Genomic DNA, 115343 nt, shown 5'->3' on the forward strand with positions numbered 1-115343 from the left:
GAATCCTTGAGCGTAACCTCTCTCGTTGGAATCAGGGTCAACATACAAGGAGCGAAGCTTGCTCGCGAAGCTTTTGGCGTACTTGAGAACGCCTTCGCGGGCAAGTCGGATCGCCGCACCGCTCGCTCCTACAGGGTATGTGTCGTTTAAGCCGCCGACTGATCCAGCTCCAGGCCTACGCCCAGCTGGCGCGACAGGCACGGCCAGCGCTTCCACGCAGCGCCGGTGTCCGGGCTGTTGAGTTTCTCGCGGTAGGCTTCCACCGATTCCAGCGCGAAGCTGTCTTCGTTGAGCATCTCGTCCACGGCGTGATGCACCGCCTCATCCAGTTGATTGGCGAACTCCTCACCGATCAAATGGTGGGCAATCAGGTTGGCAACAGTCGTGTCCAAGGGGATCAGCGGCTGGCCAAAATGCTTGATGTAGAGGTCATTGACCTCTTCGACCAACCGATGCGCCAGATAAGCTTCGTCCAGCAGGCTGTCCAGGCCGATATGCCCGGTCATGATCGCCGGCGGCTGGAGGAAGAACTGCTCGGCGATTTTCAGCACCGGTTTGATCTGCGATTCGATGCCCGCTTCCCGTGCGACATCATTGGCTGCGTCCAACAGGTCCGGCACTTGCTCTATATAAGCGGCCACAAAACGGGTCATCACGCCCTTGGCGTCAACATCCGGTAATTGGATGGCGGCATGCAGGTGCGGCAGTTGGGTTTCCAGTTGACGAGTTAACAGGCCGGTCTCGGCCTCGTGTTGTTGGGCTTTTTGGATCTGCTCGCGCAATGCGGCGGTGTTCATGAAAACTCCAGGAAACAAAGGCAATGAAATAGGGAAGGCATAACTTAGCTGGCATACGAAAAATGCTAAGACGCATTTGTCATAATTATTTCATCCTTGAGTCATCGAAGTTATATCGATTTGCCACCACTCGTCTGCATCCTTCTCCATTCGTGACCTAGAACGCAAGTCCCAGCTGTTTCAGATCATTTACGCCATCACGTTGCGAGGTGGCGGTCGCTGTCTATACTCGGGTGGGAATGGAGTTAGCTGATGACGCCCGACTGCACACGTAGCAAGGCCCGGCGATTCAAGTTCGTAGTCTGAAAAAGCCGCTCCCTTGCCGCAGGTGAAAGCCGGCGGGATAACAAGAACGATAAGGGGAACCCGCAATGATGCGACATCCACACGTCTGGATGGGCCTCCTGTTGTGGTCGATTTTCGGTCAGGCGCAAGCCGCCTGGACTGTGAATATGGCGCCGGGAGCGACTGAAATCAGTCACGCAGTATTTGACCTGCACATGACCATTTTCTGGATCTGTGTAGTGATCGGCATCATCGTCTTCGGCGCCATGTTCTGGTCGATGATTCTCCACCGCCGCTCGACCGGGCAGGTGGCCGCAAAATTTCATGAAAGCACCACCGTCGAAATTCTCTGGACCATCGTGCCCTTCCTGATCCTGGTGGCCATGGCGGTTCCCGCAACCGCAACCCTGATCAAGATGTACGACGCCAGTGAGCCGGATATTGATATCCAGGTCACCGGCTATCAATGGAAGTGGCACTACAAATATTTGGGCCAGGACGTTGAGTTCTTCAGCAACCTGACCACGCCCGCCGATCAGATCCATAACAAGGAAGCCAAGGGCGAGCACTACTTGCTTGAGGTCGATAAGCCTTTGGTGCTGCCGATCGGCGCCAAGGTGCGCTTCCTGGTGACTTCCGCCGACGTCATCCATTCCTGGTGGGTGCCGGCCTTTGCGGTCAAGCGCGATGCGATTCCGGGGTTCGTCAACGAAGCCTGGACCCGCGTCGACAAGCCCGGCATCTACCGCGGTCAATGCGCTGAATTGTGCGGCAAGGACCACGGCTTCATGCCGATCGTGGTCGAGGTCAAGGAAAAGGCCGATTACGAAAAATGGCTGGGCGAGCGCAAGGCTGAAGCGATGCAGCTCAAAGAGCTGACCAGCAAGGAATGGACGCTCGACGAGCTCAAAGAGCGCGGCGACAAGGTCTATCACACCACCTGCGTGGCCTGTCACCAGGCCGAAGGGCAGGGTCTGCCGCCGATGTTCCCGGCGCTCAAGGGCTCGAAAATCGCCACCGGACCGATCAAGGATCACCTGAACATCGTCTTCCACGGCAAGCCTGGCACGTCCATGGCGGCGTTCGGCAAGCAGCTCTCGGAAGTCGATATCGCGGCGGTCGTGACCTACGAACGTAACGCCTGGGGCAACAACAAGGGCGACATGGTCACCCCTAAAGAAGTGCTGGAGCTGAAACAGGCGGAAAGCAAATGACCCGGTCTATTGCGCACGTAAGGAACCAGTCGGGGCATCGCGCCCCGGCCTGCCCAGCCCATCTGTTTGCAGGAGACAGGACATGACTGCTGTAGTCGATGACCATGTTCATACCGGCACCGCCCACGCCCACGGCCCCACCAAAGGCCTGATGCGCTGGGTGCTGACCACCAACCACAAGGATATCGGCACGCTGTACCTGTGGTTCGCGTTCTCCATGTTCTTGCTCGGCGGCTCGTTCGCGATGGTGATTCGCGCCGAGCTGTTCCAGCCGGGTTTGCAAATCGTCCAGCCGGAATTCTTTAACCAGATGACCACCATGCACGGTCTGGTGATGGTCTTCGGTGCGGTGATGCCGGCGTTTGTCGGCCTCGCCAACTGGATGATCCCGCTGATGATCGGCGCGCCGGACATGGCCCTGCCACGGATGAACAACTTCAGCTTCTGGCTGCTGCCGGCGGCGTTCATTCTGCTGGTGTCGACCCTGTTCACCCCCGGCGGCGGACCGAACTTCGGCTGGACGTTCTACGCCCCGCTGTCGACGACCTACGCGCCGGAAAGCGTGACGTTCTTCATCTTCGCCATCCACTTGATGGGGATCAGTTCGATCATGGGGGCGATCAACGTGATCGCCACCATCCTCAACCTGCGAGCCCCCGGCATGACATTGATGAAAATGCCGCTGTTCGTCTGGACCTGGCTGATCACTGCGTTCCTGCTGATCGCGGTGATGCCGGTCCTGGCCGGGTGCGTGACGATGATGCTGATGGACATCCACTTCGGCACCAGCTTCTTCAGTGCCGCCGGTGGCGGTGACCCGGTGTTGTTCCAGCACGTGTTCTGGTTCTTCGGTCACCCCGAGGTGTACATCATGATCCTGCCGGCCTTCGGTGCCGTCAGCTCGATCATTCCGACCTTCTCGCGTAAGCCGCTGTTCGGCTACACCTCGATGGTCTACGCCACGGCGAGCATTGCGTTCCTGTCGTTCATCGTCTGGGCGCACCACATGTTCGTGGTCGGCATTCCGCTGGTGGGCGAGTTGTTCTTCATGTACGCCACGCTGCTGATCGCCGTACCCACCGGGGTCAAGGTGTTCAACTGGGCCAGCACCATGTGGCAAGGCTCGCTGACCTTCGAGACGCCGATGCTGTTCGCGGTGGCGTTCGTGATCCTGTTCTCCATCGGCGGTTTCTCCGGATTGATGCTGGCCATCGCCCCAGCGGACTTCCAATACCAGGATACGTATTTTGTGGTCGCGCACTTCCACTATGTGCTGGTGCCGGGGGCCATCTTCGGGATCTTCGCTTCGGCTTACTACTGGCTGCCGAAATGGACCGGCCACATGTACGACGAAACCCTTGGCAAGCTGCACTTCTGGCTCTCGTTCATCGGCATGAACATGGCGTTTTTCCCGATGCACTTCGTGGGGCTGGCGGGCATGCCACGGCGAATTCCGGACTACAATTTGCAATTCGCCGACTTCAACATGGTGTCGTCGATCGGCGCGTTCATGTTCGGCGCCACGCAGCTCTTCTTCCTGTTCATCGTGATCAAAACCATCCGCGGCGGCGAGCCGGCACCGGCCAAGCCGTGGGATGGAGCGGAAGGCCTGGAATGGAGCATTCCGTCACCGGCGCCGTATCACACCTTCACCACGCCGCCGGAAGTGAAATGAAATGAACGCTGTAGCCCTTGAGGCCCACCATCATGGCTGATTCGATGTCGATGAAGAAGCTGGTTACGCGCCTGCTGATGGTGGTGGTGGCGATGTTTGCATTCGGATTTGCCCTGGTGCCGATCTACGATGTGATGTGCAAGGCGTTCGGCATCAATGGCAAGACGGCCGGGCAGTACGAGGGCGAACAAACGGTCGACACTTCGCGGCAGGTCCGCGTGCAGTTTCTGTCCACCAATGCCGCCGACATGTCCTGGGACTTCTATCCCAAGGGCGATGAACTGGTGGCGAATCCGGGGGCGGTGAACGAGATGATCTTCATCGCGCACAACCCGACCGATCGGCCGATGAGCGCCCAGGCGGTTCCGAGCATCGCGCCCAGCAACGCGGCGGCGTACTTTCACAAGACCGAATGCTTCTGCTTTACCCAGCAAGTGCTGCAGCCCGGTCAACGGATCGAGATGCCGGTACGTTTCATCGTTGACCGTGACATGCCCAAGGATGTGAAGCACCTGACGCTGTCCTACACGCTGTTCGATATCACCGCCCGACATCCTCCGGTGGCTGTAAATACTGGCGGCTGAGCGTGCCCGATAAGGAGAACAATAAATGGCAACTCATGAACATTATTACGTTCCGGCACAGAGCAAATGGCCGATCATTGCCACGGTCGGCATGCTCACCACCGTGTTCGGCCTGGCCACCTGGTTCAACGATCTGAAAGCCGCACGGCCCGAATCCCACGGCCCGTTGATCTTTTTCGTTGGCAGCCTGCTGCTGGCGTACATGCTGTTCGGCTGGTTCGGCACGGTCATCAAAGAAAGTCGCAGTGGCTTATACAGCGCGCAGATGGATCGCTCGTTTCGCTGGGGGATGAGCTGGTTCATCTTTTCGGAAGTGATGTTCTTCATTGCCTTCTTCGGTGCACTGTTTTATGTGCGGCAGGTCTCCGGACCGGCTCTCGGCGGTGAAGGTGCTAAAGGCCTTGCCCACATGTTGTGGCCGACGTTCGAATTCACCTGGCCATTACTGAATAACCCAGACCCGAAACTCTTTCCGGCGCCCAAAGACGTTATCAGCCCGTGGGGCCTACCGCTGCTCAATACCGTGCTGCTGGTCAGTTCCAGCGTCACCGTGACCATTGCCCACCACGCTTTGAAAAAGGGCCATCGCGGCGCGCTGAAAATCTGGCTGGCGATCACCGTGTTGCTGGGCTGCGCGTTTCTCGGCTTCCAGGCTGAAGAGTACATCCACGCTTACAACGAACTGGGCCTGACCCTGGGTTCGGGCATCTATGGCGCGACGTTCTTCATGCTCACCGGTTTCCACGGTGCCCACGTCACCATGGGCACCATCATTCTGTTCGTGATGCTGATGCGGGTCATGCGCGGGCACTTCGACAACGACCATCAGTTCGGTTTCGAGGCGGCCAGTTGGTATTGGCACTTCGTGGACGTGGTGTGGATCGGGCTGTTCGTTTTCGTCTACGTGCTCTGAGGCTTCACCAAGGCGCCGTAGAGGCCAGCTGGCCGCTGAAAAAACCCCAGGCGATCAAGCCGACGGTAATGGCGGCCAGTGCGACACGAACACTCAAGGCAATGACGAGGCGGTTCGAGCTGCTGTCGTCCTTGACCAGAAAAAACAGGCCGCTGAACAGGCTGACAACCGTGGCAATCAGCATCAGGACGATGGCTGCTTTGAGCATGGTGAGGCTCCGGGGGAAAGGCGATGCACTTGAGTATAGCTATCGCGATCAGCGACTTTCTGGCGATGCCATGAAGCGCTTCCGGCCGGGCATCGTGCCAACCGTGGTGGTCGCGTTGTTGCTGCCTATGCTGGTGTCACTCGGGTTCTGGCAACTGAGCCGGGGCGCGGAGAAAAGTGCGCTGCTGCAAAGCTACGCCGAGCGTCGGGCGGCTGAACCGATGGCCAGCGCCGAGCTGCAACACACCGAGGATCCGGCATTCCGCCGCGTTCGCCTGCACGGCCAGTTCGATGCCGCGCACAGCCTGTTGCTGGATAACCGCCAGCGTGACGGCAAGGTCGGCGTCGAGCTACTGCAACCCTTTCAGGATCAAGCGACCGGGCTGTGGCTGCTGGTCAATCGCGGCTGGCTGCCGTGGCCGGATCGGCGCACCCCGCCGCAGTTCACTACACCCAAAGAGGCGTTGAGTCTCGATGCCTGGGTCTACGTCTCCCCCGGCGCCACCTTCCAATTGCACGCCGACCCGAGCACCACGACCTGGCCACAACTGATCACCGCAGTCGAGCCGGCCAAGCTCTGGACAGCGCTCGATCGTGAAGGTTTTGCCTACGAATTACGCGCAGAAACCGGTCCGGCGTCCTACCAGGCCGACTGGCCGGTGGTGGCCATGGGGCCGGAAAAACACATCGCTTATGCCGTGCAGTGGTTCGCCATGTCGATCGCCCTGTTCGGCCTCTATCTCTATCTCGGCTGGCACAACGCAAAGGAGAAACACCATGGGAGCGGCCATGAATCCACCCAGCATGTCTGAGGCGAAAACGCCGGCGAACCGGCGTAAGGGTCGCTTGCAGTTACTGTTAATCCTGCTCGGGGTGATCGGTCCGATGATCCTCGCCACCGGCATGTACAAATGGCAGTTCTGGGTGCCGGAGGGCCGCAGTTACCACGGCGAACTGATCGGCACCGGCCAGACCCGCGCCGACCTCGGCGTGCAGGCGCAGGAAGACCGCTGGCAGATCCTGGTCACGGCGCCCAAGGAGTGTTCGGTGGACTGCCAGCAACTGGTGTATCTGGCGCGGCAGATTCAGATCGGCCTCGGTCGCGATGCGTCTCGCGCCAGCCACGCACTGGCCGCCGCGCAACCGCTGAGCAGCGAGTACGAAGCCAAGCTGACGCGCGAATACCCGCAACTTCAGCGCTATCCCATGGACCTGACCACCTTCAGTAAAACCATGGGGGACAAGGCCGTACCTCAACTGTGGATCATCGACCCTCACGGCAATCTGGTGCTGCGCTACGACCCAACGGTGAAGGGTAAGGATCTGCTCAACGACCTGCGCCATCTGCTGAAACTGTCGAACATCGGATAAGGGCATCGTCATGGCCAAACCTGGATTTCGCCTCGCGCTGTTTGCCACCTTGCTGGCACTGATTGTGGTGTTGCTCGGCGCCTACACCCGCCTGACCCACGCCGGACTCGGTTGCCCGGACTGGCCGGGCTGCTACGGTTTTATTAGCGTGCCGAAAAGCGAAGCCCAACTGACCCATGCCGAGCTGCATTTCCCTGACGCACCGGTGGAAGCCCACAAGGGCTGGAACGAGATGGTCCACCGCTATTTCGCCGGCGCGCTGGGGCTGTTGATCTCGGTATTGGCCGGCCGCACCTGGGTCCATCGTCGTCATCCAGGGCAACCGGTGAAGTTACCGTTGTTTCTGCTGGCGGTGGTGATTGCCCAAGCGGCGTTTGGTATGTGGACGGTAACGCTCAAGCTCTGGCCGCAGGTGGTCACCGGGCATTTACTCGGTGGTTTTGCGACGTTGAGCCTGCTGTTTTTGTTGACGTTGAGACTGTCCGGCGTGCTGCCGGCGCTGACCGTGCCACGGCGTTTACAGTACTGGGCGACTGCCGGTTTGCTGCTGGTGATTGGACAAATCGCCCTGGGTGGCTGGGTCAGTTCCAATTATGCCGCCGTGGCCTGCATCGACTTTCCGACCTGCCACGGGCAATGGCTGCCCCCGGCTGATTTTGCCAACGGCTTTCACTTGACCCAACACATCGGCCCCAATTACCTCGGCGGGCAGCTGGACAGCGATGCCCGCACCGCGATTCACCTGACTCACCGTATCGGCGCATTGCTCGTGACTCTGGGGTTGCTGGGCCTGACCTGGCAACTGAAGGTCGTCGGCATGACGCGCCTTGCGGGGCTGGTACTGATCGCCCTCGCGGCGCAGATCACGTTGGGCATCAGCAACGTGTTGTTTCATCTGCCGCTGCCCGTGGCCGTCGCTCACAACGCGGGGGGCGCGGCACTGTTGCTGACGTTGGTGCTGGTCAATTATCACGCGCGAACCAGTCTGGTTCGGGTCAAGCAGCAAACCCTTGCGCGCTGGCGCTTCAGCCCGCGTAAACACTCAGCCGGGCCCATAACAATAAAAGGAGAGATGCCATGGCGACTCTGATCGGCGAACGTCACAGTCAGGCAATCTGGCGTGACTACCTGGAGCTGACCAAGCCGAAAGTGGTGGTGCTGATGCTCATCACCTCGCTGGTGGGGATGTTTCTCGCGACCCGCGCCGGGGTGCCGTGGACGGTGCTGGTGTTCGGCAATCTGGGGATCGCCTTGTGTGCCGGCGGTGCAGCGGCGGTCAACCATGTTGTGGACCGACGGATCGATGCGGTCATGGCCCGCACGCACAAACGACCCTTGGCAGAGGGTCGAGTGTCACCGGCGGCCGCGCTGACTTTTGCCTTGGTATTGGCAGTGCTTGGGCAAGCCATACTGCTGGCCTTCACCAATCCACTCACGGCATGGCTGACCCTGGCCTCGCTGCTCGGCTATGCGGTGGTCTACACCGGTTTCCTGAAGCGCGCGACGCCGCAAAACATCGTCATCGGCGGACTGGCCGGTGCCGCCCCGCCACTGCTCGGCTGGACCGCTGCCACCGGTCACGTCAGCGCCGAACCCTTGCTGTTGGTGCTGATTATCTTCGCCTGGACCCCGCCCCACTTCTGGGCCCTGGCCATTCACCGCAAAGAGGAATACGCCAAGGCCGACATTCCAATGCTGCCGGTGACCCATGGCGAGCACTACACCAAGGTTCACATCCTGCTGTATACCTTCGCGCTGCTGGCCGTGAGCCTGATGCCTTACGTGATCCACATGAGCGGCGTGCTCTACCTGATTTGCGCGCTGGGACTGGGCGCGAGGTTTCTGCAATGGGCCGTGGTGCTGTACCGTGGCACTCGGCCGCACGCGGCGATCCACACCTTCAAGTACTCTATTTATTACTTGTTCCTGCTGTTTATCGCGCTGCTCGTAGACCACTACTTACTGTTGAACCTATGACTCGAACCCATAAAACTGTCTTCATCCTCGTCGCCCTGATCGCGCTGGTCATGGGCCTGACCATCAACAAAGTGCTGTCCGGCAAAGGCCAGGGCGACCCGACCGCGTTGATCGACGCCGGGATCATCCTGTTGCCGCAAAGTCGCAACCTTCCAGACGTGACGATGACCGATCAGGACGGTAAGCCGGTGGCGGTCAACGCGCTGAAAGACAAGTGGTCGCTGCTGTTCTTCGGTTACACCTTCTGCCCGGACATCTGCCCGACTACCCTCGCCCAGTTGCGCCAGATCAAAAGCGAGCTGCCGCCGGAAGCGGTGGATAAGTTGCAGATCATTCTGGTCAGCGTCGACCCGAACCGCGACACACCCAAGCAGCTCAAGCAGTACCTGGGCTACTTCGATCCGCAGTTCAAAGGACTGACGGCGTCTTCGGTCGAGGACATCCAGAAGCTCGCCAATGCGGTCAGCATTCCGTTCATTCCGGCGGACACCAGCAAGCCGAACTACACCGTCGACCACAGCGGCAACCTGGCAGTGATCGGGCCGGACGGAACGCAACGTGGGTTCATTCGGGCGCCGTTGAACAACGTGAAACTGGTGGCGCAATTGCCGGTGATGCTCAAACGCAAATAAGTCGACAGGCCAAAAAAAACCGCAGCCAATGACTGTGGTTTTTTGTACCTGATCGTTCCCACGCTCCGCGTGGGAATGCAGCCAGGGACGCTCTGCGTCCCCAAAGCGGACGCGGAGCGTCCGGTGAGGCATTCCTTTGCTGCGCGTGGGAACGATCAGCGTAGAGGGCTAGATCAGAACGCCGGCAATACCGCGCCTTTGTACTTCTCGAGGATGAAGGCTTTCACTTCAGGGCTGTGCAGGGCAGCAATCAGCTTCTTCATCGCTTCGCTGTCCTTATCGTCTGGTCGGGCAACGAGGATGTTCACGTAAGGCGAGTCGTTGCCTTCAATAACCAACGCATCCTTGGCCGGATCAAGCTTGGCTTCCAGTGCATAGTTGGTGTTGATCAGCGCCAGGTCGACCTGGGTCAGCACACGCGGAATGGTCGCGGCTTCCAGTTCACGGAATTTCAGGTCCTTGGCATTCTCGGTGATGTCCTTGACGCTCGAGAGGATGTTGTTCGAGTCCTTCAACTTGATCAGGCCAGCCTTCGCCAGCAGCAACAGCGCACGGCCGCCGTTGGTGGCGTCGTTCGGGATTACTACGTTGGCGCCGCCTGGCAGCTCGGTCAGCGCTTTGTACTTGCTGGAGTAAGCGCCCAGTGGTTCCAGGTGCACGCCAGCAACGGCCACAAGGTCGGTGCCCTTGGCCTTGTTGAACTCATCGAGGTACGGCTGGTGCTGGAAGAAGTTGGCGTCCAGACGTTTCTCGGCCACTTGCACGTTCGGCTGAATGTAGTCGGTGAAGACTTTGACCTTCAGGTCCACGCCTTCCTTGGCCAGGGCCGGTTTCACGAATTCGAGGATTTCTGCGTGCGGGACCGGGGTGGCCGCGACGGTCAGGGTGTCGGCGTGGGCGGAAAAGGCTGCAACGGCAGCGAACGCGACGAGTAGTTTTTTCATTCAGCTAACTCCTTGTGAGCTTGCGGCGCCTGCCAGCGAATGGCCGGCGCATGTCTTATTTACGCGAGAAGTGTATGACCAGCTTATCGCCAACGGTTTGCAACACTTGAACCAGCACCAGCAGCAACATCACGGTCACGACCATCACATCAGGCTGGAAACGCTGGTAACCGAAACGGATCGCCAGGTCGCCCAGACCACCCGCGCCGACCACACCCGCCATCGCCGTGTAGGACACCAGTGTAATAGCTGTCACCGTAATCGCTGCGAAGATGCCCGGGCGGGCTTCCGGCAGCAAGGCATTGGTGATGATCTGCCGTGTCGTGGCACCCATGGCCTGGGTGGCCTCGATGATGCCGCGATCCACTTCACGCAGGGCGGTTTCCACCAGTCGCGCGAAGAATGGCGTAGCGCCAATCACCAGCGGTGGAATGGCACCGGCAACCCCGAGAGACGTGCCGGTGATCAACACGGTGAACGGAATCATCACAATCAGCAGAATGATGAACGGCAGCGAACGCAGGATGTTCACCATCAGCGACAGCATCGCGTAGACGCCTTTGGCTTCCAGCAACTGACGCGGGCTGCAGAGGAACAACAGCACGCCTAGGGGCAGGCCGAGCAAAACGGTGAACAACAACGAACCGAAGAGCATCAGCAAGGTGTCGCCAGTGGCCAGCCAGATTTCAAACCAGTCGATATTGACGAAGAAACTTGTCAGGACTTCCATTAGCGCAGGACCTCCATGTGAACGTCAGCCGCGGTGAAGCGGGCAAACGCCGCCTCCATGTCGCCACCGGTAACGGCCAGGGTCAACTGCCCGTAGGGCACGTCTTTGATGCGGTCGATACGACCGGCCAGGATGCTGTAGTCCACACCCGTTTCCCGAGCGACGGTTCCCAGCAACGGCGCGTAGGTCGCTTCACCCTGGAAGGTCAGACGCACGATGCGACCCGGCACGTGAGCGAAGTCATCGCGCTGTTCGCTTTCGTCAATCTGCTCGTCTTCCTGCACGAAACGCTTGGTGGTCGGGTGCTTCGGATGCAGGAACACCTCGGCCACCGAACCTTGCTCGACGATCACGCCAGCGTCCATCACCGCCACTTGGTCGCAGACCCGGCGGATCACGTCCATCTCGTGGGTGATCAACACAATGGTCAGCTTCAGTTCGCGATTGATCTCGGCCAGCAATTGCAGGACCGACGCCGTGGTCTGCGGGTCTAGCGCGCTGGTGGCTTCGTCGCACAGCAGGATTTTCGGCTTGGTTGCCAAGGCGCGGGCGATGCCGACACGCTGCTTCTGACCGCCAGACAATTGCGCCGGGTATTTTTTGGCGTGGTCGGACAGGCCGACCCGCGCCAGCAACTCGGCCACACGCCGGTCGATCTCGCTGCGCGACAGTTCGCCGGCGAGGGTCAGGGGCAGCGCGACGTTGTCCGCCACAGTCTTGGACGCCAGCAAGTTGAAGTGCTGGAAAATCATCCCGACCTGCTGACGGAAGCGCCGCAGGCTGTTGGCGTCAAGCGCGGTGACTTCTTCGCCGTCGACGAATATCTTGCCGCCACTGGACTCTTCCAGGCGATTGATCAGACGCAGCAGAGTACTTTTCCCCGCACCGGAATGGCCGATCAGACCAAAGACCTGACCATTCTCAATCGTCAGACTGGTCGGATGCAGGGCGGGAATATCCTTACCGGCAACGCGGTAGGTTTTGTGGACGTTTTGAAACTCGATCACGTAGCGAACCTTGTGGGGCGCGTTGGAAAAGGATCAGCGGTTAGCCGGGCGCGCATTTTAGCCTGTCCGTATAGAGGTTATTAGCATTTATTCCGCATTCAACCTTCCATTTGGCAATAACGCGATCAAAGGTTAGAAAAAAGGAACGGCGCAAAACCTCATCAGTCACTAATTAGGCAACTCGAAAACGCCCCTGGTGCCGTGCCGGGGGGAATTGCTCAAGAGTCCTGGCTACGGCGGGAATCGCAACGAGGAGTTTTGTCTGATGAGTACTAAAAAACCTGCCGCAACCAAAAGCGCATTGGCCGGGACCGATACCCTGGACCGCGGCAACACCAATGCCAAGCTCGACAGCCTGGAACAATTTCGCTCTGACGCCACTGAAAAGGCCCTGCGTACCAACCAGGGCGTGAAAGTCTCGGATAACCAGAACACGTTGAAAGTCGGCGCGCGCGGGCCATCGTTGCTGGAAGATTTCATCATGCGTGAAAAAATCACGCACTTTGACCATGAACGCATTCCCGAGCGCATCGTCCACGCCCGCGGCACGGGTGCTCACGGATACTTCCAGACCTATGAAACCCATTCCGTGCTGACCAAGGCTGGGTTCCTACAAGACCCAAGCCAAAAAACCCCGGTTTTCGTCCGTTTCTCCACGGTGCAGGGCCCTCGTGGGTCGGGCGATACCGTGCGGGACGTGCGAGGTTTCGCGGTGAAGTTTTTCACCGACGAAGGCAACTTCGACCTGGTGGGTAACAACATGCCAGTGTTTTTCATTCAGGATGCGATCAAGTTTCCTGACTTCGTGCACGCGGTGAAACCCGAGCCGCACAATGAGATACCCACCGGCGGCTCAGCTCACGATACCTTTTGGGATTTTGTCTCTCTGGTACCGGAGTCGGCGCACATGGTGATCTGGACCATGTCCGACCGGGCGATCCCGAAAAGCCTGCGCAGCATGCAAGGCTTCGGCGTGCACACCTTCCGCCTGATCAATGCCGAAGGTAAATCGCGTTTCGTCAAATTCCACTGGCGCCCCACTGCCGGGACGTGTTCGCTGGTGTGGGATGAAGCGCAGAAACTCGCCGGTAAAGACACCGATTACCACCGTCGCGATCTCTGGGAGTCGATCGAGATGGGTGACTATCCGGAATGGGAACTTGGCGTACAGGTCATCGAGGAGGAAAACGAACATAAATTCGACTTCGATATCCTCGACCCGACCAAGCTGATCCCGGAAGAACTGGTGCCGATCACCCCGCTGGGCAAAATGACCCTCAACCGCAACCCCGACAACTTCTTCGCCGAAACCGAACAGGTCGCCTTCTGCCCTGGGCATATCGTGCCGGGGATCGACTTCTCCAACGACCCATTGCTGCAAGGTCGGCTGTTTTCCTACACCGATACGCAAATCAGCCGACTCGGCGGGCCGAACTTTCACGAGATCCCGATCAACCGCCCGGTGGCACCGTTCCACAACGGCCAGCGGGATGCGTTGCATCGCAGCACCATCGACAAGGGCCGCGCGTCCTACGAGCCAAACTCCATTGATAGCGGTTGGCCGAAAGAAACACCGCCGGCAGCACAGGATGGCGGCTTTGAAAGTTATCCAGAGCGCATCGACGCCAACAAGATCCGTCAGCGCAGCGAGTCGTTCAGCGACCACTTCTCCCAGGCGCGGCTGTTCTTCCATAGCATGAGCAAGCACGAGCAGGAACACATCATCTCGGCTTACAGCTTCGAGCTGGGCAAGGTTGAGCGAGTGTTTATTCGTTCACGTCAGGTCAATGAGATCTTGGCCAACATTGATCTGGACCTCGCCAAGCGCGTGGCGCAAAACCTGGGCCTGCCTGCGCCGAAGGCCGGGACGGTCGAGGTGCGTAAGACCTCGCTGGATCGTTCGCCGGCCCTGAGTCAGGCCAACTTGCTGCCGGCGGATATCAAAACCCGCAAAGTGGCAATCCTGGCAGCCCATGGGGTCGATGGTGCAGCGATTGAGGCAATGAAGACAGCGTTGAAGGCCGAAGGTGCGCACGCCAAACTGCTCGGCCCGACGTCTGCGCCTGTGACGACCGCCGATGGCAAGACACTGCCGGTCGATGCGTCGATGGAAGGCATGCCTTCGGTGGCGTTCGATGCGGTGTTTGTGCCCGGTGGCGCGGCGTCGATCAAGGCGTTAAGCACCGACGGCGTGGCGCTGCATTACCTGCTGGAGGCGTACAAGCACTTGAAGGCGATTGCACTGCAGGGCGAGGCCCAACAGTTGCTGAATGTGTTGAAGCTGGAGGCTGATGCGGGGTTGATCGTGGGTACGGATGCGAAGTTGATCAAACCGTTTTTTGCCGCGATCGGGCAGCATCGGGTGTGGGACAGGGAGCCAAAAGCCAAGGCGATTCCGGCTTAAGGACCTTTATTGGTAGCGAGGGCGCCTTCGCGTGCAAGCCTTGCTCCTACAGGATTGCGTCGTTCATACCACTAGCGAACGACACAAATCCTGTAGGAGCGAGGCTTGCCCGCGAAGCTTTTAAGGTTTACGCGGGCTCAAAACCATCTGCGCAGGAATGTTGCGCAGAATCTGCTTCTCCAGATTCAGATCAAAATCCGCATCGAGCTTCTTCACGCGCTTGGTCAGCAACGTGGCCAACCAAGGGTAGTCCTGGGTGCGTGGCGCCTGAATACTCACGTCGCATTGGTAATTCACCACATCAGCGGCGATCGCATCCAATTGGCGACGAAGCTTCGTCATATCCGTCAGGTTCAACGCAACTGTGGTGCTTTCAGCCGTCGGATCTATGACGTTGGCCTGTGGCTTGGCTTCGGCTGCCATGAGCGCCGCTTCGGCTCTATCCAGTTCAGCTTTGCGGGCATCAACGATGGCGTTGTTGACCCCACCCGTCAGCGCCGGCGCCTTGGGCATCAACGCCCGGGCGCGGCTTAGCGCCGTGGCAGCCGCATTCACGTCGCCTTTCTGCAGCACGATTTGACTGCGGCGCAGATAGGCTTCGGCCAGTTGCCGCTGGTATTGCTCAAGGGCTTGATCATTGGGCGACTCGGCCTGCAAGGCAGCCAGTTGATCTTCGGCAGTCGCCAGTTCGCTGCTGGCGAGGTTTTTTTCCAGCTGTGCGATGGCCGTGGCCCGTGCACCGGTAGCCTCGGTGGCCGCCGGTGGCGTGCTTTGGCAAGCGCCCAGTAGCAGCGAAAATGCGACAAGGAGCAGATAACGGGAGGCGAACGACTTCATTCCTGCGACTCTCTATTTGCGCAAAAAACGAGCAAGTCTACACCCCTCGACGGGGCAGGACAAAACTCAGCAGAAACAGTGCGGCGGCCGTCACAACAATCGATGGGCCCGCCGGGGTGTCTTTGAACCATGAAAGCGACAGCCCGCCACAGACCGCGAGCATACCCAGCAGGCTCGCGCCCAATGCCATCTGCTCCGGTGACCGGGCGTGACGTTGTGCCGCAGCCGCCGGGATGATCAGCAGTGAGGTAATCAGCAATACACCGACGATTTTCATCGCCACCGCGATCACCACAGCGATCAGCAACATCAGGGTCAAGCGCAACGCCGCCACCGGCAGACCTTCAACCCTGGCCAATTCTTCGTGCACCGTGATCGCCAGCAATGGCCGCCACAACGTCACCAGCAAGGCCAGAACGGCCGCGCTGCCGCCGAGTATCCAGGCCAGATCGGTCGGACTGATCGCCAGCAGGTCGCCGAATAGATAGGCCATCAGGTCGATCCGCACTTCGTGCATGAAGCTTAGTACGACCAAGCCCAGAGAGAGCGTGCTCGGTGCGAGAATTCCCAAAAGCGTGTCGGACGCCAGTGGTTGGCGCTGTTGCAAGGTCACCAGCAGCACGGCTAACAGCAAACAGCCTACGGTGACCGCAACGGTCGGGCTGACATCCAGCAGAAAGCCCAGTGCCACGCCAAGCAGCGCGGCATGGGAAAGGGTGTCGCCGAAATAGGCCATGCGCCGCCAGACCACGAACGAACCCAGCGGGCCCGCGACCAACGCCAGGGCCAGACCTGCAAGCAGGGCGTAGAGCAGAAAATCAGCCATGCTTGCAGCCATCTCCGTGAACGTGGGTAGGGGCCAACGGGGCCGCGCTGACCACCGAACCATGCAAGTCATGGGCGTGGTCGTGATGGTGGTGATAAATCGCCAGGCTTTGTGCATTCTTTCCGAACAGCTCGACGAAAGCCGGATCGCCACTAACCTGCTCGGGGTGCCCGGAGCAGCAGACGTGACGGTTGAGGCAGACCACCTGGTCGGTGGTGCTCATCACCAGGTGCAGATCGTGGGACACCATCAACACGCCGCAGCCGTGACGGTCACGCAATCGGGTGATCAGGCTGTAAAGCTCGGCCTGACCGGCCACGTCGACGCCTTGCACAGGTTCGTCGAGCACCAGCAATTCCGGTTCGCGCAGCAATGCCCGGGCCAGCAACACCCGCTGCATTTCGCCACCGGAAACACTTTGCACCGGGCTGTCGATCACCTGTTCGGCGCCGACTTCCTTGAGTGCCGCCAAGGCCGTGGCGCGTTCTACGCCCGGCACCAGACGCAAGAAGCGCAGCACCGACAGTGGCAGCGTCGGGTCGACGTGAAGTTTTTGCGGCATGTAACCGACCCGCAGTTTCGGCTTGCGCCACACGCTGCCGCTGTCCGGTTTCAACAGACCGAGAACGGCGCGAACCAGAGTCGTCTTGCCGGCACCATTGGGGCCGATCAGGGTGACGATCTGCCCGGGCTCGACGCTCAGCTCAATGTTGTCCAGCACGTTTTGCCCGGCAAAGGTCACGACAACCTGCTCGAGGCGGATCAGCGCATTGCTCATCAAACCCCCTGGCAACCCGAGCAGAGGCCGACTACTTCAACGGTCTGGCCTTCGACGACGAACCCGACATCCTTTGCGCTATTGATAATCGCGTCGCTGATGGATTTTTGTTCAAGTTCAATCGCGGCGTGGCATTCACGGCAGATCAGGAACTGGCCCTGGTGGGCGTGTCCCGGGTGATTGCAGCCGACGAAAGCGTTCAGCGAGGAGATGCGGTGTACGAGGCCGTTTTCCAGCAGGAAATCCAGTGCACGGTACACGGTCGGCGGCGCCGCACGGCGGCCGTCCTGCTCGCTGAGCACCGCGAGAATGTCGTAGGCACCCAACGGCTTGTGGCTTTGCCATACCAGTTCCAGCACCCGCCGGCGCAAGGCGGTCAGGCGCAGGCCTTGACGTGCGCACAGACTATCGGCCTCAGACAATGCGCTGTGGACGCAATGAGAGTGGTCGTGGGGACGGCTGGCAATCGGTGTTTTAGGCATGAGCGGCGACGAGTTTTGTGAGAGACGTTATTATGTTACCCGTTCTCGCCTCTTTGAGTGGTCATCGTGTCCCGACTTTTTTCTATCTTTGTCGCATTTGTCGCAAGTTTTCTGCTGATGGGTTCAGCTCATGCCGACGTCAAAGTTCTCACCAGTATCAAGCCTCTACAGCTGATCGCCGCTGCGGTGCAGGACGGTGTGGCGATTCCGGAAGTCTTGCTGCCGCCTGGCGCCTCGCCTCATAACTATGCCTTGCGCCCCTCCGACGTACGGAAGGTGCAATCGGTGGACCTGGTTTACTGGATCGGTCCGGACATGGAAGGTTTCCTGCCTCGCGTGTTGAAAGGTCGTACGCTGCCAAGCGTCGCTGTGCAAGACCTGCCGGGCCTTAAACTGCGACGATTCGCCGAAGATAGCCCCTCTCATGCAGAAGAAGCCGACGAACATGATCACGACCACCGCCCCGGCAATCTCGACTCGCACTTGTGGCTTTCGCCGGTCAACGCTCGTGTCATCGCCAACAAAATGGCCGCAGACCTAAGTGCAGCCGATCCTTCCAATGCGGCGCGCTATCAGAGCAACCTCAAGGCGTTCGATGAGCGTCTGGATGCGATGGATCTTCGCTTGAAGGCGCGTCTGGCCGGCATCGCAGGAAAACCGTACTTCGTTTTCCACGAGGCCTTCGACTACTTTGAAGACGCCTACGGCCTCAAGCATGCCGGCGTATTCAGCGTCGCGGCCGAGGTACAACCCGGCGCCCAGCATGTCGCGGCGATGCGCACTCGACTGCAGGAAGTCGGCAAAACCTGTGTGTTCAGCGAGCCGCCGTTGCGTCCGCGCCTGGCGGAAACCCTGGTGGCGGGTCTGCCGGTGAAACTCGCGGAACTGGACGCGCTGGGCGGGTACACGCCGGCGACCGCTCAGGGGTATGAGCAGGTGCTGGAGAAGTTGGGGAACGATTTGGCGGGGTGTCTGGAGTCGTTGTAAGCGCAGGATCTGCGGCGCCCCATTCGCGGGCAAGCCTCGCTCCTACAGGGAATTGCACTATCCCGTGGGAGCGAGGCTTGCCCGCGAAGCTTTTAAAGGGCGAAAGGTAACGGCGTACTGATCTTCTGACGCTGCGCCAGACGCTGTTGAAACTCCATCGGATCGTGAATCAACACGTCCTGCCCGGCGAAAGACTCCGCCGCGATCAACCGCGACAACCAGAACCGCACACACGCCACCCGCAACAGGGTCGGCCACAACTCGGCTTCGGCTGCGGTAAACGGCCGCAACGCCGCATAAGCGCCGAGTAACGCCCGCGCTCGTGGTCCGACGATCAACCCGTCCTCGTCTGAACACCAGTCGTTCAACGCAATCGCCACGTCGTAGAGCATCGGCCCCGAACAGGCGTTGTAGAAGTCGATCAGCCCGGTCAGGTGAGTGCCTTCGAACATCGCGTTATCGCGGAACAGGTCGGCGTGGATGTTGGCTCGCGGCAGCGCCAGAATTTTCGTCTTCTGCTGTGTGATTTCGTCCAGAGCCCGTTGCAGCAGATCGCTCTGCTCGGCATTCAGGTGCGACAGCAACTGCGTGCCCTCCTCCAGCATCCAGTCCAGGCCGCGATCGGTCTTGCGTTTGATCATGTTGGCCCGGGTTGCAAGGTGCAGATGACCGAGCAACTCGCCGACCTGAGCGCAATGCTGCGCGTTGGCTTCCTTGATGTGCTTGCCGGCCAGACGCGGCTGCAACAGCGCAGGTTTGCCGGCCAGTTCGCGCAAGGCGACGCCGTCGGTGGTGCGCAATGCATAAGGCACTGGCAGGTCAGCGTCATGCAGCACGTCGAGCAGTTCAATGAAGAAAGGCATCTCCTGCACCGGACCACGCTCAACGAGGGTCAGGACAAATTCGCCCTGCTCCAGGCTGATAAAGAAATTGGTGTTTTCGCTACCAGCGGCAATCCCCTGGAAATCAAGCAGGCGGCCGAGCCCGTAAGGGGCGAGAAAGGTTTCCAGCTCGGGCCGAGCCAGCGGGGTGAACACAGACATGTTTGAACTGCCAGTACGGGCGCCGCTGCTTGAGCCAGCGCCGATTGAAATTAAGAAACTACTTCCACTCAAAAATCTTCCATGACGGAATCAGCATATCCGGCTGATCCGAGCGGATGAAGTTTGCATCCGTCCCGTCCGCGCGCACCAGAAAGTAAGGCGGTGCGCCCTTCGGTGTGACCTTGATCGCGTACAGGAAACCGTTTTGGCGGTATTCCTGGATGGTTTTATCGCCTTCCGTGCGAATGGTGACATCTGGGTCCGACGAGGGCGCATCGTCCGCCGCCATGACGGCCAATGGTGCGATTGCAAACAAGCCAGCCAGCAGCAAGCGATTTAGTGTGCGCATGATAACCTTGTCCCTTTGTCGTCAACGGTCCCGCTATTCTAGCGCCGGACCCGCCGAAAAGGTTGATCCTGCTCATGAGCCAAGCCCCCCTCGTCCTGGTGGACGGTTCTTCTTACCTGTACCGCGCCTTTCACGCCCTCCCTCCGCTGACCACGTCCAAAGGCCTGCCGACCGGTGCGGTCAAGGGCGTATTGAACATGCTCAAGAGCCTGCGCAAGCAGTACCCGGACAGTCCGTTCGCCGTGGTGTTCGACGCCAAGGGTGGGACATTTCGCGATGACATGTACGCCGAATACAAGGCCAACCGTCCGAGCATGCCCGACGACATGCGCGTGCAAATCGAGCCACTGCACCAAAGCGTGATCGCCCTGGGTTTTCCGCTGTTGTGCGTCGAAGGCGTCGAGGCCGATGACGTGATCGGTACCCTGGCCCGCAGCAGCGCGGCGGCCGACCGCCCGGTGGTGATCTCCACCGGTGACAAGGACATGGCGCAATTGGTCGACGGCCACATTACCTTGGTCAATACCATGACCGGTAGCGCGCTGGACGTGGAGGGCGTGAAGGAGAAATTCGGCGTCGCTCCCGAGCAGATCATCGATTACCTGGCACTGATGGGCGATTCTTCCGACAACATTCCGGGCGTTCCGGGCATTGGTCCGAAGACTGCTTCCGGCCTGTTGGTCGGTGTAAATGGTGGTCTGACTGAGCTCTATGCGCAGCTCGACATCGTCCCAACCCTACCGATTCGCGGGGCCAAGACCCTGCCGGCCAAGCTCGAAGAGCACAAGGAGATGGCGTTTCTCTCCTATCAATTGGCCACCATCAAGATCGACGTGCCGCTGGATATCGGCCTCGACGACCTGCAAATGGGCAAGCCGGATCACGACAAACTTGCCGAGCTCTATACCCTGCTGGAGTTCAAGAGCTGGTTCGAAGATAACCAGCGCGACGCCAAGCGTTCCGGCCAGGAAGTGACTGCTCCGGTGGCTGAAGAAGCCGCTGTCGAGACTGAGCTCAAGTACACAACGATCCTCACCCAGGCAGACTTCGACCTGTGGCTGAAGAAGCTCAACGACGCCAAGCTGATTGCCTTTGACACCGAAACCACTGGCATCGATGCGCAGCAGGCGCAACTGGTCGGTCTGTCTTTCGCTGTACAAGCCAACGAAGCGGCCTACATCCCGCTGACCCATTCCTACATGGGCGTGCCCGACCAACTTGATCGCGACACCGTGCTGCGGGCACTGAAACCGATCCTGGAAGACCCGAACAAGCTTAAGGTCGGCCAACACGCCAAATTCGACATGAACATCCTGGCCAACTGCGCCATCGGTGGCGATCAGAGCTGCGGCATCACCGTCCAAGGCGTCGCTTTCGACACGATGCTTGAATCCTATGTACTGGACTCCACCGCGACCCGTCACGACATGGACAGCCTGGCGCTGAAGTACCTGAATCACACCACCACCAGTTTTCAGGACATCGCTGGCAAGGGCGCCAAGCAACTGACCTTTGACCAGATCTCCCTGGAGCTGGCCGGGCCTTACGCCGCCGAAGACGCCGACGTGACGCTGCGCCTCCATCAAACCTTGCAGGAAAAGCTCAACGCAATTGCGAGCCTGAGCAAGGTTCTGAGCGAAATCGAAATGCCGTTGGTGCCGGTGCTGGCACGAATCGAACGCCAAGGTGCGCTGGTCGATGCCAACCTGCTGGGCATTCAGAGCGTGGAACTGGGCGAGAAAATGGTCGCCCTCGAGCGTGAGGCGTTCGCCATCGCCGGGGAAGAATTCAACCTCGGCTCGCCGAAGCAATTGGGCGTGATCCTGTATGAAAAACTCGGCCTGCCGATCCTCAGCAAAACCGCCAAGGGCCAGGCGTCCACCGCCGAAGCCGTGCTGGCGGAACTGGCCGAACAGGATTTCCCGCTACCCAAAGTGCTAATGCAGTACCGCTCGATGAGCAAGCTGAAAAGCACCTACACCGATCGCCTGCCAGAGCAGATCAACCCGCGCACCGGACGGATTCACACCTCTTACCACCAAGCCGTAGCGGCGACCGGGCGTTTGTCGTCCAGCGATCCGAACTTGCAGAATATTCCGATCCGCACCGCCGAAGGTCGTCGGATTCGTCAGGCGTTCGTCGCACCCAAAGGCTACAAGCTGCTGGCCGCCGACTATTCACAGATCGAACTGCGGATCATGGCTCACCTGGCCAAGGACGAAGGTTTGCTGCACGCCTTCCGCAACGATCTGGACGTGCATAAAGCCACCGCAGCGGAAGTCTTCGGGGTTGAACTGGGGGACGTCACCACCGACCAACGGCGCAGCGCCAAGGCGATCAACTTCGGTTTGATCTATGGCATGAGCGCGTTTGGCCTGGCCAAGCAGATTGGCGTTGATCGCAAGCAATCCCAGGCCTACATCGACCGTTACTTCGCCCGTTACCCGGGCGTGCTGGAATACATGGAGCGCACCCGCACCCAAGCCGCCGAACAAGGTTTCGTCGAAACCATCTTTGGTCGTCGCTTGTACCTGCCGGAGATCAACGCAAAAAACCCGGCCCTGCGCAAAGGTGCCGAACGCACAGCGATCAACGCCCCGATGCAAGGCACCGCCGCGGACATCATCAAGAAAGCCATGATTGCCGTGGACAGCTGGCTGACAGCGTCAGGCCTCGATGCCAAAGTCATCCTGCAGGTGCACGATGAATTGGTCCTGGAAGTGCGGGAAGATTTGGTCGACCAGGTCCGTGATGAAATTCGCGTGCACATGAGCGATGCAGCGAAGCTTGATGTGCCGCTGTTGGTCGAGGTTGGCGTAGGAAATAATTGGGATGAGGCTCACTGAGCCGTCTGAAAAGACGACTTCCGCTGCGGCATAGTGCCGCGGCAGAGAGGGCGAAGGGGCTCTTAGTTCGGTAAACTCGCTGGGCTATTCCAAAGGCTTTTTAAAAAATTCTGAACTAATCTCCGGAATCGCCACTCAGAGTTACTGAATGGGTGGTGAAGCCCTTCGATGCTCCTAATGTTGTGTTAAGTGTTGGCAGATATCTGGACCCCGCCCTAGCGGTTCGGAACTTGAACCCCGGAACTTCCCCCTCCCCATAAGAAGTCCGGGGTTTTTTTGTCTGCTGCTTTTGTGTGGACAGCTTACTCGGCAAGCTCCGCGCCCTTGTCCGCAAGTTCCATCCAGCCCGCCAGTACAGTGTAGGCGTCTTCCAGGCCCATGCGTTTTGGTGCCGAGAACAGTTGGATACTGATCGCATCACCCCAGCCCTTGCGGATGTCTGCCTGAACCTTGAGCAGGACGTTTTTCGCCGCGCCGTAAGTCAGCTTGTCGGCTTTGGTCAGCAAAATGTGCATCGGCATGCCGCTGGCGACGGCCCAGTCAAGCATTAACAGGTCGAAGTCGGTCATTGGATGACGGATGTCCATCATCAAAATCAGACCTTTCAAACTCTCGCGACCACCCAGATACGCTTCCAGGTGACGCTGCCAGTGCAGCTTCAACGGGATGGGTACTTTCGCGTAACCGTAACCCGGCAGATCGACCAGACGGCGATCATCGTCTAGCTTGAAGAAGTTCAAGAGCTGCGTGCGCCCCGGAGTTTTCGAGGTTCGCGCCAGACTGGCGTGCGTCAGGGTGTTCAGAGCACTGGATTTGCCGGCGTTGGAACGCCCGGCGAAGGCCACTTCAAAGCCTTCGTCGTCGGGACATTGGTCGACTTTGGCGGCGCTGAGCATGAAGGTGGACTGTTGGCACAGACCGAGGATGGGGTTCTTGAGTTGCATGGGATTTCCGATGTGGGCGGCGCCGGGAATGGACGCGGCGAGCAGTGTCGTTTCCGTTTCAGTGACGCCAGTATATAATGCCGCAGATTTTGTGTGCGCTTTGTCCCAGCGTAGGATGAAGTTCACGAGAGCGATTGACCTTGATTGCGCACTAGAACGCAGCACGCTCTCAACCCTGAAAAGGTCGTTTTATGACGAAATGGCTGCTAGCTGCCGGTGTCTTGATGCCGCTTTACAGCGCTCAGGCTACACAGGATCCGGAAGCTGTGTACAACCGTGTTTGTGTTGCTTGTCATTCCGGCCAACTACCCATGGCGCCTAAAAAGGGCGATCAGGAAGCTTGGACGCCGAGGTTGGCGAAAGGTATGGGGACGCTGGTGCAACACGTAACCCAGGGTTTCAAGGCGATGCCGCCGCGTGGTTTGTGCATGGACTGCAGTGCCGAGGATTACCGAGCAATCATCCAGTGGATGAGCGAGTGATCCCGGCCCATAACTCTTTAACCCTTAGCCGTAGTTGGATTAGCTGATGAACAAATTGATCGTGAGTCTGCTGTTGACCGTGGGGATCTCCGGCATTGCCCATGCTGCAGGTGATGCGACTGCTGGTCAGGCGAAAGCCGCAGTATGTGGCGCCTGTCATGGCCCGGATGGCAATAGTATGGCGCCTAACTTTCCGAAACTGGCAGGCCAGGGCGAACGTTATCTGAACAAGCAGCTGGTCGACATCAAGTCCGGCAAACGCACGGTGCTGGAAATGACCGGCCTGCTGACCAACCTGAGCGATCAGGACCTGGCCGATATGTCCGCTTACTTCGCCAGCCAGAAAGGCAGTGTTGGCGCCGCCGACCCGAAAGTCGTGGCTCGCGGTGAAGCACTGTTCCGTGGTGGCGACCTGGCCAAAGGCCTGCCAGCCTGCACCGGCTGCCACTCGCCGGACGGCAAGGGTAACGCGGCTGCCGGTTTCCCGCACCTGGGCGGCCAGCACGCTCAATACATCGCCAAGCAACTGACCGACTTCCGCAAGGAAGAAGGCGGCCGCACAAACGATGGCGACGTCAAAACCATGCAGACCATCGCTAAAAAGCTGAGCGACGAGGATATCGCAGCGGTGTCCAGTTACATTCAAGGCCTGCACTAAGGCCGGCGAATCGGGCGTTGCGAGAGGTGCACATCTCCTGCAACGTTAACGCTCGATTAATCCGTCGATGCAAGCATAAAAAGGGTGGCTTTGGCCGCCCTTTTTTGTGGCCGCTGCCGTTACACTACAGAACTCAAGCCCGCCAGGATCTGTCTGAAAACAGGTCGCGCGAGGCGACCCAAATTGTCCAGGAGTAAAGCATGCGTAATCTGATCATCAGCGCCGCTCTCGTCGCTGCCAGCCTGTTCGGCATGAACGCCGCCCAAGCCGCCGAAGCACCAGCAGCGCCTTATGTCGAGTTGAGCAAATCTGTCCCGGTGGCTGTACCTGGCAAGATCGAGGTCGTGGAGCTGTTCTGGTACGGCTGCCCGCACTGCTACGCCTTTGAGCCGGTGATCAATCCTTGGGTTGAAAAGCTGCCTTCGGACGTGAACTTCGTGCGTATTCCGGCCATGTTCGGCGGCCCATGGGACGCTCACGGTCAAATGTTCCTGACCCTCGAAGCCATGGGTGTCGAGAACAAGGTTCACGCTGCGGTGTTCAACGCCATTCAGAAAGAACACAAGAAGCTGGTCGACAAGGATGAGATGGCAGACTTCCTGGCGACCCAAGGTGTAGACAAGGACAAGTTCCTGGCCACTTTTGACTCTTTCGCCATCAAAGGCAAAATCGTCCAGGCCAAAGAGCTGGCGAAGAAGTACGAGATATCCGGCGTTCCAACCATGGTCGTCAACGGTAAATATCGCTTCGACGTAGGTTCTGCCGGCGGTGCCGAGCAAGCCCTGAAACTGGCCGACAAACTGGTCGACCAAGAGCGAGCGGCTAACAAGGCTGCTGCCAACTAAGCCCGGCCCCTGCCATGCGCCGCTGGGGTACTGAACGCGTCGTTGGCCTGCATGATCCGCGGGTCAACGAGCATCATCTGGAATCGACGGGCTTGCCCGCAGACAGCCGTCTGCGCTTGCTCAGTTTCAACATCCAGGTCGGCATCAGTACCGAGCGCTATCGGCACTACCTGACCCGGGGCTGGCAGCATCTGTTGCCGCACACCGGGCGTGCCGACAATCTGCAAAAGATCGGCAATCTGTTGGGCGACTTCGATCTGGTCGCCTTGCAGGAGGCCGATGGCGGCAGCCTGCGATCAGGCTACGTCAACCAGGTGGAACACCTCGCCCAGCTCGGTGCATTCCCCTACTGGTATCAACAACTCAATCGCAACCTCGGTCGCCTCGGCCAGCACAGCAATGGCGTGCTCAGCCGCCTGCGCCCGTGGGCGATTGAAGATCATCCGCTGCCGGGGCCCAAGGGGCGCGGGGCAATTCTGGTGCGCTTCGGCGAAGGTCCGGAAGCGCTGGTGGTGGTGATGATGCACCTGGCGCTGGGCGCGCGCACGCGCACGATGCAGCTGTCGTACATCCGCGAGTTGATCGGCGGCTATAAACACCAGGTGCTGATGGGTGACATGAACACCCACGCCAGTGACTTGCTGCAAAACTCTCCATTGCGTGACCTCGGCCTGCTCGCGCCGCAACTGGAAGCGACCTTTCCCAGCTGGCGTCCGCAGCGTTGCCTGGACCATATTTTGCTGAGCCCGACCCTGACCCTTGAAAAGGTCGAGGTGCTGGCACAACCCATTTCCGATCACCTGCCGGTCGCGGTAGAGATTCGTCTGCCGGGTTCGCTCACGGCTGATGCATTGCCCGCGTTGAGTCCTGCCCCTCGCGGATCCCATGAATGAGCGACGAAGCACAGCGCTGGAAAGAGAAATACCTCAAAAGCATCGAACAACAGGAAAAGCTCGAGCGTCGATGGGACGCCCGGCTCGATCTGCTGCGCCGCGGCCTGGTGCGCAGTACCCTGGCCGCAGAGGGCACCGATCGCGCTGTTGACCAGTGCATGAAGGAAATGCGCGAAATCCTGCGCTCCGATGACATGGACGCCGGCCTGGCCGCCCTACTTCCGCGGCTGGAAAAAGCCGTGCTCGACTCCGAACAGCGCCGGGAAACACGGGTCAATCAGACCAGCGTCGCACTGACCGCGCTGGTCTCCCAGCTGCAAACATTACCACTGCCCCGGGAAATAAGCCGGCCGCTGAAAAACTTCGCCAAGCATCTGGATACCAGGGTCGGGCAGGCGCGCGAAATTCCGTTGCTGCTCAGCGAACTGAGTGGCCTGCAAGGCAAAGCCTTGGGTCAGCTCGAAAACCCCGCGGAACCCGGCCGCCCAGGTTTGCTGCAGCGGCTGTTTGGTAGCCGTGAAACGGATGAAACGGCATTCCAGGTCACCCCCGCCGCTATTCCGACGCCCGCCACGCAGTATACCGAATCGATGGCGGTGCCTCATGCCGAGAGACCACAGGTAAACGTCGATCTCGCGCCAGACGTCGATAAGCCGCAAGTGGCGGTCGTACACGTCGCCGCTCCCGTTGCTGCACCCGAGCGACTGACGATCGAGACACAATCGCCCGCAGCAGCGCCTTCTCCTGCCGTTGTAGCGTTTATCCCGCCGGTGCTTGAGCCGCAGCAAGCACCCGACCCGATACCAGAGACGCCACCGCAACCGGGCCTTGAACCTCCAGAAGAACTGGCTCCTTTGATTATCGAGCCAGCAACTCAGGCTCAACCGGCACTCAATCCCGACGAATTAACCCCGGTGGTCTACCTCGACAGCCTGCCGCTGCCCCCGGCCATGTCCCAAATGTTGGCCACCGCAGGTCCAGACCAATCCGAGCCGGATACTCTCTACGCCCTGCCGGACTCACCCGAACCGTCTTATAGCTCGGTGGCCAAGCACATCGAAGACACGCTTCTGGGCTTACTCGACGACCTGACGCTCCCCGAGCGTCATCGTCCGCAAGCCGAAGCCATGCGTGATCGACTGAAAAATGGCCTGAACTGGTATGAATTGCTGCCAATCCTCGATGATCTGGCAACCTTGATGCTAGCCATCACCGACAGCGGCCAGCACGAATTCGAAGCCTATTTGCAGCAGCTCAACGAACGCCTCGAGTCGTTCCAAAGCAACTTGCAAGCCGCCAGCGAGGGCCATGCCGACAACCGTTCTGCCGCACGCAAGATGGACACCCAGATCCGCGAGCAGGTCGACGGCTTGCAGAACAGCATGCAGGACGCGGCCGACCTGGACGATCTCAAGCACGTCCTGGAAAACCATCTGGAAGGCCTGCTCGGCACCATGGACCAACACCAGAGGCAGCGTGACGAGCGCGAGCAGGAGGTCGCGGCCCGCCTTCATGGTCTGGCCGAACGCGTTGCGCACATGGAGCAGGAAGCCTTGGGCTACCGCGAGCATCTCGAAGAGCAACGCCAGAAAGCCTTGATCGATCCACTGACCGGCCTGCCTAACCGGGCTGCCTGGAGTGAACAGCTGGATCAGGAAATCAGCCAATGGCAACAACAGGGCAACTCCCTGTTGCTGGCAATGCTCGACCTCGACCATTTCAAACGTATCAACGATAACTATGGTCACCTGGCGGGCGACAAAGTGTTGAAAATCATCGCCAGCGTGCTCCGCAAGCGCCTGCGCGGGACGGATTTCATTGCCCGGTTTGGTGGTGAGGAGTTCGTCCTGTTGATGCCCGCGACAGTACCGGCTGTCGGCGCGAAACTGCTGGAAAACCTGCGCGCGTCGATCGAAGCCTGCCCGTTCCACTTCAAGGGTGAGCCGGTGACCATCACCACTTCCATGGGACTGACTGCGTTCAAGCCCGGCGAACATAGCGATCTGGTGCTGAAAAGAGCCGATCAGGCGCTATATCGGGCAAAACATGCAGGCCGCAACCGGGTGGAACTGGGCTGACGGTCAATTGTTCCATTTTGTTTAAAACTTCGCGCTGGCCGTCTGAGTGCAAGGCAGTACGTTACACTGTTGCATTACTGACTTGCGTGTGTTGCCTTCTGCCATGAAATACCTAGCCCTCGTCGTGTCGCTGATTCTATTGGCCGGTTGTGCCAGCGGCCCACGGTTTGACACCCGTCACCCTTCAGCCAATCACGACAGCCGCATTCAGTTCGTGGTGGTGCATTACACCTCCGCGTCACTGGAACGTTCGCTGCAACTGCTGACCCATGGCGAGGTCAGCAGCCACTACCTGATTGGCGACGACAAGAACGCCACTATCTATAAGCTGGTGGATGAAAATCTCCGGTCCTGGCATGCAGGGGAAAGCGAATGGGAAGGCCGAACCTGGTTGAACTCCAGCTCCATTGGCATCGAAATCGTCAATCCGGGCTTCAAAATCATCCCAACAGGGCGTCTCTGGTACCCCTATAGCGAAGCCCAGGTCCAGTCCTTGATCATTCTGCTCAAAGACATCAGCAAGCGTTACGCCATCAGCCCCCGCAACATCATCGGCCATAGCGACATCGCACCGCTCCGCAAGCTGGATCCGGGCCCGATGTTTCCCTGGAAGCGTCTGGCTGCCGAAGGCCTTGGTATCTGGCCGAACGAGCAGGCCGTAACGCGTCAGCAGGCACAGTTCGAAGTACAGCCGCCAACCATCAGTTGGTTTCAGGCACAGCTGGCCCGTCTGGGTTATCCCACGCCGCAAACCGGCGAACTGGATGTTGCGACGCGTCATGTGATTACGGCCTTTCAGATGCATTTCCGACCGTCTCGTTTCGATGGCACACCGGATGCGCAAACCGCGGCGCTTCTACAAGTCTTGAATCAGACAAAATAATGACGCCCGCCCGACGGTCAGGGCTTTTTTTCCAATCAGCAGCTATAACTCATTGGTAATTCTTCGGATATTCCCTATGCCTGCTGCTCGAGAGACATTACGTAGTTGGTTCTGTCGCCCATGGTTTTTGGCGATACTGGCTGCTGCCTTGAGCGCGACACTCCTGATGGCCGGCAGCCTGTTCGTGGCCATGCATCAAGTCGAGCAGAGCGAAAGCGAAGAGATGAATGCCCAAGGCGAGCGCTTCCTTGCTCGTCTGGAGCAACTGTTCGGGCAGTTGCGTGAAAGCCTCGACGACCTGGAAGCCCAGCCGTTACGGGGCTGCGATGACGAAATGATCGCAACCTTGCAGCAGGTCAGCTTCAATTACCGTTTCGTTTACGAAGCCGCCTATATGGATGCCTCGCGGATCTGCTCCAACCGCCCCCGCCAGGAAGGGCTGTCGATGACAAGACCGCCGGACATCAAAGGCCCGACCTACAGTTACTGGCTGAACACCACCACCGAACCCGATGAAAACCGTGCCGCACTGATGCTCGGGCGCGGTAATTTTCGTGTCGCGACGTCTCGCGGACACTTGACTGACATGGTCGACTTGCCACCGGGAAGCAGCCTGCTGGTGGTACTCGACGGCACGCGCGCGATTCCGGTACTGGGTGTCTCACAGGTCTGGCCACCGACCGAACCCTGGCCCCCGAAAAGCAGCGACGCGCTACAGATCACGCAGTCCCGCTTGATTTACCGCATGCCCACCAACAATCCGGAATACCAATTGGTGCTGATCAGCCCGCGCACCGGCATGCATGTGCCTGCGGCTTGGTGGTGGTTGCTACCGGCCAGCCTGGTGCTGGCGGTGTGTGTGGGCTTTCTGGTGCTTCTGTTAGTGCGCCAGCGACAGTCGCTGGACGCCGAACTCAGTGGCGCCATACGGCGAGGCGAGTTGCAGGTGTTGTACCAACCGATCTTCGACCTCGACAGTCGCAACTGTGTCGGAGCAGAAGCCTTGTTGCGCTGGCGAAGGCCGGACGGCACCCTGACCAGCCCCGACCTGTTCATTCCGATGGCGGAGAACACCGGCCAGATCCGCCAAATGACCGACTTCGTCCTGCAACGCCTGCTTGAGCAACTGGGTCAATTGTTGCGGGCTAATCCACAACTGTACATTTCGGTCAATCTGGCGGCCTGCGACGTCATGGTGCCGCGTATTGGCCAGGTGATGGCGCGCCTGCTGACCTTGCACCGCGTCGCAGCAAAGCAAATTGCCTTTGAGGTCACCGAGCGAGGATTGATCGATGTCGTCGTCGCTCGGGAAAACCTGCAAGCCTTGCGGGATGTGGGGCATCAGGTGCTGATTGATGACTTTGGCACCGGCTATTGCAGCCTCGCCTATCTGCAAACCCTGCCAGTCGACTGCCTGAAAATCGATAAGGCGTTTATCGATGCGCTGGGTCATGACGCTGCGAGTAGCGGTGTCGCACCGCACATCATTCACATGGCCCAGGCCCTGCAACTCAAAGTCATTGCCGAAGGCATCGAACATGAATCCCAGGCGGCGTTTCTGAGCAGTGAAGGCGTGAAGTTCGGCCAAGGTTGGCTCTTCGCCCGTGCGTTGAGTGCGGTGCAGTTCATCGAGCTGATTACCGGTGGCCGCCGATTGGCCGCTCGACGCCTCGATGACGAAGCCTGAAGCTGCTGCGGCTTATACCGACAGCGCCATATAGAACTGGGTGCCCTGCCCTGGCCGCGAATAAACGCCCATCCGTCCGCCGTGCAACTGCACGATTTCCTTGCACAGTGCCAGACCGAGCCCGGCCCCCCCCTTCTTGCGACCCACCTGTACAAAGGGTTCGAAAATCCGCCCCTGCTGGCCGTAGGCAATGCCTTCACCGTTATCCTCGACGCTAATAATGACTCGCTCTCCATGGCGTCGAGCCTGCAAACGTATTTGCCCGCCGGGGGCAGTGTGGCGCATTGCGTTGTCGATCAGGTTATCGAGCACCCGGTCCAGCTGCGGCTGATCAGCCTGCAATCGCGGTAACGGCCCTTGCACCTCCACCGACAGGTCGATGCGCTGCTCTTTTGCAGGGCCGGCAAAACGCTCCCGGGCCTGTTCCAGCAACTCCTCGATGGCGCACGGCGCCAGCGTGAGTTTCTGTAATCCGTTCTGATAGCGGGAGAAGTTCAGCAGATCGTTAATCAACTGCATCAAGCGCTGCATCTCTTCGTTCACGGTATCCAGCAAATCAGCTTCACGCGAGTCCTCGGCAAAGTGCGCGCGCTCGCGGAATAGGCCGAACGCCATGTGCATCCCAGTGACCGGCGTTCGCAATTCATGGGAGGCGCGCAGTACGAACTCGCTGCGCACCCGTTCAAATGCACGCTGTTCGGTGACGTCATGCAGCACCATCACGGCGCCGAGAATATGGCCCTGTGTATGGCTGACCGGTGTCAGGCTAAAGGTCAGCAACCGCGACTCACCGTCGACCTCGATACTCAGGTCTTCCGGCGCTCGCTCCAAGGTGCCGCCGCGTAGCACCAGTTGCAGCTGTTCATCGAGTTCGGGACGCTCAAGCGCCGTCCCCAGACCTTGACCGAGACGATCGGTGTCCCAACCCAACTGACGCTGCGCCACGGGGTTGAGGTGTTCCAAACGACCATCGCGGTCGATCATCAGCAACCCATCATCAATGCTGTCAAGCACGGCCTGCAAACGTTGCTGGCCTGCGAGCAGCTCATGGACATTGGTGGCCTGATGCTCGCGCAAGGCCTCGGCCATGATCCCGAATCGTTTGGTCAGCTGGTTCATTTCCACTGCCGAGGAAATCGGCAGCGTCACTTCGAAATTACCTTGGCCGATGTGGTCCGCCGCCTGAGCCAAGGCCTCGATCGGTGCACCAAAACGCCGAGCAATAGCGTGGGCGGTGACGAAGCCGATGATCAGCACCGCCAGCCCCACAAGCCCGAGCAGGCCGGCAACCAGCAACGCCCTCTCCCTAGCCTGCCGTTCGGTGGCATTGATGTTATCCAGCGCACGCTTGTGCTCGGCAATTAAGCCATTGCGCAGCGCATTGATTTTTTCTGTGAGTACTTTGTTGCCGTTCAACACGTGCGTCGAGTCACGTGACGAGTCGTACGCTTGCAGAAAGCTCTGGTAGTCAGCCTTGGCCTGCTCGAAGCCGTACTGGAGCTCATCACCCGTCCGGGCATGGGCAACACCGTCATCAAGCAACTGAAAATAATGCTGCCTGGACGCCTCGAACGCCGCAGGATCTGGCTTTTCGCTGAGCATGATGATCAGTTGATCGCCCAGGGTCTGACGCAATTTCAGCCCTAGGTCTAGCGTGACGAAACTATTGCGAATCAGCGCTTCCTGGGTACCCGCCATCTGCATGACGCTGACCAGCCCGAGCAACAGCCCAAGCAGCGCCACGGTGATCAGTGCGGAAATACTCAGAAACAGCCGGGTGCGCAACTTCATCGCCAGTTTCATCGCAGACAGCTCACAAGTTGTACTGCTTGCGTTTGCGGTACAACGTCGAGGCATCGATACCCAGGGTCTTGGCGGCCTGGTCCAGTGTGTCTGCGGTGGCGAGGACCGCTCCGATGTGGGCTTTTTCCAACTCATCCAGACTCAGCGCAGCGCCGATGCGTGGTGCGTTGTTGACCGGGGTTTCGGCCATGCCCAGGTGGCTGATCTCGACCCGCTCCTGTAGACAAATAATGCTTGCCCGCTCCACAACGTTGCGCAACTCCCGGATGTTCCCCGGCCAGCGGTAGCCGAGCAGCGCTTCGCGGGCTTCGTCGCTGAAGCCACGAGCCGGACGCGCGTACTCCTTGACGAAACGGGCCAGAAAGCGATCGGCCAGATTCACAATATCTTCCCGGCGCTCGCGAAGAGGCGGCAGGTGCAAGGTGATGACGTTCAGGCGGTAGAGCAGGTCTTCACGGAAACGACCGTCGCGCACCATGTCTTCGAGGTTGAGGTTGGTGGCCGCGAGAATTCGCACATCGGCGCGGCGGGTCACCGGATCGCCTACGCGCTCGTACTCTTTGTCCTGAATAAAACGCAGCAACTTTGGTTGCAACGTCAGGGGAAAATCGCCGATCTCGTCAAGAAACAGCGTCCCGCCATCGGCCTGATTGACTCGCCCCAAGGTGCTTTCGCTGGCACCGGTGAACGCGCCACGGCTATGGCCGAAGAGCTCGCTTTCCATGAGTTCGGCGGTCAGGGACGGGCAGTTGATCGTGACGCAGGATTTCTTCGCACGCTTGCTCCAGCCGTGAATGGCCTGGGACAGCTCACCTTTACCGGTGCCGGACTCGCCGAGAATCAAAATATTGGCATCGGTGCTGGCCACTTGGCGGGCGGTCTCAAGCACTACCTTCATGGCCGGGCTGTGGGAGTCCAGGCCATCCCTGGGTTTACGCACTTCGCCTTCAAGGGCTTCCAGACGTGCCGACAGTTGCCGCACTTCCAACTGTTTGGCGGTGGCCAGACGCAATTGGTCGGGGCTACAAGGCTTGACCAGATAGTCGGCGGCACCGGCCTGAATGGCATCCACGGCGGTGTCCACAGCCGAATGAGCGGTGACGATCACCACCCTCATCCAGGGTGCCTGAATGCGCATTTGGGCCAGCACATCGAGGCCGTTGTCTTCACCCAGACGCAGGTCGAGGAAGCACAGGTCGAAGACTTGGCGCTGAAGCAGCGCATCGGCCTGGGCGGCGCTGTTGGCGGTAGCGACGCTGTAGCCTTCATCTTCGAGGCAATAGCGAAAAGTACGCAGGATGGCAGACTCATCGTCCACCAGCAGAATGCGGCCTTGATGCTCAGTGGCTGATTCCATTTTCCTACGCTCCTTAATGAATGATCTTGGTTAGTCCCGGAAAAATCGGGCAAGTTGCATGGTTGATTCTGGTCGATTCCAGCTACAGCAGCGTAGTTCTCTCAGCACCCTACGGCTAATCGCCTGATTTTGTTGTTTTTTTATCAGATAGCCGGCTCGCAGGCAGTTACCGGTGTCCCCTTGTGACATCCATGCCCTCCTCGCAATTCAAAAATATTGAAATCTCCTACGAAACTATCGTGCATTACGCACGGCTTCAAAAGGACCATCGTGCAGGATGCGTCCGATCCGAATTCCGCTTCATTCATAACCAATTGATTTTATTAATTTTTATCATCATGAAAAGCTGGCATGCAGGCTGCAACAGTCTGATTAACCCAGGGCACTTAAACGGCGCCCAACAAGATCACCCCAGTGTGGGAGGAGCTTCAGGATGAGTCGCCAACGTGCCGCCCAATTGCGTTTCTCGCCACTGCATATCCAGCAAGGTCTGTTTGCTGTTATGGCGCTACTGATCACCTTGATCGGCGGCCAGCAGTTTCAGCGTTGGGAGCAAAGCCAGCAGCAAGAAGCGCCACGCCTCTCGATTCAGCATCCGACCCAAACCCATTTCAGTGCGGCCAGCAATAACCAGGCTGACAGCGCCCCGATGCGAATGATGGACGTCGACCAGGCTCAGCCTGTGGATGAGATGCCTCGTCAGGAACGTTGGGTGTTCTAAACACACGAACTTGGCGCGTTCGATGCGCCGGGAAAAGCACCACAAGTCACATCTCTAAATAAAAGCGTAAGGAGAATCACCATGTTGAGCTGGGCAATCACATTCTTGATCATTGCCATCATCGCTGGGGTATTGGGCTTCGGTGGTATCGCGGGCACCGCCACGGGTATCGCCAAGATTCTCTTTGTCGTGTTCCTGGTGATGTTTATTGCTTCCTTCTTCTTTGGCCGTCGCGGTCGAGGCTGAGTATGAGCGTTTCGTTAAAAACACTGGCAGCCGCCCTGCTTCTGGGCGGTTGTGCCATGGCGATGGCGGCCAATGACGGCCAGGCACGGGTCAATGAACTGGTCAATGCAGATCCGCAGTACCGCGAAACCTGGCAAGGCGTGGTGCAGAAGGAAGAACGCCTGCCGGAATGGGTCATGAACCTGTCCGGCGACGCCGAGCAAATGAATGCCGTTGAAGAAGAGGGTGAGAAGTATCTTGTTGGGCCGCTTTGCGAATCGCAGGCGACATGCCTCACCAAGCGCTTGATCGTTGCCGTCAGCTTCGACAAGAAGGATGCCTACGCCATGTTAGTTGAAGTGCCTGCGGGACTGCCGGCCGACAAGTCGCCCACGCGACATGCCGACTACCGCTTTCTCGGCAAGCCGGATCAGGGCATGCAGGACCTGTTGATGGAACAACTCAAGAAAGATCCACACTGGTACTGAATTCGTAACATGAAAGAAGCAGCATGGCTTCTTTCCAACTGCGCTACCCGAGGAAGGTAGACGCATGACCAAGGGGTCGGGACGTTCTGTCTGTTTCAGGGGCGGAGTGACCTACGGGTACAGGGAGTACCTGCGCAAGGGCCGGGTCAGGCAAAAGCTGCGACGCAAGTTCGCTGGTCACTCATGACTAGACGAACTTGCGAAGAGCTTTTTCAGTGCAAACCGTTGTCCTAGAGCGTCTGCTTGCATCCCCGCTGCACCTCTGTCAATCCCTCGCAAAACAATTTCGCGGTGTTTTTTTTGTGACCGTGTATCGAGAAAGCTGCGCCTAAAAAACAGAGAAGTTTCGCGTTTAAACGTAGGCTTTTTCCCAATTTTTTGCCCGAATCCCTCGCTTAAAAAACAACCAACCTCCTCTGTGATGGCCGGTTCACGGCACTTATGCCTGCCGAAATGTCGCATTCGAACCGGTTGGGACGCGAGTTTCAGTAAAAAAATCTCATGCCGATTCGGCATAGGGTAGGCGTTTACAGCATTAGACGTTGCGTCCTTGCATCTGAATAGTTGCGCCTTTTTCGCCTGCCAGAGAGCCGATAACAATCGCTTCGGGGCACCTTATACGGGGGTAGATGCACAAGACTTTTTCGCCACAAGCGTTCCAGTTTTTGCATGTGCCTGAGTCAAACGCAAGTAAGGGTAAAGATATGAAGAAGGCAAAGCTTAGCCTCGCCTGGCAGATCCTCATCGGTCTGGTATTGGGGATTGCAATCGGTGCGCTGCTCAACCATTTCAGTGCCGAAAAAGCCTGGTGGATCAGCAACGTCCTGCAACCAGCAGGCGATATCTTTATCCGTCTGATCAAGATGATTGTGATCCCGATCGTGATCTCTTCGTTGATCGTCGGTATTGCAGGCGTCGGTGACGCGAAGAAGCTTGGGCGTATCGGCCTCAAGACCATCCTTTACTTCGAGATCGTCACCACCATCGCCATCGTGGTCGGTCTGGTGTTGGCCAACGTGTTCCATCCGGGCACCGGCATCGACATGAGCACCCTGGGTACCGTGGATATTTCCAAGTACCAGGCCACTGCCGCCGAAGTTCAGCATGAACATGCGTTCATCCAAACCCTCCTCAACCTGATCCCGTCGAACATCTTCGCGGCCATGGCACGCGGCGAGATGCTGCCGATCATCTTCTTCTCCGTATTGTTCGGCCTCGGTCTGTCGAGCCTGCAATCGGACCTGCGCGAGCCGCTGGTGAAGATGTTCCAGGGCGTGTCGGAAAGCATGTTCAAAGTCACTCACATGATCATGAACTACGCCCCGATCGGCGTTTTCGCATTGATCGCGGTGACCGTGGCCAACTTCGGTTTCGCCTCCCTGCTGCCGCTGGCAAAACTGGTGATCCTGGTTTACGTCGCCGTCGCCTTCTTTGCCTTCGTGGTGCTGGGTCTGATCGCTCGCCTGTTTGGCTTCTCAGTGATCAAGCTGATGCGCATCTTCAAGGATGAGCTGGTGCTGGCCTACTCCACCGCCAGCTCCGAAACCGTGCTGCCGCGCGTGATCGAGAAGATGGAAGCCTACGGCGCGCCGAAAGCCATTTGCAGCTTCGTGGTCCCGACCGGCTACTCGTTCAACCTCGATGGTTCGACCCTGTACCAGAGCATCGCGGCAATCTTCATCGCCCAGCTCTACGGTATCGACCTGTCCATCAGCCAGCAATTGCTGCTGGTGCTGACCCTGATGGTCACCTCCAAAGGCATCGCCGGCGTACCGGGCGTGTCCTTCGTGGTGTTGCTGGCCACCCTGGGCAGCGTCGGCATTCCACTCGAAGGCCTAGCGTTCATCGCCGGTGTCGACCGCATCATGGACATGGCGCGAACCGCGCTGAACGTGATCGGCAATGCCTTGGCCGTATTGGTCATCTCCCGCTGGGAAGGCATGTACGACGATGCCAAGGGCCAACGCTACTGGAACTCCCTACCGCATTGGCGCAGCAAGGAAAAGTTGCCGGTCGGTGAAGTCACCAGCCACTGAGTCATCCTGCATTAGAGCCAAAACAAACCCCGGAGAAATCCGGGGTTTGTCGTTTCTGGCGACCCCGCTATCATTCGCCGCATTCTTCGGGGGATTTAACTGATGCTCAATGGCCTGTGGCTTGGCTTCTTCATCGTGGCAGCCGTATCGGCGCTGGCGCAATGGCTGATCGGCGGTAACGCCGGGATCTTCGCGGCGATGGTGGAAAGCATTTTCGCCATGGCCAAATTGTCGGTCGAGGTCATGGTCCTGCTGTTCGGCACCCTCACCCTCTGGCTGGGCTTTCTGCGGATTGCCGAGAAGGCCGGGATCGTCGAGTGGCTGGCCAAGGCGCTGGGCCCGCTGTTTCTGCGCCTGATGCCCGAAGTTCCGGCGGGTCACCCGGCCATCGGCCTGATCACACTGAACTTTGCTGCCAACGGCCTGGGCCTGGACAACGCCGCTACGCCGATCGGCCTTAAAGCCATGAAGTCGCTGCAAGAACTCAACCCCAGCGACACCATCGCCAGCAATGCGCAGATCCTGTTCCTGGTGCTCAACGCCTCCTCCCTGACCCTTCTGCCGGTGACGATCTTCATGTACCGCGCGCAGCAAGGTGCGCCCGATCCGACCTTGGTGTTCCTGCCCATCCTGCTCGCCACCAGTTGCTCGACATTGGTCGGCCTGCTGTCGGTGGCGTTCATGCAGCGTCTGCGCCTGTGGGACCCGGTGGTGCTCGCGTACTTGATTCCCGGTGCCCTGGCCCTCGGTAGCTTCATGGCGCTGCTGGCGACGCTCTCGGCGACCGCTCTGGCCGGCCTGTCATCGATCCTCGGCAACCTGACGCTGTTCGGGCTGATCATGTTGTTTCTGGTGATCGGCGCGTTACGTAAGGTCAAGGTCTACGAAGCGTTCATCGAAGGCGCCAAAGAAGGCTTCGACGTGGCCAAGAACCTGCTGCCGTATCTGGTGGCGATGCTGTGTGCCGTCGGCGTGCTGCGGGCATCCGGAGCGCTGGACTTTGGCCTGGACGGGATTCGGCATTTTGTGGAATGGGCCGGTTGGGACACGCGCTTCGTCGATGCGCTGCCGACCGCCATGGTCAAGCCGTTCTCCGGCAGTGCCGCCCGGGCGATGCTGATCGAAACCATGAAAACGTCTGGCGTGGACAGCTTCCCGGCGCTGGTGGCGGCGACGATTCAGGGCAGTACCGAAACGACCTTCTATGTATTGGCGGTGTACTTCGGCGCAGTGGGGATCCAGCGGGCGCGGCATGCGGTGGGGTGTGCGTTGCTGGCGGAGCTTGCTGGCGTTCTAGGCGCCATCGGGGTTTGCTACTGGTTCTTCGGCTAGCCGAGATCCCCTGTGGAAGCGAGCTTGCTCCCACATTGGGTTTGCGTTGGCCTCAGGGCCTAAGGGGCGGCGCAACTTTCTGTCCTTGCTCAACCGCCCAAGCCACCACCTGCGCCGTCAGTTGATCACTGGCCTGTCCGAACCCGGCCACCACCGCCGGCACCTTCACATCGCTCAATGGCTGGCGTACTTCAAAGCGTCGGCTGGCGAGGATTCGCTGGTCATAACCGCGCACCAGCAGTGCATCCAGACGCACGACCACGCTTGCAGCCGTGCCTTGGTACTCGGTCTGGAACGCCTGCAGGCTACCGCCCAGTTCAAGATCTGCCTGGAAGTTGCTGTCATCGGTACTCAGCAATGAAACTCGACCATCACGCTGGAAACCGTCCAACAGACGATTGCGCAGCAACACCGGTGCCGGGTCGCTCCAGCGCGAGGCCTTGTAGCTGCTGATCAGATCCCCCTGAGGGATCACGGCGATCTTCGGGCTGTTCAAGGCCTCGCTGGCCTGCGGCTTGGCCAGGCGCAGCGACCAGCGCTGCGGCGTCCCGTGACTGCCCGATGCGCTGCTCTGGGCTGAAGGCAACCGATAGACATCGGACGGCTCGGACTTGGGCAGGATCGAGCAGGAGCTGACCAACGTGAAGCTGACGAGGAGGGCGAGGTGAGTCAGCTTCATGGCGTGAACTCCTTGTTCTTGTCATTGCCCAGCAAGTAACCGCTGGGGTTGGCTTCCAGGCGCTGGGAAATAGCCCGCAACGACGTCAGGGTATCGCGCAGCTCACGCACCGCCGGGGCCAGGCCGTTGAGGCCTTGCATGCCGCTGTTCAGAGAATCCTGATGGGTCGTGAGCAACGTGTTGATGGTCGCGCTGCTCTGTTCCAGCGACTTCATCGCCTGCTCGGCGCTGCCGAACATCTGCTTGCCCTGATCGCTGAGCAAGCCGTTGGCGTTGCGCATCAGCGCGGCAGTTTGTTCCAGCGTGGCGGTGGCTTGCTTGCCGATAGCCCCCAGTTGCTGCATCGCCTGACGGATATCGCCGCGCTGGTCGGCGATGGTTCCGGTGGTTTGCTCCAAGTGTTCAAGGGTGCTGCTGATACGGGCGACGTTTTCCGCGGAAAACATCTGGTTGGCGTTATGCATCAGCATGTTCACGCCAGCCATCAGGTCATTGCTGTCGTTCAACAGACGGGCGATGGGTGAGGGCGATGCAATGATCGTCGGTAAATCACCGTCCTTGCCCTTGAGCGTCGGACTCTGCGGAGTACCGCCGCTGAGCTGAATGATTGAGGTGCCGGTGATGCCGGTCAGCGCCAGTATCGCGTGGGTGTCTTCCTTGATCGGTGTCTCGCCGCCCAGGCGAATTCGCGCCAATACCCGGCGCGGGTCTTTCGGGTCCAGACGCAGGGTCACCACGTCGCCGACCTTGATCCCGCTGTACTGCACGGCGCTGCCCTTGGACAGGCCGCTGACGGCCTCGTTGAAGACAATTTCGTAATCCTTGAACTCGGTGTCGACGCTGGATTTAGCCAGCCACAAGCCGAAGAGCAGGGCGCCCGCCACCACAATCACGGTGAACAGGCCGATCAATACATGATGGGCTCGGGTTTCCATGTCAGACCTCCTTAAGCTGTTGAGCGGCCGTCAGCGCCGCGCGGCCGCGAGGGCCATGGAAGTATTCGTGAATCCACGCGTCGTCAGTTTCCGACACCTTGTCGATGGCGTCCGCCACCAGCACTTTCTTTTGCGCCAGCACCGCCACCCGGTCGGTGATGGTGTAGAGCGTGTCGAGGTCGTGGGTGACCAGAAACACACTCAGGCCCAACGCATCGCGCAGGGTCAGAATTAATTGATCGAACGCGGCTGCGCCAATCGGATCGAGGCCGGCGGTGGGTTCGTCGAGAAACAGGATGTCCGGGTCCAGCGCAAGAGCCCGGGCCAGTGCCGCACGCTTGATCATGCCGCCGGACAGCGAAGCGGGGTACTTGTCGGCCGCCGACAGCGGCAACCCGGCCAAGGCCATTTTCACTGCCGCCAAGTGTTCGGCATCCTCGCGGCTCAAACCGGCATGCTCGATCAGGGGCAGGGCGACGTTTTCGGTAACCGTCAGCGAAGAGAACAGGGCGCCTTTCTGGAACAGCACGCCGAAGCGCCGCTCGACCTTAGAGCGCTCGTGTTCGGACAGCGTCGGCAGGTTTTTACCGAAGACCTTCACCACCCCTTCGCTGGGCTGGCGTAACCCGACGATGCTGCGCAGCAGCACCGATTTGCCGCTGCCGGAACCGCCGACCACGGCGAGGATTTCGCCCTTGAACAAATCCAGGTCGAGGTTCTCATGCACGCTCTGGCGGCCGAAGCGATTGCACAAGCCGCGGACTTCGATCACCGCCTCGGAAGGTGCTCGGGGTAGACGACTCACCAGCCCATCTCCATGAAAAAAAGCGCGGCCACGGCGTCGAGCACGATCACCACGAAAATCGACTGGACCACGCTCGACGTGGTGTGTGCGCCGACGGACTCGGCGCTGCCGCTGACTTTGAAGCCTTCAAGACAGCCGATGGCGGCGATCAAAAACGCGAAGATGGGCGCTTTGACGATCCCGACCAGGAAGTGCTGAACGCCGATGTCCGATTGCAGCAGCGACAGGAACATCGCGGGCGAAATATCCAGAGACACCGCGCAAACCACACCGCCGCCGACAATCCCCGAGAGCATCGCCAAAAAGGTCAGCATCGGCAGCGCGACCAGCAGGGCCAACACTCGCGGCACCACCAGCAACTCCATCGGGTCGAGGCCCAAGGTGCGAATAGCGTCGATTTCTTCGTTGGCTTTCATCGAGCCGATCTGCGCGGTGAACGCACTGGCGGTGCGGCCAGCCATCAGGATCGCGGTCAGCAACACACCGAATTCGCGCAGGAAGGAGAACGCCACCAGGTCCACGGTGAAAATACTCGCGCCGAAACTCGCCAGCACCGTCGCGCCGAGAAACGCCACCACGGCGCCCACCAAAAAGGTCAGCAGGACGACGATGGGCGCGGCGTCGAGGCCGCTCTGTTCGATGTGCGCCACCATCGGCGTGATGCGCCAGCGCTTGGGGCGAAACAGACTGCGGGCGATGGTTTCCAGAATCAGGCCGACGAAACCCAGCAGTTGCAGGGTGTCCTGCCAGACCGCGTCGACCGCGCGGCCGATGCGGGTCAGCAGTTGAATGCCGACGCTGATTTCCGGTTCCTTGATCGGCACGCAGAAGTCGGTCAGCGAGCAGTAGACGGTTTGTAGCAAAGCGCGATCGGCGGAGGAGAGGGTGCACTCGGGGTGTTCAGCCGATCGGCCGAGGCGCTCGGACCCCAGCAACTCCACCAGCAACGACGCGCCAGCGGTGTCGAGCGCGCCGAGGCCGTTGAGGTCGATGTGAGTGCTGTCGTCGTATTGGCCGTGGAGCTTTTCGATCAGGTGCTTGAGATCGGCGTAATGGGCAAGCGTCCAGTCACCCGTGACCCGCAACTGAGCAGGGGAGTGAGAGGTGTCCAGTCGGGCACTGCCGGGCATTGTGCTGCTGGTCATAAGCTCCGTGCTTTATCGGCTATTACGCAGCTCTACGTAATAGCACGAACGGGTTACTTTGCGGCAGTCGCAGGCTTTTTGTCCTTTACCTCGAAGCGCAACACACCGATGACCTGGCCATCTTCGGTCAGCACCCGAACCTGCCACTTACCCGCAGGGTTGCCGGGGAAATTCTGCTTGTGGGTCCAGGCGCGGTAGCCTTCCTTGCGCCCGCCATGGATGTCCAGGGGGATGCGGTCGACCTCTTTGCCGTTGAACTGCCACACATGATAGATCCGCTCCTCCAGACCACGCGGGGCATTGATCGCGGTGTAAGCGTACAGGCCGGTACCACGGATCTGGTCGGCGGTGACCTCATCGAGGCTGTCGCCGGGGATACGGCCCTGCATTTGCGTACTGATCGCGACATCAGTCATCCACAGCGTCGCCGGCGGAACCCACGAACGCAGCACCCAGCCAACCCCGCCGATACCTACGGTGATGCTCAGAATCGCCAGCGCGTTGCGCACAGTACGAATCGGGAAGATCGACGCCAGGCTCGGGAACGACAGCACGACAGCGGTGCCCAGGGCCAGCTTGAAACTCTGGGAGGTGGTCAGGTGCAGGATGACGGGCAGGGCGGTCAGCAGTGCAGCGAACAACGTCAGCGTGTGCAGCGCCAGGAACGCCCAGCGTCGAGGCGCCAGCCATTTGTAGTAGAGCGGATCGATGATGGAAATCAGCGCGGCGATACTCAGCAGCCCGGTGAAAACCAACTGACCGCTGTTCCAAGTGGTAGTGATGAAGAAGAACGGCAGGACAAAAAACAGGCTTTCCTGGTGGATCATCTGCGTCGCGTAACGCAGCAACGGCTGGGGTATTTCGCGCTTGAAGATCCTGGCGAACAACTTGGTGAGGCTGTTTTCCAGCATCAGCCAGATCCAGCTGACCAGCATGATGGTGGTGATCCAGGTCGCCAGACCTTGCTGACGATCCACCAGCATGAAGCTGCCGACCCCGGAAATGAAACCACCGAGCGCAATGACCCCTGGGTAGCGCTTCATCAATTCCAGGATGCGCTGTACGAATAGGGTCAGAGTCGGCATTCGGCGGTTCGCAATAGTCGTGGGAAAAATCCTCGACAGGGTAACCGCCGAGAGGGCGGTGTGGCGAGGGGCTGCGGTCCGATCACAAAACCTGTGTAGCAGCTGCCGAAGGCTGCGTTCGGCTGCGAAGCAGCCGCAAATCCGTTATGTCACATGTGACTGATACACCGAGATGAATGGTTTTAACGACTGCTTCGCAGCCGAACGCAGCCTTCGACAGCTGCTACACGGTCGGTGGCGCCCTGCGATGAAAGCGCAATGCCAATAGCCCGAGCACAATCACGCCGAACACCCCGGCAATCGCCCACATCACCTGGTCATCACTCATCAACGGCTTTTCGATCCGCAGGTAGCCCGGCTGCATGAGCAATTCACGCATGGCCTTGTTCGCTTCCGCCAGCGTCACCCCTTGCAGTTCCTTGGCCGGGTTGGCGAAACGGCCGTCCTCGTAATCCCCAAGAGCACTCCAGTAATAATCGGCCAACGCGCTATTGCCTTGCACGGCCCAGGCCTGGCGGGCGATGGCGGCCTGTTTGAGGCGGTTGAAGGTGTCGGCATTGAGACCGTCCCTGAGCAACCCGGCCTTCAAATCATCCAGCACCTGTTCGGCCTCGGACACGTCATCGCGCTCAACGTCGGCGTTCAGGCTCATGAAACCCACGCCACCAAACACCTCGCGCTCCGCCGAAGGCCCGTAGGACAAGCCATGGGCCAGGCGCATTTGGCGGTAAAGCGCCCAGTCCAGATAGTCCTTGAGCAAGTCGAAGGTTTCGTCGTGCTGATCTTCCAGCACCGGCTCCGGCACCAGCCAATGCAACTTGGCATTGCCGCCGACAAAACCGTGACTCAGGGTGCGCTCGTGGGCGGCACTGGCCTGGATGGCCGGCAGGGGCGGGTGATCGGTAGGGTCGACCGCTTCAAGCGCACCATAAGACCGTTCCAGATAGGCCGGCAGCAATCGATCGAGGTCGCCGACCACGATCAGGGTCATGTTGTTCGGCGCGTACCAGGCCTTGCGTACCTTTTCCAGCTGTTCGCGGGTCAGGTAATCGACCTCAGCCCGCTCGGGGCATTTGAGGCCCAGTTCCACCGCCAGCTGATTACTCGCCGTGTGGCCAAGATCCTGGCGATCCAGCCAGCGTTGCAGGTGCGAGTAATGGCCGCCGTCTTCGCGCTCGACCACTTGTTTGGCGGCGTTGATCGCGTTGTCGTCGATTCGGGTTTGGGTCAGCAGTGCCAGCAGCAGGTCGAGGACCTTGCGCTGGTTTTTCGCCGGGGCTTCGAGGACGAACGTCGTGTCGGCGTTGCTGGTGTAGGCGTTCCACTCGCCGCCCAGCGCCTGCATGCGCTCTTCCAGCCCGCCTTCGCCAGTGGCATCAATGCCGCTGAACAGCAAGTGCTCAAGCAGGTGCGGCAGCTCTTTGTCGGCGCAGCTGAAATCATCAATGCCGACGCCGACCACTAGACGAATCGCCACATGCCCGCGCTCCGTGCCGGGTTTTAGCAGCAATTGCAGACCGTTGGGCAGCGTATAGCCCTCGACCTGAAAGCGATCCAGGGCAAACGCAGGGAGTGAGCCAAGCAACAGACAGGCGAATAGCAGACAACGCATAACGAGTTTCCATACAGCTTGCGTAAGTTCAACAGACTGCAGGCAACTGTGGACGTTCAGGGTGAATGCGTGATGTCAGCAAAATCATCGGCAATGAGTGCGCCGGTGTCGGAAGTTTCCAGCACCACATAGGCGCTGCTGCAGAACAGCGAACTCAGACGCTTCATGTCGGCAATCAACTCCAGGTGCAACGAGCTGGTCTCGATGCTCTGCACGATCTTACGTTGCAATCGGCTGACGTGAGCATGGGCCAGGCGGCGTTCCTGTGCGCGAAAGCGACGTTTCTCACGCAGTAACTGGCGGGCACTTTCCTTGTCGGCACTGAGGAACACCGACAAGCCGAGACGCAGGTTGGCTATCAACTGACTGTGCAGCCCCGCCAACTCTTCCAGGCCGACCTCGGAAAAAGACCGGCGCTGCGAGGTTTTCTGCTGCTGAACCTTGCGCAGCATGCGTTCGATGAGGTCGCTGGCGAGTTTAAGGTTGATCGCCAACTCGATGATTTCCGCCCAGCGTCGGCTGTCCTGCTCGCTGAGGTCTTCGCGGGGCATTTGCGCCAGATAGAGCTTGATCGCACCGTAGAGCGATTCCACATCATCGGTCAGGCGCCGCATCTCCTGGGTCACGGCGGTTTGGTTGCCGCGCAGCACGTCGAGCATGGCCTCAAGCATGTTGTCGATCAGGTCGCCGATGCGCAGGGTTTCCCGGGCGGCATTGGCCAGCGCCAGGCTGGGCGTGACGAGTGCCGTTGGATCAAGATGCCGCGGTTTGGCGGTGCCGTTGATTTCCGGCCGCTCCGGCAGCAGCCACGCGCAAAGCCTGGCCATCAGCCCGACACTTGGCAGCAAGATCAGGCAGCGCGCGGTGTTGTAGAGCAGGTGAAAGCCAATGACCATTTCCTGAGGGCTGAAGTCCAGACTGTCAATCCAGTGCACCAATGGGTCAAGCACCGGAATGATCAGCAGCAGGCCGATCAGTTTATAGAGCAGGCTGCCCAAAGCCACTTGGCGGCCGGCGGCGTTCTGCATGCTGGTGCTGAGGAAGGCAAGGATGCCGCTGCCGATGTTGGCGCCGATCACCAGGCCGATGGCAACGGGCAAGCTGATCACCGCGGCACCGGCCAGGGTCGCCGTCAGCAGGACGGCGGCCAGGCTGGAGTAGGAAACCATCGCAAACAGCGCGCCGACCAAGGCATCCAGCAGGATGTCGCCGGTCAGCGAGGCGAAAATCACCTTCACACCTTGTGCCTGCGTAATCGGCGCGGCGGATTCGACGATCAGTTGCAGGGCCAGGATGATCAGCCCCAGGCCGATGCCGACCCGGCCCATCTGTCCGACCCGGGTCTGTTTGCGCGACAGGAAGAAAATCACCCCAAGAAAGATCAGCAGCGGCGATAGCCATGACAGGTCGAGGGTCAGCACTCGCGCCATCAGCGCGGTACCGACATCGGCCCCGAGCATGGTTGCCAGGGCCGGAGTCAGCGCCATCAGGCCCTGACCGACAAAGGAAGTGACGAGCATGGCGGTGGCGTTGCTGCTCTGGACCATCGCCGTCACGACGATCCCCGAGACGAACGCCAGCCAGCGCTTGGACATGTTCCGGCCAATCACATGGCGCAGGTTGGAGCCGTAGACCCGCAGGATGCCGGTTCGGACGATGTGCGTGCCCCAAATCAGCAAGGCCACGGCAGATAACAAATTGAGCAGGGTGAGCATGCAGGCCCCCTGTGGTGGTAGCGCCCCAAAGGGGCAAGTTGACGGTGCCGCGCGTTCTTCTACGTTCTGTACTTAAGCTGTAGTTGGCTAACGGGCTGTGCGCCAGCATCGCACAGCTAAAGAAGCGATTGAAACAGAACTGTCATGAAAACAGCTTGATGCAGACGCGACAAAGGGGCCCGAAGGCCCCTTTGTCATAGCGCAACATTCGGGTTATTGACCCGGAATGTCCTTGCGCAGTTTCACCGGGTCCTGCTGCTTCTTCTTTTTCATCATCGCGGTGCGCATCTTGATGTTGATCGCTTCCACCGCCAGCGAGAACGCCATGGCGAAGTAGACGTAGCCTTTTGGCAAATGCACTTCGAAGGACTCGGCAATCAACACGGTACCGACCAGCAACAGGAACGACAGCGCCAGCATTTTCAGCGACGGGTGCTTGTCGATGAATTCGCTGATGGTGCCAGCCGCCAGCATCATCACCAGTACGGCGACGATGATCGCAGCGACCATGACCGGCACATGGGAAACCATACCCACGGCGGTAATCACCGAGTCCAGGGAGAACACGATGTCGATAATCGCAATCTGGATGATGGTGTACAGGAAGCTGCCGCCCTTGGCGGTCGGTTCCTCGTGGGTTTCGTCTTCGCCTTCCAGCGCGTGGTACATCTCTTGCGAGCTCTTCCACAACAGGAACAAACCACCGAAGAACAGGATCAGGTCACGCCCGGAAATACCCTGGCCGAACATTTCGAACAGGTCGGCGGTAAGACGCATGACCCAAGTAATCGACAGCAACAACAGGATCCGCGTGACCATGGCCAGCGCCAGGCCGAAAATCCGGGTGCGCTGCTGCATGTGCTTGGGCATGCGGCTGACCAGGATCGAAATCATGATGATGTTATCGATACCCAGGACGATTTCCAGGGCGGTCAGGGTAAAGAAGGCAACCCAGATTTCAGGGTTGGTCAGCCATTCCATGTGTATTCCTTTGAGGATGTGTTAAACCACGAAGGGCCCGGGCTTCAAACAGCAAAGCCTGGACCCGTCATGGTGAGTCTTGGGCTTATAGAGTGCTGAACAGCGGAAAAATCCCCATCAGCAACGCGGCAACCAGTATGCACATGCACACCAGCACTGCCCATTTCAGGGTGAAGCGCTGATGGTCACCGAAGTCGATACCGGCCAGGGCCACCAACAAGTAGGTCGATGGTACCAGCGGGCTCAACAAGTGGACGGGCTGACCGACGATCGAGGCACGTGCCATTTCAACCGCGGTTATACCGTAATGACTGGCGGCTTCCGCAAGTACCGGTAACACGCCGTAATAAAATGCATCGTTCGACATGAAGAACGTGAACGGCATGCTTACCAGCGCAGTGATCACGGCCAGATACGGGCCAAGAAAATCCGGGATGACCGCCAGCAGGCTTTTCGACATCGCGTCGACCATACCAGTGCCCGTCAGGATACCGGTGAAGATGCCCGCGGCAAAGATCAACCCGACCACCGCCAGCACGCTACCGGCGTGGGCCGCGACGCGGTCCTTCTGTTGTTGCAGGCACGGGTAGTTGACGATCATCGCGATGCTGAACGCCACCATGAACAGCACCGGCAGCGGTAACAGGCCGGCAATCAGGGTGCACATCAGGCCCAGGGTCAGGGCGCCGTTGAACCAGATCAACTTCGGACGACGGGCATCCGGGAATTGCGAAACGCTGATTTCACTGTGGTCGATTTCATCGCCCACCAGGTGCAGTTCACCCAGACGCGCACGCTCACGCTTGCCGTAGAAGTAGGCAATCACGAGAATTGCCAGCACCCCGGCAGCCATCGCCGGAATCATCGGTACGAAGATGTCGGACGGGTCCACATGCAGCGCACTGGCTGCACGGGCGGTCGGGCCGCCCCAAGGGGTCATGTTCATCACGCCACCGGCGAGGATGATCAGACCGGCCATGATCCGCGGGCTCATGCCGATACGGCTGTAGAGCGGCAGCATGGCGGCCACGCAGATCATATAAGTGGTCGCGCCGTCACCATCGAGGGAGACGACGAGCGCCAATACGGCGGTGCCGACCGAAACTTTCAGCGGGTCGCCCTTGACCAGTTTGAGGATCTTGCGCACGGCCGGGTCGAACAGGCCGGAGTCGATCATCAGGGCGAAGTACAGAATGGCGAACATCAGCATCACACCGGTCGGCGCGAGCTTGGTAATGCCTTCGAGCATCATCGGGCCGATCTTCGGCGCAAAACCACCAAACAGCGCGAACAGGATCGGGATGATAATCAGAGCGATCAGCGCGGACAGGCGCTTGGTCATGATCAGGAACATGAACGTGATGACCATGGCAAAGCCAAGGAAAGTCAGCATGGGAATACTCCAGGCATAGCGCGGCTAGGGAATGGGCGAACCGGGTGGTCAGCGCAGAACGGGAAGCACGAGACGTATGGGCGGAGTGACAGCGAAGTGGCGGGTAGCAAAGGACATCAGGATCACCATTGTTGTTGTTAAATGGGCTGTGCGAGCGATAAAACACTGGCATTGGCCGACCGGTCTGTTGCCGGTAGTGGGGGCGATCCTAATCGGGGAAGCTTTCACCGAGCTTTCGCGGATGAAAGCATTGACCAGATGTGCAACCGGTCGTCGGACGGGTTTAAAGTCCCTGAATACGGGGCAGGAGGAAAAACATGGCCGACATTCATACGGGCGGCTGCCACTGCGGACATCTGCGCTATCAATTCAGCGGGCCTTTGCACGACATCGCCCACTGTCATTGTTCGATTTGCCGACGGGTCAGTGGCGGCATCGTGACCACCTGGATCACCGTGCCGGCATCCGCTTTTGAATGGGTGAAAGGAACACCCGCGCAGTACGACTCGTCGACAACCTGCGTACGGTATTTCTGCGGCAACTGTGGTGCGCAGCTGGCGCTGGTCACGCACCTGAGCCCGGACAGCATCGACGTGACCATCGCCACCCTCGATCATCCAGAGCAGGCACCCGCCGAAAGACATATCTGGACGGACAACCGTCTGCCCTGGCTGCATCTGGACGAACATTTGCCCGGCGAAGCTGAGGAACAGTTGTAAACTGATCAAAATATAGACAGATCCAGCGACCGAATCGCGCCCATCCAGATGGCATGCTCAGTGTGATCGAGCAGATCGTCGCCGGTGTCCGGGTGCAGGAACACCACCAAACCCTTGCGGTTGAGCGCAAGCCAGGGCAGCACATCGCCGATGTATTGCGGCTCGAAAGCCAACTGGCAGCTCCAGTCAGGGTGCGGGCCCACCGGGCGTTCATGGACGCGGCCCATCTTCACTGGAAACAATCGCGCCGCCTGCTCACACAAGGCTTGCGCCTGAGGAAGGGTGCTGGCGTCGAAGTAGACATGGGCGTGGTAGCCCTTGATCCGCTGCATTTGAAACCCTCTGAACCGAGTCGAACCGGCGTTGTTTCCCACAGGTCACACGCCATATATCTAGGAAAAACGGAGCACGGCCATGAAAAATGCCGAAACCCCGGTGGTGAAAGTGGTGCTTTATGGTGCCATGAGTAGCCTGGGCAGTGCGCTGATGGCTGAAATGCTGCGGCGCCAACATGAAGTGATCGCGATTCTCGATGATCTGACGGCGCTCGCGCCGCGCCCGGGATTGCGGACCAAGACCGGCGATGTGTTCGACGCCGAGCGGGTCAAGCAGAGTGTCGCCGGTTGTTCGGCGGTGATCTGCCTGCTGGATGCACCAGGGTTGCCGATGAACAGCGAGCACGTGGAAAAGTCCATCGTGCCCGGCCCGGTCGAGCAAGTGCTGGCGGTGGATGCTCTGATCGATGGCCTGCAGGCCTCGGGGATTGTCCGGTTGTTTCTGGTGGGCGATTTCGAGGTATTGGACGATCCGGAAATAGAAGATCGACTGCAACGCCACGCCGCCGAAGAAATTCGCGAAGCCCTGCAAAGCAGCACCTTGCACTGGACGCTGGTGAATGCACCGCGCGGGGTGCCAGGGCTGACCATCGAACATTTCAGCCAGGTCAGCAGCAGCCTGGAGCCGGGCCTCGCTGAACCACTTGAGCGGTTGAGCCGGGTGGCTGTCGGGATTGCCGATGAGTTGCGGTTGAACCTGCATGTCGGCGAACACGTGACCTTTGTCGCGACCGAGGCTATACAGCGATAGACGGCAGCGGAAGGCCATTCAACGATTGCGCACTGCCGGCCTGCTCAGCCATCAGCCAGTCCACAAACTGTTGAATCAGCGCACCACGCCGTTTTCGCTGGGGCAGGACCACGTAATAGCCGAGCCTGGAGATAACCGTTTGCGCAATCGGTCGGCACAACAATCCCTGCGCCAGCAAGTTATCCACAAGGTGTCGCCAGCCAATCGCCACGCCTTGGCCGCCAATCGCCGCTTGAATCAGCAGCGTGTAATTGTCGAAGCGCAATTGCCCGGGCGCGGGTGCCGAAGCAATCCCCAACTCCCGAAACACGCCGCTCCAGTCGAACCAGTTGCTGCTGTTCTCACCTCGAAGGTGCAGCAGCGGGAATTCCAGAAGTGACTGGACCGGCAAGGGCAGGGCGCGGTCCTTCAGCAACAGTGGGCTGCACACCGGAAATACTTCTTCGCTGAACAACCAATGGCTTTCACCCTGCTTGAATCGACCATCACCAAACAACACCGCCACATCGATATCGGTGCGCAGCATGTTGAGGCTGCGTTCGCTGGTGACCAGGCTGACGTCCACTTGAGGATTGGCGGCATGAAAGCGGTGCAGGCGCGGCATGAGCCAATACGCGGCGAAGGCGAAATCGGTGGCCACTTGCAACACTTCATGTTGGTTCTGTGCACTGATCGCGCTCAATCCTGCGTCGATGTTCTGCAATCCAAGCTGAACCTGCTCGAACAGAATCGTCCCGGGCTCGGTCAGTTCAATGCCGCGATAGATGCGATCAAACAGCCGCGTCCCCAACTGTTCTTCCAACCGTTTGATCTGCTGGCTGATGGCCGGTTGCGTGGTGCCAAGTTCCACCGCAGCTGCGGTGAAGCTGCGCTGACGGGCCGCCGCTTCAAAGGCGCGAAGCAAATCCAGAGACAAATCACCAAGGGCGTAATACATAAGCTGTGCTTATCCTAGTCATTGCCGCGCAGGGGCTTTACCACAAAATGCATGGGCTCCATGCTCGATCGCAGCACTCTCGCATAAATATTCACTATGGAATGCCGCGATCACATGAAGCGCAAGAATATTCTTTTCATCATGGCCGATCAGATGGCCGCGCCAATGTTGCCATTCTACGGCCCTTCGCCCATCAAACTGCCCAATCTCAGCCGCCTCGCCGCCGAAGGCGTGGTGTTCGACGCGGCTTATTGCAACAGCCCATTGTGCGCGCCGTCGCGTTTTACCTTGGTCAGCGGTCAGTTGCCGAGCAAGATCGGCGCCTACGACAACGCGGCCGATTTCCCCGCCGATGTACCGACTTATGCCCACTACCTGCGTCGACTCGGCTACCGCACCGCGCTGTCGGGCAAGATGCATTTCTGTGGCCCGGATCAGCTGCACGGCTATGAAGAACGCCTGACCAGCGACATCTATCCGGCCGATTACGGCTGGTCTGTGAACTGGGACGAGCCAGACGTGCGTCCGACCTGGTTCCACAACATGTCATCGGTGCTGCAAGCCGGGCCGTGCGTACGCACCAATCAGCTGGATTTCGACGAAGAGGTGGTGTTCAAGGCCCAGCAGTATTTGTTCGACCACATTCGTGAGGAGGGCGATCAGCCGTTCTGCCTGACCGTTTCGATGACTCACCCACACGACCCGTACACCATTCCCAAGGCCTTCTGGGATATGTATGACGACGCCGACATTCCGTTGCCCGAAACCCCGGCGCAGACCGAACTTGATCCACACTCCCAGCGTTTGCTGAAAGTTTACGACCTGTGGGACAAACCACTGCCTGTGGATAAGATTCGCGATGCACGCCGTGCGTACTTCGGTGCGTGCAGCTATATCGACAGCAACGTCGGCAAACTCCTGCAAACACTCGAGGAAACCGGCTTGATCGACGACACCATCATTGTGTTCTCCGGTGACCACGGCGACATGCTTGGCGAGCGTGGGCTCTGGTACAAAATGCACTGGTACGAAATGGCCGCCCGCGTGCCGCTGTTGATCAGTGCGCCGGGGCAGTTCGGGGCTGGCCGGGTCAGCGCGGCGGTGTCCACCGCCGATTTGTTGCCAACCTTCGTGGAACTGGCGGGCGGTTCGCTGGAACCAGGCCTGCCGCTGGATGGCCGCTCACTGGTCTCGCACCTGCAAGGGCAGGGCGGTCATGACGAGGTCTTCGGCGAGTACATGGCTGAAGGCACCATCAGCCCGATGATGATGATTCGCCGTGGCAACTACAAATTCATTTACAGCGAAGACGACCCTTGCCTGCTGTTCGACGTACACAACGACCCGCGTGAACAGCAAGAACTCAGTCAATCGCCGCAACATCGGTCGCTTTTCGATGAATTTCTCGCCGAAGCCCGGGCCAAATGGGATATCCCGGCGATCCACCAACAAGTGCTCGCCAGCCAACGGCGCCGACGTTTTGTCGCCGAAGCATTAACCATCGGCAAGCTGAAGAGCTGGGATCACCAGCCGCTGGTGGACGCCAGTCAGCAGTACATGCGCAACCACATCGACCTCGACGATCTGGAGCGTAAAGCACGTTATCCACAACCCTGCCAAAACCAATAATGTTAAGGGAAATGCCATGCGTAAGTTATCCACAGCAGTGACGGTCGGGCTTCTGGCTCTGGGCAGTGCATCGGCGTATGCCGATCAGAGTTGCGAGACGGTAAAAATGGCCGACCCTGGCTGGAGCGATATTGCCGCGACCAACGCCATCACCGGGTTTCTGCTGGACGGCATGGGCTACAAGGCCAAAGTCGACACGCTTGCCGTGCCGATTACCTTTGGCGGGCTCAAGGACGGCCAGGTCGATGTGTTTCTGGGTAACTGGATGCCGGCGCAACAGGGTTTCTATGACAAATTCGTGGCCACCGGTGACGTCACGCAACTGGCGAAAAATCTCGATGGCACCGAATTCACGCTCGCCGTCCCGGACTACGTCTGGGACGCGGGTGTGCATAACTTTGCCGACCTGAACAAATATGCCGACAAGTTCGACAAGAAGATCTACGGCATCGGCTCCGGCGCTCCCGCCAACATCTCCTTGCAAGAAATCATCAAGAAGAACGACTTCGACATGGGCCAGTGGAAACTGGTCGAGTCCAGCGAGCAGGCGATGCTGGCGGAAGTGTCTCGTGCGGTGAAAAAGCAGAAGTTCGTGACCTTCCTCGGCTGGACCCCGCACCCGATGAACGTGCAGCTGAAAATGCATTACCTCAAGGGCGGCGAGAAGTATTTCGGCGACACCGGCAGCGTTCATACGCTCACCCGCAAAGGTTATGCACAGGCCTGCCCGAACGTCGGCAAGCTGCTCACCAACCTGAGTTTCACGCAGGAGATGGAGAACAGCATCATGGCCGACGTGGTGAACAAGAAGGTCAGCAATGCTGATGCGGCGAAGGCGTGGATCAAGGCTAATCCGGCGGTGCTGGACAAATGGCTGGAGGGTGTGAAGACGGTGGATGGGAAGGATGCGTTGCCGGCGGTGAAGGCAAAGCTTTAACTCTCTCCGCCGATCGTTCCCACGCTCCGCGTGGGAATGCCGCCATGGACGCTCCGCGTCCGCTTCAAGATGTGACGCGGAGCGTCACGGGATGCATTCCCACGCGGAGCGTGGGAACGATCAGCGATCGGTGACTCGTCCTGATACCCTTGCGCAAAACCCACCCGAGAGGACCCATGGCCTTCCCAAGCCGCCATTCGCTCTTCCCCTTCCTCAGCTGGATGCCCCGGCAAACCCGCGCCAGCGTCGGTCGTGACCTGATCGTCGGTCTCAGCGGCGCCATTCTCGCGCTGCCGCAATCCATTGCCTACGCGCTGATCGCCGGTCTCCCACCGGAATACGGTCTGTACGCCGCCATCATCCCGGTGCTGATCGCGTGTCTTTGGGGGTCTTCGTGGCACTTGATCTGCGGTCCTACGGCGGCGATTTCTATCGTCTTGTACGCCAGCGTCAGTCCTCTAGCCGTTCCTGCGTCAGAGGACTACGTCACCCTGATCCTGTTGCTGACGCTTCTCGCCGGTATTTTCCAGTGGCTGCTCGGCTTGCTGCGCTTCGGCGCCCTGGTGAATTTCGTCTCGCACTCGGTGGTCCTGGGTTTCACCCTCGGTGCGGCGGTGGTGATTGCCATCGGCCAACTGCCGAATCTGTTGGGGCTGGACTTGCCCAACCAGGCAACAGCGCTGAACAGCTTGATGATGCTGTTCAGTCACCTCGGCGAAGTGGATAAACCCTCGCTAATGCTGGGCTTGGCGACCGTCGTGGTGGGCGTGGTGTTGAAACTGCTCTTGCCACGCTGGCCGACGCTGTTGATCACCCTGGCGCTGAGCGGATTGCTGGTCTGGCTCTGGCCATCGATGTTCGGTCATGTGAAGTTGGTCAGCGCGTTTGTCGGGCGGTTGCCGCCCTTCAGCCCGCTGCCACTGGATCTGGACCTGATTCTGCGCTTGCTACCCAGCGCGGTGGCGGTGGGCATGCTTGGGCTGGTCACCAGTCTGTCGATTGCCCGTTCCTTGTCGGCCCGCTCACAGCAGTTGCTCGACGCCAATCAGGAAGTCCGCGCCCAAGGTTTATCGAACATGGTCGGTGCGTTTTTTTCCGGGTCGCTGTCAGCCGGTTCCTTCACCCGCTCGGGCTTGAGTTATGAAGCAGGTGCCTGTTCGCCGATGGCCGGCGTGTTCTCAGCGTTATGGGTCGCACTGTTCGCCCTCTTCGGCGCGGCGCTGATCGCGCACATTCCAATCCCGGCCATGGCCGGCAGCATTCTGTTGATCGCCTGGGGACTGGTGGATCATCGCGGCATTCGCGCATTGCTGCGGGTCAGCCGCGCCGAGTTCCTGGTCATGGTGCTGACCTGTGTCGCCACGCTGTTGCTGGAGTTGCAGACGGCGATCTACGCCGGCGTGCTGGCCTCGTTGTTTTTCTACCTCAAGCGCACCTCGCAACCGCGGGTCCAACATTGGCGCGATGGGGATGAAGACATTCTGCGGGTCGGCGGCTCGATCTTTTTCGGCGCCAGCCATTACCTGCAAGTACGCCTGCAACGGATGCACGGCGCGCGCGTGGTGATCGAGGCGCAACAGATCAACTTCATCGACTACTCGGGCGTGGAAATGCTGCACCAGGAAGCGCGGCGACTACTGCGCCAGGATCGCAGCCTGACCCTGCGACGGGCAAGGCCGCAGGTAGTAGAAGAATTGAGAAAGCTGGAAGGGGCAGAGAAATGCCCGATCCGTTTCGAAGATTGAAATACCGTCTCCTGTAGGAGCGAGGCTTGCCCGCGAAGCTTTTGGCATACTCGAGGACGCCTTCGCGGGCAAGCCTCGCTCCTACAAGGGTTACGCGGCTAGCTGCCGGCGGAGTTCTGCCAGCACCGTTGCCGTGTCCGGGCGCACGCCGCGCCACAGGAAGAAAGCTTCTGCCGCTTGTTCGGCGAGCATCCCCAAGCCATCCATCGACACCGCCGCGCCATGTTCACTGGCCCAACGGCAGAACGAGGTCGGCTCCTTGCCGTACATCATGTCGTAGCACACCGTTTTGCCCGGCTCGATCAAACTGCTGGCAATCGGCGGTACTTCGCCTGACAGACTGGCGGACGTCGCGTTGATGATCAGGTCCACCGATTCCTTCAACCAATCGAAACTACTGGCCGACACTGGCCCCAGGTCCGCGAACAATTCCGCCAACAGTTCGGCTTTTTCCACCGTGCGGTTGGCGATGACCACTGACGCCGGTTGCTCGGCCAGCAAAGGCTCCAGCGCACCGCGCACCGCGCCACCAGCACCGAGCAGCAGGATGCGTTTGCCCTTGAGGCTGAAACCGGCGTTAACCGTCAGATCCCGCACCAGTCCGGCGCCATCGGTGTTGTCGCCCAACAGGCTGCCATCAGCCAGTTTGCTCAGGGTGTTCACCGCACCGGCGCGTTGCGCCCGCGCCGTCAGACTGTTCGCCAGACGATAGGCCTCTTCCTTGAACGGTACCGTGACATTCGCCCCGCGCCCTTCGAGGAAAAACGTCCGGGCGCACGTGGAAAAATCGTCGAGGGGCGCCAGCAACGTGCTGTAGTCGAGTTTTTGAGCCGTCTGCTCGGCGAACAGACGGTGGATCAGCGGCGACTTGCTGTGGCCAATCGGGTTACCGAATACGACGTAACGGTCCATCAGAATTCCTCGTTCAGGCCTTGGCCAACCAATCGCGGTCTTGCAGGAAGTATTCGGTCAGGCGTGCCTCTTCGCTGCCCGGCTCGACTTTCCAGTCGTAGCCCCAGCGTACTTGCGGTGGCAGGGACATCAGGATCGACTCGGTACGACCGCCCGATTGCAGGCCGAACAGCGTGCCGCGGTCGTAGACCAGATTGAACTCGACGTAGCGCCCACGGCGGAATTCCTGGAATTCACGCTGTTTCTCGGTAAACGCATCATTTTTGCGGCGCTGCACGATCGGCAGGTAGGCGTCGATGAACGCATCACCGATGGCGCGCATGAAGGCGAAGCTGGTGTCGAAGTCCCACTCGTTCAAGTCATCGAAAAACAGCCCGCCGATGCCGCGCGGCTCGTGGCGATGCTTGATGTGGAAGTAGCTGTCGCACCAGGCCTTGTAGCGCGGGTAAACATCCGCACCGAACGGCGCGCAGGCCTGCTCGGCGACACGGTGCCAGTGCACACAATCTTCTTCGTTGCCGTAATAAGGCGTCAGGTCAAAGCCACCGCCGAACCACCAGACCGGTTCCTCGCCTTCTTTTTCCGCGATGAAAAAGCGCACGTTGGCGTGGGATGTCGGCACATACGGGTTGTGCGGGTGGATCACCAGCGACACACCCAAGGCTTCGAAGCCACGGCCGGCCAGTTCTGGTCGGTGGGCGCTGGCGGACGGTGGGAGACCGCTGCCGAAGACGTGGGAAAAGTTGACGCCGCCCTTTTCGATGACCGCGCCGTTTTCGATCACCCGGGTGCGACCGCCACCGCCGGCAGGCCGGGTCCAGGTGTCTTCAACAAAGCGTGTGCCGCCGTCTTCAGCTTCGAGGGCCGCGCAAATGCGGTCTTGCAGGTCGAGCAGGTAGGCTTTTACGGCCTCGGTGCGGGTCGTCATGTCATCACCTTGAATCGGGCAAAGCTACGCGGCGCTTAACGGCCGGCGGCAAATTGCTGCGTAGGATAACACTGCACCTTGCTCCGTCGCAGTTGACGAAGATCAAGCATGGGAGTTCGATAGGGCGCTTCGCGCTACAACTCTAGTAGCTAAGACCCAAGGAGTAGGCAGATGGCTAAGCGTATCCAGTTCCGCGCCCATGGCGGCCCTGAAGTGCTCGAGTATGTCGATTACCAACCCGCCGAGCCCGGCCCGCAGCAGGTTCGCGTGGCTAACAAGGCCATCGGCCTGAATTTCATCGACACCTATTACCGCAGTGGCCTCTATGCACCGCCAGCCTTGCCGTCGGGCGTGGGCGCGGAAGGTGCGGGTGTGGTCGAGGCGGTGGGCAGTGAAGTCACCCGGTTCAAGGTCGGTGATCGCGTGGCTTACGGCAGCGGCCCACTGGGCGCCTACAGCGACGTTCACGTCTTGCCGGAGGCCAATCTGGTGCACCTGCCGGACGCGATCAGCTTCGAACAGGCTGCCGGGGTAATGCTCAAGGGCCTTACCGTGCAGTACCTGCTGCGTCAGACGTATGAATTCAAGGGTGGCGAAACCATTCTGTTCCACGCCGCGGCCGGTGGTGTCGGCTCGCTGGCCTGCCAATGGGCGAAGGCCTTGGGTGTGAAGTTGATCGGCACGGTCAGCTCGCCGGAAAAAGCCGCTTTGGCCAAAGCCAACGGCGCTTGGGCAACCATCGACTACAGCCATGAAAACGTCTCACAACGCGTACTGGAATTGACTGACGGCAAAAAAGTCCCGGTGGTGTACGACGGCGTCGGCAAGGACACTTGGCTGACTTCGCTTGATAGCACGGCGCCTCGCGGTCTGGTGGTGAGCTTTGGCAATGCGTCCGGTGCGGTAGACGGGGTGAACCTGGGGATTCTCTCGGCGAAGGGTTCACTGTACGTGACCCGCCCGACCCTGGCGACCTACGCCAACAACGCTGAAAACCTGCAACGTATGGCGGATGAACTGTTCGAGATGATCATCAGCGGGAAGTTGAAGGTGGACATCAGCCAGAAGTATCCATTGGCTGAAGCGGCGAAGGCGCAGACCGAGCTGTCGGCGCGGCGTACGACGGGCTCGACTGTTTTGTTGCCTTGAGGGCCTCTTCGCGAGCAAGCCTCGCTCCTTCAGGGGATCGCGTACTACCTGTAGGAGCGAGGCTTGCCCGCGAAGAACGATGACCGGTCCTAATCCGGGCGCACAACCTTGCCGGTCGCCAGATCGCGGATCACGCTCGGGTTCTTGCGCCCACCCAGATTCCCACCCAACACGTAATCCACCTGCCCACGGAAATACTGCTCGACGCGAATCCGCGTCCGCGCCGCCGGTTGGCCCTGCGGGTTGGCCGACGTCGAAACCAACGGCCCGACCACCGCGCACAAATCCCGCACCAACGGGTGATCGCTGACCCGCAGCGCCACCGTTTCATGCACGCCGGTAATCCACTGCGGCAACATATTCTGATGCGGCACCAGCCAGGTATTCGGCCCCGGCCAGGTGCTGGCCATGCGGTCCATCCACAGTTCAGGGAAGTCTTCGAAGAGGAAGTCGAACTGACGAATGTTGTCGGCCACCAGAATCAACCCTTTTTCCACCGACCGACCCTTGATCGCCAGCAGACGATAGACCGCTTCTTCGTCCCACGGGTCGCAACCCAGGCCCCAGACAGCTTCGGTTGGGTAGGCAATCACCGCCCCTGCGCGAATTGCTCGTGCGGCTTGTTGCACACGCCAACTGTTGACCATGAAAAAAACTCTCCGGAATAGGGCTCTGCGCAGTTTACCGATCTTCCTTATAAAACCTAGCTCACCCGCGCAAACCAGCGTCCGTTTTCGCAGACCGCACGGCCGTCCATTTCCAGCTCCGTCAGCGCTGCCAGCACTTTGGGCAAGGCCCAGCCGCTGGTGACGGACAGCGCTTCACTGGTATGGGGCGCCGCGTGAAGCAGCACAAGCAAGGGATGAGTCGCCGCCGCCGAAGGCATCTCTGTGGATAACGGCAACCGTTGCCAGCCACGCAAGGCTTCGAGGATATGCTCGATGGTTTCCACCAGCACCGCGCCGTCGCGAATCAGCTGATGACACCCCTTGGCACCAGGGTGGTGGATCGACCCCGGAATCGCATACACCTCACGCCCTTGTTCCGCCGCCAGCCTCGCGGTGATCAACGAACCGCTGGCGACACTCGCCTCGACCACCAGCACGCCGAGGGATAAACCGCTGATAATTCGATTGCGCCGGGGGAAGTTGCTGGCGCTGGGACCGGCGTCCAGCGGGAACTCCGAAATCACCGCGCTGCCCGAGTCGATCATGGCGTCCGCCAGCCGTCGATTGCGCTGTGGATAAAACTTTTCAAGTCCCGTGCCAAGTACACCGACCGTTCGCCCGCCCACGTCCAAAGCGGCTTGATGCGCGGCAGCATCAATCCCCAGCGCCAAACCGCTGGTAATGACAAAACCGGCGCCAGCCAAACTACGGGAAAAAGCGGCGGCAGTATCCATGCCCGGCCGCGAGGCGCGACGACTACCGACCATCGCCAGCTGCGGTTCTTCCAGAATGCCCGGATCGCCGGCAACGAATAACAGTGGCGGCGCATCACTGATTTCCGCCAGCAGCGCCGGGTAGTCAGGTTGGTCCCACATCAGTAAATGCTGGCCCGGGCGCTCTAACCAGGCCAATGCGTGACCCGCACCATCACGGATTTCAGTGGAGCGCCTGGCCTCCGCGCAAGCGAGGGGCAAACCCAGCGAACGCCAGGCACTGGCAGGCGCGCTGATAGCCTTGGAGGCCGAGCCGAAAGCCTCAAGCAATTTCTTGAAACGCGCTGGGCCGAGCTCCGGTAGTCGATGCAAACGTAAACGAGCTTCCAGTTCCGCAGGGGAAACCGGTGCAAAATCAGGCAGTGACATGGATCATCCTTGATCGTTATGAACTCCCGTTCAAACGGGAATAAGCTGTGGATAACTCTGTTGGTAACTTGTGGAGCCTGCTTACGGATTTCGCACCTTGTCCAGGACTGCCAGGGAGCGTGATGCGTTGAGCACCAGCCCGTAGCTGAGCTTGTCGTAGGTGCGGAAAACCATCAGCAAACCGGCGCGCTCATCCGGGATTTTCAGTGGCTGACCGGTGATTCGGTCACGCACGGTCTCGCCGGTTTTCATCACCACCAGCACATTGCCTTCGGCGAGACCATCGCGTCGGCCCTTATTCAGCGTGACCACATCCAGTGCGCCAATCTGCGTGACACCGCGCGGCACGTCGATGATCAACCCGTTGATCTCGGTTGTTGGCGCACTGGGCATGAAGGTCGAGTTGATCGATCGCTCTTCACCGCTGAACAAGCGGTCGCCGAGGCGGACCTCTTGAGTCGTGCGTTGCAGCGCCAGGGTGGCGACGTCGCCTTCGGTGGCCACAATCTCGCCGCTGCCGATGTCGTCGGCATTGATCCCCAAAAACTCTTTACTGCCAGGATCGGTGTAGATCTTGCCCTGACGGAAGATGCCGTAAACCGGCTGGTCTGGGTCGAAGTGGCCGCGAGCAAAGATTCGGTCACCGGAGCCACTGAGCACGCGCTCGGCATCGCCGGCGACGATATAAGGCGCCTTGTCGAAGTCCTTGACCGTGTCGACGATGCGGTTGCTCAGCAGAAAGCTGTTGATCGATTGCAGCGGAATGCTCGGGATGGCGTCGGCTACCGGGCTGCTGCGGATGCGTGGCGAAAGCTTGATGGTGCCCCTGGAAGCGCCGCGGTTAAGGGTCAGGCGTGGCTGCCCGTTGACGTAGACCAGCGAAAGCGAGTCGCCGGGGTAGATGAGATTGGGGTTTTCGATCTGTGGATTGGCCTGCCAGAGCTCCGGCCATTTCCACGGCTCACGGAGGAATTTCCCCGATATGGCCCAGAGTGTGTCACCCGATACCACGGTGTATTGCTGTGGAAAACCTTCCTTGAGTTGCACTTGCCCGTGCGCCAAACCGGCCGAGACCAGAAGGAGCAAGGCGAGTAGTGATTTCCTCATGCGGTGAATCCCTTTATTATGTGCGTTCGCGTGAAACGCCAGAGCCCCCGTGGCTCGCTCCTGACTCTTCTCGAAAAGAAGGGAGCTACGTTTTACAACGGTAGCCTGCATCTTCGGACCCGCCAGGCCATCGACCCGACATTACCTCACACGTGCAGCAATTAAGCTTATGGCCATTTTAGACATCCTCGAATTCCCCGACTCGCGCCTGCGTACTATCGCCAAACCTGTGGCCGTAGTGGACGACGAAGTGCGTCAGTTGGTCGATGACATGTTTGAAACAATGTATGAAGCGCCAGGCATCGGTCTCGCCGCGACCCAGGTCAACGTGCACAAACGTATCGTCGTGATGGACCTCTCCGAAGACCGCAGCGAACCACGGGTGTTCATCAACCCCGAGTTCGAAACCCTGACCGACGAGATGGAGCAATATCAGGAAGGCTGCCTCTCGGTGCCGGGCTTCTACGAAAACGTCGATCGCCCGCAGAAGGTCAAAATCAAGGCCCTGGACCGCAACGGCCAGCCTTACGAACTGATCGCCGAAGGCCTGCTCGCGGTGTGCATCCAGCATGAATGCGACCACCTGAACGGCAAATTGTTCGTTGACTACCTGTCCAGTCTCAAACGCGACCGAATCAAGAAGAAACTGGAAAAGCTCCATCGCCAGAACGCTTGATGCCCTCCTTTCAAAGGCTTGCTGCGGCAAGCCTTTTTCTTTTCAGAGATTGCTTCCATGACTGAGCCACTGCGCATCGTCTTTGCCGGCACCCCGGAATTCGCCGCCGATCACCTCAAGGCCCTGCTCGACAGCCCTTATGAGATCGTCGCGGTCTACACCCAACCGGACCGTCCGGCGGGACGTGGGCAAAAGCTGATGCCGAGCCCGGTCAAGCAGCTGGCGCTGGAAAACAACATCCCGGTGCTACAACCGCCGACGCTGCGCAACGAAGACGCTCAGGCTGAACTGGCCACGCTCAAGCCGGACTTGCTGGTGGTGGTCGCCTACGGCCTGATCCTGCCGCAAGTGGTGTTGGATATTCCGCGCCTGGGCTGCATCAACAGCCACGCATCCTTGCTGCCACGCTGGCGCGGTGCGGCGCCGATCCAGCGCGCCGTGGAAGCGGGCGACAGCGAAAGCGGCGTGACTGTGATGCGCATGGAACTGGGCCTCGACACCGGGCCGATGCTGCTGAAAGTCACCACGCCGATCACCGGTGAAGACACGGGGGGCAGTCTCCACGACCGTCTGGCGCAAATGGGTCCGCCAGCCGTGATCCAGGCGATTGCCGGCCTCGCTGCGGGCACTCTGGAAGGTGACGTGCAGGACGACAGCCTCGCCACCTACGCGCACAAATTGAACAAGGATGAAGCGCGCATCGACTGGAGTCGCCCGGCGGTTGAGCTGGAACGCCTCATTCGTGCCTTCAATCCTTGGCCGATCTGCCACAGCACGCTGAACGGCGAAGCATTGAAAGTGCTGGCCGCCAACCTGGCTGAAGGGCAGGGCGCACCGGGTGAAATCCTCAGCGCCAGCAAGGACGGTTTGATCATCGCCTGCGGTGAGCAGGCACTGTGTCTGACCCGTCTGCAATTGCCCGGCGGCAAGGCGCTGAACTTCAGCGACTTGTTCAACAGCCGTCGTGAGAAATTCGCTGTTGGCACCGTTCTCGGTCAAGCGGTGGACGCTCAATGAATCCACGTCTGGCCGCCGCCAAGGCACTGGCTGCTGTTCTTAACGGAAAAGCCTCACTCAATAGTTCCCTGCCGACACAGATGGACAAGGTCGACGACCGCGACCGCGGCTTCACCCAGGACCTGGCGTTTGGCACCGCTCGCTGGCAGCCGCGTTTGTCAGCGCTGGCGGCCAAATTGCTGCAGAAGCCGTTCAAGGCAGCCGACGCCGATGTCGAAGCGCTGTTGCTGGTCGGTCTCTATCAACTGCTCTACACCCGGGTCCCGGCCCACGCCGCCATCGGTGAAACCGTGGGTTGCGCCGACAAGCTGAAAAAGCCGTGGGCCAAGGCTTTGCTCAACGCCGTGCTGCGTCGCGCCCAGCGGGAAAGCGAAGCGCTGCTGGCCGAGCTGGAACATGACCCGGTGGTGCGCACCGCCCATCCGCGCTGGCTGCAAAAATCCCTCAAGGCTTTCTGGCCTGAACAGTGGGAAGCCATTTGTGTGGCGAACAACGCGCATCCGCCGATGATTCTGCGGGTCAACCGTCGCCATCACACCCGCGATGCTTATCTCGCGTTGCTGAGCGAAGCCGGCATCGCCGCCACGCCGTGCGTTTACAGTCAGGACGGCATCATCCTCAACGCCGCCGCCGACGTGCGCAGCCTGCCGGGTTTCGCCGAAGGCTGGATCAGCGTGCAGGACGAAGCGGCGCAACTGGCCGCTGACCTGCTCGACCTGGCGCCGGGCCAACGGGTGCTGGACGCTTGCTGCGCGCCGGGCGGCAAAACCTGTCACATTCTTGAAGCCGAGCCGGCACTCGCCGGTGTCGTAGCGGTAGACCTGGAAGCCAAACGTCTGGTGCGAGTGCGGGAGAACCTTGCACGCTTGGGCCTCAGCGCCGAACTGATCGCCGCCGATGGCCGCGACACCGCCACTTGGTGGGACGGCAAACCGTTTCAACGCATTTTGCTGGACGCGCCGTGTTCGGCCACCGGCGTCATCCGTCGTCATCCCGACATCAAGCTGACTCGTCAACCTGATGACATCGCCGCGCTGGCGGTGCTTCAGGGCGAGCTGCTCGACGCCCTGTGGTTAACGCTGGAAGTCGGCGGCATTCTGCTTTACGCAACATGTTCCACGCTGCCGACCGAGAACACTGAAGTCATCGAAGCGTTCCTCGCTCGTACCCCGGGCGCCCGTGAACTGGACCTCGCCACTGCGGCTGGGATCAAGCAGCCTCATGGTCGCCAGTTGCTGGCCCAGGAAGGCGGCCACGACGGGTTCTATTACGCCAAGCTGATCAAGATCGCCGCCGCGCGCGGTTAAATGGACTCAATGGAGTGACCGGATGAAAATCATCATCCTCGGTGCGGGGCAAGTCGGCGGTTCGCTGGCAGAACATTTGGCCAGCGAGGCCAACGACATCACGGTGGTCGACACCGACAGCGAACGCCTGCGCGATCTCGGTGATCGGCTGGACATCCGCACCGTGCAAGGCCGCGGCTCACTGCCGACGGTGCTACGTCAGGCTGGCGCGGACGACGCCGACATGCTGGTAGCGGTGACCAACAGCGACGAAACCAACATGGTTGCCTGCCAGGTTGCCCACACCCTGTTTCACACCCCGACAAAGATCGCCCGGGTTCGCGAAGCCGCGTACCTGACTCGCTCCGAGCTGTTCGACAACGAAGCGATTCCGGTGGACGTGCTGATCAGCCCGGAGCAAGTGGTCACCAACTACATCAAGCGCCTGATCCAGCACCCGGGCGCCTTGCAGGTGATCGACTTCGCCGAAGGCAAGGCGCAATTGGTGGCGGTCAAGGCTTACTACGGCGGCCCACTGGTGGGTCAGCAACTGCGCCAGCTGCGTGAACACATGCCGAATGTCGAAACCCGCGTGGCGGCGATTTTCCGTCGCGATCGGCCGATCCTGCCTCAGGGCGATACGGTGATCGAGGCGGACGACGAAGTCTTTTTCATCGCGGCCAAGGCGAATATTCGCGCGGTGATGAGCGAAATGCGCCGCCTCGATGAGAGCTACAAGCGCATCGTTATCGCCGGTGGCGGACAGATCGGTGAGCGTCTGGCCGAGGCCATCGAAAGTCGTTACCAAGTGAAGATCATCGAGATGAACCCGGCGCGCTGCCGTCATCTCTCGGACACCCTCGACAGCACCGTGGTGCTGCAGGGCAGCGCTTCGGATCGGAACTTGCTGATGGAAGAGAACATCGCCGACGCTGACCTTTTCCTGGCCCTGACCAACGACGACGAAGCCAACATCATGTCCTCGCTGCTGGCCAAGCGGCTGGGTGCGAAGAAGGTGATGACCATCATCAACAACCCGGCCTACGTTGACCTGATCCAGGGCGGCGACATCGACATCGCCATCAGCCCGCAATTGGCGACCATCGGCACCTTGCTGGCCCACGTGCGCCGAGGCGATATCGTCAGCGTGCACTCATTGCGCCGGGGCGCGGCGGAAGCCATCGAGGCGATTGCCCACGGTGATGAGAAGTCGAGTAAGGTCATCGGCAAGGCCATTGAGAACATTGGTTTGCCGCCGGGCACCACCATTGGCGCAATCATCCGCGCCGAAGAAGTGATCATTGCCCACGACGACACGGTAATCGCGGCGGGTGACCATGTGATTCTGTTCCTTGTGGATAAAAAGCATATTCGGGATGTGGAAAAGCTGTTCCATGTGGGGTTGAGCTTCTTCTAATCCAACTTGCCCGCGAAGGCGACTCCGAACTTCTTCCATAAATCGAAGGTGCCGGCATGATCGAATCCCTGGAAAAAATGCTCGCCAAGGGTGTGGATAACGCATTGCTGCGCTTTGGGCTGGGCAAGGGTTACCTGGATCTTGGGGAACACGCCAAGGCGGCCGAGCATTTCCAGCATTGCGTCGAATTTGATCCGAAGTATTCGGCGGCCTGGAAGCTTTTGGGCAAGGCCCATCTGGGGCTGGAGGATTTCGCGTCCGCACGTCAGGCGTGGGAAAAGGGCCTGGAAGCCGCTCGCGTCCATGGCGACAAGCAGGCAGAAAAGGAAATGACGGTGTTTCTGAAGAAGCTTGAGCGTCAGGCTCACTGATCAGGGTAACGCAGGCCAATAGATCAAAAGATCGCAGCCTGCGGTAGCTCAAAGTTATCCACAGCAGCATCAATACCAGCGTTCTTCACCCGGTGGACGCTTCTTGAAGCGCTTCATGCTCCACATGTACTGGCTCGGATAGGCCCGCACATAGCGCTCGACCACCTGGCTCATGGCCGCGCAGGACGTCTCGGTATCGGTGCTGTACATGGCTTCTGGCGCGGCTTCGATGATCACTTTGTAACCCGAACCGTCCGGCAGACGTAGCGCATGCAGGAACACGCCGACCGCTTTGCCGCCAGCGAGCATGTTCGGTACGAACTTGCTGGTCAGGGCCTGTGTGGCGAAGAACGGTACGAAGATCCCGGCGGACTCGGCCGGTTCCGGGTCAGCGGGAATGCCCACTGCACCCCCTTTGCGCACTTCCTTGATGACACTGAGGATGCCTTCCCTGGTGGAAGCGGCCACCCGGTTGCCCAATTGCACCCGCTGCTTGCGCAGCAAATCATCCACAGCCTTCAATTTCGGCGGGCGATAGAAAATGATCGGTTTGCACTGGTTGCAATAGAAGTGGTTCAGCACCTCCCAGTTGCCCAGGTGGCTGGTGATACCGACCACACCTTTGCCGGAGGCGAGGGCGTCCTTCAATACGTCGAGACCTTCGACTTCACGCACCAGGTCGATGGAGCGCTGGGCCGGCCAGATCCAGGCGCAGGCGCTTTCGGTCAGGGACTTGCCGATGTCTTTCAGACTCTGGCCGACCAGACGCTCCCGTTCAGCAGGGTCCATCTGCGGAAAGCACTTGGCGAGATTGATCCGCACCACATCGCGGGAACGGTTGGGGGTTTTCCACATCACCCAGCCAATGGCCGAGCCCACCGCCTGCACTGCCCGCCACGGGAGCAGGGCAAACAGCCGCAGAGCGCCTACCAGCAAGGCGCCTTTAAACTTATCCACAGGTCACTCCTGATCTTGTGCTGTGCGCGAGGCGGCTATTCTAACCGCCGTTCGCCAGCGTCGCGTAGCGATCGCAATCCTGGGTGTGGTCCATGACCATCCCCGAGGCCTGCATCAGCGCGTAGCAAATAGTCGGGCCAACGAAGGTGAAGCCGGCCTTTTTCAGGCGTTTGCTCATCTCCACGGCGGTCGGCGTCACGGCCGGCACTTCGCTGCGATCCTTGAAATGATTGATCACAGGCTTGCCGTCGACGAAGGACCAGAGAAATGCCACCGGATCTTCCAGCGCCAGCCAGGCCTGGGCATTGCGCCGGGCCGCGTTGAGTTTGAGGCGATTGCGAATGATGCCCGGATCGAGCATCAATTCATCGATTTCAGCGTCGCTCATTTGCGCCACGCGCTGTACGTCGAACCCGAACAATACCTCGCGATAACGCTCACGTTTACGCAGCACGGTGATCCAGGAAAGGCCGGCCTGGAACCCTTCGAGCAAAAGCAACTCGAACAATCCCTGCGCATCGCGTAGCGGCGTACCCCACTCCTGATCGTGATAAGCCATGTACAGCGGATCTTCGGAACACCAAAAGCAGCGTGGCATAAGGCTCCAGGGGGCGTGCGCAGGACCGAATCGGGTATACTCCCGCTCTTTAAATCGCAGCCCAAGAAACAGGTGAATTTCGTGAGCCAGCCTACGCCAGCCGTGCGTACCTTCCAAGACTTGATCCTCGCCCTCCAGCAATACTGGGCCGAGCAAGGTTGTGTGGTACTTCAGCCCTACGATATGGAAGTAGGCGCCGGGACTTTCCACACGGCCACGTTTCTGCGCGCCATTGGCCCGGAAACCTGGAACGCCGCTTATGTGCAGCCCAGTCGTCGCCCGACTGACGGCCGCTACGGCGAAAACCCGAACCGTCTGCAGCACTACTACCAATTCCAGGTAGTGCTGAAGCCGAACCCGGACAATTTCCAGGAACTGTACCTGGGCTCCCTCAAGCACGTTGGCCTGGACCCGTTGGTCCATGACATTCGCTTCGTCGAAGACAACTGGGAATCGCCGACCCTCGGCGCCTGGGGTCTGGGCTGGGAAGTCTGGCTTAACGGCATGGAAGTGACGCAGTTCACCTACTTCCAGCAAGCGGGCGGCATCGAGTGCTACCCGGTGACCGGCGAGATCACTTACGGTCTGGAGCGTCTGGCCATGTACCTGCAAGGCGTGGACTCGGTCTACGACCTGGTCTGGGCTGACGGCCCGATGGGCAAGGTCACCTACGGCGACGTGTTCCACCAGAACGAAGTGGAGCAGTCGACCTACAACTTCGAACACGCCAACGTCGAGAAGCTGTTCGAACTGTTCGATTTCTATGAAAGCGAAGCCAAGCGCCTGATCGAACTCGACCAGCCGCTGCCGTTGCCGAGCTACGAAATGGTGTTGAAGGCCTCCCATACCTTCAACCTGCTGGATGCTCGTCGGGCGATTTCGGTGACCGCACGTCAGCAATACATTCTGCGAGTGCGCACCCTGGCGCGTTCCGTTGCGCAAGCCTACCTGCTGGCTCGCGCCAAGCTGGGCTTCCCGATGGCGACCCCGGACCTGCGTGATGAAGTGTTGGCTAAGCTGGAGGCTGCACAATGAGTGCTCAAGATTTTCTGGTTGAACTGGGCACTGAAGAACTGCCACCCAAAGCCCTGAACACCTTGGCTGACGCGTTCCTGGCCGGTATCGACAAGGGCCTGCAAGCCGCTGGCCTGAACTACGAGACCAAAACCGTCTACGCCGCGCCACGTCGTCTGGCTGTGCTGATCACTTCGCTGGCGACTCAGCAGCCGGATCGCAGCATCAACCTCGATGGCCCGCCACGTCAGGCCGCGTTCGATGCCGAAGGCAATCCGACTCAAGCGGCACTGGGCTTCGCCAAGAAGTGCGGCGTCGACCTGAGCGAAATCGATCAGAGCGGCGCGAAACTGCGCTACAGCCAAAGCATCGCCGGCAAACCGACTGCGAGCCTGCTGCCGACCATCGTCGAAGATTCCCTGAACGACCTGCCGATCCCCAAGCGCATGCGCTGGGGTGCTCGCAAGGAAGAGTTCGTGCGCCCGACTCAGTGGCTGGTGATGCTGCTCGGTGACCAGGTCATCGACTGCACCCTTCTCGCCCAGAAATCGGGCCGCGATTCCCGTGGTCACCGCTTCCATCACCCGCAAAGCGTGCGCATCACCTCGCCAGCCAATTACTTGAGCGACCTGCGTGCCGCCTACGTACTGGCCGATGCCAACGAGCGTCGCGAGCTGATCAGCAAGCGCGTCGAAGAGCTGGCAACGATGCAGGAAGGTACTGCAATCGTTCCGCCAGCCCTGCTCGACGAAGTGACCGCGCTGGTTGAATGGCCGGTGCCGCTGGTGTGCTCGTTCGAGGAACGTTTCCTCGATGTGCCGCAAGAAGCGCTGATCACCACCATGCAGGACAACCAGAAGTACTTCTGCCTGCTGGATGCCGACGGCAAGTTGCTGCCACGTTTCATTACCGTGGCCAACATCGAAAGCAAAGACCCGCAACAAATCATCGCCGGTAATGAGAAAGTGGTTCGTCCACGCCTGACCGACGCCGAGTTCTTCTTCAAGCAAGACAAGAAGCAGAAACTCGAAGACTTCAACCTGCGCCTGCAGAATGTGGTGTTCCAGGAAAAACTCGGCAGCGTCTACGACAAGGCCGAGCGCGTTTCCAAACTCGCCGCGTTCATCGCTCAGCGCATTGGCGGCAACGCCGCGTGGGCTTCCCGCGCCGGCCTGCTGTCCAAGTGCGACCTGGCGACCGAGATGGTCGGTGAGTTTCCGGAGATGCAAGGTGTCGCCGGTTACTACTACGCCCTCAACGACGGCGAGCCGCAAGATGTTGCACTGGCCCTGAACGAGCAATACATGCCGCGCGGTGCCGGCGCTGAACTGCCGACCACCCTGACGGGTGCGGCCGTGGCTATCGCGGACAAACTCGACACGCTGGTCGGCATTTTCGGCATCGGCATGCTGCCAACCGGTAGCAAAGACCCGTATGCCCTGCGCCGTGCAGCGCTGGGTGTATTGCGAATCCTGATCGACAAGAAACTCGACCTCGACCTGAACGACGCCGTGGCGTTCGCCGTGAATGCGTTCGGTACCAAGGTCAAGGTTGCTGGCCTGAACGACTCGGTGCTGGAGTTCATCTTCGACCGTCTGCGCGCCCGTTACGAAGACGAAGGCGTTGATGTCGGGACGTACCTGTCGGTGCGTGCCTTGAAGCCGGGTTCGGCGCTGGACTTCGATCAGCGCGTACAAGCGGTAGAGGCGTTCCGCAAGTTGCCGGAAGCCGCTGCCCTGGCCGCGGTGAACAAGCGCGTTTCCAACTTGCTGAGCAAGGTAGAAGGCTCTGTTCCTTCGGTCGTGGAAGCCAAGTACTTCGACAACGCTAACGAGTTCTCCCTGTATTCGGCGATCCAGCAGGCTGACCAGGCTGTCCAGCCGATGGCCGCTGCGCGTCAATACAGCGAATCGCTGGCGCGCCTGGCTGCCTTGCGCGAGCCGGTGGATGCGTTCTTCGAAGCGGTGATGGTCAACGCTGAAGACGCCAAGGTCCGCGCCAACCGTTATGCGTTGCTGGCACGTCTGCGTGGGCTGTTCCTCGGCGTTGCTGACATCTCGCTGCTGGGCTGAGGGGCTACTGTTGAAACTGCTGATTCTCGATCGGGACGGGGTGATCAATTACGACTCCGACGCTTACATCAAGTCGGTGGAGGAGTGGATTCCGCTCCCCGGTGCGATTGAAGCCATCGCGCAGTTGAGCAAGGCCGGCTGGACGGTAGCGGTGGCTACCAACCAGTCGGGCATCGCTCGCGGCTATTACGACATCGCCACCCTGGACGCCATGCACGAGCGCTTGCGCTCGTTGGTGGCGGAGCAGGGCGGTGAGGTCGGGCTGATCGTCTATTGCCCGCACGGGCCGGATGAAGGCTGCGATTGCCGCAAGCCAAAACCCGGGATGTTGAAAACCATCGCCGCTCATTACAACGTATCGCTGAATAATCTATGGTTCGTCGGCGACAGTCTCGGTGACCTGGAGGCCGCCAAAGCCGTCGATTCTCAGCCAGTTTTAGTTAAGACCGGGAAAGGCGAAAAGACTTTGGGCAAAACCCTACCGGCGGGCACCTTGATTTTTGACGATCTAGCGGCGATTGCCGCAGAACTTATCCACAATTAGAGTGTTTTCGAGATTCCTGACCAAGGATTGATCGGGAGTGCGCTTTATATAGACGGGCAGAGCCCGCACGGTAAACGTCGCCATGTCGATATTGCAGGCCATCAGATCCTTCCTCTTTTACCTGCTGCTGGGCACCAGCTCTTTGCTTTGGTGCAGCCTGAGCTTTTTTATCGCGCCTTTTCTGCCGTTCAAGGCCCGATATCGCTTCATTAACGTGTACTGGTGCCGCTGCGCCCTGTGGCTGAGTAAAGTCTTTCTCGGTATCAGCTACGAAGTGAAGGGCGCCGAGAACGTGCCAGACCAGCCCTGCGTGATTCAGTCGAACCACCAGAGCACGTGGGAGACGTTCTTTCTATCGGCTTACTTCGAGCCGTTGAGCCAAGTGCTCAAGCGTTCACTGCTGTTCGTGCCGTTCTTCGGCTGGGCGATGGCCATGCTGCGACCGATCGCCATCGACCGGGACAACCCGAAAGCGGCGCTCAAGCATGTGGCGAAGAAGGGCGATGAACTGCTGAAAGACGGTGTCTGGGTCCTGATCTTTCCAGAGGGGACACGTATTCCTTACGGGACGATCGGAAAATTCTCTCGGGGTGGTACCGCTTTGGCGGTCAACGCCGCGCTTCCGGTGCTGCCGATTGCGCACAATGCTGGCAAGTTCTGGCCGAAAACTGGTTGGGCGAAGAAGCAGGGCGTCATCACCGTAATCATCGGCGTACCGATGTATGCCGAGGGTAGCGGGCCGCGAGCCATTGCGGCGCTGAATGATCGGGTCCAGGCCTGGAACGAGCAAATGCAGCGTGAAATGGGTTCGCTGCCGCCCGCCCCAGCACCGGCCGCTACCGATCAAGTGGCTGTCTGAGATTCTGTGGATAACCTGTGTACCGTTTTACCGAAAACTAACGTTTTTTAATCATATCTTTATGATTTATATACATATTTCTTAAGCTCATAAAACTCGCTAAATGGTGCATAAGTTTTTTCGGGCGCAAAAAAACCGGCTGATATAGCCGGTTTTTTATGCGCGCGATTTGCGATGTTTTCGCTTCTGCGACCATTTTTTGAAGAGATAAAAAAGGCCAACACTAGGTGTTGGCCTTTTTCGTCTGGTAGGTCCGCTGGATGTAGGTGGGCAAAGTTAACCGACTTTGACACCTTGGAATATCAACAGTATACAGCTGGATTGGACAAAGTTAATTTCCACTTCGGGAAAAGTTAACAGTCTAAAACCTAACTTCGGCCTATGTTAATTTTATAATTCTTGAAGCCAAGATAGAATTGACAGATTGTCAAAAGATGAAATCAATTTAAACTAAATTCTTTATCTACTCAAGCAGGGTTGCACACTGTTAATACAGGTACTTGAGCAACAGATCCACACGGCTGCCGTGTGGATCACCATTTTGAAAAACTGTACTTCAAGCTGATGACCGTTGCCATTCGGCTCCCTGTAATAATGTCGCGAATCCCTCACAACCTGACTGATGGTCGTTTCTCGTCACTATCACGTAATAAATCGTCCCTAGGCTGAATCGAATGGGTCAGGATTTTCCTGACCTAGAGGAGGCCTGATTGCCCTCTCCACGCCAGCGGACAACTTCAGAACCCCCCTCAGACGGTCTTGTGCCGGCTGCGGAATACGTTCGCATGTCCACGGATCATCAACGCTACTCTACCGAAAACCAGTCGGCAGCCATCCATGCATACGCCATGAGTAATGGCATGGAAATCGTTACCACCTATCGTGATGAAGGGAAAAGCGGCCTAGATATCAGAGGTCGTGATGCTCTACGTCGGTTGCTTGATGATGTACAGGCTGGGCACGCACAATTCCGCGTAATTCTGGTCTATGACGTCAGTCGTTGGGGACGCTTTCAAAACACAGATGAAAGTGCTCACTATGAATACCTTTGTACTAGCTCGGGTATCAAGGTTGTGTATTGCGCGGAAGCCTTCGACAACGATGGTTCGCCAATGTCCACGATCTGCAAAGGCTTCAAGCGCTATATGGCTGGCGAATACAGTAACGAACTCTCCAGAAAGGTGTTCGCGGGGCAGTGCCGTCTAGTTGAAAAGGGTTTTCACCAAGGCGGGCCCGCCGGATATGGGTTACGCCGTGCACTGATCGATGAGAAAAACGAGTTCAAGGCAAAACTCTCGCGGGGCCAGCAGAAGAGCATCCAGACTGACAGAGTCATCTTGATTCCTGGCCCAGAAGCCGAGATCGAGGTCATCCAACACATCTACTACCAATTTGTTCACGAGCGGATGAGCGAGCGTGAGATTGCCAATGCACTGAACGCTGAAGGTCTGGTCACCGACTTTGATCGCCCTTGGAGCCGAGGCGGCGTGCATCAGGTGCTGACAAACGAGAAGTACATCGGCAACAACGTCTATAACAAAACGTCCTCCAAGCTCCGCAAAGGCAGCATTCGCAACGCGCCAGACAAGTGGATTCGTTGCGATGGTGCATTCCAGGGGATTGTCTCTCTGGGTGTATTTTCCGACGTTCGCGAAATTATCTTACAGCGCTCACATCGCCAGGATGACGCACAGCTGCTAGATATGCTGCGTACCCTGTTAATGCGCGCAGGCTCACTGTCCGGGATGCTCATCGACGAACAAGACAACATGCCCTCCAGCACTACCTACATAAGTCGCTTCGGCGGGCTTCTACGTGCCTACACCCTTATCGGCTACACGCCAGACCGGGACTATCGGTATCTGGAGATTAACCGGTCTTTAAGGCAGTTGCATCCGCAGGTTCTTGACGACGTCGTGAAGCACTTGGAGCACGTCGGTGCGAGAGTCGAACTCAACAATGAGAATGACCTACTGACCGTTAACGATGAATGGACGGCATCCGTGGTCATAACTCGTTGTCAGGCCACAGCTGCTGGCACCCTTCGCTGGAAACTTAGATTCGACAGCAGCCTAACGCCCGATATCACTATCGCTGTGCGCATGGAGCAAGCGAATCTTCAAGTGCAGGACTATTACCTGGTTCCCAGTATAGACATGGGTGCATGGCCACGAAAAATGACTGAAGAGAACAGCCCCTTGATAGACAGCTACCGTTTCGCAACGCTGGATGTACTTGATGGGCTGGCCGCGCGTTGCTCCCTAAAGGAGGCTTTTCCATGACCGTACCATCTGTAGCACGTGATCACGTTGCGCTCATCCCCATAGCGCAAATCCACATCCTGAACCCCCGTTCTAGAGATAAAAAAATCCACCGTGAACTCATCGAGAATATCAAGGCGGTAGGCCTCAAACGCCCAATTACCGTAAGTAGAAGAGCCTCACCACAAGGACAGTACAATTACGACCTCGTTTGTGGCCAAGGTCGACTAGAAGCGTTCCTCTCGTTAGAAGCCACAGAGATTCCGGCATTTATCATTGATGCCGTGGAGGAGGATTGCCTGGTCATGAGCTTGGTGGAGAACGTAGCTCGGAGACAGCATCGCCCGATAGATCTGATGAACGAAGTTGGGCACCTGAAAGAGCGGGGTAAAACAGACTCGGAGATTGCGCAGATAATTGGCACCACATCTTCATGGGTGAACATGATTACTGGGCTGCTGGAGCGCGGCGAAGAAAAGCTCCTATCTGCAGTCGAAACCGGCTTGATTCCCCTGAGCATGGCAACGGATATCGCCCGTAGCTCGGAAAGTGAAATACAAAATGTACTCACTGACGCTTACGAGCGGGGATTTCGAGGGAAGAAAATTACCAAACTGCGGCATCTTCTGGAGTTGCGGGCTAAGAAGGACAAATTTGTCCGTGGAAACCCGCTAGGTGGTGGTCAGAGCAGGAAGAAACGAATGACTCCTGCCGACCTGAGACGACTTTTCGAGCAAGAGGCCGAACGACAGCGGCTGATGGTGAAAAAGGCGGCCTTTACTCATGATCGAGTGGTGTTCGCCACACACGCTATCAAGGAGCTGTTATCCATCGGGGACTTCGAACAGCTGCTCTTTACCGCTCGCTTGGATTCATTACCGAAGCTTATACAAGCTCGGCTCAAGCAATAAGGGGACGATGATGTCAAATCAACCATCCGAGCCAACCAGCGATCATTCAACTCATGTGCCGAGAAATGCTTTTTTGAATGACTGCGTTCGAGTAAAAATTGCCAATATTCTGCCCCTTAAAATTTCACGGCCAGCCGTAAAAAAAAGCCATAAATATCAACAAATTTTCGCGTCGATCCAGGATGTCGGATTGGTAGAGCCCCCCGCTGTAACACATGTACCTGGCCGCAACGGATATTACTTTTTGCTAGATGGCCACTTACGTATTGAGGCGCTGAAGGATTTGGGAGAGTTAGAAGTCGATTGCCTGGTGGCGACCGACGACGATACGTACTCCTACAACAAGCGTACCAACAGGCTTTCTGCCGTTCACAGTAACAAAATGATTGTCCGGGCGATGGATCGTGGGGTTTCAGCAGAGCGTCTTGGTAAAGCGCTTGGATTATCACCCCTGACGATCAAACAAAAATTCAGGCTGCTTAATGGTATTTGTGAGGAAGCCATCGGACTTCTTGGCGATACAAATTGCCCAGCAAACGTATTCAATCTTCTGCGGCAGATGAAACCCCTGAGACAAATCGAAGCAGCTGAACTGATGCGCGGGAACAAAAATTTATCGGTCATGTTCGCAAAAGCACTTTTGGCCGCCACACCGCCCGACCAACTGACAATCCAAAGAAAAAACCAGCCAGAGCAACAAGTCTCGGCAGAATCACTTGCTCGCCTAGAGCGTGAACTGGCCGCCTTGCAGATGCAGATCAAAATAGTGGAGGACGATTATGGCCCTGATGTGCTGCATCTTACTGTTATCAAGGGTTATCTGACCAAGCTTCTTGCCAACGCTGCCGTTGTCCGATGGCTGGCCAGGCACCAACCTGAGTACCTTAAAGAGTTCCAATCCATCGCGGAGCTGACAGAGTTGCCATGGGGAGCCGAGGAGTCAGAGGCTGTTCCCCTTGAGCCAGCCGCTATCGCGTCAACAAATGGATGACATGCGCCGTGCACTAAGCGCCTGGGGAGTGGGGGACTGCTAGAAAGGGACATCTGAGACAAGGTGTTTTTGATCTCCCCTCAACAAACACATATCACTGTCCATTCTATTGGCTTTAACAAAATGCCGGTTATGCGCACCTCGGTTCGACTCCCCCTGCCGCCAGTGGTCAACACGGCCTGTGCGAGCAGAAATCTTCAGCACCTGCCTGCTGAATGTTCCTCGCTCATACGGAGGCGCCAATGGACGGTGTGCTCACTCATGGCCAACACCGCTAAGTTCACCTCTGCGCTGACGTGAGCCCTACTGCAGGCGATTGAGTGGAGTGTGAAAGCCATCGGTATTCATGGATGCCGAGATCGAAGCTCAACACAGTCACCACTCAGGCTCAAAACAGCTCCATTGAGCTCGAAGTATCTTCAAGTCGGTAACCCATCGCCCGGTATCCACTTTGGCGCTTATCCCACATTCGCATCAGTGCGGGATGCCCTGCATCGATGAAATCTATTATGCGGACATCGGCTTTACTTGCATGCTCCCGATGCAAACGCCCGGCGTACTGTTGAAGTGTTCCCTTCCAGGAAATAGGCATTGCCAGCACCAAGGTATCCAATGGCGGATGGTCAAAACCTTCCCCCACTAGCTTACCAGTGGCCAATAGCACCCGAGGGGTATCCGGTGGTAGAGCGGCCAGCTCATCCGTCAGCGCCAAACGCTGCTTTTTCGACATACGCCCATGCAAGGTAAATAGGTTCTGCACCCGACCCGCCAGTGCTGCCTCAATGGCGCTCAAGTGATCGGTTCGTTCTGTCAACACCAGCACCTTACGCCCATGATTAAATGCTTTTTCCACTTCGGACGTGATCCGCTGGGTACGCTCAATGTTGTCAGCAAGGTGCCGGAATACTTCCTGAATACCCGCGCCCTCAGATAGATTGATCTGGCCTGGCAGCAGTCGAGTTTCGACCATCAAATCATTAGGAGCACTCGTTGGCCTGTTCGCCGTGTGTCGAATCGGCCCACACTGCATAAATATGATGGGGTGCTGTCCATCACGGCGTACTGGTGTGGCTGTCAGGCCAAGAACATATTTTGCCCGAACATTTTTAAGGATCGCTTCGAACGAAAATGCCGACAGGTGATGGCATTCATCAACGATGACCTGCCCATAATTCTTCACTTGATCGCTAACCTCACCTTGCCGTGACAACGACTGCATCACGGCTATATCGATGATTCCCGTTGGTTTGGCCTTACCACCGCCAATAGTCCCGATGAGGCCTTTGCCGAGACCAAGAAACATCTGCAAACGCTCTTGCCACTGTCGAAGCAGGTCAGTTCGATGTACGAGCACAAGCGTATTAACGCCCCGGCGTGCAATTAGTGCGGCAGCGGCCACCGTTTTGCCAAATGCGGTTGGGGCGCACAGGATGCCAGCGTCGTGTTCAAGTATTGCCGCTACGGCAGCTTCCTGATCCTCTCGTAAAGAACCGGCGAAGTTAAGGTTGATAGGTTCTCCGGCAAAGCGTTCATCCTGGACAATGGCGGCAATGCCGTTGTCGTTCAGTAGCTCCAACGCGGCATCCAGACAACCGCGAGGCAGTGCGATGTGCTTGGGGAAATTCTCTGCACAGCCGATGATGCGAGGCTTGTTCCAGACCGACAGGCGCATCGCCTGCGCCTTATAGAATTCCGGGTTCTGAAACGCAGCAAGCCTGATTAACCGATTAGCCAGCGGCTGGGGTAGTTCGGATTTTTCGAAGTAGATCAGGTTTGCCAATGTAACTGTCAAAGATGCCGGCATTGGGCAGGATAGCTTTTGTTCGCGGGGGTTCTTCCAAGGCTCCTGCTGGTCTTCCTCAGCGACGAACGTTACGTCCAGAGGGTGGGCATGACCGGTCGCACACACGATGGCCGGATCGATATCCTCCACAGCCATAGGCTGGATACTGGCCAGGAATGCCCATTGATCGGCATACGGTTTTAGTTCGCCGTCCACAAAGACGCTGCACCCATGCTCACGGGCTTTCTTCTGCAGAGGCAACGCAATCAGGTTGCCAAAACCACCTTTCGGCATTCTGTCCTGGTTCGGGAAAAGTCGGTCATACGAGCTCAACTTTAGTTGCCGAGTCCGGGCGCAGGTATGACTAATAATCGCCGTGCCCAGCCGCCGAGCGTCCTGGGCTGTGACAGCCTTAGCGAAGAAAACCCATGCATGAGCACCATTGCCCGAGCGAGAGATTTCCAAAGCCACTGGCACATTCAGCTCACGGCAGGACTGGGCGAAGCCCAGCAAGTCTTCACGCCAGTCGGCCTCGTCAAAATCCACAGCAAGGAAATGACATGTGTCGTCGGTGAGCAGAGGGTAAACGCCTGCGACTATCTCGCCCGCCAGATGCCGATAAAGCACCTGGTCATCCAGAGGTACCAATTGGCGGTAGTTGCAGTCACCACACTTTATTTTCGGCTTCTGACAAACACCTGGGCGCCACTCATTAGCACAGGCCGGCGAGTATCCTGCCTTTCCAGCTTTACTCTCCCAGCGCAGCGGGTATACATCAGTACGTCCTTGAAACAAGCGCTGAAACAGCTTTAGCTTCGCCTTGGTTCCAAGATTCTGAGCAGGTAGCTCGACTACCGAAAGGGGTGCGACGAACACCGCTGCTGGTTGCCGCCATTCGATAGCGTTGGCCTCCAGCAATGCAATCAGCCGGGCATTTTCTGCCTGTAGTTTTACCAGAGAGTCAGTCATGGGGTCTCTTTTCAAACCCGTACAAACCACAATGTCCCAGCACCAAGACTGTACGGGCCAGGAAAAAACGACGATTGTCGGCCACTAAACTGGCCCACCCACCGTCAAGAAAATCCGTTGGCTAAAGGATTGAATCCCTAACAGTCTTTCTGAGACAAGAAGTTTTTGAGCTTCTCAATCAAGAAATACCGGTTGCCGGCATGTCTTTACTAATTCGCTTGAGGGCAAATCAAGCGTTACTGCAAGCGTCTCGGCGTCGGATGAAAGCCACCTGTAAGCACCGTCAAAAATGTACTGAATGACTTGCGGCCATCTTGGCGCTTGAATGTGACTACCACGTACCGACTGCCACTCGCCGTGATCAGCACCCAATACAGACCACTGCGCTCCACGCTACATATATCTGATGTGCGAATACGGTGCCCATCATCAAACATGCCAGTCCCAGATAAAATATGCCTGTGCACGACTCCGATAGCACAGCACGCGGTAATCTCGACCTGAGTTAAAAAAGCAGTAACAGCTGTATCGAAGGGATGACGCAATGCTGCCGCCAGCCTGAGCTCCGTGAACCTAAATGGTGGCGTCATTTGGGAATCCTCAACCGGTAGGCTGCAGGGAGAGAGGCAACGATTAGAAAACCTTTATCACCGTCGATAACTCCGATGACTTGCGAAGACCGTTTCCCAGCAGCACATACACGGTACTGCGCGTTCGAAAGAAGCAGCCATCAGTAAAAGAAAGCAGTGGCGTACTTCGCACCCAGCCCCCTGGCTGAAAACGATTGCGGCTATCCATCACAACTTCGTGCGCGTAAAGCATCACAGGCTGACGGCCATCGCGCTTCAACTCCTCAAGCACGGTCTCAGGCATCAAAAGATCGATCCAGATCCATTGCCTCACCAGGCAGTAAGAGGTTTGCCCAAAACGCTGGTGGACAGATTTAATGGCGTCTTCATCGGACACGTCATGACCCAGCATTGGGATGCCACCGCCATGCAGCAACTCCGTAACCGCCTTCAAATCATTCATTGCAGACCTCCACAGTTGAACCGGTTAATGCAGATACCACCGCGATGACAGCTCACTGAGCAGGGTCGTCGACTATCCTGGCCGATCACCTTCGTTGAATAACGAGTCTGCAATCTGGGCCATCGTCGAATACCTGGGAGGTGCCTCAAAGGTCGCTTCAGGCTCGTGGTCGTGGCGCCAATCGGGTGCGCGTCCCGATGCGACATTTAGCAATGCATCGGCTGATACCAGCCCACCTCGGTGGCTACCTTCACTGGTGATGTGGGCGCCTTTGACCAAGACGCCCTTGGTTGCAAGGGCCTTGGTTAGTGATACTGACTTGCTGCCTAATCGCTTTGCAGCGTCAGCGGTGACGATATGGGTCGAGAGAAATGTCACAAGATTGGCGACGGAAATGAAGACCCTGCGCTTCCCAGCCTGAGGCTCAGCTCGAGCCGGCAGCAAACCTCTGTCCACCCACGACTTGATGGTCTCGTGCTTCCAGCGGGTGATCTTTGTGAGGTCGGTAATAGTCATCTCGAACAACGACTGATCTTGGCGCAGATGACTGACTATCTCGTCGAGATCAAATCTAAACGCCGCCAGCCCCTGAACTTCGGGAACCTGAAGTACCGGGTTGATCTGACGGCTGAAGATCAGCCGATACAATTCGCTGGCCTGCTGGTTAGAAAAACGCCTTGCGCTGATGTCCTCTATTCCAATGGTTGTGCGGCAATCCACTTCGCTGAGGGTGTCAGCCAAAGTTTCAACCAAGCGCTGGACGTCGATGAGCCGATACTCACCTTTAGCGAACATCGGCTTATCGACTTCGGCAACCCGGCTAAGCACTCCCGACTCAAGCAAACGCTCGCGCACCCTGCGACTGATGTTCAAGGTGCGGAGCAAATCCTTGCTGCTGATCAAGCCCTTAGCGTCATGCTGGAGAGCCTCTACGACAGCTCGATCCACGAGACAGAACTCCACCAATGCACCATTCAGAATTTTCCCGGCCAGTTTTCCGGACTTCACGAATGACACAATGCGATCAGGCGATGACCCGAGCAGGCGAGCGGCTTCGGCAGAAGTGAATGTGGACTTCATGCCCAGCAACTCTGCGCCAATGTGTTTCATTTTGCGATTGATGGGGGCATGTGCATGGCTAAGGATGACGTCAGATGCAATTGCCCGAACTGGTTCATAAGCGGAGGAAGTAAACGACGAATTCAGCTCATGGTACCAGCGGCCCAAGTGGCGCATAAAACGACCGGAATCCAGCTGATTAGCTGACTGCACCTTGGTCAGTACAAAAGCACGAAACCTATCCGGCAAATCCTGAGCCAGCGCATAGGTGGCTTGATTGATTTCCAGTGCTCGCTGGAATCCTATGGCGGCGTTTTTCTTTTGCGGAACGGCCAGAGTCAGATTTGCCAAAAACAGCAGAAATTTATCGATGTCACCTGGGCCACCTAACTCTTCACCCAGGCCTATTAATGCAGGCCGATCCTCTCCATGGCGGATGAGCATCGACGAAACAAAAATATTTGCCGCATCTGCGGGCCCCACAGTCGCTTGCGTTAAGTCACATCCGCAGCCACAGCGGGATACAGCGCCACGACTCAACTCAAGTGGTGACTCGCATTCCGGGCACTGATCGATGAGCAATACCTGGTGCTTCGGACAGGCCGTAAATAGCTGATGATGCCACGCCTGGCGGATGTAACCTGAGAGCTGAAGGCACTGCGGACAAACCGCGACCACCGCCTTTCTCGAAAATAACCCTGCGGCCATTGAGCCGTTTACAGCCGGAAACAACGCCATGTCATCGAGTTGTTGTGTATCCAGACCGTGGTATTGCCCAATGGCAGACCGCTCCCCCTCAGAGTAATGGGTTTTGAACCGGATGCCGGTCGGTCGCAACAGGGTAGGGGTACTACCCAAGAAATTCTCCTCCGCGAGTCTCAGCAAGTAGCCGTTCAGGCTTTCGTCGACATAATGCGCTTCGGGTATGAATGCCAGCATGGTTATTGATCCCCTAGACCTTCACGCCGGCTTCTTGCATGACCTTTGAATAGACCAAGGCCATGTGTTCAACCTGGATAGTCTGCTGGATGTCGAACGGGTTGAACTCGACCCAACGCCCCATCACACTTTGCTGGTAAGCCAACGCAAACGCTTCATACCCAGCGACCTGGTCAGCCTGACTAATCAACTGCACCTGCACCAACAGCTTGTTGATCAGCCCATAACGGCCAGCCGAGGCCACGTACATACGACGGGCAAACTCCGCGTCATTGAACGCAAACGTATCCCATCCGCTCTCGGCCAAGTGCTCCAGTGCACTGCCCAGCGCACTACGGAAACATTTGTAGTCAGCACCGTGCCATTCGTAGGGGTAATACTGGATGGGGCTCAGGGCTCGATCAGCCAGTTGCTCATTAGCCTTGAACAGCCCGAGCAGGGTGGGTAAACCCACCAAAAGGATGCTGGCCCGTGTCTGATCGAAGACCAGCTTGATAAAATCGGCAGCCGCACGAACCGTCGTACTCCCACCTCGCTCGAGCATGTGCTGCGTCTCGTCGAAAATGATCATTTGCGTTGAATGCTTGTTGATCGCCCTGATGAACGCATCGGTCGCCAACACGTGATTCCTGAACAGCGCGGTGCTCATCCCGATGCTTGTCAAACAGGCATCGGGAAGCGCGCGACCGGTGAGGTGTTTGGGGCTAACGACACTGACAATCCTGCGAGGACGCCCAGGTTCCGCCGTTGAATGGCTGGCAATAACGCTTGCTAGCAGTTTTGACTTGCCGACCCTCGTGGGGCCGACGATGGGCAGGATCTGTGGATCACCGTCCATGGTGCGCGCCAAGACAGCCTCTATCTCCGCCTGCACAACGTTAAACCGTTGATGGCAGACCAGTGGATTCATGACCTTGCTCATGGTTGTGGCCTGCGTGGCGCGGGTTCAAAATCATCCTCAGCGGCGTTGTGCACGGCAGATGAGATGGAGAGGTTTTCTGGCTGTGTGACATGCTTTTCGAACTGATCCGCGATGTCGGCTTTCGCCGCTTTTTTGGCACTCATACGCAGAGCCTTGTTGTTGGCTCTGATCTTTGGACGCCGCTGACTGTCCGCTGTAAATCGCGCAAGCATCTGGGCATACACACGCTGATAGTCATGGCCTTCCATCACCGCAGGATTGCCCGAATACGCTTTTTTCAGCGCCTTGGCGACGGCAAACGATACGTCAGGGATGCCCACGGTTTTGTTCTCGAGCCGAATCAAGCTGTCATCATCTGGATGCACGGCATAAATCGCGGTGCAGTCCTCGGGGTTAAACAGGATGTCGATGCTCTTGATCACGCGCTCCCGCGCCAGAGAGGCCAACGCATGACTATGAAACTGAAACCCTTCAAAATCGACGCCATAGTGCTGAAGTTGCCGTGTCTCACGGTTGACCTCCAGAAGCAGCTTTTTCAGTTGATCGAGTGACGGAGGAGGCACCGGCATGAAGCTAGCCAGCGCTTCGTCCATGGCCAGTTTCGGCGTCATGCGTTTTCCGTAGCGAAAACCCAGTTTATGGCTGGGACGGTGGATGTAAACGTCAGCCACAAACTTTACCAAGTCGCTATAGATCTCCTCGATTGAGTAACAGGCCTCTGCCTCGGCTTTGGCATGGCGGTTTTTGATCCGTGCATCCTGGCTCTTTTTCGCACCCGGCATCTTATTAAAGATGCCCTCATCGGCGGCTTTGAAAAATGACTCCACATGCGGCTTGTCATCGCCACGGGCAATCCGGGCGTACTCGATCTGAATCCCCAGGCGACGAACAATGCCCAAAGATAGGTCAGAGAAATTCTCTGATGCATTGTCGAGAACAACCGTGAAAATCCCACACGGCTGCACCCAGTCGGTTTCAATACCGAATCGGTCTTTGAAAGACTGGTCTTTTGGTGAGAAAAAGAACTCAAATACTTTGAGCAAGGTGTATTCGCTGGGTTTTCCTCCGCTGACATAAACCGCGATGGGATACGATGCGTGCGCGCACACCATCGCGTACATGGTCAGCTCGGTATAGCGATTACCGAACTCGTCGCAGCAATACACATCCAATGTTTTGGCATCAATCTCGACCCGTTCAAAGGGTTGCTTGACGTCATAGCGTCGAACAGCCTGCCGGTTCCATAGACTGTATGTTCGAGGGTCAAGACGTCCTTCTTTGACGAGTGAGCTGGGCAATTTCTGCAGAACCCGGCTGATCGTCTTTCGATCAATCTTTTCTCCCGTCCCTGAGTCTTGGCAGAGGACTCTCAACTCCTGATTGACCATCGTGGCCACGGACGACAGATTCACCTTGTCATCCTTCATGAACGTCTGAATCAGTACACGCTCTGCGACCTCTTTGGCTCCCGACTTTTTCGCCCACCCGGAACCGCCCCGGTGACTGAAGTTGGGGATAAGTCCCTCGAAGCCATGGCATTTGTACTTGCGCCGATAGTTCTGGATGGTTTTGTTCGAAGGCCTTTTGTGTTGATGGAGCAAACAGAATGCATCTACGCGCTCATTGCTGGCTTGGTCGTCCAGAGATTGCCCTTCAAGGGACACCAGAAACCCGATCAGTTGCTGACGAAAGTCGGCCTCCTGCTGCTCCGTTTTAGACCACGAACGCTTTGTGGCTTCAACCTGTCGGCCAGGCAATTCAATCTCCCCGGAGGCGACCTGATTATAAAAGGCTCGGATGTCGACAGCACGCTCAACGCCGCCTTTTGCCTCAAGAACAATGTCTCCCAACAACGGTTTGATGGCCTTGATGACATAGCAGGTGTCTTGCCAAACGACTGCTTGGCCCGCTTCGAGATTAGAGTTCATAGCGAATCACCTCAAAAGCACTCAATGATCCAAACGCGGGCGCAATCTCGAAATCCATCCGTTCAAACAGATGGAGCGCCAGATCGAATTTAATGATTCCCAGCAGCACACCCGCCCCTACTTGATAGTTGGCCGGCATCCGTGTGTCCAACGCTTGACGTACTGGCCCTTTCAACTGCTCGGGGGTGCGACATTGCAATGGCGCCGCCCAGGTAGAGAGGGTATGCGCCGCTTGCGTCAGGAACGGCATGAAGAGTTGGATGTTCCTCAGGTAATGGCCAGTGAAATGGTCTTCGGATATGACGATGAAACGCATGCCTTTCCTGATCAACGCGCGGCGCACCTTGGCCAGCAGCTCCCTGTGTTCCTCCAAAAAAGCACGTGGCTTCACTTCGAGCACGATTTGCAGACCTGCTAACTCCACGGAAAAATCCGGGGTGTAGTACAGAGTTCCTTGTGGCTTGATCAGGTGCTTTTCGGGAAGCAAATCATCGGTAGCTAGATCCAGGGTGAACGGCTGCGCACGATAAGCGCGTACTCGCGGATCAAACTCCAGCGCCTGCGCAACAGATTGCTCAAGCCGAGACTCCAAACGAATTTCGACATTGCCATTTTTTGCTGAACACATGACGTATGCCCGGCCTGCACGCCTGACTCGTTTCGCAACATCCCGGCTGAAGCCTTGGCTAAGGATATCGGTTTTCATTAGGTACACTTCACCAAATAATCATGCTTTTAGGTATAACCCTGCAGCGGTAGACTGTCAATATTTGGTGATGTGTACCCAAACGACACATCGGGGCGGTTAGGTTGGCATGGGGATCAGGATGGGAAGGCAGGCACGCCACCATTGGTATGCGTTATACATGGCCGTTCAGGCCCAGTTGGATAGCTATCAGGGAAATGACAGCATCAACCTGGTCATTCGCAAGCTCGCCGACGAGCAGGGGTACGACGCAAAAGTCGTCTCGCGAATGTTGAAAGCTGGCAATTTCCTAAATCGAATCGCGGGGCCACTCACCCCCGAGCAGGTAGGCTGTGGCTACGCCCATATCGAGCTATTGGAACGACTGCATCAGCTCGATACTGAGGCTGCTATATCCATACTGCAGGCAACACTCGCCAATCAACAGACCTTACAGACCCTTCGCGAAACCAATGAACGCTATACAAAAGCGGTAGGAACCCCTACCTCCACAACTCGCGCTCGCGCACGCTCCCGAGTCGCAGAGCATGAACGCATTTGCGGTGAAGTGTTGGAAGCCTCAGGGCCAGGATTTTTTGGTTATTTAGAGGGCGAACTGATAAAGGTCACGCGCTCAGAGCTGTTCAGCCAGTTCTACATGATCCAACAAGGCGGGGTGCCTAAGGTCGCGATTTTTGTCCGCGTGGGAGATACGTCACGTAAGGAAGAGAAAGCAGCGGGGGACTTACTTAAGTTAGCTAGTTTAGTTCGCCCTTACTTAGAGAAAGTCTGGTTTATTTTCCCGCATGGCTCGTCACTTGCTCATGAACTCACATTCTATGCCCACCGCCTCAAAGCACTCGGGAAATGGCTGTACTTGGGCACCTTGAGTGAAGATGGTGTATCTGTTGAGCCATTCCATGACCGAGGAAAAACACTTGAAAGAGAAATTTTCGGGTGGTCAGACCCTTTGGGCTGGGAAGGCGTTAACGTAAAAAGTAAGCGGCGAACGAGCGGCTCATTCCATCGCGACAGTAGCAAAAACTCCGAGAAGACCTGACCACCTGATCAAAAAGATCTGCCCCTACGGAATAACGATCTGAATGCCCAGTCACTGACATTCTTAAATAGCCGGCAAAAGCCTCAACCAGCGGGACGGACGATTATCTGCCTTTGGTCACAAAACCCACACACATCGAAGCCCACCGTGATAGCTTTTAGCCACTGACTGAAGGGACATACAGATGGTGGGGCAAGGAAACGCTCGAAAAAATACTGTCAAGGCTCTAGGCACCTTCACCATGAGGTGTCTTCATGCAGTTTAGGGTTAGTGCTGCGTTCCTGATTTTCATTGGCTCTTATACGCCGCTGGCGATCATTCTCGCGATCCAAAATATTCCATTCGAGTGGTGGTCTCGCCCTATTTGCGAGCTGCCTAAATTACTGGCGTTGACCTGTGCCTTCAATCCATTCAAAAACCCGCTGCTCGCTATTTTACTTGTCGCTTTAACTGTAAGTTCGGCATTTTTAGCGAGTCAGCTCTTCAAACGGATCGCCTTCCCGCATCGCATTGAAGTCGTATCCGTTAAAGCGGTACCTAACGAAATCATCAATTATACATTTCCCTATGTAGTGTCATTCATGGGAATAAGCTACTCCGAACCGGAAAAGCTTCTAGGTTTCTTAGTATTTCTCCTGTGGATGTTTGCCATCACCTACAAATCCGGGCAAATCATCATGAATCCACTTTTGTTGATTTTCGGTTGGAATCTTTATGAGGCCAATATCCAAATCAATGGTGTTTCACGAGTGGTAAAAGTCCTGAAGAAGGGTTCTTTCCCTCCTGGAAATTACAAAGCACAGACCATCCAAGATTTTTATATCTGCAAGGAGTAGCCATGCAAGTGCACTTTGATACTTTCAGAAATTTTAACTATCTCGATTCCACGGTGCACTTGTGGATTTTCAAAAAAAGCACCACAGATCGAAAGTTTAACACCGCCTACGTTCAAACTGACGAGACCGTTAACACCCTGCTTAAAAACGTGCTTATCCACGAGGTCAATCGAACCACCGAATTTGCACAATACTCATACCTCGCTCAAACGAATGACAACAGTTGCTTGGCCACCCCAGCACTCACCACAAATTTTTCGCTACTAAAAGTCCAGGTAGACCGCCCAGAACCTGAGTGTGCCGTAAAGTCTGTCGACGAGCTGAAGGGCGCTCAAGGCTATGTGGTCAAATTTACTCATAACGGCCAAACCCTCTATGCCGTGAAACGCTCCACGGCCTCATGGAAAACTTCGTACCCCAACAAATTCATCAATATGGTTTTCAGTAACGGCGAGCTTTCCGCTGCTGAGGACAATGGCTTTACTATAGAAAAGAACTTTGACTTCTACTGTTCTGCAGACACACTATTGATCACTGCCAAACGCGCATTCGAATCACTGATGCAATACAAAGAGGCTTACACACAAGCTTTCACGACCTTGCAAGCCAATGTCGACTTTTCCAACTTATTTGCTGATATTGCTCCCCTTGTCGAGTATATCGGAACCAACTCCACGCAATTACGACGCATGGCTACGATTGAGCAAAAATCCCTTTATTCAAACCCTGGATTTATGACCAGTTTGAAACAAGTTAATGCCCTTAGGAACTGGGGGATGAACTTTGACCAAACGAATGACAAGATTATCGTCTGCAGTACAACTGCACCTACGATTCTACAAGTGCTGTTGGATCACCGCTTGATGAGTGAGGTCACCAGTAATATTTATGACGTACCTGATGCAGTTCAAATTTGATTCTACCGATAGTTCGAGGAGCCTACCTCCACACGGAAGCCCGACCGGAGATAGCAAAATACCTAACCCTAGTGCTCTGCTTGGGAAACGTCTCTGCGCCACCTACAGCTGAATGGAGGCCGCCGACTGCCTTGGCCTGCTACTTGACCACGAATTGCTTCAGGTGCTCTCGAGATGCCATGACCTGCTCGCGAAGCTCTTCCGGATCAATCGACATGGCACCTTCCGGCGTGACGTGTAATGTTTTAAGTTGATTGATGGCATCGATGAACGCTTGCTCACGCCGCTGCCAATAGGTCATTTCTCGAGTTTTCTTGAACCAGGCCATGGGTTAGCTCCTCCGTGCCGTTGCCGTCACAGTAGCACTGTCAAAATCTGGCAACATACCGGTCGTCAGATGAGAGCGGATCGCACAATTGTGTTCAAGTTCGCACCGATAGGACACCACGCATAACAAGGAACGGGTTGATACTCAGAGGCGTATTCCACCGAAGCGCCGCAATACGCGACCACAAGGAGGTGCCGGTGTGTAACGCATGGAATCACCCCAAAAACTGCAGCTGCGGCTGGGGCGGAGATGGACACTCGGGGCGATCAAGCCCTTCCAATAGCGGGCCTACCACTCCTGCCGGATGGTTCATTTCGCTGCCGAACACCTACGACAGCTACGTCAATCCCAACGCCAGCTGCCCAGTGTGCGGGGCAGCGGTTTTCTTTTATCAATCGGCCAAGGGTGGCCGAGTCTTCTTCGACGAGCTGGGCCCGCCTTGGCCGAAGCACCCCTGCACCGACAACACCAGCCAACCAGGGAAAGGCCCTGCCACATCGAGTATTGCGGGTCAGTCAACCACCTACGGTTGGCAACGCGCCGGCTGGCAACCGTTCATTATCGAATTGGTCACCGGCATCGACAAAGACTATCTCAAGCTTTCCGGCATCAGTCAGGGGCAACACCTGTCGTTCTACCTCCGCCGGGTCGTGGAGCACCATCTACACCATCAGGCTCTTTCCACAAACAGTCTGGCGCAGATTCGACCCCTAGGTGAAAGCCACTACCAACTGTCGATCTTACTGCCGCAGGGTTCACCACTCACCTTTGAGGTCTTCAGTCTGCTCGCCCAAGCCAGATCTGGCCGCAGTGTATCGTCCACTCCCTCCAAACCGACGAGCCCAGGTGCCGCAAGGCCTTCGGTAATACGACCGCCCAAAAAGCAGCGTCACACCGGCAAACAGCAGACGACTCACACGTCTGATCGCCTACCCAGCACCACCGCAATGGCCCTGGCCTTTCGCAAGGCACAGGACATACAAGGCACCTCCTGACATTACCGTGTCGGGCTTCACCTGATCCGACCGCACGTGCCGCTTGCTAGAAAAGAGAGGTATGTCGATGGCAACCGGACTTCATGAGGTGTCTCACCGGACAATGGCAGTACGCTATGCGAAGGTCTCAGCTGGCTACCCGGCTGGGAAGAGTCCGTCGCCACGGCACATGAGTTGAAGCTGATTCGCGACAACTTCACGCTTAAGTTCCCGGAGCGTGGGCGCCTCGTCGATCAGGTGGCGCCGCTCTGCGGCCCTGCATTAACCGCACGCCCTGCGCGTAATTGGACGTGAGGTTAAATCCCCCCGCCCGTTGGTTGCCAGCCCGGTCGACCTATGCTTTGCCTCTGGCGACCAAGACTTGGTCATGCGTTATACCAAAGGAGTGGGGTATGGCTTGGAGCGAGAACCCGAGCGACCCCAGCTAAGCATAAATATGATTGAGCTCATAAATTGACGATTTTCTCTATTCAACCTTCGCTACCCTCGCATAGCTCAATCTATTGCTCCTACACTCTCACAGACGCTGAGTACCTAGCCTATGGGTAGTTGATCAGCTCAACATGAAGTACCACGACGCTAGGAGAGGACTAATGTCCACAGTGCTAAGGGAATACGAACGCTTCATGACATGGCTCGATGGCAAAATTCCAACGGATGATGTAAAGCGCCTGACGAATATCATTTTTGAAAAGCTACCAGAATTGATCCCCTCCGGTACGGCAGCTCGTAAGCGCTCGAAAATTTTAGCCCCCTACGCAACAAAACTATGGGAACAGACACCAACTGAATTAGCCGTTCATGAAGCCGCCCCACTTGCTGATGAAGTTCAATGGACAAGGCTTCATCAAATGGTGGTTGGGCCATTCCGTGGTTTTAAGCTCAAAGAAAACTTTGCTCTGCAAAAGCAAATCACCTTGGTTTACGGCGCCAATGGGGCCGGGAAAAGCAGCCTGTGCGAAGCACTAGAGCTCGCATTGCTTGGCGAAGTCAGCGAGGCCGATGCTAAGCGTATACAGGGCGATGCATACTTCCGAAATGCCTGGGCTGGTACGTATGCTAGGCCATTGCTGACCGCATCGGACGTGAACGGAAAAGTGGTTCCAGTGGCGCCAAACGAAGAGGTGTATCGATTTTGTTTCGTTGAAAAAAACCGTATTGATGCTTTCTCACGCTTGGCATCACGGACACCCGCCGAAAAAACAAAACTAATCGCAGCATTGTTCGGCATCGACCAGTTTGCTGAATTTGTTCGAGGCTTCAATGATGACCTTGATCCGCAATTGGATCTTTGGGGTGCCAAGGCACAGCAACTCAATACAGCAAGGGCAGCACTTCGCACGGCGGAAGAATCAGTAGCGGAAGAAGGGGCAAAGAAGGACGCTTATCGGTTAGAAGAACAAGCCATTGCTGATTTGTTCCATGAGCCAATCACCTACAACGCTTTGAAAACCCACATTGGCTCACCAGGTGAACCAGGTAGGCTCGAAGAAATCAGGAAAAAGCTCGAAGAACCTTCCCTGCCTACCGTTGGCGTTTCGAGAAATGACCTGAACACCGCGTTCAAATCATTGGTCTCAACCGATAGCGCATTGCAGAACAAACAGTTCGAATTAACAAAACAGAGTAGTCAGGTTTCGTTTCAACAACTCTTTTATGCCGTTGAGGCCCTTCAGGAGCAAACGCCTGATCGCTGTCCAGCCTGTGATACGCCCCTGCATGGGGATCACACAGTACGTCATGACCCATATGTAAAAGCAAAAGCTGGGCTAGCTGACCTTGCTGAGCTGGCCAAGCTCCAACAAGAGATTGAAACGCTTGAAGCAGAACTCGTACTAGCCTCAGCTGCATTTCACAATCTGCTTTCGTCGATTAGCTCGCACCTCAGAGCTGTAGAAATTCTGATTCCACCAATCGTCCAAGCTAAATTACGTTGGTGGAACGCGCTGGGCCCGGAAGATGGAGCCTTGTGGATAAAAGCCTTAGTGGTAACTTCCGAAATCGAACAACAAGATGTGCTAGCGGCTGATGATGCCCAGGTACGCGCAGCGCTTGCGAAGGAAAGGATTGCTTTAGACGACCTTGATCGCCAAATTCAAGCATTGGAAGGTAGAAAAGTAGCGTGGAATCAAGAGCTAAATACCGCACGCGAGCTCATTGGAAAATTTAACCTAGATAACCATGAGCTCATTCAAGAGGCTGAGGCAGAGCGCCCTAAAGTCGCAATCCAGCATCGCATAAAAGGGGCATACGATTCCTTGATCCCATTGCTCCGAGGTTACCTTGCGAGTCTTCCAGGAACTCTGCTAGCAGACCTAGGTGAGACTACAAAAGCCATTTACAACTCATTTAACCGGGAGGATCGAGAAGAGGATAAGCTCGCTCAGCTATGGTTACCAACTGCACCCGAAGAAAAAATAGAGCTATCGTTCTGCGGTAGTCCTCTAATTCGCAGAGATGCGCTTCATATCCTGAGTGAAGGCCATATACGTTGCCTAGGCCTTGCCCTTCTCGTGACCAAAAATATAAAGCAAGAGTGTCCTGTATTGATCTTCGATGATGCGGTCAACGCTATTGACGATGATCACCGTGACGGAATTTGGCGAACCCTATTCGAAGATAAATGGCTAGACGGAAAGCAGGTGATCCTTACCTGTCATGGCCAAGAATTCATTAAAACCATTCAACAGGGCTTGGGGGCAATACGCGTCAAAACCGATTGTACCTACTATGAATTACTCCCTCACGAAGGGGATCATCATCCTTTGGTTGATACCCTGCCTCCGACTAAAAACTATGTTTTGAGTGCACAAGATTTTTTGGCCAGACAAAACAGCCGAGACGCTCTTTCTCAGTCTCGTCGAGCCCTGGAAGCACTTTCTAAACAACTCTGGAAATGGCTATCCAGTCAGACTCCGACCTCCGTAAAATTAACGTACAGGTCTCCCGGAGCAAAACCGGAGCTACGGAATCTGTGCGAGCAACTAAATGGCTTTGTGGCCAAACCACAATTTTTGCATGCTCGAAAGCAGCCACTCCTCACCTCACTAGGGCATCTCTTGGGGATCGATGGGGCCTCGCCTGAATGGTCATATCTAAATTCGGGTACTCATGAAGATGAGCGATACGAATTTAATCGTGCGACAGTCCAAGGAATAGTAAATGCTATAGCTGAAATTGACCTGGCCCTTCACTAGGGAAGGCCATCTGCATACGACTCAATCAATATTGAACATCAGGGATGGTATAGCCATGCGGATAAAAAATTTACATATAGCAAGTATTGCCCCCGCATGGCGCGAAGATCTGCTGTTACACCGCGTCCCCGAACATTGCACGCTCTAATACCTGATGCCGCCGCTCCCAATCAGACATATGGCTCGCCACCAGAGCCCAAAAAGCCTTGGTATGATTCCTCTCCAGCGTATGACAAAGCTCATGGACGATCACATAGTCCTGCACGCATGCCGGTAGCTCCATAACTCGCGGATGAAACTCCAAGGTGTTGCTCGCATTACAGCTGGCCCAACGGCTTTGGAAGTGACGGATACGAGCACCTGCAGCATGAAGACCCGTTTCTCGCTGCCAATAGCGAACACGCGCCAACAGTTTTTCGTGAGCTCTCTCTCGATAGAAACGATCCAGCAGCGGCAGCAAAACATTGGGCTCGATGCTGGCGCCATCTGGGTTATCCACAATAAAGCGTGATGCCGTGAAGGTCAGCGTAGGCCTGAGCATCTCACGGGAGTGCCTTACCTCGGTGAAATAGGTACGTCCGCAATACCGCAAACGACTCCCTGTTACGATGGATTCATTGGCTACTGGCAGGTTCACCTGACTCAGCTTTTCGCGAATCCAGCGCGCCCGTCGAAGCACCAGAGCCTCTTGCTCGGACTCACCCACTTGCGGCCCACGCAGCAGAACGAGTCGTCCCCGTTCCACGGTCACGTAATGTCGCTTGAGATTGGTATCGAGCTGGAAAGACCACTCAATAATCGTTTGGCCGTACTGCAAAACAGGCATGGTCAGCGTCGCATTAGTTTTTTAGCAGGATAGCCAGGATACGCTTGGCATGATCACGCGCAGCGGAACGTTCCCAACCTGCCAGGGGCATTAACAGCCCACGCAGGTGGTCTCGAATGTCAGGATGTAAATCTGGCATTTTCTTCCAGTTGTCACCGGCCAGCGTATGGCATAGCTCCACATCTTCAAACAACTTGGTCGTCAATATCCTGGCCGTATCCTCTGACAACAGAGCGGCGAGGTAGTGGTAAACCGCTGAATGCGCAGGTTTGTTAAAACCGGTGTTGTCTTTTTCCTGAATACGCTGACTGAACAGCTCCAGTTGCTCCAAAAATTTGGCTTGTGTGATCCGACCAGCCTTTTCCTCCTCCAGTAGTTTTTCCAGCTGTTCTGCCAGCTTGTCGAAAAAGGCCGGATCTTTGTCCTTGCCGGTGACAATGGTGTGCTTGATCTGGTTTTTCATCACCAATGCTCGACTACCAGGGCTGGCCAGCTTCTTCAAACGCGCCATATCGCCAGCATCCAGAATCGACACCTCATGGCCCAAGAGGCTTTTGGCTGGGCTAGCAGCAATGTACTCATCTAGCAGTTGCTGGAGCAGTGCTGACTCGAGCTTGGTGATGCGTTCTTTGTAAGTGTTGCCCGGCAGCTTGTCCCGTAGCATCAACCTGATTTCGCCAAACAGAGTGAAGTAGGGTTTAAAGGGCACGCCGCGTACATCGGGCAGGATGATATCGACGGAACGGTTGAACTGTTTCACCAAGTCCAGAAACTCTTCGACCAAATCCAGCCTTGTATCAGGGTCAAGGAAGCGCTCGGCGTTATCCTTGTAGTCCTCACGCTGCGTGACTGGGTCATACTTTCGTGGCAGCAGTTTGAGTAGGCGGTCGAGTGTGGCTTGAAGCCTGGGAAGTTCGGTTTCAACGCCCTCCCAAATCTGTGAGGGTTTGACCTCGCCGCCATAAATTTTCAACGCATGGTCGAGGTGATCAACCACACCATGGTAATCCACTATGTAGCCGGCATTCTTGCCGGGCAAGGTGCGGTTTACCCTTGCAATTGCCTGCAACAGGGTATGTTCCTTGAGCGGTTTATCGAGGTACATAGTGCCAACAATTGGGGCATCCCAACCTGTCAGCAGCATGTCGGAAACGATGATCAGACCAACATTGTTCGCATGCTGTTTGCCGTCCTTCCCTTTGATTTCATCACCATAGGGTAGGGGAAAGACGTTACTGACAAAGTTGCCGATCTGCTCTGAGGGCATAGCAATCGGTTCCTTACCAGCTTTCACTTCAGCCTTAACTCGCTCCTCGATGCTTTGTATCTTGTCGAGGTCGACCCCATATTCCGCAGCTTCTTCCATAACCGAAGCTCCGGTGCGGGAGGTTGTCATGCTGGCCAGTGAAATGACGACTTTGCTGTCAAAGGTGAGCAGCCCCTTATGGGCTCGCTCGGTCATAATAGCGTCGAGCAAATCCTTATAGCGCACGGCCATATCACGGCCATCGCACACCAGCATGGCCTTCAATCCTTTGGCCTCGACGTTGCTGATCAAGTGTTCGGCCAAATGCTCGGCAACCTCTTCCATGCGGTCGCCGGCCTTGCGCCATCGACACAGCAGTTCCCGCTTCAAGTCGTGTTGTCTGACTTCGCTCTGATTGGCGAACTGCTTCTCGAAAGCCTTATCCAATTCACTATTGGCGGACAACGCTACCCAGGCATCCTGGTACTTGATGGGGAGGGTCGCACCATCGGCAACAGCTTCATGCAGCCGATACTCGTCAATGTACTCGCCGCCGCCAAACTCACCCAACGTGTGTTTGTCGTCTTGCAGCAGTGGGGTGCCGGTAAAGGCGATGAACTTGGCATTGGGTAGACTGGCACGCATGAAAGCTGCGAGAAAGTCGTACTGACTGCGGTGGGCCTCATCGACCAACACATAAAAATTCGGTTTGGTGCTTAGCACCCGGAAGTGCACCTTCTCCCGGCTGATCTCTTCCCACTTGGCCTTCCACGACACGCCTGACTCGTCCAGTTGCCGATGATGGAGATTGCGCTCATGCAGAATAAAAAAATCCTTGCCCTTGCGAGCTCTTCTGTACCGAGTTTCTTGTAGGGCCTCGTCGTCCTCATCCTGCGTCACAAGTGGCTGGTCAGTGGGTTCTTCGTTTTCTTGGAATTTCTGCACCGTACTGGTGAATACGCTGCCATAGTCGTTCGACAGCATCTTTAATAGGCCATCAACCGATACCGCCTGTACCGCCTTGATACCCACCGCATGAAAGGTATTGAAGATCTGTTTATCGAGGTCTTTTCGGTCAGTGAGAACCAGTACCGTTGGGTTACTCAACCCTGTACTGTCAGCCCTCAGCATGCGGGCAAGCAAGGCCATGGTCAGTGATTTCCCACTCCCCTGGGTGTGCCAGACTACTCCCCCAAAAGGTTTTGGAGCTGAAAGGCGCTCCACCGCTTTGCGTACTGCCCGCCATTGCTGGTAGCGCGGCAGTTTTTTCACCGTCTTACCGTCACGGGTTTCGAACAGCACAAAATGGGTTATCAGTTGCAGGAAGCGGCTGGGCTCAAACAGTGCCCATAAGAGCTGGTTTTGCTCGCTCGGCGAGTCACCTAGCAACGCTACCACAGCGGCTTTTTCGTGCTCCTGCAACCGATAGCGTGCGTAGTACGCGGGTTTGGTGAGGATGGCCCCATACAGGCCTTCACGTCGATTGAGCCCGACACATACTTGGTTGAACACAAACTGGGCAGGGAAGGCACGCTGGTAACCATCCAGTTGCCCCAAGGCTTCATCCAATCGGTGATGGCTGGCTTTGCATTCGATGATCGCAAGGGGTAGGCCATTCAAGAACAGCAGCAAGTCGGGCCGGAAGATATCGCCATCGGCGTTACTCCCCACGTACTGATCAACCACATGGAAGTCATTGTTGGCGGCGTCACTGGCGTCGAAAAAGCTCACGCTGCGCAACTTACCCCTGACATCCTTCACCTGGATGTCCGAGCGATGTACCACCTGTTCCCAACAAACTTGGTTGGCTGGCATTAGCTCTGCATTGACCCGTTTACGCAGCTCAACAAGGGCAGCACTGAGTCCACCGGGCGCACTCGCCAGCCAAGGGTTAAGTGCCACAAGCCGAAGCTGCAAAACATCCTCAAGCACTGGCGCAAGGTGTCGATGCTCAATCTGTACCTGACTTCCAGAAAGGTGGGTATAACCGAGCTTTATCAGACATTCAATGGCTGGTAGCTCAACCCCAACTTTCTCGGGTGATTGGCTCATTCCTTGCTCCTGTTCCTTGGAGGTTTCCCTCAGGTGATTTTGATACCAAGCTGACAGCGGCAGCTCCCAAGCTTGCTCTGAAAATCAGATATTTCACCCGATAGGCGGGTGGGCGATTCATCCATAAATAACGACTCAGATAGTATCGGTATCGCGGTCGAGCTTAACCCGCCATTCGCCGGTCAGCAGCTTTTGCATCAGACCTCGTTTGAGGTTTTGAAAATATTCTTGCTTACGGTTCAACATATCAATCTTTGATGTAACAGCCGAAAGAATTACCGCAATGCGTTCTTGTTCAGCCAGAGGAACTAACGGCATCCGAATACCCAAAAATGCGGGTTGGGTGATGTTCTTCATGCTGCCGCTAGTACCAGTTGCCGCCTTGCTGATCGCCTGGCGAACAAATGGACATTGTAAATAGAACGCTAGCCATTTCACCGAATGTGGCAACTCAGACGGCTCGATTTGCCAGAGTTTGTCCGGAAGAAACAGTTTTGGCCATGCAGCATCAACATAAGCTGACTCCCCAACTAACGCTGGAGTGTTCGCTCGACTGACAATAATACGTCCACCTAAAACAGGCTCGGAGACACGCTCAAGTTCTTCAGGCGGAACAGCCTTGTGTAAATGTGGATGAAAGTTTCCACCTGTTACGCAGCTAACCTTGAGTACACCAACCTCATCGTCACCATGTACACGATCTTCTGCATTGACGCTAACGCCTGACCGAAGGGCCGATACGTACTGTGCAATCGAACCAACGCCCCACGACCGTGGAATCTCCCCCAGCTCACTGTCCTTGAACTCGGTATGCAGCACCCAGCGACCATTGGCATCTTGGGTACCAACACCACGGTTGAATAGAGTTTGCATCAGTCCCTGTTTAAGGGTTTGGGTGGACGCAATCTGGTGAGAAATTACGCTAATTTTTTCGTCCATAGTCGTGAGAATGGCGGCGATTTTTTGTTGTTCTGAAAGAGGGGGAAGCCGAAGTTTAAATCGAGATAAATGGTCGTAATAAATTCGTACCCGAACGCTACCATCCCCCGAAGCACCAACATACCCTTGCCAAAAACCAGAACGTCGAACTTGATCAAGATAATGCGGTATCAATCGCTTAGACTCGGTTTCAAAAACGATATAGTCAGGGCTGACCATCACGCAATGACCGGCTTTATTACGAGCGATAGATCCAATATTCAAACGCATTGGGTTATATGCGAATGCGTTTGGTGGCACTACTTTACAACGGTCAGTGGACACACCTTTCACTCGCTCCCTCATCGGGACAAGGCCGTGAGACTTAAGCACCCCACAGAGCAAATGCTCATCCAGCCGGCCATTATTTCGAGATTTACACTCCGTCGTGACCTCTGCCAGAGATACGGCTTTCCAAGAGGAAGGAAACGACCCACCAGCATCGGCGACAGTCTGATGGCCCAGCTTACCCCCCAACTTCATATCTCAGTCTCCAGCAGCCCAAGCTCAACTAAATAGCCTTTCAAACGCGCATCAATCTGGGTTTCCTCTTCAGCCAAAACAGCCAACTGTGCTAAGGCCGCAGTGACATCCACGGCTTCCTCGGTTTCACCATTTTCAATATAGCGAGCAATATTGAGGTTACCGTCGTTGCTATGTATTTCTTTCAGCGACACCACGCGGCAGTAGTTGTCTGCCTCAATCTGAGTATCAAAAGCAGCCTTATGGGAGCTAATAATGCGGCTGATGTCTTCCGGTCGCAGGCTGTTCTGCGCCTTGCCTTCAAGATAATCGCGACTGGCATCAATGATGATGACCTTACCCTTAAGGCCTTTTGGTTTGTTCTTATTCAGAACCAACACACAGGCCGGAATACCGGTGTTGTAGAACAAGGCAGAGGGCAGGCCTATGATGGCCTCTATCAGATCGCCCGGTTGGTTGCCGTTAGCCGCATCGGTGCCAAACAATAGGCCATTACGAATCTTACCTTCCTCTCCACTGCGGAACAGCACACCGTGGGGCAAGATAATGCCCATACGACCATCGGCCTTGAGACTGGCCAGCATATGCTGAGCGAAGGCGAGGTCTGCATACCCCCTGGGAGGCACTCCGTATACCATCCGACCGAACGGATCACTAACCTGCTTATAGTTGGGCGCTTTAAGCTTCTTGCCACTGTCCTGTTCGTTCTCGTTGCTCAGTTCCAGCGGTGTCCACCAGGATTTGGCAGAGAACGGCGGGTTAGCAATCACACGATCAAAGGTCTTCAGGTAATCGCCATCGAGATGCTTAGGGTCAACCAGCGTATCGCCAAGCTCAATGGCTGCGTGCATGTTGTGCAGGTATAGATTGAGCTTGGCAATAGCCCACGTGCCCAGGTTCTTTTCCTGCCCATACAGCAGCGCATTCGGCTTACCCATCAAAGTGCCATTACGCAGTCGGGATATATGGTGCGCACTCTCCACCAACATACCGCCGCTGCCGCAGGTGGGGTCATAAACGTGGTGGCCTGGCTGCGGATCAATCAGCTCGACAACCAGTTGAACCACGGCCTTAGGCGTATAGAACTCGCCACCTTTTTTACCAGCATCATCAGCAAACTGCTTGATCAGGTACTCATATGCATCGCCAAGCATATCTGCTTTATACAGGTCATCATTACCCAGCTTGTACTGGTTGAAGTGACGCAGCAGGCGTTGCAAGGTGCCATCCGACAGCACGCGCTTGTCGCCATACTGGGTGGCAGTCAGCACATGTTGTAGCTCGGGATTGTTGGCCTCGATGGTGGCGAAGGCCTTGTCCAGCGCTTCACCGATATTTTCTGTACGCGAAATCAACTCAAACCATCGAGCACTGTGGGGGAGCTTGCCCCATTTATCCTCAATCTCTTCTTGGGCGTCTCCATAACTGAGCTTATCCGCCTTCATCAATAGCCGGATTCGCTCTTCAAACACGTCGTTGTAACGCTTGAGAAACAGCAGACCAAAAATGTAGTTCTTGAAATCAGAGGAGTCGATAGATCCACGTAGGATATTTGCCGACTCCCAGAGCCAGGACTCTAGGGTTTCGAGTGACAGCTTGTCAGCCATGAGTAAAACAGTTCCTTTTGGATGCATAGTGTTCCAGCATCCAGCAGTAACCACTGGTTGCTCGAACAAATCTAAAGATTGAGTTGTCACGATTGTACAAGCTCGCCGTCACCCAGAGCCGAAAATCTTCCCTCTCTCTAACGACAAAACCCCAGCAGACCTTTCGGTCAACCGGGGTTCTGCCTGCAGAGTTGTGGGCCGTTAACTATGGTCAACCCGCTTAACTTTGACCGAGGTGGCGATTAACTTTTCCCACCTACACTGGATCAGAAGTCCAGGTTGGAAACCGCCAGGGCGTTGCTTTCGATGAAGTCACGACGAGGCTCGACCGCATCACCCATCAGGGTGTTGAAGATCTGGTCTGCGCCAATGGCGTCTTCGATGGTCACTTTGAGCATCCGGCGCTGGCTTGGGTCCATGGTGGTTTCCCACAGCTGATCCGGGTTCATTTCACCCAGACCTTTGTATCGCTGGATGGTGTGACGCTTGGTGCTTTCGGTCATCAGCCATTCAAGGGCTTCCTTGAACTCGGTGACCGGCTTCTTGCGCTCGCCACGCTGGATGTACGCGCCGTCGTCCAGCAAGGTGCTCAGTTGAGCGCCCAGAGAAACCACAGTCTTGTAATCGTTACTGCCGAAGAAATCGCGGTTGAAAGTGACGTAGTTCGACAAGCCGTGGGAGATCAGTTCGACCTCAGGCAGCCAGACGTTACGTTCACGGTCTTCACGCAGGCTGGCTTTGTAAACCAGGCCAGACTTCTCGACGGTGCGCAGACGAACTTCGTACTGGGCCAGCCAATCCTGCATCGCTGCGTGATCGGACAGTTGCTCCATACTCACTGCCGGCAAGTAGATGAAGTGCTCGGTCAGTTCCTGTGGGTACAGGCGCGACAGACGCTTGAGGGTCTTCATCACCAGACGGAAGTCATTCACCAAACGCTCAAGGGCTGGTCCGGAAATACCCGGTGCTTCCTCGTTCAAGTGCAGGCTCGCGTCTTCCAGGGCCGACTGCGTCATGTACTCTTCCATGGCGTCGTCGTCTTTGATGTATTGCTCTTGCTTGCCCTTCTTGACCTTGTACAGCGGTGGCTGAGCGATGTAGATGTAGCCGCGCTCGATCAGCTCCGGCAACTGACGGAAGAAGAAGGTCAGCAGCAGGGTGCGGATGTGCGAACCGTCGACGTCAGCATCGGTCATGATGATGATGTTGTGGTAACGCAGCTTCGCGATGTTGTACTCGTCGCGGCCAATGCCGCAGCCCAGCGCGGTGATCAAGGTACCCACTTCTTGCGAAGAGATCATTTTGTCGAACCGCGCCTTCTCGACGTTCAGGATCTTGCCTTTCAGCGGCAGGATGGCCTGGGTTTTACGATTACGTCCCTGCTTGGCGGAGCCGCCAGCAGAGTCACCTTCCACGAGGTACAGTTCGGAAAGGGCAGGGTCTTTTTCCTGGCAGTCAGCCAGTTTGCCCGGCAGACCAGCGATATCCAGCGCGCCTTTGCGACGAGTCATCTCACGGGCTTTACGCGCCGCTTCGCGAGCGCGAGCCGCATCGATCATCTTGCCGACGACCAGCTTGGCTTCGTTCGGGTTTTCCAACAGGAAGTCGGAGAAATACTTGCCCATTTCCTGTTCGACCGCGGTCTTCACTTCGGAAGAAACCAGCTTGTCTTTGGTCTGGGAGCTGAACTTCGGATCCGGCACTTTTACCGAGATGATCGCGGTCAGGCCTTCACGGGCATCGTCACCGGTGGTCGCGACTTTGTGTTTCTTCGCCAGACCTTCAGCTTCGATGTAGGTGTTCAGGTTACGCGTCAGTGCGGAACGGAAACCCACCAGGTGAGTACCGCCATCGCGCTGCGGAATGTTGTTGGTGAAGCACAACAGGTTCTCGTTGAAGCTGTCGTTCCACTGCAGGGCGATTTCCACGCCGATGCCGTCTTCACGCTGGACGTTGAAGTGGAACACCTGGTTGACCGGCGTCTTGTTGGTGTTCAGGTATTCAACGAACGCACGCAGACCGCCTTCGTACTTGAACAGCTCTTCCTTGCCGCTGCGTTCATCCTTGAGGACGATACCGACACCGGAGTTGAGGAAGGACAGTTCACGAATCCGTTTGGCCAGGATGTCCCAGCTAAAGTGGATGTTCTTGAAGGTCAGATCGGACGGTTTGAAGTGAATCTGGGTGCCGGTGGTTTCGCTTTCACCGACGATTTTCATCGGTTCTTGTGGAACACCGTGAATGTAGGTCTGTTCCCAGATCTTGCCGCTGCGGCGCACCGTAAGAACAAGCTCTTCGGACAGCGCGTTCACCACCGACACACCTACACCGTGCAGACCGCCGGATACTTTGTAGGAGTTGTCATCGAACTTACCGCCGGCGTGCAGCACGGTCATGATGACCTCGGCTGCCGAAACCCCTTCCTCTTTGTGCACATCTACCGGAATGCCACGACCGTTGTCTCGAACGGTGATGGATTCGTCCGGGTGGATGATGATGCTGATGTCGTCGCAGTGGCCGGCGAGAGCTTCGTCGATCGAGTTATCGACCACTTCGAACACCATGTGGTGCAGACCGCTGCCATCGTCGGTGTCACCAATGTACATACCGGGACGTTTGCGTACGGCATCCAGGCCTTTCAGCACTTTAATGCTCGTTGAGTCGTACGTATTTTCTTCGCTCAATGCCTTCACTCCCGATGGTCGTGGGTCTGGGTGATACGGCCCTGTTCCACGTGGAACAGAGCGACTGGCGTTTCCGTCTGCCAGCCTTCCCTCAATAATTCGTGATCTACACAGGTGATAAACACCTGGCAGCGTAAGTCTTCCAGCAAGCGGCAAAGCGCGCGACGGTGGTGCTCGTCCAGTTCGGACGGCAGGTCATCCACCAGATAAATACACTGGCCGCGTCGGGCCTGGCTGACCAAGTGCCCTTGGGCAATCCGCAAAGCACAGACCACCAGCTTCTGCTGACCGCGGGACAAGATGTCCGCGGCATTGTGTGCGCCCAATCTAAGACGCAAATCAGCACGCTGTGGTCCTGCCTGGGTATGACCCATTTGCTGATCGCGCTGAAGGGACCCGGCGAGCACTGCACTCAGTTCGCGGTCTTTGTCCCAACCTCGGTAATAGCTGAGCGTTAAGCCCTCGAGCTCAACCAGTTCGCTCAAGGTCTGTTCAAAGACTGGTTTCAAGGCTTTGATATAAGCGCGGCGGTATTCATCGATTTCTGCGCTGGCCTGGCACAGTTCCCTGTCCCAAACTGCTTGCGAAACGGCGTCAAGTGTACCATGCCGCAGCCAAGAGTTTCTCTGGCGCAGGGCCTTCTGCAAGCGCTGCCAGGTGGACATGAATCGTGGTTCCACGTGGAACACGCCCCAGTCGAGAAACTGCCGACGAATCTTCGGCGCGCCTTCCAGCAATCGGAAACTGTCAGGGTTGATCAACTGCAGTGGCAGGATTTCCGCCAGTTGCGCCGCGCTGCGGGCGTTCTGCCCGTCGATGCGGATCTGAAACTCCCCTTGGCGGTCGCGGGAGATCCCCAAGGCGCTGTGCCCGCCCTCGGCCAATTCAACCTGGCCAAACACCGTGCACGCCAATTGCTCGTACTGAATGACCGGCAGAAGACGGCTGCTACGAAACGAACGGGCAAGCCCCAGCAGATGAATGGCTTCCAGAACACTGGTTTTGCCGCTGCCGTTGGCGCCGTAAAGAATGTTGATTCGGGGGGAGGGGGAGAAGGTCACCGGGTGCAGATTGCGCACCGCGGTGACCGAGACGCGACTTAAGGACATCTAGCTTCTGCTGAGCATGATTACAGACGCATCGGCATGACAACGTAAGCCGAGTCGTCGTTGTCGGACTCTTGCACCAGCGCACTGCTGTTGGAGTCGGACAGGATCAGACGAACCTGCTCGGTGGTCATCACGCCCAGCACGTCGAGCAGATAACTCACGTTGAAGCCGATTTCCAGATTGCCGCCGTTGTATTCAACGCCCACTTCTTCTTCCGCTTCTTCCTGCTCCGGGTTGTTCGCCTGAATTTTCAGCTGGCCGTTAGCCAGTTGCAGACGGATGCCGCGGTACTTCTCGTTGGACAAAATCGCGGTGCGGCTGAAGGCTTCTCGCAGGGCCTGGCGATCGCCGAGTACCAGTTTGTCACCGCCCTTAGGCAGGACGCGCTCGTAGTCAGGGAATTTGCCGTCGACCAGTTTCGAGGTGAAGGTGAATTCGCCGGTGGTGGCGCGGATGTGGTGTTGACCCAGCACGATGCTGACGATGCCGTCCGGTTCGGTCAGCAGGCGCGCCAGCTCGAGAATACCTTTGCGCGGAACGATGACCTGATGACGATCCGGCTGACCGATATCGGCCTGCATTGAGCACATGGCCAGGCGGTGACCGTCAGTGGCCACGGCGCGGATGATGCCAGCCGAAACTTCCAGCAACATACCGTTGAGGTAGTAACGCACGTCCTGCTGGGCCATCGCGAAACTGGTGCGTTCGATCAGACGCCGCAGTTTGCTTTGCTCAAGGCTGCAGGTCAGCGAGCCTGGGCCTTCTTCCACAGTCGGGAAGTCATTGGCCGGCAGTGTCGACAGGGTGAAGCGGCTGCGGCCGGCCTTCACCACGAGCTTCTGCTCGTCGACCTTGATGTCGATCAGCGCATCGTTCGGCAAGCTCTTGCAGATGTCCATCAGCTTGCGCGCAGGCACAGTGATGGAACCTGGATCCGCAGGCTCTTCGAGTTGCACACGACCGACCAGCTCGACTTCCAGGTCGGTACCGGTCAGCGACAGTTGCTGGCCTTCGACAACCAGCAGCACGTTGGAGAGCACCGGCAAGGTCTGTCGGCGCTCGACGACGCCTGCGACCAGTTGCAGGGGTTTCAACAGGGCTTCGCGTTGAATGGTGAAATGCATGGTCTCGTCCCTTGCCTTAATAAGCTGCGCTGGTGTTCATCAAGTGGTCAGTGTACGCAGCAGGTTCTTGTAGTCCTCGCGGATGTCCGCGTCGGATTCCTTGAGTTCGTTGATCTTGCGGCAGGCGTGCAAAACAGTCGTGTGGTCTCGGCCGCCAAACACGTCGCCGATTTCCGGCAAGCTGTGGTTGGTCAGTTCTTTGGACAAAGCCATGGCGACCTGACGCGGACGAGCTACCGAGCGCGAACGGCGTTTAGACAGCAAGTCGGAGATCTTGATCTTGTAGTACTCAGCGACAGTGCGCTGAATGTTATCCACAGACACCAGTTTGTCTTGCAGTGCCAACAGATCTTTCAGGGATTCGCGAATCAGCTCGATGGTGATATCGCGGCCCATGAAGTGCGAGTGGGCGATCACGCGTTTGAGCGCGCCTTCCAGCTCACGGACGTTGGAACGGATACGCTGGGCGATGAAGAACGCCGCGTCATGGGGCAGATCGACTTTGGCCTGATCGGCCTTTTTCATCAGGATCGCCACGCGGGTTTCCAGCTCCGGCGGCTCGACGGCGACCGTCAGGCCCCAACCGAAACGGGATTTGAGTCGCTCTTCGAGGCCTTCGATTTCTTTCGGGTAGCGGTCACTGGTAAGAATGACCTGCTGGCCACCTTCAAGCAGGGCGTTGAAGGTGTGGAAAAACTCTTCCTGGGAACGTTCCTTGCGGGCGAAGAACTGAATGTCATCGATCAACAACGCATCCACCGAACGGTAGAAGCGCTTGAACTCGTTGATCGCGTTCAGCTGCAGGGCCTTGACCATGTCCGCCACGAACCGCTCGGAATGCAGGTACACGACCTTGGCATTCGGATTCTTCTTTAATAGGTGGTTACCCACAGCGTGCATCAGGTGGGTTTTACCCAAGCCGACGCCACCATAAAGGAAGAGCGGGTTGTAACCGTGCTTCGGGTTGTCCGCCACTTGCCAGGCCGCAGCCCGTGCCAGTTGGTTGGACTTGCCCTCGACGAAGTTTTCGAAGGTGAAGGTGCGGTTCAGGTAGCTGGTGTGCTTGAGCGCGCCTTCGACCTGCACCGTGCGCTGTTCGGCGCGAATCGGTGCCTGTTGCGAACTGGCACCGGCCATCGGGTCGAAGCTGTCACGTGAAGGCTCTTCATTAACCTCGGCAATTTTTTGCGTCGAACGCTTGGCCGAGGCGGCTACCGAGGATGGCGCCGGAGCGCTGACAGGTGCTTGTGCAGCCTGAGCCTGTGAGGCAGCGGCGGCCAACGGAGCATTCGGGGCGGCACGCGGTGCCGAACTGCGTTTGCTGCCTATTAATAAGGAAAGCGCCGGCGCTGTGCCATTGCCCTGCTCATCCAGCAGTTCAAGGACGCGGCCCAGGTACTTCTCGTTGACCCAGTCGAGAACAAAACGATTCGGTGCGTAAACACGCAACTCGTCGCCTTCGGCTTCGACCTGTAGTGGACGGATCCAAGTGTTGAATTGTTGGGCAGGCAGCTCATCGCGCAAAAGCTCCACGCACTGCTGCCAAAGTTCCACTGACACGGATATCCCCTAAGTTGAAAGCCGGTGAGGCAAAAACAAGCGGCCATTGTAGCCGACCAGACGCCGACTTATCCACATGAAGGTTGTTCACTGCCCAAGAAGAATCAGTGCCTTATACGGGAAAAAGGCGACCAATGGTCTGTGCATAAGCTCTGTGGATAACCGGGTCTAAGGTCGTTGCACAAGTGGGGGCTAAACACGGTGGATAACCGTCCTGTGGATAAGTACCCCTTTCACACACAGCTTATCCGATAGCGCAGCACAGGCTGAACACCGTTTTCCACCGTAGTTGTCATTCTCTGTACATCACGTCTTTAAAGGGCCAATGGCAGTTATCCACAGAAGATCGTGGCCCTAGCTTTTATAAGCTTTACAAAAAAGCTTTAAATACTTTCCTTCTTTATTTCTATATCTAGCGGAGACCCCCGGCTCGAAAAACGGCTGGAGATCTATTTATAAGGAAACGCTGGTTGGAAATTGACCTAGAGGCTTGCTTTCTCTAGAATCCCCGGTCTCTTAAAACGGGGGCCATTCCGGCCCGTTGTGGACGAACCAGGTAACACGACAATGAAACGTACTTTCCAACCAAGCACTATCAAACGCGCTCGTACCCACGGTTTCCGTGCTCGCATGGCCACCAAAAACGGTCGTGCCGTCCTGTCGCGTCGTCGCGCCAAAGGTCGTGCGCGTCTGGCAGTTTGATAATCCGGCACTGGAGGTGAGTCAGGACTTCAGTCGGGAAAAGCGCCTGCTTACTCCCCGGCATTTCAAGGCAGTCTTTGACTCCCCTACCGGCAAGGTTCCGGGGAAAAATCTCCTGCTCCTTGCGCGCAACAACGATCTTGATCACCCCCGTCTCGGGCTGGTTATCGGGAAAAAGAGCGTAAAGCTCTCCGTCGAGCGCAATCGCCTCAAACGTCTGATGCGCGAATCGTTCCGTCTGCACCAGGATTCACTGGTCGGCTGGGACATTGTTATCGTCGCGCGCAAAGGTTTGGGGGACGTAGAAAACCCCGAATTGATTCAGCATTTCGGCAAACTCTGGAAGCGTCTGGCACGCAGCACGCCAGTACCAGCAGTCAAAACCGAAACTGTAGGGGTAGACAGTCCCGATGCGTAAACTGGCACTCGTTCCGATCCAGTTTTATCGCTATGCCATTAGTCCTCTGATGGCCAGTCACTGTCGCTTCTACCCCAGTTGTTCCTGCTACGCGTATGAAGCCATAGAAAATCATGGCCTTCTGCGCGGTGGCTGGCTGGCCTTTCGTCGTTTAGGTCGCTGTCATCCGTGGAATCCCGGTGGTTATGACCCGGTTCCATCTATCCCTACCTCCCGTTCTTCTTCGATGGCCGAGTAATCATGGATATCAAACGCACGATCCTGATCGTCGCCCTGGCAATCGTGACCTACGTTATGGTTCTTAAATGGAACCAGGACTATGGCCAGGCTGCCCTGCCGACTCAGAATGTTGCTTCCAGTACTACCGCACCGGGTTTACCGGATACGGCGACTGGCAATAATGCTTCTGTCAGTGACGACATTCCACGCGCCGCAAGCGAAACCAGTGCCACTGCACCTGCTGAAACGCCAGTGGCTGCAAGCAAAGACCTCATCCAGATCAAAACGGATGTACTCAACCTGGCAATCGATCCACAAGGTGGCGATGTTGCCCAGTTGACCTTGCCGCTGTATCCACGTCGCCAGGACCATCCGGACATTCCATTCCAGCTGTTCGATAACGGCAACGAACGGACTTATCTGGCCCAGAGCGGTTTGATCGGCACCAACGGTCCAGACGCAAATCCTGCAGGTCGTCCGGTTTACTCCTCGGAGAAGAAGGTTTACCAACTGGCTGACGGTCAGGACCAATTGGTCGTAGACCTGAAGTTCAGCAAGGACGGCGTCAACTACATCAAGCGTTTCACCGTGAAACGTGGCCTGTATGACGTAACCGTTTCCTACCTGATCGATAACCAGAGCGCTCAGCCCTGGTCCGGTGCAATGTTCGCGCAGTTGAAGCGTGACGCCAGCTCCGATCCTTCTTCCAGCACGGCCACCGGCACCGCGACTTACCTGGGCGCCGCCCTGTGGACAAGTAACGAGCCGTACAAGAAAGTGTCGATGAGCGACATGGACAAGGCTCAGCTGAAAGAAACCGTAACCGGTGGTTGGGTTGCCTGGTTGCAGCACTACTTCGTGACCGCATGGATTCCGGCCAAGGGCGAAAATAACGTCGTCCAGACCCGTAAAGACAGCAAAGGCAACTACATCATCGGCTACACCGCCCCGGCGATGACTGTCGCGCCAGGTGCAAAAGCCGAGACCAGCGCCGTTCTGTACGCCGGTCCGAAAAGCCAGGCTGTGTTGAAAGAGTTGTCCCCAGGTCTGGAACTGACCGTCGACTACGGCATTCTGTGGTTCATTGCCCAGCCAATTTTCTGGCTGCTGCAGCACATCCACGCGCTGGTCGGTAACTGGGGCTGGTCGATTATCTTCCTGACCATGCTGATCAAAGGGATCTTCTTCCCGCTGTCGGCTGCCAGCTACAAATCCATGGCGCGCATGCGTGCAGTGGCACCAAAACTGGCCGCGCTGAAAGAGCAACATGGCGACGACCGGCAGAAAATGTCGCAATCCATGATGGAGCTGTACAAGAAAGAGAAGATCAATCCGCTGGGTGGCTGCTTGCCAATCCTCGTGCAGATGCCGGTTTTCCTTTCGCTGTACTGGGTTCTGCTGGAAAGCGTTGAAATGCGCCAAGCGCCGTTCATGCTGTGGATTACTGACCTGTCGATCAAGGATCCGTTCTTCATTCTGCCGATCATCATGGGTGTAACCATGTTCATCCAGCAGCAGTTGAACCCGACTCCTCCGGATCCGATGCAGGCCAAGGTGATGAAGATGATGCCAATCATCTTCACCTTCTTCTTCCTGTGGTTCCCGGCGGGTCTGGTGCTGTACTGGGTAGTGAACAACTGCCTATCGATCGCCCAACAGTGGTACATCACTCGTAAGATCGAAGCGGCTACCAAAGCAGCTGCCTGATTTACACTGTGGATAACCACTCAAAACGCCCCCTAGTGGGGCGTTTTGCTATCTGTCACTTTTGTCTGGATAACGGTTTATGAGCGTTCCTCGTGAAACCATTGCAGCCGTCGCCACCGCTCAAGGTCGTGGCGGTGTAGGCATCGTCCGTATTTCCGGGCCGCTGGCGAGCGTTGCGGCCAAAGCCTTTAGCGGTCGTGAACTCAAGCCGCGATTCGCCCACTACGGCCCATTTCTCAGTGAAAACGATGAGGTTCTGGATCAAGGCATCGCACTGTATTTTCCAGGTCCGAACTCGTTCACCGGTGAAGATGTGCTGGAACTCCAGGGCCATGGCGGTCCGGTAGTTCTGGATATGCTGCTTCAGCGTTGCCTGGAACTCGGCTGCCGATTGGCACGGCCAGGTGAATTTAGCGAGCGGGCGTTCCTCAACGACAAACTAGACCTGGCTCAGGCCGAAGCCATTGCCGACTTGATCGAGGCGAGTTCTGCACAGGCTGCACGAAATGCCCTGCGTTCCTTGCAGGGCGCATTTTCCGAGCGTGTACATAACCTCACCGAGCAACTGATAGGCCTGCGCATCTATGTCGAAGCGGCTATCGACTTCCCTGAAGAAGAAATCGACTTCCTTGCCGATGGCCACGTACTGAGCATGCTCGACAACGTGCGTGACGAGTTATCCACCGTCCTGCGAGAAGCTGGGCAGGGTGCCTTGCTGCGTGACGGGATGACCGTGGTGATTGCGGGCCGGCCGAATGCCGGTAAGTCTAGCTTGCTGAATGCCCTGGCCGGACGAGAAGCAGCGATCGTGACCGAGATTGCCGGCACCACCCGGGACATTCTTCGTGAACATATCCACATCGATGGCATGCCGCTGCACGTGGTCGACACTGCAGGTCTGCGAAATACCGAAGACCAGGTGGAAAAAATCGGCGTCGAACGGGCGTTGAAAGCGATCGGCGAGGCTGATCGTGTGCTGTTGGTGGTCGATGCTACCGCTCCTGAGGCACTTGATCCGTTCGCGTTATGGCCGGAATTCCTGGAAGTCCGTCCGGATCCGGCGAAAGTCACGCTGATCCGCAACAAGGCTGACCTGACTGGCGAAGCCATTGCCCTGGAAATCAGCGAGGATGGCCACGTCACCATCAGCCTGAGCGCCAAGTCTGCAGGTGAAGGGCTAGAATTGCTGCGCGACCACCTCAAGGCCTGCATGGGCTACGAACAGACCTCGGAGAGCAGCTTCAGCGCTCGCAGACGTCACCTTGACGCGTTGCGTCATGCCAGTGCTTCCCTCGAGCACGGCCGTGCGCAGCTGACCCTGGCCGGTGCCGGTGAACTGCTGGCCGAAGATTTGCGCCAGGCTCAGCACTCTTTGGGTGAAATCACCGGTGCATTCAGCTCCGATGACCTTCTGGGACGAATTTTTTCCAGCTTCTGTATCGGTAAATAATCCTTCCGTTGTCCACAGACAGGACATTCGTGCCTGTCTGTTCCTTCCTTTTCCTGAATTCTCCTCCAGTGCCAGGCAGATTCTTTCTGCTTGTGTGGATTTTCCGTGCCCTGGATTTGCCTATTCTGCGTTTTTCTGTGGATTAAGCCCTGTGAATAACTGCCAGTAAGGGCAGTTGATAACAGGGCCTCAAAACTGAAGATAACCGCCCCTGTGGATAACAGCTTCTTTAATCCACAGGCTTAAACCGGTTATCCAAGGGCCTCCTTGGCACATGACCACAGGCTTTTGAATCTCTGTACATATTGAATATAAAGGCCTGTAGAGATCTATCCACAGAAATGTGCCTCAGTAGAAATAAACATAAAAACAAAGATTTAATAAATCTCTCTCTTTTTAATTTCTATAACCGCGACTTTTCCACAGCTGGTTAAATTTTGTGCAAAGGGTTCTTTAGGAAGGGCGAAGTCCCTATACTTGCCGCCCAGGTCCAAAAACCTGAGCTCAAACTATTCCTGATTACCTAACTGAAGCAGGCACGAGGTGCGTGGTGGATTTCCCTTCCCGTTTTGAAGTGATCGTCATCGGCGGCGGTCATGCCGGTACCGAGGCAGCACTGGCCTCAGCACGTATGGGTGCAAAAACCCTGTTGCTGACGCATAACGTGGAAACCCTCGGCGCCATGAGTTGCAACCCCGCCATCGGCGGCATTGGCAAAAGCCACCTGGTCAAGGAAATCGATGCCCTCGGCGGCGCGATGGCCATGGCTACCGACAAAGGTGGTATTCAGTTTCGCGTGTTGAACAGCCGTAAAGGCCCGGCCGTGCGAGCGACTCGCGCTCAGGCTGATCGGGTTCTGTACAAGGCCGCTGTCCGCGAAGCCCTGGAAAACCAGCCGAACCTGTGGATATTTCAACAGGCTGCCGACGACCTGATCGTCGAGCAGGAACAAGTACGCGGTGTTGTCACCCAAATGGGCCTGCGTTTCTTGGCGGACTCCGTGGTGTTGACCACTGGCACCTTCCTCGGTGGACTTATCCACATCGGCATGCAGAATTTTTCCGGTGGCCGTGCCGGTGATCCGCCGTCGATCGCCCTGGCTCACCGATTGCGTGAAATGCCACTGCGGGTTGGTCGACTGAAAACAGGCACACCGCCGCGTATCGACGGTCGTTCTGTGGATTTCTCGGTGATGACCGAGCAAGCCGGCGATACGCCGATCCCGGTGATGTCGTTCATGGGTTCCAAAGAGCAACATCCGAAACAGGTCAGCTGCTGGATTACCCACACCAACGCCCGCACCCACGAAATAATTGCCGCCAACCTTGATCGCTCGCCGATGTATTCCGGTGTGATCGAAGGTATCGGCCCGCGTTACTGCCCGTCGATCGAAGACAAGATCCATCGCTTTGCCGACAAGGAAAGCCATCAGGTCTTCATCGAACCGGAAGGCCTGACGACCAACGAGCTGTACCCGAACGGGATATCCACATCCCTGCCGTTCGACGTGCAACTGCAGATCGTGCAATCGATCCGCGGCATGGAAAACGCGCACATCGTTCGTCCGGGTTACGCCATCGAGTACGACTACTTCGACCCGCGTGACCTGAAGTACAACCTGGAAACCAAAGTCATCGGCGGTCTGTTTTTTGCCGGGCAAATCAACGGCACCACCGGTTACGAAGAAGCCGGCGCCCAAGGTTTGCTGGCCGGGGCCAACGCCGCACTGCGTGCTCAGGGCAAAGATGCCTGGTGCCCGCGTCGCGACGAGGCGTACATCGGAGTGTTGGTCGACGACCTGATTACCTTGGGTACCCAGGAACCGTATCGGATGTTTACGTCCCGCGCCGAATACCGCCTGATCCTGCGCGAAGACAACGCCGACCTGCGCTTGACCGAAAAAGGTCGCGAACTGGGTCTGGTGGACGACGCGCGTTGGGCTGCGTTCTGCACCAAACGCGAAAGCATCACGCTGGAAGAGCAACGCCTGAAAAGTACTTGGGTTCGCCCGGGTACCGAGCAGGGCGATGCGATTTCCGAGAAATTCGGCACGCCGCTGACCCACGAATACAACTTGCTCAATCTGCTGAGCCGTCCGGAAATCGACTACGCTGGTCTGATCGCCGTGACCGGTGGGGGTGCAGAAGACCCGCAAGTCGCCGAGCAGGTCGAAATCAAGACCAAATACGCCGGTTACATCGATCGCCAACAGGATGAAATCGCACGGCTGCGGGCCAGCGAAGACACAAAACTGCCTGTGGATATCGATTACACGAATATTTCCGGTCTCTCCAAAGAGATCCAGAGCAAGCTCGGTGCGACCCGTCCAGAGACCCTGGGCCAGGCGTCGCGTATCCCGGGCGTGACGCCGGCAGCGATTTCGCTGTTGATGATTCATTTGAAAAAACGCGGCGCGGGCCGTCAGTTGGAGCAAAGCGCTTGAGTTCGTTGTTCACCTCGCAACAAGCAGAAGAGTTATCCACAGGTGCTCGCCAGCTCGGTGTCACACTGACAGAAACCCAGCATGCTCAGCTGCTGGGTTATCTGGCCCTGTTGATCAAATGGAACAAGGCGTACAACCTGACCGCCGTACGCGATCCGGATGAAATGGTTTCCCGTCACTTGCTCGATAGTTTGAGCGTGATGTCGTTCGTCGAAAACGGTCGCTGGCTTGACGTTGGCAGCGGTGGCGGCATGCCGGGCATTCCGTTGGCCATCCTGTTTCCAGAGTCCCAAGTGACCTGCCTGGACAGCAACGGCAAGAAAACCCGCTTCCTGACTCAGGTCAAACTCGAACTCAAACTGGATAACCTGCAAGTTATCCACAGTCGCGTCGAAGCCTTTCAGCCTGCATTGCCATTCAACGGGATCATTTCCCGGGCATTCAGCAGCATGGAGAACTTCAGCAACTGGACTCGTCACCTC

102 protein-coding genes (1 of these 102 running past the window's edge) are annotated in these 115343 nt (G+C 57.3%); 54 read left to right on the forward strand and 48 right to left on the reverse strand.

Annotation, left to right across the window (positions count from 1 at the left end; translation table 11 throughout):
- Positions 1-146 precede the first annotated feature (146 nt).
- On the reverse strand, positions 147-797 hold the full coding sequence (locus QK293_RS18425; RefSeq protein ID WP_282379576.1) for a hypothetical protein: 651 nt from the start codon (positions 795-797) through the stop codon (positions 147-149).
- 371 nt (positions 798-1168) lie between these two features.
- Between QK293_RS18425 and coxB the strand changes: the two genes are divergently transcribed.
- The 4 genes from coxB (at position 1169) to QK293_RS18445 (ending at position 5468) form a co-directional block, all read left to right on the forward strand.
- A complete protein-coding gene (coxB, locus tag QK293_RS18430; RefSeq protein ID WP_282379578.1) occupies positions 1169-2296 on the forward strand; it encodes a cytochrome c oxidase subunit II in 1128 nt (375 codons plus the stop codon).
- A gap of 82 nt (positions 2297-2378) precedes the next feature.
- Positions 2379-3971, forward strand: a complete 1593-nt coding sequence (ctaD, locus tag QK293_RS18435) for a cytochrome c oxidase subunit I (RefSeq protein ID WP_282379580.1) — start codon at positions 2379-2381, stop codon at positions 3969-3971.
- Positions 3972-4003: 32 nt separating this feature from the next.
- On the forward strand, positions 4004-4555 hold the full coding sequence (locus QK293_RS18440) for a cytochrome c oxidase assembly protein (RefSeq protein ID WP_282379582.1): 552 nt from the start codon (positions 4004-4006) through the stop codon (positions 4553-4555).
- 25 nt (positions 4556-4580) lie between these two features.
- On the forward strand, positions 4581-5468 hold the full coding sequence (locus tag QK293_RS18445) for a cytochrome c oxidase subunit 3 (RefSeq protein ID WP_282379584.1): 888 nt from the start codon (positions 4581-4583) through the stop codon (positions 5466-5468).
- A 4-nt stretch (positions 5469-5472) separates the two neighbouring features.
- Here QK293_RS18445 and QK293_RS18450 read toward each other — a convergent pair whose 3' ends face one another.
- The gene (locus QK293_RS18450; protein ID WP_282379586.1) at positions 5473-5676 is read right to left on the reverse strand and encodes a twin transmembrane helix small protein; all 204 of its coding nucleotides are present in this window, start codon (positions 5674-5676) and stop codon (positions 5473-5475) included.
- A 70-nt stretch (positions 5677-5746) separates the two neighbouring features.
- On the opposite strand from QK293_RS18450, the gene QK293_RS18455 reads away from it, so the two are divergent.
- Genes QK293_RS18455 through QK293_RS18475 form a run of 5 tightly spaced genes read left to right on the forward strand, consistent with a single transcriptional unit; the run spans position 5747 to position 9655 of the window.
- Entirely contained in the window at positions 5747-6487 is a 741-nt protein-coding gene (locus tag QK293_RS18455) for an SURF1 family protein (protein ID WP_282379588.1), read from the forward strand.
- Complete coding sequence (locus QK293_RS18460) at positions 6453-7046, forward strand: hypothetical protein (protein ID WP_282379589.1); 594 nt, start codon at positions 6453-6455, stop codon at positions 7044-7046. Before QK293_RS18455 ends, QK293_RS18460 begins: the two co-directional genes overlap by 35 nt.
- A 10-nt stretch (positions 7047-7056) precedes the next feature.
- On the forward strand, positions 7057-8136 hold the full coding sequence (locus QK293_RS18465) for a COX15/CtaA family protein (RefSeq protein ID WP_282379591.1): 1080 nt from the start codon (positions 7057-7059) through the stop codon (positions 8134-8136).
- On the forward strand, positions 8124-9023 hold the full coding sequence (gene cyoE / locus QK293_RS18470) for a heme o synthase (RefSeq protein WP_282379593.1): 900 nt from the start codon (positions 8124-8126) through the stop codon (positions 9021-9023). Before QK293_RS18465 ends, cyoE begins: the two co-directional genes overlap by 13 nt.
- Positions 9020-9655, forward strand: a complete 636-nt coding sequence (locus tag QK293_RS18475) for an SCO family protein (RefSeq protein ID WP_282379595.1) — start codon at positions 9020-9022, stop codon at positions 9653-9655. The genes cyoE and QK293_RS18475 overlap by 4 nt, the downstream gene beginning before the upstream one ends.
- Before the next feature lie 173 nt (positions 9656-9828).
- On the opposite strand, the gene QK293_RS18480 is transcribed toward QK293_RS18475, so the two are convergent.
- Genes QK293_RS18480 through QK293_RS18490 form a run of 3 tightly spaced genes read right to left on the reverse strand, consistent with a single transcriptional unit; the run spans position 9829 to position 12336 of the window.
- Positions 9829-10599, reverse strand: coding sequence for a MetQ/NlpA family ABC transporter substrate-binding protein (locus QK293_RS18480; protein WP_282379597.1), 771 nt, complete (start codon positions 10597-10599; stop codon positions 9829-9831).
- A gap of 55 nt (positions 10600-10654) precedes the next feature.
- Entirely contained in the window at positions 10655-11329 is a 675-nt protein-coding gene (locus QK293_RS18485) for a methionine ABC transporter permease (protein WP_282379599.1), read from the reverse strand.
- The gene (locus QK293_RS18490) at positions 11329-12336 is read right to left on the reverse strand and encodes a methionine ABC transporter ATP-binding protein (protein WP_282379601.1); all 1008 of its coding nucleotides are present in this window, start codon (positions 12334-12336) and stop codon (positions 11329-11331) included. The genes QK293_RS18485 and QK293_RS18490 overlap by 1 nt, the downstream gene beginning before the upstream one ends.
- 214 nt (positions 12337-12550) lie before the next feature.
- On the opposite strand from QK293_RS18490, the gene katE reads away from it, so the two are divergent.
- Positions 12551-14740, forward strand: a complete 2190-nt coding sequence (gene katE / locus QK293_RS18495) for a catalase HPII (protein WP_282379603.1) — start codon at positions 12551-12553, stop codon at positions 14738-14740.
- A 120-nt stretch (positions 14741-14860) separates the two neighbouring features.
- On the opposite strand, the gene QK293_RS18500 is transcribed toward katE, so the two are convergent.
- Genes QK293_RS18500 through zur form a run of 4 tightly spaced genes read right to left on the reverse strand, consistent with a single transcriptional unit; the run spans position 14861 to position 17663 of the window.
- Positions 14861-15577 carry a PA5502 family lipoprotein gene (locus tag QK293_RS18500; RefSeq protein ID WP_282379605.1) on the reverse strand — a complete coding sequence of 239 codons (717 nt, stop codon included), beginning with the start codon at positions 15575-15577 and terminating at the stop codon, positions 14861-14863.
- 37 nt (positions 15578-15614) lie between these two features.
- The gene (gene znuB / locus QK293_RS18505) at positions 15615-16403 is read right to left on the reverse strand and encodes a zinc ABC transporter permease subunit ZnuB (protein ID WP_056738429.1); all 789 of its coding nucleotides are present in this window, start codon (positions 16401-16403) and stop codon (positions 15615-15617) included.
- Entirely contained in the window at positions 16396-17181 is a 786-nt protein-coding gene (gene znuC, locus QK293_RS18510; protein WP_282379612.1) for a zinc ABC transporter ATP-binding protein ZnuC, read from the reverse strand. Before znuC ends, znuB begins: the two co-directional genes overlap by 8 nt.
- On the reverse strand, positions 17181-17663 hold the full coding sequence (gene zur / locus QK293_RS18515) for a zinc uptake transcriptional repressor Zur (protein ID WP_282379614.1): 483 nt from the start codon (positions 17661-17663) through the stop codon (positions 17181-17183). The genes znuC and zur overlap by 1 nt, the downstream gene beginning before the upstream one ends.
- A gap of 66 nt (positions 17664-17729) precedes the next feature.
- Here zur and QK293_RS18520 point away from each other — a divergent pair, with 66 nt between their 5' ends.
- Complete coding sequence (locus QK293_RS18520) at positions 17730-18650, forward strand: zinc ABC transporter substrate-binding protein (protein ID WP_282379616.1); 921 nt, start codon at positions 17730-17732, stop codon at positions 18648-18650.
- A gap of 92 nt (positions 18651-18742) precedes the next feature.
- On the opposite strand, the gene QK293_RS18525 is transcribed toward QK293_RS18520, so the two are convergent.
- Positions 18743-19693: a homoserine kinase gene (locus QK293_RS18525; protein WP_282379618.1), complete on the reverse strand. Its 951-nt coding sequence runs from the start codon at positions 19691-19693 to the stop codon at positions 18743-18745.
- A 58-nt stretch (positions 19694-19751) separates the two neighbouring features.
- Entirely contained in the window at positions 19752-20042 is a 291-nt protein-coding gene (locus QK293_RS18530) for a DUF2782 domain-containing protein (RefSeq protein ID WP_282379620.1), read from the reverse strand.
- 74 nt (positions 20043-20116) lie between these two features.
- On the opposite strand from QK293_RS18530, the gene polA reads away from it, so the two are divergent.
- The gene (gene polA, locus QK293_RS18535; protein WP_282379622.1) at positions 20117-22888 is read left to right on the forward strand and encodes a DNA polymerase I; all 2772 of its coding nucleotides are present in this window, start codon (positions 20117-20119) and stop codon (positions 22886-22888) included.
- 302 nt (positions 22889-23190) lie between these two features.
- On the opposite strand, the gene yihA is transcribed toward polA, so the two are convergent.
- On the reverse strand, positions 23191-23832 hold the full coding sequence (gene yihA / locus QK293_RS18540) for a ribosome biogenesis GTP-binding protein YihA/YsxC (protein ID WP_046044882.1): 642 nt from the start codon (positions 23830-23832) through the stop codon (positions 23191-23193).
- Between the two features lie 191 nt (positions 23833-24023).
- On the opposite strand from yihA, the gene QK293_RS18545 reads away from it, so the two are divergent.
- The 7 genes from QK293_RS18545 (at position 24024) to QK293_RS18575 (ending at position 31358) form a co-directional block, all read left to right on the forward strand.
- Positions 24024-24314, forward strand: a complete 291-nt coding sequence (locus QK293_RS18545; protein WP_282379627.1) for a c-type cytochrome — start codon at positions 24024-24026, stop codon at positions 24312-24314.
- Positions 24315-24360: 46 nt separating this feature from the next.
- The gene (locus QK293_RS18550; protein ID WP_282379629.1) at positions 24361-24972 is read left to right on the forward strand and encodes a cytochrome c4; all 612 of its coding nucleotides are present in this window, start codon (positions 24361-24363) and stop codon (positions 24970-24972) included.
- Between the two features lie 200 nt (positions 24973-25172).
- Positions 25173-25817, forward strand: a complete 645-nt coding sequence (locus QK293_RS18555) for a thiol:disulfide interchange protein DsbA/DsbL (RefSeq protein ID WP_282379631.1) — start codon at positions 25173-25175, stop codon at positions 25815-25817.
- A 14-nt stretch (positions 25818-25831) separates the two neighbouring features.
- The gene (locus tag QK293_RS18560; RefSeq protein ID WP_282379633.1) at positions 25832-26710 is read left to right on the forward strand and encodes an endonuclease/exonuclease/phosphatase family protein; all 879 of its coding nucleotides are present in this window, start codon (positions 25832-25834) and stop codon (positions 26708-26710) included.
- Complete coding sequence (locus QK293_RS18565) at positions 26707-28788, forward strand: diguanylate cyclase (RefSeq protein WP_282379635.1); 2082 nt, start codon at positions 26707-26709, stop codon at positions 28786-28788. The genes QK293_RS18560 and QK293_RS18565 overlap by 4 nt, the downstream gene beginning before the upstream one ends.
- 103 nt (positions 28789-28891) lie before the next feature.
- Complete coding sequence (locus QK293_RS18570; RefSeq protein WP_282379637.1) at positions 28892-29671, forward strand: N-acetylmuramoyl-L-alanine amidase; 780 nt, start codon at positions 28892-28894, stop codon at positions 29669-29671.
- Between the two features lie 76 nt (positions 29672-29747).
- The gene (locus QK293_RS18575; RefSeq protein WP_282379640.1) at positions 29748-31358 is read left to right on the forward strand and encodes an EAL domain-containing protein; all 1611 of its coding nucleotides are present in this window, start codon (positions 29748-29750) and stop codon (positions 31356-31358) included.
- Positions 31359-31370: 12 nt separating this feature from the next.
- Here QK293_RS18575 and QK293_RS18580 read toward each other — a convergent pair whose 3' ends face one another.
- On the reverse strand, positions 31371-33161 hold the full coding sequence (locus QK293_RS18580; RefSeq protein WP_282379642.1) for an ATP-binding protein: 1791 nt from the start codon (positions 33159-33161) through the stop codon (positions 31371-31373).
- Positions 33162-33171: 10 nt separating this feature from the next.
- Entirely contained in the window at positions 33172-34518 is a 1347-nt protein-coding gene (algB, locus tag QK293_RS18585) for a sigma-54-dependent response regulator transcription factor AlgB (RefSeq protein ID WP_282379644.1), read from the reverse strand.
- A 433-nt stretch (positions 34519-34951) separates the two neighbouring features.
- On the opposite strand from algB, the gene QK293_RS18590 reads away from it, so the two are divergent.
- The 5 genes from QK293_RS18590 to QK293_RS18610 all read left to right on the forward strand — a co-directional run bounded on the left by QK293_RS18590 (position 34952) and on the right by QK293_RS18610 (position 39320).
- On the forward strand, positions 34952-35239 hold the full coding sequence (locus QK293_RS18590) for a hypothetical protein (protein WP_282379646.1): 288 nt from the start codon (positions 34952-34954) through the stop codon (positions 35237-35239).
- 81 nt (positions 35240-35320) lie between these two features.
- The gene (locus QK293_RS18595) at positions 35321-35485 is read left to right on the forward strand and encodes a DUF1328 domain-containing protein (protein ID WP_282379648.1); all 165 of its coding nucleotides are present in this window, start codon (positions 35321-35323) and stop codon (positions 35483-35485) included.
- Between the two features lie 2 nt (positions 35486-35487).
- On the forward strand, positions 35488-35952 hold the full coding sequence (locus QK293_RS18600) for an inhibitor of vertebrate lysozyme family protein (RefSeq protein WP_282379650.1): 465 nt from the start codon (positions 35488-35490) through the stop codon (positions 35950-35952).
- 704 nt (positions 35953-36656) lie between these two features.
- Positions 36657-37988: a glutamate/aspartate:proton symporter GltP gene (gltP, locus tag QK293_RS18605; RefSeq protein ID WP_282379652.1), complete on the forward strand. Its 1332-nt coding sequence runs from the start codon at positions 36657-36659 to the stop codon at positions 37986-37988.
- A 102-nt stretch (positions 37989-38090) separates the two neighbouring features.
- Positions 38091-39320: a spore maturation protein gene (locus QK293_RS18610; protein ID WP_282379654.1), complete on the forward strand. Its 1230-nt coding sequence runs from the start codon at positions 38091-38093 to the stop codon at positions 39318-39320.
- Between the two features lie 52 nt (positions 39321-39372).
- Here QK293_RS18610 and QK293_RS18615 read toward each other — a convergent pair whose 3' ends face one another.
- From QK293_RS18615 to QK293_RS18655, 9 genes are all read right to left on the reverse strand, one after another.
- The gene (locus QK293_RS18615) at positions 39373-39999 is read right to left on the reverse strand and encodes an ABC-type transport auxiliary lipoprotein family protein (protein WP_282379656.1); all 627 of its coding nucleotides are present in this window, start codon (positions 39997-39999) and stop codon (positions 39373-39375) included.
- Complete coding sequence (locus QK293_RS18620) at positions 39996-40934, reverse strand: MlaD family protein (protein ID WP_282379658.1); 939 nt, start codon at positions 40932-40934, stop codon at positions 39996-39998. Before QK293_RS18620 ends, QK293_RS18615 begins: the two co-directional genes overlap by 4 nt.
- Before the next feature lies 1 nt (position 40935).
- Positions 40936-41739: an ATP-binding cassette domain-containing protein gene (locus QK293_RS18625; protein ID WP_282379660.1), complete on the reverse strand. Its 804-nt coding sequence runs from the start codon at positions 41737-41739 to the stop codon at positions 40936-40938.
- The gene (locus QK293_RS18630) at positions 41736-42884 is read right to left on the reverse strand and encodes an ABC transporter permease (protein ID WP_282379662.1); all 1149 of its coding nucleotides are present in this window, start codon (positions 42882-42884) and stop codon (positions 41736-41738) included. Before QK293_RS18630 ends, QK293_RS18625 begins: the two co-directional genes overlap by 4 nt.
- A 53-nt stretch (positions 42885-42937) precedes the next feature.
- Entirely contained in the window at positions 42938-43969 is a 1032-nt protein-coding gene (locus tag QK293_RS18635; RefSeq protein ID WP_282379664.1) for a DUF5924 family protein, read from the reverse strand.
- 223 nt (positions 43970-44192) lie between these two features.
- Positions 44193-45581, reverse strand: coding sequence for an insulinase family protein (locus tag QK293_RS18640; RefSeq protein WP_282379666.1), 1389 nt, complete (start codon positions 45579-45581; stop codon positions 44193-44195).
- A gap of 56 nt (positions 45582-45637) precedes the next feature.
- Positions 45638-47296 carry a Na/Pi cotransporter family protein gene (locus QK293_RS18645; protein ID WP_282379668.1) on the reverse strand — a complete coding sequence of 553 codons (1659 nt, stop codon included), beginning with the start codon at positions 47294-47296 and terminating at the stop codon, positions 45638-45640.
- Between the two features lie 213 nt (positions 47297-47509).
- A complete protein-coding gene (locus QK293_RS18650; RefSeq protein WP_282379670.1) occupies positions 47510-48277 on the reverse strand; it encodes a TerC family protein in 768 nt (255 codons plus the stop codon).
- 85 nt (positions 48278-48362) lie between these two features.
- Positions 48363-49670 carry a CitMHS family transporter gene (locus QK293_RS18655; RefSeq protein WP_282379672.1) on the reverse strand — a complete coding sequence of 436 codons (1308 nt, stop codon included), beginning with the start codon at positions 49668-49670 and terminating at the stop codon, positions 48363-48365.
- Positions 49671-49987: 317 nt separating this feature from the next.
- Here QK293_RS18655 and QK293_RS18660 point away from each other — a divergent pair, with 317 nt between their 5' ends.
- Complete coding sequence (locus QK293_RS18660) at positions 49988-50389, forward strand: GFA family protein (RefSeq protein ID WP_282379674.1); 402 nt, start codon at positions 49988-49990, stop codon at positions 50387-50389.
- Positions 50390-50394: 5 nt separating this feature from the next.
- On the opposite strand, the gene QK293_RS18665 is transcribed toward QK293_RS18660, so the two are convergent.
- Positions 50395-50721 carry a DOPA 4,5-dioxygenase family protein gene (locus QK293_RS18665; protein ID WP_282379676.1) on the reverse strand — a complete coding sequence of 109 codons (327 nt, stop codon included), beginning with the start codon at positions 50719-50721 and terminating at the stop codon, positions 50395-50397.
- An 82-nt stretch (positions 50722-50803) separates the two neighbouring features.
- Here QK293_RS18665 and QK293_RS18670 point away from each other — a divergent pair, with 82 nt between their 5' ends.
- Entirely contained in the window at positions 50804-51475 is a 672-nt protein-coding gene (locus tag QK293_RS18670; RefSeq protein ID WP_282379678.1) for an NAD(P)H-binding protein, read from the forward strand.
- Here the strand turns inward: QK293_RS18670 and QK293_RS18675 are convergent.
- Positions 51462-52412: a LysR family transcriptional regulator gene (locus tag QK293_RS18675; RefSeq protein ID WP_282379680.1), complete on the reverse strand. Its 951-nt coding sequence runs from the start codon at positions 52410-52412 to the stop codon at positions 51462-51464. The genes QK293_RS18670 and QK293_RS18675 overlap by 14 nt on opposite strands.
- A gap of 114 nt (positions 52413-52526) precedes the next feature.
- Between QK293_RS18675 and betC the strand changes: the two genes are divergently transcribed.
- From betC to QK293_RS18690, 3 genes are all read left to right on the forward strand, one after another.
- Positions 52527-54041, forward strand: coding sequence for a choline-sulfatase (gene betC / locus QK293_RS18680; RefSeq protein WP_282379682.1), 1515 nt, complete (start codon positions 52527-52529; stop codon positions 54039-54041).
- Between the two features lie 16 nt (positions 54042-54057).
- Positions 54058-54978, forward strand: coding sequence for a choline ABC transporter substrate-binding protein (gene choX, locus QK293_RS18685; RefSeq protein WP_282379684.1), 921 nt, complete (start codon positions 54058-54060; stop codon positions 54976-54978).
- Positions 54979-55154: 176 nt separating this feature from the next.
- On the forward strand, positions 55155-56723 hold the full coding sequence (locus tag QK293_RS18690) for a SulP family inorganic anion transporter (protein ID WP_282379686.1): 1569 nt from the start codon (positions 55155-55157) through the stop codon (positions 56721-56723).
- 90 nt (positions 56724-56813) lie between these two features.
- On the opposite strand, the gene aroE is transcribed toward QK293_RS18690, so the two are convergent.
- The gene (gene aroE / locus QK293_RS18695) at positions 56814-57635 is read right to left on the reverse strand and encodes a shikimate dehydrogenase (protein ID WP_282379688.1); all 822 of its coding nucleotides are present in this window, start codon (positions 57633-57635) and stop codon (positions 56814-56816) included.
- Between the two features lie 13 nt (positions 57636-57648).
- Positions 57649-58563 carry an oxygen-dependent coproporphyrinogen oxidase gene (hemF, locus tag QK293_RS18700; RefSeq protein WP_282379690.1) on the reverse strand — a complete coding sequence of 305 codons (915 nt, stop codon included), beginning with the start codon at positions 58561-58563 and terminating at the stop codon, positions 57649-57651.
- A gap of 171 nt (positions 58564-58734) precedes the next feature.
- Between hemF and QK293_RS18705 the strand changes: the two genes are divergently transcribed.
- Positions 58735-59712, forward strand: a complete 978-nt coding sequence (locus QK293_RS18705) for an NADPH:quinone reductase (RefSeq protein WP_282379692.1) — start codon at positions 58735-58737, stop codon at positions 59710-59712.
- Between the two features lie 89 nt (positions 59713-59801).
- Here QK293_RS18705 and QK293_RS18710 read toward each other — a convergent pair whose 3' ends face one another.
- The 3 genes from QK293_RS18710 to QK293_RS18720 all read right to left on the reverse strand — a co-directional run bounded on the left by QK293_RS18710 (position 59802) and on the right by QK293_RS18720 (position 62629).
- Entirely contained in the window at positions 59802-60359 is a 558-nt protein-coding gene (locus tag QK293_RS18710; protein WP_046056609.1) for an L-threonylcarbamoyladenylate synthase, read from the reverse strand.
- Between the two features lie 56 nt (positions 60360-60415).
- Positions 60416-61522 carry a DNA-processing protein DprA gene (gene dprA, locus QK293_RS18715; protein ID WP_282379696.1) on the reverse strand — a complete coding sequence of 369 codons (1107 nt, stop codon included), beginning with the start codon at positions 61520-61522 and terminating at the stop codon, positions 60416-60418.
- An 81-nt stretch (positions 61523-61603) separates the two neighbouring features.
- Positions 61604-62629, reverse strand: coding sequence for a LysM domain-containing protein (locus tag QK293_RS18720; RefSeq protein WP_282379698.1), 1026 nt, complete (start codon positions 62627-62629; stop codon positions 61604-61606).
- Between the two features lie 169 nt (positions 62630-62798).
- Between QK293_RS18720 and def the strand changes: the two genes are divergently transcribed.
- The 5 genes from def to QK293_RS18745 are packed head-to-tail and all read left to right on the forward strand — an operon-like array spanning position 62799 to position 67396.
- Positions 62799-63305: a peptide deformylase gene (gene def, locus QK293_RS18725; RefSeq protein ID WP_282379700.1), complete on the forward strand. Its 507-nt coding sequence runs from the start codon at positions 62799-62801 to the stop codon at positions 63303-63305.
- A 57-nt stretch (positions 63306-63362) separates the two neighbouring features.
- Positions 63363-64322, forward strand: a complete 960-nt coding sequence (gene fmt / locus QK293_RS18730; RefSeq protein ID WP_282379702.1) for a methionyl-tRNA formyltransferase — start codon at positions 63363-63365, stop codon at positions 64320-64322.
- Positions 64319-65629 (forward strand): 16S rRNA (cytosine(967)-C(5))-methyltransferase RsmB, encoded by a 1311-nt coding sequence (rsmB, locus tag QK293_RS18735; RefSeq protein ID WP_282379704.1) that lies wholly within the window; start codon positions 64319-64321, stop codon positions 65627-65629. The genes fmt and rsmB overlap by 4 nt, the downstream gene beginning before the upstream one ends.
- A 22-nt stretch (positions 65630-65651) precedes the next feature.
- Positions 65652-67025, forward strand: a complete 1374-nt coding sequence (trkA, locus tag QK293_RS18740; RefSeq protein WP_282379706.1) for a Trk system potassium transporter TrkA — start codon at positions 65652-65654, stop codon at positions 67023-67025.
- 56 nt (positions 67026-67081) lie between these two features.
- Positions 67082-67396, forward strand: a complete 315-nt coding sequence (locus QK293_RS18745; protein WP_282379708.1) for a tetratricopeptide repeat protein — start codon at positions 67082-67084, stop codon at positions 67394-67396.
- Between the two features lie 69 nt (positions 67397-67465).
- Here the strand turns inward: QK293_RS18745 and QK293_RS18750 are convergent, their stop codons facing one another.
- Together QK293_RS18750 and tag are read right to left on the reverse strand one after the other, a co-directional pair.
- Complete coding sequence (locus tag QK293_RS18750) at positions 67466-68353, reverse strand: lysophospholipid acyltransferase (RefSeq protein ID WP_282379710.1); 888 nt, start codon at positions 68351-68353, stop codon at positions 67466-67468.
- Positions 68354-68393: 40 nt separating this feature from the next.
- Complete coding sequence (gene tag, locus QK293_RS18755) at positions 68394-68951, reverse strand: DNA-3-methyladenine glycosylase I (RefSeq protein ID WP_282379713.1); 558 nt, start codon at positions 68949-68951, stop codon at positions 68394-68396.
- A gap of 81 nt (positions 68952-69032) precedes the next feature.
- Here tag and glyQ point away from each other — a divergent pair, with 81 nt between their 5' ends.
- The 7 genes from glyQ to QK293_RS18790 all read left to right on the forward strand — a co-directional run bounded on the left by glyQ (position 69033) and on the right by QK293_RS18790 (position 77603).
- The gene (gene glyQ / locus QK293_RS18760) at positions 69033-69986 is read left to right on the forward strand and encodes a glycine--tRNA ligase subunit alpha (RefSeq protein WP_008155694.1); all 954 of its coding nucleotides are present in this window, start codon (positions 69033-69035) and stop codon (positions 69984-69986) included.
- On the forward strand, positions 69983-72037 hold the full coding sequence (gene glyS / locus QK293_RS18765) for a glycine--tRNA ligase subunit beta (RefSeq protein WP_282379715.1): 2055 nt from the start codon (positions 69983-69985) through the stop codon (positions 72035-72037). Before glyQ ends, glyS begins: the two co-directional genes overlap by 4 nt.
- A gap of 10 nt (positions 72038-72047) precedes the next feature.
- A complete protein-coding gene (gene gmhB / locus QK293_RS18770; RefSeq protein WP_282379717.1) occupies positions 72048-72581 on the forward strand; it encodes a D-glycero-beta-D-manno-heptose 1,7-bisphosphate 7-phosphatase in 534 nt (177 codons plus the stop codon).
- An 82-nt stretch (positions 72582-72663) separates the two neighbouring features.
- The gene (locus QK293_RS18775) at positions 72664-73440 is read left to right on the forward strand and encodes a lysophospholipid acyltransferase family protein (protein WP_282379719.1); all 777 of its coding nucleotides are present in this window, start codon (positions 72664-72666) and stop codon (positions 73438-73440) included.
- Positions 73441-74150: 710 nt separating this feature from the next.
- Complete coding sequence (locus QK293_RS18780) at positions 74151-75722, forward strand: recombinase family protein (protein ID WP_282379721.1); 1572 nt, start codon at positions 74151-74153, stop codon at positions 75720-75722.
- Complete coding sequence (locus tag QK293_RS18785) at positions 75719-76612, forward strand: plasmid partitioning protein RepB C-terminal domain-containing protein (protein ID WP_282379723.1); 894 nt, start codon at positions 75719-75721, stop codon at positions 76610-76612. The genes QK293_RS18780 and QK293_RS18785 overlap by 4 nt, the downstream gene beginning before the upstream one ends.
- Before the next feature lie 10 nt (positions 76613-76622).
- Positions 76623-77603 (forward strand): plasmid partitioning protein RepB C-terminal domain-containing protein, encoded by a 981-nt coding sequence (locus QK293_RS18790; protein WP_282379725.1) that lies wholly within the window; start codon positions 76623-76625, stop codon positions 77601-77603.
- A 388-nt stretch (positions 77604-77991) separates the two neighbouring features.
- On the opposite strand, the gene QK293_RS18795 is transcribed toward QK293_RS18790, so the two are convergent.
- The 7 genes from QK293_RS18795 to QK293_RS18825 all read right to left on the reverse strand — a co-directional run bounded on the left by QK293_RS18795 (position 77992) and on the right by QK293_RS18825 (position 86941).
- Complete coding sequence (locus QK293_RS18795) at positions 77992-80355, reverse strand: DEAD/DEAH box helicase (RefSeq protein ID WP_282379727.1); 2364 nt, start codon at positions 80353-80355, stop codon at positions 77992-77994.
- A gap of 236 nt (positions 80356-80591) precedes the next feature.
- Entirely contained in the window at positions 80592-80945 is a 354-nt protein-coding gene (locus QK293_RS18800) for a hypothetical protein (RefSeq protein ID WP_282379729.1), read from the reverse strand.
- Positions 80946-80988: 43 nt separating this feature from the next.
- Positions 80989-81387 carry a hypothetical protein gene (locus QK293_RS18805; RefSeq protein WP_282379732.1) on the reverse strand — a complete coding sequence of 133 codons (399 nt, stop codon included), beginning with the start codon at positions 81385-81387 and terminating at the stop codon, positions 80989-80991.
- A gap of 72 nt (positions 81388-81459) precedes the next feature.
- On the reverse strand, positions 81460-83385 hold the full coding sequence (locus QK293_RS18810; RefSeq protein WP_282379734.1) for a TniQ family protein: 1926 nt from the start codon (positions 83383-83385) through the stop codon (positions 81460-81462).
- 13 nt (positions 83386-83398) lie between these two features.
- A complete protein-coding gene (locus tag QK293_RS18815) occupies positions 83399-84307 on the reverse strand; it encodes a TniB family NTP-binding protein (RefSeq protein WP_282379736.1) in 909 nt (302 codons plus the stop codon).
- Positions 84304-86235 carry a Mu transposase C-terminal domain-containing protein gene (locus QK293_RS18820; RefSeq protein ID WP_282379739.1) on the reverse strand — a complete coding sequence of 644 codons (1932 nt, stop codon included), beginning with the start codon at positions 86233-86235 and terminating at the stop codon, positions 84304-84306. Before QK293_RS18820 ends, QK293_RS18815 begins: the two co-directional genes overlap by 4 nt.
- Entirely contained in the window at positions 86225-86941 is a 717-nt protein-coding gene (locus QK293_RS18825; RefSeq protein ID WP_282379740.1) for a TnsA endonuclease N-terminal domain-containing protein, read from the reverse strand. Before QK293_RS18825 ends, QK293_RS18820 begins: the two co-directional genes overlap by 11 nt.
- 160 nt (positions 86942-87101) lie before the next feature.
- On the opposite strand from QK293_RS18825, the gene QK293_RS18830 reads away from it, so the two are divergent.
- The 3 genes from QK293_RS18830 (at position 87102) to QK293_RS18840 (ending at position 89733) form a co-directional block, all read left to right on the forward strand.
- Positions 87102-87980, forward strand: a complete 879-nt coding sequence (locus QK293_RS18830; RefSeq protein ID WP_282379742.1) for a hypothetical protein — start codon at positions 87102-87104, stop codon at positions 87978-87980.
- Between the two features lie 254 nt (positions 87981-88234).
- On the forward strand, positions 88235-88816 hold the full coding sequence (locus tag QK293_RS18835; RefSeq protein WP_282379744.1) for a hypothetical protein: 582 nt from the start codon (positions 88235-88237) through the stop codon (positions 88814-88816).
- A gap of 2 nt (positions 88817-88818) precedes the next feature.
- Positions 88819-89733, forward strand: a complete 915-nt coding sequence (locus tag QK293_RS18840; RefSeq protein WP_282379747.1) for a DUF4868 domain-containing protein — start codon at positions 88819-88821, stop codon at positions 89731-89733.
- Positions 89734-89872: 139 nt separating this feature from the next.
- On the opposite strand, the gene QK293_RS18845 is transcribed toward QK293_RS18840, so the two are convergent.
- Positions 89873-90061 carry a hypothetical protein gene (locus QK293_RS18845; RefSeq protein WP_282379749.1) on the reverse strand — a complete coding sequence of 63 codons (189 nt, stop codon included), beginning with the start codon at positions 90059-90061 and terminating at the stop codon, positions 89873-89875.
- A 197-nt stretch (positions 90062-90258) separates the two neighbouring features.
- On the opposite strand from QK293_RS18845, the gene QK293_RS18850 reads away from it, so the two are divergent.
- Together QK293_RS18850 and QK293_RS18855 are read left to right on the forward strand one after the other, a co-directional pair.
- A complete protein-coding gene (locus QK293_RS18850) occupies positions 90259-91056 on the forward strand; it encodes a hypothetical protein (RefSeq protein WP_282379751.1) in 798 nt (265 codons plus the stop codon).
- 593 nt (positions 91057-91649) lie between these two features.
- Positions 91650-94253, forward strand: a complete 2604-nt coding sequence (locus tag QK293_RS18855; RefSeq protein WP_282379753.1) for an AAA family ATPase — start codon at positions 91650-91652, stop codon at positions 94251-94253.
- A 115-nt stretch (positions 94254-94368) separates the two neighbouring features.
- Here QK293_RS18855 and QK293_RS18860 read toward each other — a convergent pair whose 3' ends face one another.
- From QK293_RS18860 to dnaA, 8 genes are all read right to left on the reverse strand, one after another.
- A complete protein-coding gene (locus tag QK293_RS18860) occupies positions 94369-95079 on the reverse strand; it encodes a SprT family zinc-dependent metalloprotease (protein WP_282379755.1) in 711 nt (236 codons plus the stop codon).
- Positions 95080-95092: 13 nt separating this feature from the next.
- Positions 95093-98377, reverse strand: coding sequence for a type I restriction endonuclease (locus QK293_RS18865; RefSeq protein WP_282379757.1), 3285 nt, complete (start codon positions 98375-98377; stop codon positions 95093-95095).
- A gap of 135 nt (positions 98378-98512) precedes the next feature.
- The gene (locus QK293_RS18870; RefSeq protein WP_282379759.1) at positions 98513-99838 is read right to left on the reverse strand and encodes a restriction endonuclease subunit S; all 1326 of its coding nucleotides are present in this window, start codon (positions 99836-99838) and stop codon (positions 98513-98515) included.
- Positions 99835-101445, reverse strand: coding sequence for a class I SAM-dependent DNA methyltransferase (locus QK293_RS18875; RefSeq protein WP_282379761.1), 1611 nt, complete (start codon positions 101443-101445; stop codon positions 99835-99837). The genes QK293_RS18870 and QK293_RS18875 overlap by 4 nt, the downstream gene beginning before the upstream one ends.
- A 266-nt stretch (positions 101446-101711) precedes the next feature.
- Positions 101712-104129 carry a DNA topoisomerase (ATP-hydrolyzing) subunit B gene (gyrB, locus tag QK293_RS18880; RefSeq protein WP_282379763.1) on the reverse strand — a complete coding sequence of 806 codons (2418 nt, stop codon included), beginning with the start codon at positions 104127-104129 and terminating at the stop codon, positions 101712-101714.
- A gap of 5 nt (positions 104130-104134) precedes the next feature.
- Positions 104135-105238: a DNA replication/repair protein RecF gene (gene recF, locus QK293_RS18885; protein WP_008007898.1), complete on the reverse strand. Its 1104-nt coding sequence runs from the start codon at positions 105236-105238 to the stop codon at positions 104135-104137.
- Between the two features lie 20 nt (positions 105239-105258).
- Entirely contained in the window at positions 105259-106362 is a 1104-nt protein-coding gene (gene dnaN, locus QK293_RS18890) for a DNA polymerase III subunit beta (protein WP_017341709.1), read from the reverse strand.
- 39 nt (positions 106363-106401) lie between these two features.
- A complete protein-coding gene (gene dnaA, locus QK293_RS18895) occupies positions 106402-107922 on the reverse strand; it encodes a chromosomal replication initiator protein DnaA (RefSeq protein ID WP_282379766.1) in 1521 nt (506 codons plus the stop codon).
- Positions 107923-108489: 567 nt separating this feature from the next.
- Between dnaA and rpmH the strand changes: the two genes are divergently transcribed.
- The 7 genes from rpmH to rsmG form a co-directional block, all read left to right on the forward strand.
- The gene (rpmH, locus tag QK293_RS18900; RefSeq protein WP_003213577.1) at positions 108490-108624 is read left to right on the forward strand and encodes a 50S ribosomal protein L34; all 135 of its coding nucleotides are present in this window, start codon (positions 108490-108492) and stop codon (positions 108622-108624) included.
- 16 nt (positions 108625-108640) lie between these two features.
- Positions 108641-109042, forward strand: coding sequence for a ribonuclease P protein component (rnpA, locus tag QK293_RS18905; RefSeq protein WP_027926203.1), 402 nt, complete (start codon positions 108641-108643; stop codon positions 109040-109042).
- A complete protein-coding gene (gene yidD / locus QK293_RS18910) occupies positions 109035-109280 on the forward strand; it encodes a membrane protein insertion efficiency factor YidD (protein WP_074872215.1) in 246 nt (81 codons plus the stop codon). The genes rnpA and yidD overlap by 8 nt, the downstream gene beginning before the upstream one ends.
- Positions 109281-109282: 2 nt before the next feature.
- Positions 109283-110968: a membrane protein insertase YidC gene (gene yidC, locus QK293_RS18915; protein WP_282379775.1), complete on the forward strand. Its 1686-nt coding sequence runs from the start codon at positions 109283-109285 to the stop codon at positions 110966-110968.
- A gap of 79 nt (positions 110969-111047) precedes the next feature.
- A complete protein-coding gene (gene mnmE, locus QK293_RS18920) occupies positions 111048-112418 on the forward strand; it encodes a tRNA uridine-5-carboxymethylaminomethyl(34) synthesis GTPase MnmE (protein ID WP_282379777.1) in 1371 nt (456 codons plus the stop codon).
- A 550-nt stretch (positions 112419-112968) separates the two neighbouring features.
- Positions 112969-114861 carry a tRNA uridine-5-carboxymethylaminomethyl(34) synthesis enzyme MnmG gene (gene mnmG, locus QK293_RS18925; RefSeq protein WP_282379778.1) on the forward strand — a complete coding sequence of 631 codons (1893 nt, stop codon included), beginning with the start codon at positions 112969-112971 and terminating at the stop codon, positions 114859-114861.
- Positions 114858-115343 carry the 5' portion of a 16S rRNA (guanine(527)-N(7))-methyltransferase RsmG gene (rsmG, locus tag QK293_RS18930; protein ID WP_282379779.1) on the forward strand. It continues 159 nt past the right edge of the window, so 486 of the gene's 645 nt are visible here — the first part of the coding sequence; its start codon is at positions 114858-114860; its stop codon lies off the right edge, out of view. Before mnmG ends, rsmG begins: the two co-directional genes overlap by 4 nt.

This window comes from Pseudomonas sp. AL03 (genome assembly GCF_029960815.1).
Lineage (GTDB): Bacteria > Pseudomonadota > Gammaproteobacteria > Pseudomonadales > Pseudomonadaceae > Aquipseudomonas.

Coding starts and splice junctions, on each gene's coding strand:
- QK293_RS18845 (WP_282379749.1), bottom strand. CDS start 90,061: ATGGCCTGGTTCAAGAAAACTCGAGAAATGACCTATTGGCAGCGGCGT.
- zur (WP_282379614.1), bottom strand. CDS start 17,663: ATGCCTAAAACACCGATTGCCAGCCGTCCCCACGACCACTCTCATTGC.
- QK293_RS18630 (WP_282379662.1), bottom strand. CDS start 42,884: ATGACCAGCAGCACAATGCCCGGCAGTGCCCGACTGGACACCTCTCAC.
- QK293_RS18825 (WP_282379740.1), bottom strand. CDS start 86,941: ATGAAAACCGATATCCTTAGCCAAGGCTTCAGCCGGGATGTTGCGAAA.
- QK293_RS18775 (WP_282379719.1), top strand. CDS start 72,664: ATGTCGATATTGCAGGCCATCAGATCCTTCCTCTTTTACCTGCTGCTG.
- QK293_RS18445 (WP_282379584.1), top strand. CDS start 4,581: ATGGCAACTCATGAACATTATTACGTTCCGGCACAGAGCAAATGGCCG.
- QK293_RS18875 (WP_282379761.1), bottom strand. CDS start 101,445: ATGGCTGACAAGCTGTCACTCGAAACCCTAGAGTCCTGGCTCTGGGAG.
- QK293_RS18555 (WP_282379631.1), top strand. CDS start 25,173: ATGCGTAATCTGATCATCAGCGCCGCTCTCGTCGCTGCCAGCCTGTTC.
- choX (WP_282379684.1), top strand. CDS start 54,058: ATGCGTAAGTTATCCACAGCAGTGACGGTCGGGCTTCTGGCTCTGGGC.
- QK293_RS18690 (WP_282379686.1), top strand. CDS start 55,155: ATGGCCTTCCCAAGCCGCCATTCGCTCTTCCCCTTCCTCAGCTGGATG.
- rsmB (WP_282379704.1), top strand. CDS start 64,319: ATGAATCCACGTCTGGCCGCCGCCAAGGCACTGGCTGCTGTTCTTAAC.
- QK293_RS18610 (WP_282379654.1), top strand. CDS start 38,091: ATGCTCAATGGCCTGTGGCTTGGCTTCTTCATCGTGGCAGCCGTATCG.
- QK293_RS18860 (WP_282379755.1), bottom strand. CDS start 95,079: ATGCCTGTTTTGCAGTACGGCCAAACGATTATTGAGTGGTCTTTCCAG.
- QK293_RS18820 (WP_282379739.1), bottom strand. CDS start 86,235: ATGAACTCTAATCTCGAAGCGGGCCAAGCAGTCGTTTGGCAAGACACC.
- znuB (WP_056738429.1), bottom strand. CDS start 16,403: ATGGCTGATTTTCTGCTCTACGCCCTGCTTGCAGGTCTGGCCCTGGCG.
- yihA (WP_046044882.1), bottom strand. CDS start 23,832: ATGCAACTCAAGAACCCCATCCTCGGTCTGTGCCAACAGTCCACCTTC.
- QK293_RS18480 (WP_282379597.1), bottom strand. CDS start 10,599: ATGAAAAAACTACTCGTCGCGTTCGCTGCCGTTGCAGCCTTTTCCGCC.
- QK293_RS18570 (WP_282379637.1), top strand. CDS start 28,892: ATGAAATACCTAGCCCTCGTCGTGTCGCTGATTCTATTGGCCGGTTGT.
- betC (WP_282379682.1), top strand. CDS start 52,527: ATGAAGCGCAAGAATATTCTTTTCATCATGGCCGATCAGATGGCCGCG.
- QK293_RS18835 (WP_282379744.1), top strand. CDS start 88,235: ATGCAGTTTAGGGTTAGTGCTGCGTTCCTGATTTTCATTGGCTCTTAT.
- QK293_RS18660 (WP_282379674.1), top strand. CDS start 49,988: ATGGCCGACATTCATACGGGCGGCTGCCACTGCGGACATCTGCGCTAT.
- QK293_RS18710 (WP_046056609.1), bottom strand. CDS start 60,359: ATGGTCAACAGTTGGCGTGTGCAACAAGCCGCACGAGCAATTCGCGCA.
- yidC (WP_282379775.1), top strand. CDS start 109,283: ATGGATATCAAACGCACGATCCTGATCGTCGCCCTGGCAATCGTGACC.
- QK293_RS18870 (WP_282379759.1), bottom strand. CDS start 99,838: ATGAAGTTGGGGGGTAAGCTGGGCCATCAGACTGTCGCCGATGCTGGT.
- QK293_RS18805 (WP_282379732.1), bottom strand. CDS start 81,387: ATGAATGATTTGAAGGCGGTTACGGAGTTGCTGCATGGCGGTGGCATC.
- QK293_RS18795 (WP_282379727.1), bottom strand. CDS start 80,355: ATGACTGACTCTCTGGTAAAACTACAGGCAGAAAATGCCCGGCTGATT.
- QK293_RS18450 (WP_282379586.1), bottom strand. CDS start 5,676: ATGCTCAAAGCAGCCATCGTCCTGATGCTGATTGCCACGGTTGTCAGC.
- coxB (WP_282379578.1), top strand. CDS start 1,169: ATGATGCGACATCCACACGTCTGGATGGGCCTCCTGTTGTGGTCGATT.
- algB (WP_282379644.1), bottom strand. CDS start 34,518: ATGGAATCAGCCACTGAGCATCAAGGCCGCATTCTGCTGGTGGACGAT.
- QK293_RS18530 (WP_282379620.1), bottom strand. CDS start 20,042: ATGCGCACACTAAATCGCTTGCTGCTGGCTGGCTTGTTTGCAATCGCA.
- QK293_RS18720 (WP_282379698.1), bottom strand. CDS start 62,629: ATGAGGAAATCACTACTCGCCTTGCTCCTTCTGGTCTCGGCCGGTTTG.
- QK293_RS18575 (WP_282379640.1), top strand. CDS start 29,748: ATGCCTGCTGCTCGAGAGACATTACGTAGTTGGTTCTGTCGCCCATGG.
- QK293_RS18425 (WP_282379576.1), bottom strand. CDS start 797: ATGAACACCGCCGCATTGCGCGAGCAGATCCAAAAAGCCCAACAACAC.
- QK293_RS18815 (WP_282379736.1), bottom strand. CDS start 84,307: ATGAGCAAGGTCATGAATCCACTGGTCTGCCATCAACGGTTTAACGTT.
- QK293_RS18745 (WP_282379708.1), top strand. CDS start 67,082: ATGATCGAATCCCTGGAAAAAATGCTCGCCAAGGGTGTGGATAACGCA.
- recF (WP_008007898.1), bottom strand. CDS start 105,238: ATGTCCTTAAGTCGCGTCTCGGTCACCGCGGTGCGCAATCTGCACCCG.
- QK293_RS18865 (WP_282379757.1), bottom strand. CDS start 98,377: ATGAGCCAATCACCCGAGAAAGTTGGGGTTGAGCTACCAGCCATTGAA.
- QK293_RS18790 (WP_282379725.1), top strand. CDS start 76,623: ATGTCAAATCAACCATCCGAGCCAACCAGCGATCATTCAACTCATGTG.
- def (WP_282379700.1), top strand. CDS start 62,799: ATGGCCATTTTAGACATCCTCGAATTCCCCGACTCGCGCCTGCGTACT.
- dprA (WP_282379696.1), bottom strand. CDS start 61,522: ATGTCACTGCCTGATTTTGCACCGGTTTCCCCTGCGGAACTGGAAGCT.
- QK293_RS18455 (WP_282379588.1), top strand. CDS start 5,747: ATGAAGCGCTTCCGGCCGGGCATCGTGCCAACCGTGGTGGTCGCGTTG.
- cyoE (WP_282379593.1), top strand. CDS start 8,124: ATGGCGACTCTGATCGGCGAACGTCACAGTCAGGCAATCTGGCGTGAC.
- QK293_RS18580 (WP_282379642.1), bottom strand. CDS start 33,161: ATGAAACTGGCGATGAAGTTGCGCACCCGGCTGTTTCTGAGTATTTCC.
- QK293_RS18560 (WP_282379633.1), top strand. CDS start 25,832: ATGCGCCGCTGGGGTACTGAACGCGTCGTTGGCCTGCATGATCCGCGG.
- hemF (WP_282379690.1), bottom strand. CDS start 58,563: ATGACGACCCGCACCGAGGCCGTAAAAGCCTACCTGCTCGACCTGCAA.
- QK293_RS18830 (WP_282379742.1), top strand. CDS start 87,102: ATGGCCGTTCAGGCCCAGTTGGATAGCTATCAGGGAAATGACAGCATC.
- QK293_RS18635 (WP_282379664.1), bottom strand. CDS start 43,969: ATGCCGACTCTGACCCTATTCGTACAGCGCATCCTGGAATTGATGAAG.
- ctaD (WP_282379580.1), top strand. CDS start 2,379: ATGACTGCTGTAGTCGATGACCATGTTCATACCGGCACCGCCCACGCC.
- aroE (WP_282379688.1), bottom strand. CDS start 57,635: ATGGACCGTTACGTCGTATTCGGTAACCCGATTGGCCACAGCAAGTCG.
- yidD (WP_074872215.1), top strand. CDS start 109,035: ATGCGTAAACTGGCACTCGTTCCGATCCAGTTTTATCGCTATGCCATT.
- mnmE (WP_282379777.1), top strand. CDS start 111,048: ATGAGCGTTCCTCGTGAAACCATTGCAGCCGTCGCCACCGCTCAAGGT.
- QK293_RS18615 (WP_282379656.1), bottom strand. CDS start 39,999: ATGAAGCTGACTCACCTCGCCCTCCTCGTCAGCTTCACGTTGGTCAGC.
- QK293_RS18475 (WP_282379595.1), top strand. CDS start 9,020: ATGACTCGAACCCATAAAACTGTCTTCATCCTCGTCGCCCTGATCGCG.
- QK293_RS18545 (WP_282379627.1), top strand. CDS start 24,024: ATGACGAAATGGCTGCTAGCTGCCGGTGTCTTGATGCCGCTTTACAGC.
- fmt (WP_282379702.1), top strand. CDS start 63,363: ATGACTGAGCCACTGCGCATCGTCTTTGCCGGCACCCCGGAATTCGCC.
- QK293_RS18645 (WP_282379668.1), bottom strand. CDS start 47,296: ATGCTCACCCTGCTCAATTTGTTATCTGCCGTGGCCTTGCTGATTTGG.
- QK293_RS18810 (WP_282379734.1), bottom strand. CDS start 83,385: ATGCTGGCATTCATACCCGAAGCGCATTATGTCGACGAAAGCCTGAAC.
- QK293_RS18840 (WP_282379747.1), top strand. CDS start 88,819: ATGCAAGTGCACTTTGATACTTTCAGAAATTTTAACTATCTCGATTCC.
- QK293_RS18550 (WP_282379629.1), top strand. CDS start 24,361: ATGAACAAATTGATCGTGAGTCTGCTGTTGACCGTGGGGATCTCCGGC.
- QK293_RS18600 (WP_282379650.1), top strand. CDS start 35,488: ATGAGCGTTTCGTTAAAAACACTGGCAGCCGCCCTGCTTCTGGGCGGT.
- glyS (WP_282379715.1), top strand. CDS start 69,983: ATGAGTGCTCAAGATTTTCTGGTTGAACTGGGCACTGAAGAACTGCCA.
- rpmH (WP_003213577.1), top strand. CDS start 108,490: ATGAAACGTACTTTCCAACCAAGCACTATCAAACGCGCTCGTACCCAC.
- tag (WP_282379713.1), bottom strand. CDS start 68,951: ATGCCACGCTGCTTTTGGTGTTCCGAAGATCCGCTGTACATGGCTTAT.
- QK293_RS18565 (WP_282379635.1), top strand. CDS start 26,707: ATGAGCGACGAAGCACAGCGCTGGAAAGAGAAATACCTCAAAAGCATC.
- znuC (WP_282379612.1), bottom strand. CDS start 17,181: ATGAGCAATGCGCTGATCCGCCTCGAGCAGGTTGTCGTGACCTTTGCC.
- QK293_RS18485 (WP_282379599.1), bottom strand. CDS start 11,329: ATGGAAGTCCTGACAAGTTTCTTCGTCAATATCGACTGGTTTGAAATC.
- QK293_RS18650 (WP_282379670.1), bottom strand. CDS start 48,277: ATGGAATGGCTGACCAACCCTGAAATCTGGGTTGCCTTCTTTACCCTG.
- dnaN (WP_017341709.1), bottom strand. CDS start 106,362: ATGCATTTCACCATTCAACGCGAAGCCCTGTTGAAACCCCTGCAACTG.
- QK293_RS18665 (WP_282379676.1), bottom strand. CDS start 50,721: ATGCAGCGGATCAAGGGCTACCACGCCCATGTCTACTTCGACGCCAGC.
- QK293_RS18640 (WP_282379666.1), bottom strand. CDS start 45,581: ATGCGTTGTCTGCTATTCGCCTGTCTGTTGCTTGGCTCACTCCCTGCG.
- trkA (WP_282379706.1), top strand. CDS start 65,652: ATGAAAATCATCATCCTCGGTGCGGGGCAAGTCGGCGGTTCGCTGGCA.
- QK293_RS18675 (WP_282379680.1), bottom strand. CDS start 52,412: ATGTATTACGCCCTTGGTGATTTGTCTCTGGATTTGCTTCGCGCCTTT.
- QK293_RS18460 (WP_282379589.1), top strand. CDS start 6,453: ATGGGAGCGGCCATGAATCCACCCAGCATGTCTGAGGCGAAAACGCCG.
- QK293_RS18655 (WP_282379672.1), bottom strand. CDS start 49,670: ATGCTGACTTTCCTTGGCTTTGCCATGGTCATCACGTTCATGTTCCTG.
- QK293_RS18670 (WP_282379678.1), top strand. CDS start 50,804: ATGAAAAATGCCGAAACCCCGGTGGTGAAAGTGGTGCTTTATGGTGCC.
- gltP (WP_282379652.1), top strand. CDS start 36,657: ATGAAGAAGGCAAAGCTTAGCCTCGCCTGGCAGATCCTCATCGGTCTG.
- QK293_RS18465 (WP_282379591.1), top strand. CDS start 7,057: ATGGCCAAACCTGGATTTCGCCTCGCGCTGTTTGCCACCTTGCTGGCA.
- polA (WP_282379622.1), top strand. CDS start 20,117: ATGAGCCAAGCCCCCCTCGTCCTGGTGGACGGTTCTTCTTACCTGTAC.
- QK293_RS18590 (WP_282379646.1), top strand. CDS start 34,952: ATGAGTCGCCAACGTGCCGCCCAATTGCGTTTCTCGCCACTGCATATC.
- QK293_RS18500 (WP_282379605.1), bottom strand. CDS start 15,577: ATGAAGTCGTTCGCCTCCCGTTATCTGCTCCTTGTCGCATTTTCGCTG.
- QK293_RS18705 (WP_282379692.1), top strand. CDS start 58,735: ATGGCTAAGCGTATCCAGTTCCGCGCCCATGGCGGCCCTGAAGTGCTC.
- QK293_RS18855 (WP_282379753.1), top strand. CDS start 91,650: ATGTCCACAGTGCTAAGGGAATACGAACGCTTCATGACATGGCTCGAT.
- QK293_RS18525 (WP_282379618.1), bottom strand. CDS start 19,693: ATGTCTGTGTTCACCCCGCTGGCTCGGCCCGAGCTGGAAACCTTTCTC.
- QK293_RS18440 (WP_282379582.1), top strand. CDS start 4,004: ATGGCTGATTCGATGTCGATGAAGAAGCTGGTTACGCGCCTGCTGATG.
- QK293_RS18620 (WP_282379658.1), bottom strand. CDS start 40,934: ATGGAAACCCGAGCCCATCATGTATTGATCGGCCTGTTCACCGTGATT.
- QK293_RS18595 (WP_282379648.1), top strand. CDS start 35,321: ATGTTGAGCTGGGCAATCACATTCTTGATCATTGCCATCATCGCTGGG.
- QK293_RS18800 (WP_282379729.1), bottom strand. CDS start 80,945: ATGACGCCACCATTTAGGTTCACGGAGCTCAGGCTGGCGGCAGCATTG.
- QK293_RS18785 (WP_282379723.1), top strand. CDS start 75,719: ATGACCGTACCATCTGTAGCACGTGATCACGTTGCGCTCATCCCCATA.